Raw genomic sequence first — 114,122 nt, 5'->3', positions numbered from 1 at the left:
TTCTTCGCGACCGGCGACACGATCGTCGCGAACAACCTCGTGCTCAACCTCTACGAGCACGTCAACGCCCCCGAGGCGCGCCTCTACCTCTCGCGCCAGCTCTTCGAGGAGGCGGTGCACGTGCAGTTCTACCTGACGCTGCTCGACACCTACGTCCCCGACGAGCGCGAGCGGTTCGAGGCCTTCGCGGCCGTCGAGAACATCCCCTCGATCAAGGCCAAGGCGGACTTCTGCTTCCGGTGGATCGACAGCCTCGCCGACCTGCGCAGCCTCGAGACGCGCGAGGACCGGCGGGCCTTCCTGCTCAACCTCGTCTGCTTCGCGGCGTGCATCGAAGGGCTGTTCTTCTACGGCGCCTTCGCCTACGTCTACTTCCTGCGCTCGCGCGGCCTGCTCAACGGCCTGGCGTCCGGGACGAACTGGGTCTTCCGCGACGAGTCGATGCACATGGCGTTCGCCTTCGACGTCTTCGACACCGCCCGGGCCGAGGAGCCGGACCTCGTCGACGACGCCTTCGCCGACGACGTGCGCCGGATGCTCGCCGAGGCCGTCGACGCCGAGGCGCAGTTCGCCGACGACCTGCTCGGGGGAGGGGTGGCCGGGCTGTCGAGCACCGACATGCGCACCTACCTCGAGCACGTCGCCGACCGCCGGCTCGAGCGGCTGGGCATCACGCCGCTCTACGGGTCGCCGAACCCGCTGGCGTTCATGGAGCTGCAGGACGTCCAGGAGCTCTCGAACTTCTTCGAGCGGCGGGTCTCGGCCTACCAGGTCGGGGTCGGCGGGTCGGTGACGTTCGACGACGACTTCTGACCGGCGCGGGGCGGTGCGGGGCGGCGCGGCGGGCCGGACGGTGGTCCGCCGCGCAGCCCCCTCCCGGCTCCCTCCTAGACTCGGCGGCATGGACCCCCGCGCGACGATCGAGGCGATGCTGCGGCCGGACCTGCGGGGCCGGACCGCCTACGGGGCGCCCCAGCTCGAGGTGCCCGTGGCCCTCAACACGAACGAGAACTCCTACCCGGTGCCGGCCGTCGTCGTCGAGGCGATGACCCGCGCGGTCGCCGAGGTCGCCGCCGGCCTCAACCGCTACCCGGACCGCGAGTTCACCGCCCTGCGCACCGACCTCGCGGCCTACCTCGGTCGCAGCGGCACCACCGTCACCGCCGAGCAGGTCTGGGCGGGCAACGGCTCCAACGAGGTGCTGCTGCACCTGCTCCAGGCCTTCGGCGGCCCGGGCCGGGTCGCGCTCGGGTTCACGCCCGCGTACTCGATGCACCCGATCATCACGACGACCACCGGCACGACGTGGGTCGACGGGATGCGGGGCGTCACCGGCGCCGGGGCCTTCGACCTCGACGCCGCGTCCGCCGTCGCGCAGGTGCGCGAGCACCGCCCCGACGTCGTCTTCCTCTGCTCCCCGAACAACCCGACGGGCACCGCCCTCGACCTCGAGACGGTCCGGGCCGTCCACGACGCCACCGACGGGCTCGTCGTCGTCGACGAGGCCTACGCCGAGTTCGCCCGGCCGGGCACGCCGTCGGCCCTCACCCTCCTCGCGGGGCGCCCGCGGCTCGTCGTCACCCGGACGATGAGCAAGGCGTTCGCCCTCGCCGGCGGCCGCCTGGGCTACCTCGCCGCCGACCCCTCGCTCGTCGACGCCCTGCGCCTGGTCCGGATGCCCTACCACCTGTCCTCGCCGACGCAGGCGGTCGCCCGGGCCGCGCTCGCGCACGCCGACCTCATGCTCGAGACCGTCGGCGTGGTCAAGGACCAGCGCGACCGGATCGTCGCCGAGCTCACCGCGCTCGGGCTCGACCCGGTGCCGAGCGACGCCAACTTCGTCCTCTTCGGCGGCCTGCGCGAGAGCCACGCGACGTGGCAGGCGCTGCTGGAGCGGGGTGTCCTCGTCCGGGACGTCGGCATCCCGCACTATCTTCGTGTCACCGCCGGGACGCCCGAGGAGACCACCGCCTTCCTCGACGCCCTGACCGCCCTCGTCCCCACCCACGCTGGAGCAGCCCCGTGAGCACCGCCCAGACCCACCGCACCGCCACGGTGCGCCGGGCCACGTCCGAGAGCACCGTCGAGGTGACCGTCGACCTCGACGGCACCGGCCGCGGCGAGGTGAGCACGGGCGTCCCCTTCTACGACCACATGCTCCTCTCGCTCGCGAAGCACTCCCTGATCGACCTCACCGTCCGCGCGGACGGCGACACCCACGTCGACGCGCACCACACGGTCGAGGACGTCGCGATCGTCCTCGGGCAGGCCGTGCGCGAGGCGCTCGGCGACAAGCGCGGCATCTCGCGCTTCGGCGACGCCACCGTCCCGCTCGACGAGGCGCTCGTCCTCGCCGTCGTCGACGTCGCGGGCCGGCCCTACTGCGTCCACGAGGGCGAGCCGGCCGGCCAGGAGCACGTCGTCATCGGCGGGCACTACGTCGGCTCGCTGACCCGCCACGTCCTGGAGTCCTTCGCGTTCCACGCCCAGGTCGCGCTGCACGTGCGCGTCCTCGCCGGCCGCGACCCGCACCACGTCGTCGAGGCCCAGTTCAAGGCGCTCGCCCGTGCCCTGCGTGCCGCCGTCGCCCGCGACCCGCGGGTCGAGGGCGTCCCGAGCGCGAAGGGTGCGCTCTAACCCCGTGGCCGCCGACGCGCGCCCGAGCGCGGGGCACGGGCTGCTCCTCGTGCGCCGGCCACCCGCCGCGGTCGGCCGGTGGCTGCGCCGCGGGCTCGTCGCGGCGACCGTGGCCCCGCTCGGCCGCTGGACCGGCGTCACCGTCGCCGAGCAGCTCGCCCGCAGCGCCGCCCCGTACGACGTCGCCCTCGAGGTGCTCGCCGCCCGGCCGGTGCCCCGCGCGGCGTGCCCGGCCATCGGGATGTTCGCCCTCGACGGGCGCGCGATCGTCACCCTCCAGCCCGGCGGGGTCCGCCGCACCCAGCACTGGCTCGTCTGGCAGCCGCGCACCGGCGTCGTCGAGACGCCGTCCCTGCCGCGCCTCGGGCTGTCCGCGCTGCTCGGCGCCGCCGGGGCCGGCTCCCGCGGGCCGGACGTCGCCGGGGTGCTGCGCTCCGGCGACGGCGAGCCGCTCGACGTCCTCGTCACCGTGCTCGGCCTGCTCGGGCTGCCCGGCGAGGAGCTCCTCGTGCGGGGCCACTGCACGGGCGCGGCCGACATCGAGCCCGGGGCGCGCGGCGTCCTCGCCTTCGACCGCCTCGTCGCCGACGAGGCGCAGCACCGGGCCGAGTGGGAGGCCGCCTGGGGCGAGCCGGTCCCCGGCCGTGAGCGGGAGGTCCGATGAGCCGCGACGTCGTCGTGCTCGACTACGGGAGCGGCAACATCCGCTCCGCCGTGCGCGCCCTGGAGCACGTGGGCGCCTCGGTCACGCTGACCGGCGACCCCGAGGCCGCGCTGGCCGCCGACGGGCTCTTCGTGCCCGGCGTCGGCAACTTCCACGCCTGCATGGCCGGCCTCGCGGCCGCCCGCGGGCCGCTCATCATCGGCCGTCGGGTCGCCGGCGGGCGCCCGGTCCTCGGGGTGTGCGTCGGGATGCAGGTGCTCTTCGACGGCTCGGCCGAGCCGAGCGGGGCGCCGGTGCCCGGCGTGGGGGAGTGGCCCGGCACGGTGACGCGCCTGCACGCCCCGGTCGTGCCGCACATGGGGTGGTCCGAGGTCGAGGTCCCGGCCGGGAGCGAGCTGTTCGCCGGCGTGGAGTCCGAGCGGTTCTACTTCGTCCACTCCTACGCCGTCCACGACTGGGAGATGCCGCCCCCGGTCGGCGCCTTCGAGGCCGTCGCGCCGAAGGTCACCTGGGCGACCCACGGCGAGCGCTTCGTGGCCGCCGTCGAGAACGGGCCGCTCACCGCGACGCAGTTCCACCCGGAGAAGTCCGGCGAGGCGGGGCTCACCCTCCTCGCCAACTGGGTCCGCTCGCTCTGACGCCGCCTGCCGCCGGACCGCCTGCCCCGTCCCACCGGGCCCCTCCCACCCGGTCCGAGTCCCACGCGTCACGCGCGTATCGGGTCACCCGATACGCCCGCGCCTCACCCCGGAACCGTTCCGGGGTGAGGCGCACCGGTATCGGGTGACCCGATACGCGTGAGGTCCGGGAGGGGGAGGGGCCGCGGGTGGGCGGGGGGCGAGGGGCCCGCCGCCGGACCGGTCGACGGCGTGCCGGCGCCGCCCGGCAGACTGGTCCCCATGAGCGACCAGCCCCGCCTCGAGCTCCTGCCCGCCGTCGACGTCGTCGAGGGGCGGGCCGTCCAGCTCGTCCAGGGCGTCGCCGGCACCGGCGGCGAGTTCGGCGACCCGGTCGAGGCCGCGCTGCGCTGGCAGGAGCAGGGCAGCGAGTGGCTCCACCTGGTCGACCTCGACGCCGCCTTCGGCCGCGGCTCCAACGCCGACCTCCTCGCCGAGATCGTCGGCCGCCTCGACATCCACGTCGAGATGAGCGGCGGCATCCGCGACGAGGAGTCCCTGACCCGGGCCCTGGCCACCGGCTGCCGGCGGGTCAACATCGGCACCGCCGCGCTCGAGGACCCGGAGTGGACGGCCCGCGCGATCGCCGAGCACGGTGACCGGGTGGCCATCGGCCTCGACGTGCGGGGCACGACGCTCGCCGCCCGGGGCTGGACGAGCGAGGGCGGGGACCTCTGGGAGACCCTGGCCCGCCTCGACGCCGAGGGCTGCGCCCGCTACGTCGTCACCGACGTCGCCAAGGACGGGATGATGAAGGGCCCTAACGTCGGCCTGCTGCGCGACGTCTGCGCCCGCACCGACCGCCCGGTCGTCGCGTCCGGCGGCATCTCGACGCTGGACGACATCGCCGACGTCCGGGGCCTGGTCGCCGACGGCGTCGAGGGCGCCATCGTCGGCTCGGCGCTCTACCGCGGCGCGTTCACGCTGCCCGAGGCGCTCGAGGTCGCCGGCCGCCCCTGAGGGCACAGCGGCCGGTTCGTCGGCCGTCGGTCCCGGGTGCGACCATCGGGGACGTGATCTCCCGCTACCGCCGCGTGCTCGCGCTGCCCGCGGTCCGCCGCGCCCTGCTCCTCGGAGTGCTCGTGCGGATGCCGGTCTTCGCCGGCGGGATCGTCATCACCCTCCACGTCGTCTCCGCGCTCGGCCGCACCTACGGGCAGGCGGGCGTCGTCGCCGCGGCCGCGACCCTCGCGATCGCCGTCTCCGGGCCGTGGCGCGGGCGGCTGCTCGACCGCAAGGGCCTGCGCCGGGTCGTGGCGCCGTCGGTCGTCGTCACCGCGGCCTGCTGGTCGGTCGCGCCGTTCGTCGGCTACTGGTGGCTGCTCGGGCTCGCGACCCTCGCCGGCCTGTTCGTCATCCCCTCCTTCAGCATCATCCGGCAGGCCGTCATCGCCGCCGTCCCCGAGCAGGACCGGCGCACCGCCATCTCCCTCGACGCCGTGGCCGTCGAGCTCTCCTTCATGACCGGGCCGGCGCTCGCCGTCTGGGCGGCCGCGACCTGGCGCACCGACCTCGTCCTGCTCGCCGTCCAGGCGGCGGGGGTCCTCGCCGGGGTCCTGCTCTGGGTCGCGAACCCCGTGCTGCGCGAGGACGTCGACCCGGGCGAGCAGCCACAGGCCCCGCCGCCGCGCTCGGCGTGGCTGCGGCCGGGCTTCGTCGTCGTCTGCCTCGGCGCCGCGGCGACCACGCTCGTCCTCGCGGGCACCGACCTCGGTGTCGTCGCCGCGCTGCGCGACCTCGGCCAGCCGGGCGCCATCGGGCCGGTCCTCGCGGTCTGGGGGCTCGGGTCCCTCGTCGGCGGCCTCGTCTACGGCGGGATGCACCGCTCGGTCAGCGCGTTCTGGCTGCTGGGCGGTCTCGCCGTCACCACCGCGCCGCTCGCGCTCGCCGGTGGGGCGTGGACCCTCGGCGGGCTGGCTCTCGTCGCCGGGCTCTTCTGCGCCCCGACCATCACCGCGACCATCGACCAGGTGAGCCGGGCCGTCCCGGCGTCCGCCCGCGGCGAGGCGATGGGCTGGCACGGCTCCTCGATGACCGCCGGCGCCGCGCTCGGCGCGCCGCTCACCGGGTTCGTCATCGACCACTCCGGCTGGGGTGCGGGGTTCGTCGTCGTCGCGGCCGCGGGGGTGCTCGTCGCCCTCGTCGGCAGCGTCGTCACCTCGGGGGCCGCCCGCGGGCGCCGGGCCGCCCGCGCCTCCCGGTCGATGCCCGCACCGGCCCACGAGCCGGTCGCCTCCGGCCGCTCGGTACCGTGACGGGCGTGCCGCACGACCACCCCGCCGCCCCCGACGGCCCCGCCGACTCCGCGGGGACCCCGTGGCGGCGTCGGGAGCTGAGCCCCTCGGGCTTCGAGGCCGACACGGGGGAGGCCGACCCCGCCCTGCGGGTGCTCCTCGCGGCCCCCGGGGACGACGCGGCCCTCATGCGCGCCCTCGAGGGCAGCCGGCTGCTCGTGCCCGTCGTCGCCGAGCCGACCGAGGTCGACGCGAGCGGCCCGCTCGCCGTCGAGGTCGGCGTCGACATGGCGGCGGTGACCCTCGTCGCCCCCGACGGCTCCCGCGCCCTGCCGGTCTTCACCGGCGCCGACTCGCTCGCCGCCTGGGACCCTGCCGCCCGCCCCGTCCCCGTCACCCCGGCCCGGGCGGCGCAGGCCGCGGTCTCTGAGGGCTGCGACGTGCTCGTCGTCGACGTCGCCGGTCCCGGTACCCGGGTCCTGCGCCCGTCGATGCTCTGGGCGCTCGCCCAGGAGCGCGCCTGGGAGCCGGCGCACACCGACCCCTTCGTGGCCCGCTCGGTCGCCGCCGCGCTCGCGCAGGAGGACGCCGTCACCGGCCACGAGGTCGAGGAGGGGACGCCGCACGGCGCGGGCGTCCTCGGGGTCGTCCTGCACCTGCGGCCCGGCCTGGAGGCCGACGAGGTGCGCGCGGTCGCGACCCGGGTGGGGGAGCGGCTCGCGACCGACGGTGAGCTGCGGGCGCGCGTCGACGGGCTCGCCTTCCGCATCGTCTGACCGATTTCGGCCCCGGGGCGGCTGCTGGTAGCCTTGACTGCTGACCGACCGCCTCGTCACGGGGCGGTGTGCAAGAGAAGCCCCGCTTCCACCCGCGTCGACCCCCAGGGTCGCCGGGTTCCCGGTCCGCGACGAGACGTCGTGCGCGCCCGCAGAGGGTGTGCCGCGGCATCCCGTGGTGGGCCGGTCGGAATCGACAGGCTCCTCGCACCCGGCGCGAGGAGCCTTTCTCGTGCCCGGCGGGCACCGATTCGCACGACGTGACGAAGGAGAAGCACATCAGCGAGCCACGCATCAACGACCGCATCCGGGTACCCGAGGTGCGGTTGGTCGGCCCCAACGGCGAGCAGGTCGGCATCGTCCGCGTCGAGGACGCGCTCCGTCTCGCGGCGGAGGCGGACCTCGACCTCGTCGAGGTCGCGCCGATGGCCAAGCCCCCGGTCGCCAAGCTCATGGACTTCGGCAAGTACAAGTACGAAGCCGCCATGAAGGCCCGTGAAGCGCGCAAGAACCAGGTCAACACGGTCATCAAGGAGATCAAGCTCCGCCCGAAGATCGACCCGCACGACTACGGCACCAAGAAGGGCCACGTCGTCCGGTTCCTCGGGGGCGGCGACAAGGTCAAGGTGACGATCATGTTCCGCGGCCGCGAGCAGTCGCGCCCGGAGCTCGGCTTCCGCCTCCTCCAGCGCCTCGCGCAGGACGTCGCGGAGCTCGGCACCGTCGAGTCCCAGCCGAAGCAGGACGGCCGCAACATGGTCATGGTCCTCGCGCCGACGAAGAAGAAGGCGCAGGCGATGGCCGAGCAGCGCAAGAAGCGCGACGACGCCAAGGCCGTCCACCCCGCCGACGAGCCGCTCGACGAGACCCTCTCGGTCGACGAGCCCGCCACCGACGAGGCGGTCGTGACCGAGGGCACCGAGCCCGAGGGCGCCGCGACCGTCGAGGAGACGAGCGCGACGCAGGAGCAGGCCGAGGCGACCCCGGCGGGCGACGAGCCCACCACCGCGGGCTGACCCCCGCCCCCAGCACACCCCATCCCCGACGCACCACCGACGCAAGGAGAGATCGGCACCATGCCGAAGAACAAGACCCACAGCGGCACGAAGAAGCGCTTCCGGATCACCGGCTCGGGCAAGGTCATGCGCGAGCAGGCCGGCCACGTGCACAAGTTCCACGAGAAGACGCCGCAGAAGGCCCGTCGCCTCTCCAAGGACGTCCTCGTCTCGGCTGCCGACGCCCCGAAGATCAAGAAGCTCCTCGGCAAGTGAGCCGACGCACCCCCACCTACTGACGAAGACAAGCAAGGAGAACTCACGTGGCACGCGTGAAGCGGGCGGTCAACGCCCAGAAGAAGCGCCGGGTCGTCCTCGAGCGGGCCAGCGGCTACCGCGGGCAGCGCTCGCGCCTGTACCGCAAGGCCAAGGAGCAGGTCCAGCACAGCCTCGGCTACGCCTACCGCGACCGCCGGGCCCGCAAGGGTGACTTCCGTCGCCTCTGGATCCAGCGGATCAACGCCGCGGCCCGCGCCAACGGCATGACGTACAACCGCTTCATCCAGGGCCTCAAGGCCGCCGAGATCGAGGTCGACCGTCGCATGCTCGCCGAGCTCGCGGTCAACGACGAGGCCGCGTTCACCGCGCTCGTCGAGATCGCGAAGGCCAACCAGCCGGCTCGCGAGCCCGCCAAGGCCTCCGCCTGAGCGACCCCCGAGTGCTGACCAACCCCCGGTCCGACCGGGTCAAGGCGGTCCGCTCGTTGCAGAAGCGGTCGGTGCGACAGCGCACCGGCCGCTTCTGCGTCGAGGGGCCGCAGGGCGTGCGGGAGGCCGTGCGGTACGCCGCCGGCCGCGTCCGCGACGTCTACCTCACCGCCGAGGCCGCCACCCGCTACGCCGACGACATCGTCGCCCCGGCACGCGCCGCGGACCTCTGGCTGCACGAGGTGAGCCCCGAGGTCCTCGCGGAGATGGCCGAGTCCGAGGCGCCCCAGGGCGTCCTCGCCGTCGTCGACGACGCCCCGACGACCCTCGAGACGGTGCTCGCGGCCGGTCCCCGGCTGCTCGTGCTGCTGACCAACGTCCGCGACCCGGGCAACGCCGGCACCGTCATCCGCGGGGCGGACGCCGCCGGCGCGGACGCCGTCCTCGTCAGCGCCTCCTCGGTCGACGTGCTCTCGCCGAAGGTCGTGCGCTCGACCGCCGGCTCGCTCTTCCACCTGCCGGTCGTCACCGGTCTCGAGGTCGAGGCCACCCTCGCCGCGCTGCGCGCCGGGGGCGTCCGCACGCTCGCGGCCGACGGCGCCGGGAGCACTGCGCTGCCCGAGGCCGACCTCGGCGGGCCGCACTGCTGGGTCATGGGCAACGAGGCGTGGGGGCTGCCCGAGGAGACCCGCGCGGCCTGCGACGAGGTCGTCCACGTGCCCATCCACGGGCGGGCCGAGTCGCTCAACCTCGCGATGGCTGCGACGATCTGTCTCTACGCCTCGGCGGGTGTCCTGCCCTCCGCCGGCCTCGGGAGGTAGCGTGCGCCCCATGACGGAGCGGTTCATGGTCCCCGACGACCTGGCCGCCAACGGTCTGGAGTTCCTGCCCGACGGCCTCATCGCCGCGATCGGCCCGGACCGCGTCGTCCGCTTCATGAACAGCCGGGCCGAGCGGATCACCGGTCTGCGCGCCGCCGACGTCATCGGCCGCGACGTCGTCGAGGCGCTGCCGCTGCAGGACCTCGGCGGTGAGCCCTGGTGGGAGCTCGCCTCGCCGTGGGTGGGGCTGGCCACGCGCACCGGGCACCGCGAGCGGCTGCTCGTCCTGCCCAGCGGCCGCGAGCTGCTCGTCACCGCGAAGTACGTCCGCGAGTGGCGCTGCGGCCCCGTCCGCTCGGTCGTCATCGGCGTGCGCGACGCCGAGGGCCGCCGCCGCGCCGAGAAGGAGTCGGCCGCGCTCCTCACGTCCGTCGCCCACGAGCTGCGCTCCCCGCTCACCGGGGTCAAGGGGTTCTCCAGCACGCTGCTGCGCAACTGGGACCGCTTCACCGACGACCAGAAGCGCCTCATGCTCGAGACCATCGAGGCCGACGCCGACCGCGTGACGCGCCTGATCACCGAGCTGCTCGACACCTCGCGGATCGGCACCGGTCGGCTGACCGTCCACGCGCAGCCGCTCGACCTGCGCAGCCGCTTCGACGGGCAGGTCGAGCGCCGGGTGGCCGCCGGGATGGACCGCGGGCAGCTCGAGGTCGAGGTCCAGGAGGGGCTCGACGTCGTCTGGGCCGACCCCGACCGCCTCGAGCAGGTGATGACCAACCTCGTCGACAACGCGCTGCGCCACGGCAAGGGCACGGTGCGCCTGTGCGCCGAGCGCTCCCGCTGGGACGGCCCGGCGGCGGTCGACGTCACGGTGAGCGACGACGGCGACGGCATCGCGCCGCAGCACCGCGAGCTCGTCTTCTCGAGGTTCTGGCAGGCCGGCGCCAAGCACGGCACGGGCCTGGGGCTCTACCTCGTGCGCGGGCTCGTCGAGGCCCACGGCGGCGAGGTCGTCGTCGAGGACGCGCCCGGAGGCGGTGCACGCCTCCGGGCCACGTTCCCCGACGTCGGCTAGCGGCTCAGCGGGCCGCGCTCTCGTGCAGCGGCTGCTCGACGACGGCCTTGTCCTCGTCGGGCGCGCCGGGGATCGGGTCGCCGCCACCGGCACGGACCTTCTCCTCGATGCGCTTGCCGGTCTCGGCGTCGACGTTCGTCCAGTAGACGAAGGCCCGCTCGAGCACGTCCTCGCGGACACCCCCGAGGGCCCCGGCGACGGTCTCGACGAAGCGGTCGCGCTGGGCGTCGTCGAAGACGTCGCGCACGAGCATCCCGGCCTGGGTCCAGTCGTCGTCCTCGGCGTGCAGCGTGTACGCCTGCCGGACCATCTCGCCGTCGGCCTCCCAGCCCTCGGCGACCGTCCCCTGGAACGCGGAGTGCCCGCGGCCCATGCTGTTGGGGACGTACGTCGGGCCGCCCTTGACCTCGTAGGTCATGGCGCCGTCGAAGACGAGGTGGTTGGCCTTCTCCTCGACCTCGGGCAGCGGCCGGTTGACCGGCAGCTGGTGGGCGTTGGTGCCCACACGGGCGCGGTGGGCGTCCGCGTAGGAGAAGACCCGGGCGAGGAGCATCTTGTCGGGCGAGAAGCCGATGCCCGGCACGATGTTGCTCGGCGCGAACGCCGCCTGCTCGATCTGCGCGAAGTGGTTGACCGGGTTCTCGTTCAGCTCGAAGGTGCCCACCTCGATGAGGGGGTAGTCCGAGTGCGGCCAGACCTTGGTCAGGTCGAACGGGTTGTAGCGGTAGTCCTTGGCCTCCGCGTACGGCATCGCCTGGATGAACATCGTCCAGCGCGGGCCGTCGCCCTTCTCGATCGCCTCGAAGAGGTCACGGCGGTGGAAGTCGCTGTCGGCTCCCGAGATGCGCTCGGCCTCCTCGTTCGTGAGGTTCTCGATGCCCTGCTGGGTGTGGAAGTGGAACTTCACCCAGTGCTTCTCACCGGCCTCGTTGCTCAGGAGGTAGGTGTGCGAGCCGTAGCCGTTCATGTGCCGCCAGCTGCGCGGCAGCCCGCGGTCGCCCATGAGGTAGGTGACCTGGTGGGCCGACTCGGGGGAGTTGGTCCAGAAGTCCCACTGCATCGTGCCGTCGCGCAGCCCGGAGTCCGCGAGCCGCTTCTGGCTGCGGATGAAGTGGGGGAACTTCATCGGGTCGCGCAGGAAGAAGACCGGCGTGTTGTTGCCCACGAGGTCCCAGTTGCCCTCCTGCGTGTAGAAGCGCACCGAGAAGCCGCGCACGTCGCGCCAGGTGTCGGGGGAGCCCAGCTCGCCGGCGACGGTCGAGAACCGCGCGAGCGTGCGGCTCGTCGTGCCGGGGCGGAAGACCGCGGCCTTCGTGAAGCGGGTGATGTCGTGGGTGACGGTGAAGGTGCCGAAGGCCCCGGAGCCCTTGGCGTGCGGCTTGCGCTCCGGGATGTTCTCGCGGTTGAAGTGGGCGAGGGTGTCGAGCAGGTGCACGTCGTGCAGCATCAGCGGGCCGTCGGGCGAGAGGCTGAGGCTGTGGGCGTCGCTCTCGGTGGGCGCGCCGTTGGACATCGTCGAGCCGGTGGGCGTGCCGAGGGTGTCGGGGTTCTCGTACGGGTCGTTCGTCATGGGTTCCTCTCGAGGTCGGGTCCTCCGTCTCCATCATCGCCCCGCGGGCCGTCAGGACGGCCGTGAGGGACAGGTGAACTCGCGGTCGATCGGGATGTTCCCCGGATGGCGACGAGGCCTCCGCGGTGACAGAGTGTCCGGGTGACGACGGTGACCCTTGCGCCGTACCGGCGCGTCCTCTCCCGACCGTCGCTGCGGCGCACCCTGCTGCTCGGTGCGTTCTCGCGCCTCGCCCTGTTCGCGACCCCGGTGCTCCTCACCATCCACGTCGTCACCACCCTCGGCCGCAGCTACACGCAGGCCGGCCTGGTCGGCGGCCTCGTGACCGTCGCGATCGCCGTCGGGAGCCCCTGGCGCGGCCGGCTGCTCGACCGTCGCGGCCTGCGCGCGCTCGTCGGCCCGTCCGTCGTCATCTCGGGAGCCTGCTGGACGGCGGCGCCGTTCGTCGGGTACGGGACCCTCCTCGTCCTCGGGACGATCGGCGGGCTCTTCCTCGTGCCCGTCACCTCGATCGTCCGCCAGGCCGTCATGGCCGCGGTGCCCGAGGAGGACCGGCGCACGGCCATCTCGCTCGACTCCGCCGTCCTCGAGCTCGTCTTCATGGTCGCGCCGGCCGCCGGGGTCTGGGCCGCCACGCAGTGGGGGAGCACGGGCGTGCTCTTCGTGGTGCAGGTGCTCGGGGTCGTCACGGGCGCCGTGCTGTGGCTCGTCGACCCCCCCCTGCGCGGCGAGTCCGAGCGCGAGACCCACGCCGCCGGGGTGCCTCGTCGCACCTGGCTCCTCGGGCCCTTCCTGCCCGTCGTCCTCACCGTCCTCGCGACCGCCGTCGTCCTCTCGGGGTCCGACCTCGGGTTCGTCGCCGCGGTCCGGGGCTTCGGCGAGACCGCGGCCCTCGGCCTCGTCATCGTCTTCTGGGGTTTCGGCTCCCTCGTCGGCGGCCTCGTCTACGGGGCCCTGTCCCGCGAGGTCCCGTCGCGCTGGCTCCTGCTCACCCTCGTCGTCGTCACGGCGCCGATGGCCTGGGCCCAGACGCCCCTGCAGCTGGCCGTCCTCGCCCTCGTCGCCGGGCTGCTGTGCGCCCCGACGATCACGGCGACCGTCGACGAGGCCGTCCGCGCCGTCCCCGTGCGGGTGCGCGGCGAGGCGATGGGCTGGCACGGCTCGGCCCTGACCGGCGGTGGCGCCCTCGGCGCGCCGCTGGCCGGCTACGCGGCCGACCACTACGGGCCCTCGAGCGGGTTCGTCGTCGTCGCGGCGGTGGGGCTGCTCGTCGTCGTGCTCGTCTCGGTGTGGCCGGGCCGCCGGACGGCCGCGGTCGAGATGCCCTCGCCGGCGGCGGAGCGCTCGGCGCACTGAGCGCCCCTGCGGCTAGGGTGGGCTCGTGACCAACGCTCCGCTGCGATTTACCGGGCCCTCGGGCCCGGTGTCGCGCGCGTCCTGAGCGCCGTACCCCGCAGCCGGTCCTCGCGACCGGCTCCCGCGCCCGGGGGCACGACCCCGTCCAGCCACCGGCGCGCCGCTCCCTAGACTCGGTGCCGCCGACCCCGACCGACGTGGAAGCAGACAGATGTCCGGACCCAACACCAGCTACGACCCCGTCGAGGTCGCCGCGCTCGACCCCGCCACCATCGACGCCGCCGTCGAGGCGGCGCTCGCCGGCGCCGCCGGTGCGAGCAGCCTCGAGGAGCTCAAGGCCGTCCGCGGCGCGCACCAGGGCGACAAGAGCCCGCTCGCCCTCGCCAACCGCGAGATCGGTGCGCTGCCGCCGAGCGCGAAGGCCGAGGCCGGCAAGCGCGTCGGCCAGGCCCGCGGCCGCGTCGGGCAGGCCTTCACGGCCCGCCAGGCCGAGCTCGAGGCCGAGCGCGACGAGCGCATCCTCGTCGAGGAGGCCGTCGACGTCACGCTGCCCACCGGCCGCCGCCCGCTCGGGCGCCGCCACCCCATCGAGCTGATGTCGCAGCGCATCGCCGACCTCTTCGTCGGGATGGGCTGGGAGGTCGCCGAGGGCCCGGAGATCGAGGCGGAGTGGTTCAACTTCGACGCCCTGAACTTCGACGCCGACCACCCGGCGCGCCAGATGCAGGACACGTTCTACGTCGACCCGCCGCAGGACGGCCTCGTCCTGCGCACCCACACCTCGCCGGTCCAGGCCCGCACGCTCCTCGAGCGCGGCGTCCCCGTGTACGTCGCGGCCATCGGGCGGGTCTTCCGCACCGACGAGCTCGACGCCACGCACATGCCGGCCTTCCACCAGGTCGAGGGCCTCGCCGTCGACGAGGGCATCACGATGGCCCACCTCAAGGGCACCCTCGACCGGCTCGCCGCCGAGCTCTTCGGCGACGGCATCACCACGCGCCTGCGCCCGTCGTTCTTCCCCTTCACCGAGCCGAGCGCCGAGATGGACCTGCGCTGCTTCGTGTGCCGCGGCGAGGACCCGGACTGCCGCACCTGCAAGGGCACGGGCTGGATCGAGTGGGGCGGCTGCGGGATGGTCAACCGCAACGTGCTGCTCGCCTGCGGGGTCGACCCCGACCGCTACACGGGGTTCGCGTTCGGCATGGGGGTCGACCGCGCGCTGATGTTCCGCACGGGGGTCAGCGACATGCGCGACATGATCGAGGGTGACGTGCGCTTCGACGCGCAGTTCGGGATGGAGATCTGATGCGGGTTCCGGTCGAGTGGCTGCGCGAGTACGTCGCGGTCCCGCAGGAGGCGCGCGGTCTCGACATCGCCGCCTCGCTCGTCTCCGTCGGGCTCGAGGAGGAGGGGCTGCACGGGGGCGGCGTCACCGGCCCCCTCGTCGTCGGGCGCGTGCTCACGCTCGAGAAGGAGCCGCAGAAGAACGGCAAGACGATCAACTGGTGCTCGGTCGACGTCGGGTCGGCCAACGGCACCGGCGAGCCCCAGGGCATCGTCTGCGGCGCCCACAACTTCGAGGCCGGCGACCTCGTCGTCGTCATCCTGCCCGGCGGGGTGCTGCCCACGCCGCAGGGCCCGCTCGAGGTCTCGGCCCGCAGGACCTACGGCCACGTCTCGGCCGGGATGATCTGCTCCGAGCGCGAGCTCGGCCTCGGCGAGGACCACGACGGCATCATCGTGCTGACCCGCCGCTACGCCGACGACCCGGCGATGCTCGAGCGCTGCGTCCCCGGCGCCGACGCCATCGCCCTGCTGGGCCTGGACCGCGAGACGGTCGAGGTCAACGTCACGCCCGACCGCGGGTACTGCTTCTCGGTCCGCGGCGTAGCCCGCGAGTACGGCCACGCGACGGGTGCCGCGTTCACCGACCCCGTGACGGCGCTCGCCGCCGCGGCGCCGGCCGGCGGCCCGGGCGGGTACCCCGTCGAGCTCGCCGACGAAGCCCCGATCCGCGGCCGGGCGGGCTGCGACCGGTTCGTCGCGCGCGTCGTGCGCGGCATCGACACCACCGCGCCCAGCCCTGCCTGGCTGCGGGCCCGGCTCACCGAGGCCGGGATGCGCCCGATCTCGCTGGCCGTCGACGTGACGAACTACGTGATGCTGGGCCTCGGCCAGCCGCTGCACGCCTACGACCTCGCCCGCCTCGGCGAGCGGATCGTCGTGCGGCGCGCCCGGGCCGGTGAGCGGATGACCACCCTCGACGACGTCGAGCGCACCCTCACGCCCGAGGACCTGCTCATCACCGACGGCGGCGAGGTGCCGATCGGCATCGCCGGCGTCATGGGCGGCGCCTCGACCGAGGTGTCGGCCTCCACGACCGACGTGCTCATCGAGGCCGCGCACTTCGACCCGGTGTCGATCGCCCGGTCCGCCCGCCGGCACCGCCTGCCGTCCGAGGCCTCGCGCCGGTTCGAGCGCGGGGTCGACCCGCTGCTGCCGCCCGCCGCGGTCCAGCTGGCCGTCGAGCTCCTCGTCCGCCACGGCGGCGGCACGCCGGACGACGCCGTGACCGACGTCGGGACGGTGGCCGAGCCGGCCGCCGTGACCATGCCGGTGTCCTTCCCGAGCCGGATCGTCGGCGTCGACTACGAGGCGGCGACGGTCGTCGAGGTGCTCGAGCAGATCGGCTGCCGCGTGGCGGTGGCTGGCGACGTGCTGACGGTCGTGCCCCCGACCTGGCGCCCGGACCTCACGAGCGCCGAGGACCTCGTCGAGGAGGTCGCCCGCATCCACGGCTACGACCGCATCCCGTCGGTCCTGCCGACCCCGCCCGGCGGCTCCGGCCTCACCCACGCCCAGCGGGTGCGGCGCACCGTCGCCGACCTGCTCGCCGCGCAGGGGCTCTCCGAGGTGTGGGGCGCGCCGTTCGTCGGCGAGGACCGCTGGAGCGCGCTCGGGCTCGACGTCGCCGCCGAGTCGGCGCGCACCGTGCGCATCGCCAACCCACTCTCGGACGAGCAGCCGTGGATGCGCACGTCGCTCGTCTCGACGATGGTGGACGCGCTGCGCCGCAACGTCTCCCGTGGTGCCAAGGACGTGGCGCTCTTCGAGCTCGGGCTCGTCACCGCCCTGACCGGGTCGCGACAGGCCGCCCCCACGGAGGACGTCGGCGTGCACCCGTCCGAGGAGACGCTGGCTACCATCCGCGCCGCGGTTCCGCCGCAGCCGCGCCACCTCGCCGTGCTCCTCGCGGGCGACCGCGACCGCGCCGGCTGGTGGGGCGCCGGGCGCCGGGCCGAGGTGTTCGACGTCCTCGAGCTCGTCGACGCGGTGGCTGCGGCCCTCGGCGTCGAGGTCGTCGTCACCGCCGACGCCGCGATGCCGTGGCACCCCGGCCGGTGCGCGCGCGTGTCGCTCGCCGACGGGACGGTCCTCGGCCACGTCGGCGAGCTGCACCCCAAGGTGGTCGCGGCGCTCGGGCTCCCGGCTCGCACGGTCGGCGGCGAGCTCGACCTCGACGCGCTGACCCGCGCGGCCGACCGCACGGCGACGGCGACCACGCTCGCCACCTACCCGATGGCGCAGAGCGACGTCGCGCTCGTCGTCGACGCGACGGTGCCGGCCGCCGACGTGCACGAGGCCCTCGTCGCGGGCGGGGGTGACCTCCTCGAGGAGGTGCGCCTCTTCGACGTCTACGAGGGCGACCAGGTCGGGGAGGGTCGGCGCTCGCTGGCCTACCGCCTGACCTTCCGCAGCCGCGAGCGGACGATGACGACCGACGAGGTGTCCGCGCTGCGCGACGCCGCGGTCGCCGAGGCCGCGCGCGTCCACGGGGCGGTGCAGCGGGCGTGACCGACGTCCTCGACGAGCCGGTCGACGACGACGGCGACGTGACCCCCGAGCCGGACACCGAGGTGGAGGCCGGCCGGGGTGGGCACCTCGTCGCCGTCGTCACCGGTGCCTCGCGGGGCATCGGCCGGGCCGTCGCCGACGCGCTCGAGGACGCCGGCTGGGTCGTCGAGCGCGGGTCGTCGGCCGTCGCGCCGGTCACCGACCGGACGGCGGTGCAGGAGTGGGTCGCCGACGTCGTCGAGCGGCAGGGCCGCATCGACCTGCTCGTCAACAACGCCGGGGTCATCGACACCGAGGTCGACCTCTTCGCCTCCGACCCCGACGAGTGGTGGCGCACGGTCGAGGTCAACGTCCTCGGGGCCTACCTCGTGACGTGGGCGGTCGCGCCGCACCTGCTGTCGGCCGGTGGTGGCCGGGTCGTCAACCTCAACTCGGGCGCCGGCCGGCGCGCCGGCGCCGAGGCCAGCGCCTACAACGTGAGCAAGACGGCGCTGGCCCGCATCACGGGGTCGACCCACCTCGCCGGGTGGGAGCGGGGCATCCGCGCCTTCGACCTCATGCCGGGCGTCGTGCGCACCGACATGACCGAGGCGATGGAGGCGCACGTCGGGCGCACCGAGTGGACCGCGCCCGAGGAGGTCACGGCCCTCGTGCTGGCCCTCGCCTCGGGCGAGCTCGACGCGTTCTCCGGGCGCTTCGTGCGGGCCGGCGTCGACACCCCGGCCTCGCTGCGGGCGATGGCCGAGCGCGGGCTGGAGCCGGGGGAGCGGATGCTCGACCTCGTCCTGCGTCCCGACGACCCCCTGGCCTGACGCGCCGCGGCCGACCGGGCGTCGGTCCCGGGACGCCCCGACCGGTCCCGTGCAGAAACTGACGAAGGTGTCGAATCCCGCACGCCGGTGCGCGCCGGTGAGGGTCGGTGCGTGCACGAACTGACGAAAGTGTCGATTCCTGTACGCCGGTGCGCGCCGGTGCGTGCACGAACTGACGAAAGTGTCGATTTCTGCACGCCCGCCCGGCCGACGCTCGGCGACATCCCCGCACGTGCGGGCTTTTCGTGGTCGGGCGACGGTGCGGACAGCGGAAACCGCGCACGTGCGGGCTTTTCGTGGTCGGGCGACGGTCCGGACAGCGACAACCCCGCACGTGCGGGGTCGGCGGGCGGGCGGCGTGTGCATGGATGTACCGACTCCTGTATGGTCATGCACATGACGCAGCGTGTCGCCGTCGCCGGAGCGAGCGGGTACGCCGGGGGAGAGGTCCTCCGGCTCCTCCTCGCGCACCCCGATCTCGAGGTCGGCGCGGTCACCGCCGCCGGCAACGCGGGCCAGCCCCTCGGGACCATCCACCCGCACCTGACGCCGCTGGCCGACCGGGTGCTCGACGAGACGACGGTCGAGGTCCTCGCCGGACACGACGCCGTCGTCCTCGCCCTGCCGCACGGGCACTCCGCGGCCCTGGCCGCCGCCCTGCCGGACGAGGTGGTCGTCGTCGACTGCGGCGCCGACTTCCGGCTGCGCGACGCCACGGCGTGGACCACCTTCTACGACACCCCGCACGCCGGGTCCTGGCCCTACGGGATGCCCGAGCTGCCGACCGCCGACGGTCCGCAGCGCGCCGCCCTCGCCGACGCCACGCGCATCGCGGTGCCCGGTTGCTACCCGACGGCCGTGTCGCTCGCCCTCGCCCCCGGCCTCGTCGCGGGCGTCCTCGAGCCGGCGGACATCACCGTCGTCGCGGCCTCGGGCACCTCGGGCGCCGGCAAGTCGCTCAAGCCCCACCTGCTCGGCTCCGAGGTGATGGGCGCGATGTCTCCCTACGGCGTCGGCGGCGTGCACCGGCACACCCCCGAGATCGAGCAGAACCTCACGGCCTGCGGCGCGGGCGAGGTGACCGTCTCCTTCACGCCGACGCTCGCCCCGATGCCCCGCGGCATCCTCGCGACGGCCACGGCCCGCGCGGTCCCCGGCGTCACCGCGGCGTCCGTCCGGGCGGCGTGGGAGGCGGCCTACGCCGACGAGCCCTTCGTGCACCTGCTGCCGGAGGGGCGCTGGCCGAGCACGGCGAGCGTCCTCGGCAGCAACTGCGTCCACCTCCAGGTCGTCCTCGACGAGCGCGTCGGACGCGTCGTCGTCGTCGCGGCCGTCGACAACCTCACGAAGGGCACCGCGGGCGCCGCCGTCCAGTGCCTCAACCTGGCGCTCGGGCTCCCCGAGACGACCGGGCTGCCCGTGGCGGGGGTGGCCCCGTGAGCGCGATGCCCCTGCACCTCATGGAGCACCCGGAGGACGTCTCGGTCGTGCGCCTGCCGAGCGGCGAGGTGCCCGCCTTCGACTGGACGACCGGCCCGCTCGCGTCGCTGACCCGCACCGCCGACGAGACCTCCGTCGTCTGCGCCAGCGCCTCGGTGCCGGCGGGCTCGCGCACCGAGGGCCCGTTCCGGGCGGTCGAGGTCGCCGGCCCGCTGGACTTCTCGGCGGTCGGCGTCTTCGCCGACATCCTCGCCCCGCTCGTCGACGCGCAGATCTCGGTCCTCGGCATCTCGACGTTCGACACCGACTGGGTCCTCGTCCCGTCCGACCGCACCCAGGACGCCTCGGCCGCCTGGCGCCGCGCCGGCTTCGTCGTCACCCCCAGCTCCCTGTCCGGAAGGCTGCGCTGATGTCCGTCACCACCCCGAAGGGCTTCCGCGCCAGCGGCGTCACGGCCGGGCTCAAGGCTTCCGGCCGACCGGACCTCGCGCTCGTCGTCAACGACGGCCCCGACCACCACGTCGCCGCGGTCTTCACCGGCAACCGCGTGGAGGCCGCGCCGGTCACCTGGTCGCGCGTGGCCGTCGCCGACGGCCGCGCCGACGCCGTCGTCCTCAACAGCGGTGGCGCGAACGCCTGCACGGGCGCGCCCGGCTTCCAGGACACCCACCGCACCGCCGAGCACGTCGGGGCGACGCTCGGCCTGGCCCCGGGCGACGTGGTCGTCTGCTCCACCGGGCTCATCGGCGAGCGGCTCCCGATGGACCTGCTCCTGCCCGGCGTGGACGCCGCCGCGGCCGGCCTCTCGACGGACGGCGGGCCCGCGGCGGCGGAGGCCATCATGACCACCGACACCGTCGCGAAGACCGCCGCCGTGACGCACCCCGACGGCTGGGCGGTCGGCGGGATGGCCAAGGGCGCGGGGATGCTCGCGCCGGCCCTCGCGACGATGCTCGTCGTCGTGACGACCGACGCCGTCGTCGACCCGGCCGCGCTCGACGGCGTGCTGCGCGCCGCCACCCGCGAGACCTTCGACCGGGTCGACTCCGACGGCTGCATGTCGACCAACGACACCGTCGTCATCCTCGCCTCCGGCGCCTCCGGGACGCCCGCCGACGCCGGCGCGCTCACCGAGGCCGTCACCGCGGTCTGCGCCGACCTCGCACGGCAGCTCGTCGCCGACGCCGAGGGTGCGCACCACGACATCGCGGTCGAGGTCCGCTCGGCGGCCACCGAGGACGACGCCCTCGAGGTCGCCCGGTCCGTCGCCCGCAACAACCTCTTCAAGTGCGCGGTCTTCGGCAACGACCCCAACTGGGGCCGGGTGCTCGCGGCCGTCGGCACGACCTCCGCCGCGTTCGACCCCACGACGCTCGACGTCTCGATGAACGGCGTCCAGGTCTGCCGCTCCGGCGGTGTGGGGGAGGACCGTTCGCTCGTCGACCTCACCGCCCGCGAGGTGCGCGTCGTCGTCGAGCTGCACGCCGGCGACGCCACGGCGACCATCTGGACCAACGACCTCACGCACGACTACGTGCACGAGAACTCCGCGTACTCCACCTGACGGGAGAGGACCGATGACCCCACCCGAGCAGCAGTCCCTGCGCGGCGCGATCGACGCCGCGGCCCTGCGCGTCGCCCAGTCCAAGGCCACGACCCTCGTCGAGGCGCTGCCCTGGCTCGAGCGCTTCCGCGGGGCCCTCGTCGTCGTCAAGTACGGCGGCAACGCGATGACCGACGACGCGCTCAAGGCCGCTTTCGCCCAGGACATCGTCTTCCTGCGCTACGCCGGGCTGCGGCCCGTCGTCGTCCACGGGGGTGGCCCGCAGATCAAGGGGATGCTCGACCGCCTCGGCCTGGAGTCCGAGTTCCGCGGCGGGCTGCGCGTCACGACGCCCGAGGTGATGGACGTCGTCCGGATGGTCCTGACCGGTCAGGTCGGCCGCGAGCTCGTCGGGCTGCTCAACCAGCACGGACCCGTCGCCGTCGGGCTCTCCGGCGAGGACGCCGGCCTCTTCGGGGCCCGCCGCCGGGGCGTGACGGTCGACGGCGAGGAGCACGACATCGGCCTCGTCGGCGACGTCGTCGAGGTCGACCCCGGCGCGGTCCTCGACCTGCTCGACGCCGGGCGCATCCCCGTCGTCTCGACCATCGCGCCCGACCTCGACGTCGACGGCCAGGTGCTCAACGTCAACGCCGACACCGCCGCTGCCGCCCTCGCCGTCGCGCTCGGCGCCCGCAAGCTCGTCGTCCTCACCGACGTCGAGGGCGTCTACGCCGACTGGCCCGACCGTGGCTCCCTGCTCTCGGAGCTGCGCGCGAGCGCCGCCCGCGAGCTGCTGACCCGCGTCGACGCCGGGATGATCCCGAAGCTCGAGGCGTGCATCCGCGCGGTCGAGAACGGCGTCCCGCAGGCGCACGTCGTCGACGGCCGCCAGCCGCACAGCATCCTCCTCGAGGTGTTCACCTCCGAGGGCATCGGCACGATGGTCCTGCCGGACCGGGAGGAGGGCGAGGATGCCTGAGGCACAGCCCGCCCCGCACACCGAGGAGCTCCTCGGCCGCTACGAGTCGGCCCTCGTCCAGGTCTTCGGCCGGCCCCAGCTCGTCCTCGAGCACGGCGACGGCGCGTGGGTGTGGGACGTCGACGGTCGCCGCTACCTCGACCTCGTCGGCGGCCTCGCGGTCAACGCGCTCGGGCACAACCACCCGGCCCTCGTCGCGGCCGTCTCGAAGCAGGCCGGCCAGCTGGTCCACGTGTCGAACTTCTACACGTCGGTGCCGCAGGTCGAGCTCGCCGAGCGCATCCTCCAGGTGGCCGACGCGCCGCCCGGGTCCGCGGTCTTCTTCTGCAACAGCGGGACCGAGGCCATCGAGGCGGCCGTCAAGCTCGCCCGCCGCACCGGCCGCACCGGCATCGTCGCCGCGGAGGGGGCCTTCCACGGGCGCACGACGGGGGCGCTGGCCCTCACCCACAAGCCCGCCTACCGCGAGCCCTTCGAGCCGCTCATCCCCGGCGTCGTCCACGTGCCGTGGGGCGACGTCGCGGCGCTCGAGGCCGCGGTCGGCGCCGACACCTCGGCGGTCGTCCTCGAGCCGATCAAGGGCGAGGGCGGCGTCGTGCCGGCGTCGCCGGAGTTCCTCCGCGCCGCCCGCCGCGTGACGACGGAGGCCGGCGCCCTGCTCGTCCTCGACGAGATCCAGACCGGCGTCGGCCGCACGGGCTCGTGGTTCGCCTGGCAGCAGGCCGGGGTCGTGCCGGACGCGATGACCCTCGCCAAGGGCCTCGGCGGCGGCGTGCCCATCGGCGCGCTCGTCACCTTCGGCCCCGAGGTCTCCGGGATGCTCACCGCCGGCCAGCACGGCTCGACGTTCGGCGGCAACCCGCTCTCGTGCGCGGCCGGGCTCGCGGTCCTCGACACCATCGAGTCCGAGGGGCTGGTCGAGCACGCCCGGGCGATGGGCGAGCACCTCGAGCAGCGCATCGCGACGCTCGGCGACCCGCGCGTCACCGGCATCCGGGGCGCCGGCCTCCTGCGCGCCGTCACCCTCGCGGGGGAGTGGGCCCCGGCGGTCGCCGCGCACGGCCGCGAGGCCGGCCTCATCCTCAACCCGGTGGCGCCCGACGCCATCCGGCTGGCCCCGCCTCTGGTCGTCACCGCCGACCAGCTCGACCTGTTCGTCGACGCCCTGCCCGGGCTGCTCGACCTCGCCACGGAGGAGACCCGATGACCCTGCGCCACTTCCTGCGCGACGACGACCTCTCGCCCGCGGAGCAGACCGCCGTCCTCGACCGGGCCCTCGCGCTCAAGGCCGCGCCGTTCTCCGACCGCCGCCTCGAGGGCCCCCGCACCGTCTCCATCCTCTTCGACAAGCCGACCCTGCGCACCCAGGTGTCGTTCGTCGGTGCCGTCTCGGGCCTCGGCGGCTTCCCGATGGTCGTCGACGGGCGCCTGGCCGGGGTCGGCGTGCGCGAGTCCGTCGCCGACGTCGCGCGCATCCTCGGCCCGCAGTCGGCGGCGGTTGTCTGGCGCACCTTCGCGCAGTCCGACCTCGCCGAGATGGCCGCGTACGCCGGTGTGCCGGTTATCAACGCGCTGACCGACGACTTCCACCCGTGCCAGATCCTGGCCGACCTGCTGACGCTGCGCGAGACCCTCGGCGACCTGCCCGGCCGCACCCTCGCCTACGTCGGCGACGGCGCCAACAACATGGCGCACTCCTACCTGCTCGGCGGTGCCACGGCCGGGATGCACGTCCGCATCGGCACCCCGACCAGCCACCCGCCGGCCCCCGAGGTCGTCGAGCGCGCCCGCGAGGTCGCCGCCTCCACGGGTGGCTCGGTCCTCGTCACCGACGACCCCGTCGAGGCCGTCACCGGGGCCGACGCCGTCGCCACCGACACCTGGGTCTCGATGGGCCAGGAGGCGCAGGCCGACGACCGCAAGGGCGAGGGCAGCCCCTTCACCAAGTACGCCGTCGACGACGCCCTGATGGCCCACGCCGCCGACGGCTCGGTCTTCCTGCACTGCCTGCCCGCCTACCGCGGCTACGAGGTGAGCGCCGAGGTCATCGACGGCCCGCGCTCGGTCGTGTGGCAGGAGGCGGAGAACCGGCTGCACGCCCAGAAGGCGCTGCTGTCGTGGCTCGTCGAGCAGGCCGGGGCGAGCGCGTGACGGTCTCGACCTCCCGGGCCGCCCGCCAGCAGCGGATCACCGAGATCCTGCGGGCCACGCCGGTGCGCAGCCAGACCGAGCTGCTCGACCTGCTGGCCGGCGACGGCATCGAGGTCACGCAGGCGACCCTCTCGCGCGACCTCGTCGACGTCGGCGCCGAGCGGGTGCGGGTCGGCAAGTCGCTCGTCTACGCCGTGCCGGGGGAGGGCGGCGACCGCACGGTCCGCCCGGCCCCCGACGAGGACGAGCGCACGACCCGCCTCGCCGCCCGCTGCCAGGAGTTGCTCGTCGCCGCCGAGCACTCGGCCAACCTCGTCGTCCTGCGCACCCCGCCGGGCGCCGCGAACTTCCTCGCGTCGGCCATCGACCACACCTCCGTGGAGGGGGTGCTCGGCACGATCGCCGGCGACGACACCATCATGGTCATCACGTCCGGACCCGCCCGCAGCCGCGAGGTGGTCGACCGGCTCCTGTCGTACACCCGGAAGGACACCCCGTGACCCCGCCCGACACCGACTCCTCCGCCTCCGTGAGCCTCTGGGGCGGACGGTTCTCGGGCGGCCCGGCCGACGCCCTCGCCGCCCTCTCGAAGTCGACGCACTTCGACTGGCGGCTCGCGCCGCACGACCTCGCCGGCTCCCGGGCGCACGCCCGCGTCCTGCACGCCGCCGGCCTCCTCGACGACGCGACGCTCGAGGCGATGCTCGACGGCCTGGAGCGGCTGCGCGCCGACGTCGAGTCCGGGGCCTTCGTCCCGGCCGAGTCCGACGAGGACGTCCACACCGCGTTGGAGCGCGGCCTCATCGAGCGGGCCGGGGCCGAGGTCGGCGGGCGCATCCGCGCCGGGCGCTCGCGCAACGACCAGGTCGCCACCCTCTTCCGGATGTACCTGCGCGAGCACGCCCGCGTCGTCGCCGGGCTCGTCCTCGACGTCGTCGACGCGCTCGTGGCGCACGCGCGCACCCACCTCGGCGTGCCGATGCCGGGGCGCACCCACCTCCAGCACGCGCAGCCCGTGCTGCTCTCGCACCACCTCCTCGCCCACGCGTGGCCGCTGCTGCGCGACGTCGACCGGCTGCGCGACTGGGACGCGCGGACCTCGGTGTCCCCGTACGGGTCCGGTGCGCTCGCGGGGTCGTCCCTGGGGCTCGACCCCGAGGCCGTCGCGAGCGACCTCGGCTTCGCCGGCGCGGTCGAGAACTCCATCGACGGCACCGCCTCGCGCGACTTCGTCGCCGAGTTCTCGTTCGTCTGCGCGATGACCGCCGTCGACGTCTCGAGGCTCGCGGAGGAGGTCATCCTCTGGGCGACGAAGGAGTTCTCGTTCGTCACGCTCGACGACTCGTACTCGACCGGGTCGAGCATCATGCCGCAGAAGAAGAACCCCGACGTCGCCGAGCTCGCTCGCGGCAAGGCCGGCCGGCTCGTCGGCGACCTCGCGGGCCTGCTGACGACCCTCAAGGCGCTGCCGCTGGCCTACAACCGCGACCTCCAGGAGGACAAGGAGCCGGTGTTCGACGCGGTCGACACCCTCGAGGTGCTCCTCCCCGCGTTCTCCGGGATGGTCGCGACGCTGACCTTCCACACCGAGCGGATGGCCTCGCTCGCCCCGCAGGGGTTCTCGCTCGCCACGGACGTCGCCGAGTGGCTCGTGCGCCAGGGCGTGCCGTTCCGCGTCGCCCACGAGGTCGCCGGCGCGTCCGTGCGGGCCTGCGAGGAGCGCGGCATCGAGCTCTGGGACCTCACCGACGACGACCTCGCGGCCGTCTCGCCGCACCTGACGCCCGGGGTGCGCGACGTTCTCTCGGTCGAGGGCTCGATGGCGTCGCGCTCCGCGCTGGGCGGCACCGCACCGGTGCGCGTCGCCGAGCAGCTCGACCGGGTCGAGGCGCTCGTCGCGACCGCCCGCACCTGGTCGCGCGACCTGCCGCAGGCCCGCTGACCCGGTGACCCCCGCGGCGGAGGTGCTGCGGGGCGACGTGCTCGACGTCGCCCCGCGCCTCCTCGGGGCGCACCTGACCCACGCCGGCGTCACGGTGCGCCTGACCGAGGTCGAGGCCTACGCGGGAGGTGACGACCCGGGCTCGCACGCCTTCCGCGGGCGCACCCCGCGCACGGAGGTGATGTTCGGCCGCGCCGGGCGCCTCTACGTCTACTTCACCTACGGGATGCACTTCTGCGCCAACGTCGTCACCGGCACGGAGGGCAGCGCCTCGGCGGTGCTCCTGCGGGCCGGCGAGGTCGTGGGCGGGCACGAGCGGGCGGCCGAGCGGCGGCCCGGGGTGCGCGAGCGCGACCTCGCGCGGGGCCCGGCGCGGCTGGCCCGCACGCTCGCCCTCGGGCGGGAGCAGAACGGCCTCGACCTGCTCGACGACGACGGTGACGGCGTGCTCGCGCTCGGCGAACCGGTCGACCCCGCGCTGGTCCGCACCGGTCCGCGGGTCGGCGTGAGCGGTCCCGGCGGCGACGGCACCGCGTTCCCGTGGCGGTTCTGGGTCGACGGGGAGCCGACGGTCAGCGCCTACCGCGCGGCGGTGCCCCGGCGCCGGCCGACCTCAGACCGTGGCTGACGCGGCGTAGGAGCGGATCTCCTCCCGCAGGGCGCCGCGCACCGCGTCCGGTGCGAAGGAGGCGTCGACCGCCGCGAGGGCGAGGTCCGCGACCCCGGTGGCGTCGAGGTCGAGGAGCGCCGCGGCGACCTCGTACTCGCGGTTCAGCGTCGTGCCGAACATCGGCGGGTCGTCGCTGTTGACGGTGACGACGACCCCGGCCTCGACCATGGCGCGCAGCGGGTGCTCCTCGATCCGCTCGACGACGCGGGTCGCGACGTTGCTCGTCGGGCAGACCTCCAGCGGGATGCGGTGCTCGGCGAGGTGGGCCAGCAGGCGCGGGTCCTGCACCGACGAGGTGCCGTGCCCGATCCGCTCGGCACCGAGCAGCTCGAGGGCGTCCCACACCGACTGCGGCCCGGTCGACTCGCCCGAGTGCGGCACCGCGTGGAGCCCGGCGGCCCGGGCGGCGGCGAAGTGCGGCTGGAACTGGGGCCGGGGGACACCGATCTCCGGCCCGCCGAGCCCGAAGCCGACGAGCGCCTCGGGGCCGTGGTCGAGCGCGTGCGACAGCGTGGCGTCCGCGGCGGGCAGGCCGGACTCTCCGGGGATGTCGTAGACCCACCGCAGGACGACGCCGAGGTCGCGCTCGGCGTCGACCCGGGCGTCCTCGATCGCGGCGGTGTACGCCTCGATCGGGATGCCCCGCACGACGGACGTGTACGGCGTCATCGTCAGCTCGGCGTAGCGGACGTTCTGCCCGGCCAGCTCGCGGGCCACCTCGTAGGTGAGCATCCGGACGTCCTCGTCGGTCCGCACGAGGTCGACGGTCGCGAGGTAGAGGTCCACGAAGTGCGCGAAGTCGGTGAAGGTGAAGAACCGCGCGAGCTCCTCGGGGTCCGTGGGGACCGGGCTCGAGGGGTGCCGGGCGGCGAGCTCGGCGACGATGCGCGGCGAGGCGGAGCCGACGTGGTGCACGTGCAGCTCGGCCTTGGGCAGCCCCGCGACGAAGGTCGTGAGGTCGGGGCGGGGCGAGGCGGTCGGGGTGGTCACAGCCCGCAAGCATGACGCACCGCCGGGCACCGGGGCGCCGATGGTGGCGTGCGTGGCAGGCTGGGTCCGCCGGCGCGACCGCCCGGCGACGACGCACCGGGAGGCACCACCGTGACCGACATCCTCGACGAGCTGCAGTGGCGGGGGCTGGTGGCGCAGTCCACCGACGAGTCCGCGCTGCGCACGGCACTCGCCGACGGCCCGATCACGGCCTACTGCGGCTTCGACCCCACCGCGCCGTCGCTGCACTTCGGCAACCTCGTGCAGCTCGTGCTCCTGCGCCACCTCCAGCGGGCCGGCCACCGGGTCATCTGCCTCGTCGGCGGGTCCACCGGGCTCATCGGCGACCCGCGGCCGACCGCCGAGCGGGTCCTCAAGACCAAGGAGCAGACGGCGCAGTGGGTGGAGAACATCCGCCGCCAGGTCGAGCCCTTCCTCGGGGGCGACGAGGGCAACCCCGCCGTCTTCGTCAACAACCTCGACTGGACGGCCCCGATGTCGGCGCTGGACTTCCTGCGCGACGTGGGCAAGCACTTCCGGGTCAACCAGATGGTCAAGAAGGACGCGATCGCCGCGCGGCTCAACAGCGACGAGGGCATCTCGTACACCGAGTTCAGCTACCAGCTGCTCCAGGGGCTGGACTACCTCCAGCTCTACCGCGACTTCGGCTGCACGCTGCAGACCGGGGGCAACGACCAGTGGGGCAACCTCACCGCCGGCTCGGACCTCATCCACCGGGTCGAGGGGGCGTCGGTGCACCTCCTGACGACCCCGCTGCTCACCGACTCCTCGGGGGAGAAGTTCGGCAAGAGCGCGGGCAACGCGATCTGGCTGGACCCGGCGATGACCAGCCCGTACGCCTTCTATCAGTACTGGCTCAACGTCGAGGACGCCTCGGTGGTCACGCTGCTCAAGGTCTTCACCGACCGGGGGAGCGAGGAGATCGAGGACCTCGGGCGGCAGGTGCAGGAGGAGCCCTGGAAGCGGGCGGCGCAGCGCGTCCTCGCGCAGGACGTGACGACCCTCGTCCACGGGCGCGCCGCCACCGACGCGGCCCGGGCCGCGGCCGAGGCGCTCTTCGGGAAGGGCGACCTGCGCGCCCTCGACGGACCGACCCTGCGGGACGCGGCGGCCGAGCTGCCGCGAGGCACCGTGACCGTCGGGATGCCGCTCGTCGACGCGCTCGTCGCCGTCGGCCTGGCCGACTCGCGCAACGCCGCCCGGCGCACGCTGGGGGAGGGCGGCGCCTCGGTCAACGGGGCGAAGGTCTCGGACCCGGAGGCCGTCCTCGCCGCGGACGACGTGCTCGCCGGCGGCGTCGTGGTGCTCCGGCGGGGGCGCAAGAACCTCGCCGCGGGCCTCGTCGATGCGCCGCCGACCGCCTGAGAAGCGACTCAGACGACGAACCCCGCTGTCCTGCAGCGGGGTTCGTCGCATCACGGGGCACGGCGGCCCGTCGCAGGGGAGCGGATTTGTGTTCGGCGCCGAGAGTCATCTAATGTTCTCGACGTCAGCCCGAGAGGGCGAACCGGACACCAAGCGGCAGGGCCGTCCAGCCCCGCACCAAGTAGGCCGGACCACTTGGCTGACACCCACGACGAAGGCCCCGCACCACGGTGCAGGACGACGGAGTGGCCCGGACCACCGGACGACGAGCCCCGAACGGAGCGAGTTTGACCGGGACGGATCGGGAAGGGTAACTTGGAGTGGTTGCCACGGAGCGAGAGCCCCGCAGACAGCAACTCCCACAGAACAGCCCCGGCGAACGCCTCGATGAGGTGGACGTGGGTGCGCGTTCGAACCTTGAGAACTCAACAGCGTGTCAAGAATCGATGCCAATTTTTACCTCGTCGCATCGCTCTTAGCTCGTCCCGTCTGGGGTGGGTGTGGGTGGTGCTCGAGTTTTTCCTTTGGTTGATGACGAACAAACAGCTTTATTGCTGGTTGTTCGTGCTCAGCCGGGTTTCACACGTTTCGTGTGTATGAGTTGTTCACTGGTTGCTTAACGGCGCTGGTGGATGTGATTCATCAACGGAGAGTTTGATCCTGGCTCAGGACGAACGCTGGCGGCGTGCTTAACACATGCAAGTCGAACGGTGATCCTTGGTGCTTGCACCTTGGTGATCAGTGGCGAACGGGTGAGTAACACGTGAGTAACCTGCCCCAGACTCTGGAATAACCCCGGGAAACCGGAGCTAATACCGGATACGACATCAGGCCGCATGGTCATGGTGTGGAAAGTTTTTCGGTCTGGGATGGGCTCGCGGCCTATCAGCTTGTTGGTGAGGTAGTGGCTCACCAAGGCGACGACGGGTAGCCGGCCTGAGAGGGCGACCGGCCACACTGGGACTGAGACACGGCCCAGACTCCTACGGGAGGCAGCAGTGGGGAATATTGCACAATGGGCGAAAGCCTGATGCAGCGACGCCGCGTGAGGGATGACGGCCTTCGGGTTGTAAACCTCTTTCAGCAGGGAAGAAGCGAAAGTGACGGTACCTGCAGAAGAAGCACCGGCTAACTACGTGCCAGCAGCCGCGGTAATACGTAGGGTGCGAGCGTTGTCCGGAATTATTGGGCGTAAAGAGCTTGTAGGCGGTTTGTCGCGTCTGCCGTGAAAATCCGGGGCTCAACCCCGGACTTGCGGTGGGTACGGGCAGACTAGAGTGTGGTAGGGGAGACTGGAATTCCTGGTGTAGCGGTGAAATGCGCAGATATCAGGAGGAACACCGATGGCGAAGGCAGGTCTCTGGGCCATAACTGACGCTGAGAAGCGAAAGCGTGGGGAGCGAACAGGATTAGATACCCTGGTAGTCCACGCCGTAAACGTTGGGAACTAGGTGTGGGTCTCATTCCACGAGATCCGTGCCGCAGCTAACGCATTAAGTTCCCCGCCTGGGGAGTACGGCCGCAAGGCTAAAACTCAAAGGAATTGACGGGGGCCCGCACAAGCGGCGGAGCATGTGGATTAATTCGATGCAACGCGAAGAACCTTACCAAGGCTTGACATATGCGAGAACGCGGCAGAGATGTCGTTCTCTTTGGACACTCGTATACAGGTGGTGCATGGTTGTCGTCAGCTCGTGTCGTGAGATGTTGGGTTAAGTCCCGCAACGAGCGCAACCCTCGTTCTATGTTGCCAGCGCGTGATGGCGGGGACTCATAGGAGACTGCCGGGGTCAACTCGGAGGAAGGTGGGGACGACGTCAAATCATCATGCCCCTTATGTCTTGGGCTTCACACATGCTACAATGGCCGGTACAAAGGGCTGCGAAACCGCGAGGTGGAGCGAATCCCAAAAAACCGGTCTCAGTTCGGATTGGGGTCTGCAACTCGACCCCATGAAGTCGGAGTCGCTAGTAATCGCAGATCAGCAACGCTGCGGTGAATACGTTCCCGGGCCTTGTACACACCGCCCGTCAAGTCACGAAAGTCGGTAACACCCGAAGCCGGTGGCCCAACCCTTGTGGAGGGAGCTGTCGAAGGTGGGACTGGCGATTGGGACTAAGTCGTAACAAGGTAGCCGTACCGGAAGGTGCGGCTGGATCACCTCCTTTCTAAGGAGCACAGGCCAGGCCGGCCTCTTCGGAGGTCAGGGGTTCTGGTCCATGTAACGCCCGGTCTGTCCCCGAGTGTGGGGCAGCGGGTGCTCTGGGTGGAACATCGATTCTGGCACCGTGGACCTGGTGGTCCTCGCAAGTACGGCTGATCCTTCGGGGTGGGTGTGGAACGCGGGATCCTGGGGAGGCGGTGCCTGACACGTTGTTGGGTCCTGAGGGCTCGAACGACCTGCACGCCTTCTGGGTGTGTGGGTGTTCGCTCTCTGGGTCGCCTTCTAGGGCGGCCAGGACCCCTACCGCGGACGAACCGCCGAGCGTGAGTGCTTGGTAGGCGCCGGCGCACGGTGGGGGCCCGCCCGTATGTTGAGAACTACACAGTGGACGCGAGCATCTTAAAATCTTTGTGCATCAAGTTTTTAAGGGCAAACGGTGGATGCCTTGGCACCAGGAACCGAAGAAGGACGTAGGAATCTGCGATAAGCCTCGGGGAGTCGATAACCAGACTGTGATCCGAGGATTTCCGAATGGGGAAACCCGGCTGGAGGCAAGTCCAGTCACTCCCGCCTGAATATATAGGGCGGGTAGAGGGAACGTGGGGAAGTGAAACATCTCAGTACCCACAGGAAGAGAAAGCAACCGCGATTCCGTGAGTAGTGGCGAGCGAAAGCGGAAGAGGCTAAACCGTATCTGTGTGATAGCTGTCAGGCGTTGCAGGTACGGGGTCGTGGGACTTTTCGGATGAGGCTGACACCTTGTCATGGAGTCAAAAAATCGTGTCATAGTCGAAGGACATTGAAAGGTCCGGCACAGAGGGTGCGACCCCCGTAGACGAAATGTCATGATCTCCAGAGAAGTATCCCAAGTAGCACGGGGCCCGAGAAATCCCGTGTGAATCTGGCGGGACCACCCGCTAAGCCTAAATATTCCCTGGTGACCGATAGCGGACAAGTACCGTGAGGGAAAGGTGAAAAGTACCCCGGGAGGGGAGTGAAATAGATCCTGAAACCGTTTGCCTACAATCCGTCGGAGCCTCCTTGTGGGGTGACGGCGTGCCTTTTGAAGAATGAGCCTGCGAGTTAGTGCTCAGTGGCGAGGTTAACCCGTGTGGGGAAGCCGTAGCGAAAGCGAGTCCGAATAGGGCGATTGAGTCGCTGGGTCTAGACCCGAAGCGGAGTGATCTACCCATGGCCAGGTTGAAGCGACGGTAAGACGTCGTGGAGGACCGAACCCACTTAGGTTGAAAACTGAGGGGATGAGCTGTGGGTAGGGGTGAAAGGCCAATCAAACTCCGTGATAGCTGGTTCTCCCCGAAATGCATTTAGGTGCAGCGTCACGTGTTTCTTACCGGAGGTAGAGCTACTGGATAGCCGATGGGCCTCACCAGGTTACTGACGTTAGCCAAACTCCGAATGCCGGTAAGTGAGAGCGTGGCAGTGAGACTGCGGGGGATAAGCTCCGTAGTCGAGAGGGAAACAGCCCAGATCACCAGCTAAGGCCCCTAAGCGTGTGCTAAGTGGGAAAGGATGTGGAGTTGCATTGACAACCAGGAGGTTGGCTTAGAAGCAGCCACCCTTTAAAGAGTGCGTAATAGCTCACTGGTCAAGTGATTCCGCGCCGACAATGTAGCGGGGCTCAAGCACACCGCCGAAGCTGTGGCATTGACATATTGCCCGGCCACCACGCCTGCGGGTTGGTGGTCCAAGCGTGTCGATGGGTAGGGGAGCGTCGTGTGGCCAGGGAAGCGGCGGAGTGATCCAGCCGTGGAGGCCACACGAGTGAGAATGCAGGCATGAGTAGCGAATGACGGGTGAGAAACCCGTCCGCCGAATAACCAAGGGTTCCAGGGTCAAGCTAATCTGCCCTGGGTAAGTCGGGACCTAAGGCGAGGCCGACAGGCGTAGTCGATGGACATCCGGTTGATATTCCGGAACCGGCGAAGAACCGCCCATGACGAACCTTCTGATGCTAAACGCCTGAAACCGGCCACTGCCTGCTCTCCTTCGGGAGTGTGGGTCGGCCGGCGGAACGCGTGACCCGAGGTTGTAGTAGTCAAGCGATGGAGAGACGCAGGAAGGTAGCCTCCGCGTGGCGATGGTAGTCCACGTCCAAGGGTGTAGGGAGTGGCATAGGCAAATCCGTGTCACACATATCCTGAGACCTGATAGTGACCGCGAATGCGGGAAGCAGGGTGATCCTATGCTGCCAAGAAAATCTTCTAGCGAGGTTCGAGCCGCCCGTACCCCAAACCGACTCAGGTGGTTAGGTAGAGAATACCAAGGCGATCGAGTGAATCGTGGTTAAGGAATTCGGCAAAATGCCCCCGTAACTTCGGGAGAAGGGGGGCCCAGACCTTGAAGGACTTCACGTCCTAGGGGAAAGGGCCGCAGAGACCAGGGAGAAGCGACTGTTTACTAAAAACACAGGTCCGTGCGAAGTCGCAAGACGATGTATACGGACTGACGCCTGCCCGGTGCTGGAAGGTTAAGAGGACGGGTTAGATCCCTTTGGGGTCGAAGCTCAGAATTTAAGCCCCAGTAAACGGCGGTGGTAACTATAACCATCCTAAGGTAGCGAAATTCCTTGTCGGGTAAGTTCCGACCTGCACGAATGGCGTAACGACTTCTCCACTGTCTCAACCGCGAACTCGGCGAAATTGCACTACGAGTAAAGATGCTCGTTACGCGCAGAAGGACGGAAAGACCCCGGGACCTTTACTATAGCTTGGTATTGGTGTTCGGTACGGCTTGTGTAGGATAGGTGGGAGACTGTGAAGCATGCACGCCAGTGTGTGTGGAGTCAACGTTGAAATACCACTCTGGTCGTTCTGGATATCTAACCTCGGTCCGTGATCCGGATCAGGGACAGTGCCTGGTGGGTAGTTTAACTGGGGCGGTTGCCTCCTAAAATGTAACGGAGGCGCTCAAAGGTTCCCTCAGCCTGGTTGGCAATCAGGTGTCGAGTGTAAGTACACAAGGGAGCTTGACTGCGAGACTGACAGGTCGAGCAGGGACGAAAGTCGGAACTAGTGACCCGGCGGTGGCTTGTGGAAGCGCCGTCGCTCAACGGATAAAAGGTACCCCGGGGATAACAGGCTGATCTTGCCCAAGAGTCCATATCGACGGCATGGTTTGGCACCTCGATGTCGGCTCGTCGCATCCTGGGGGTGGAGTTGCTCCCAAGGGTTGGGCTGTTCGCCCATTAAAGCGGTACGCGAGCTGGGTTTAGAACGTCGTGAGACAGTTCGGTCCCTATCCTCTGTGCGCGTAGGAAACTTGAGAAGGGCTGTCCCTAGTACGAGAGGACCGGGATGGACGAACCTCTGGTGTGTCAGTTGTTCTGCCAAGGGCACCGCTGATTAGCTACGTTCGGAAGTGATAACCGCTGAAAGCATCTAAGCGGGAAGCACGCTTCAAGATGAGGTTTCCATGGGACTTGTTCCCGAGAGGCTCCCGGCTAGACTACCGGGTTGATAGGCCAGATGTGGAAGTGCAGCAATGCATGCAGCTGACTGGTACTAATAAGCCGACAACTTGATACACACTTACAAGACTTTCTGTGTTCGCGTCCACTGTGCAGTTCCCGAGATACGGTCGGGAACCCGATTTGAGATCTCCATAGAGTTTCGGCTGTCATAGCGAAGGGGAAACGCCCGGCTCCATTCCGAACCCGGAAGCTAAGCCCTTCAGCGCCGATGGTACTGCACTGGTGACGGTGTGGGAGAGTAGGACGCAGCCGGACAACCAATCCAGAAAGGGCCCACCAACACGTTTGGTGGGCCCTTTCTCGGTTCCACGACCACATTTCTCACGGCCCCGAGGGCTTTCCTTCGACGGGCCGGTGAGAGCCGCCCGCTGCTGTGCCGCGTGAGAGCGGTGGCCGCTCGGCCGCCGCCGAGCCCCGCAGCGCGGGCCCCATCCCCGAGCCGACGACGGCGCCGCCGATAGACTGGCGCGCCGCCTGCCGGCATCCCGACCGACGAGAGGACCACCAGGTGTCCGACGACGACCAGCGCCGCGGAGGAGCCGACCGCTCCGGCCACGGCGGCAGCGACCGCCGCCCCACGAGCGGGGGCCGAGGTGCCCCGCGCCGCGGAGCGAGCGGCGGCCCGCGAGGTCAGGGCGGTTCGGGTTCCGGGCCGCGCGGAGCCGGTGGCGGCCGCGGCGGGTCCGGTGGTCCGCGTCGGGCACCCGGCAGCGACGAGCGACGCGGTGCGCCGGCCGGCCGCGCGGGCGACGGCCAGGAGCGGGGCGGCAGCCGCCTCGCCCCGAAGAGCCCCCGGCTGCCCGAGCCGCGCATCCCCGACGAGGTGACCGGCAAGGAGATCGACCGCAGCGTCCACCAGCAGCTGCGCACGCTCTCGAAGGAGAACGCCGACGGCGTCGCCAAGCACCTCGTCATGGTGGCCGTCATGCTGGAGGCCGACGAGATCGACGCGGCGATGGCCCACGCCGAGACCGCGGTCCGGCGGGCCGGGCGGGTCCCGGCCGCGCGCGAGGCACTCGGGATGGTGGCCTACCGCACGGGTGACTTCGCACGTGCCCTCACCGAGTTCCGCACCGTGCGCCGGCTCAGCGGCTCCTCCCACCTGCTTCCCCTCATGGTCGACTGCGAGCGGGGTCTCGGTCGCCACGACCGCGCCCTCGAGCTGGCCGCGTCCCCCGAGGCCAAGACGCTGACCGCCGCGGAACGCCTCGAGCTGGCGATCGTCGTCTCCGGCATCCGCCGCGACCTCGGCCAGTTGGACGCTGCGCTCCTCGCGCTCCAGGTGCCGGCGCTCACCCAGGGCCGCAAGGCCGGGGCCCACCGCCTCCAGTACGCGTACGCCGACACGCTGCTCGCGCTCGGCCGACCCGACGAGGCCCGCGAGTGGTTCCTCAAGGTCGTCGACGCCGACACCGAGCTCGAGACCGACGCGGTCGAGCGGCTCGAGGAGCTCGACGGGGTCGTGCTCGAGGACTTCGGGGACGACGAGGAGCTGGCTCCGGAGCCCCCGGCGTGACCACGCTGGCCGCTAGGTACCGTGCGCTCGTCTGCGACCTGGACGGTGTCGTCTACCGTGGCCCGGCCGCGGTGCCGCACGCCGTGCAAGCCCTCTCGGCGCTGGACCGGCCGGTCGTCTACGCGACGAACAACGCGTCGCGTCGGCCCGCCGACGTCGCGCAGCACCTGCGCGAGCTCGGGCTGGACTGCGCGCCGGACGACGTGGTCACGAGCAGCCAGGCCGCGGCGTGGCTGCTGACCGAGGCGGGCACCCCGGCCGGTGCGTCCGTGCTCGCCGTCGGGGGAGCCGGGGTCGGCGACGCCCTGACCGAGTCGGGCTTCGGCGCGGTGCGCCGCGCGGCCGACGCCGGCGGCGACGTCGCGGCCGTCGTCCAGGGCTACGGCCCCGACGTCAGCGCCGCCGACCTCGCGGAAGCGGCCTACGCCGTCGAGGACGGTGCCCGCTGGGTGGCGACGAACACCGACGCCACCCTGCCCACGGACCGCGGCACCGCCCCCGGCAACGGCTCGCTCGTCGCCGCGGTGGCCCGCGCGGTCGGGCACGACCCGCACGACGTGGCCGGCAAGCCGCGTCCGCCGCTCTACCTGCTCGCCGCCCGCCGGCTCGGCCTCGAGGCATCCCAGGTGCTGGCGGTCGGCGACCGGCTCGACACCGACATCGAGGGGGCCGTCAGCGCCGGCGCCGAGTCGCTGCTCGTGCTGACCGGGGTGGACGACCTCGACGCCGTCCTCACCGCTCCCGCGGCGAGACGCCCGACCTGGGTGGCGCCCGACCTGCGGTGGCTCCACGAGGACCCGGCCGCCGGTGAGGGGTCGCTCGAGCAGCTGGCCACCGCCGTGCGCGCGGCTCAGGAGGCTTATGACGCGGGCGACACCGCCCGGGCGGAGGAGCAGTCCGACGCGGCCCGCCACCTGCTGGAGCGGATGACCGACCGGTAGCGTGGGGCTCCCGCGGCCGACCCGCCGCACGACACCAGGAGGACCCCATGGCCAAGCGCTCCGTCCGCGCGTACGTGGAGCTCGCGTCCGGGCTCGGTGAGATGACCCGCGCCCGCGCCGTCGAGGCGGCCCAGGAGATCGTCGTGCTCGCCGGGTCGGCGAGCTCGAAGTCCAAGGTCGCGAAGCAGGCCGAGAAGATCGCCGGGGACCTGCTCTCCGCGGCCGAGCAGAACCGCGCCCAGGTGGTCGGGCTCGTGCAGCGCGAGGTCGAGTCCGCCGTCGAGCGCGTCGACCTCGGTCGCCTGCTCGGCGAGGTCCAGGGTCTCGCCGCCACCGTCGCCGGCCTCGCCGCCCGGGTCGACGAGCTGGCCCGCTCCGCGGGGATGCGTCCCGGGGTGCCCGGAGCCGGTCTCGTCGAGACGGTCGAGCCCGCGGCGGCCGCGCCGACGGCGACGCGCTCGACCCCGGCGCGCACGGCTCCGCCGCGCAGCCGGCGCACGACGGGGAGCGCCGCGGCGACGAAGTCCGCGGCGACCACGTCGGCCGCGAAGAAGTCGGCGGCGAAGAAGTCGACGGCGAAGAAGGCTCCTGCCGCCACGAAGACGGCGACGAAGAAGTCAACGGCGGCCACGTCGGCAGCGACGACCGCGTCGGCCGCGTCGGCCGCGAAGAAGGCACCCGCCGCGAAGAAGTCGACGGCGAAGAAGGCTCATGCCGCCACGAAGACGGCGACCAAGAAGTCGACGGCCAAGAAGGCGCCTGCCGCCACGAAGACGGCGACCAAGAAGTCGACGGCCAAGAAGGCGCCTGCCGCCACGAAGACGGCGACCAAGAAGTCGACGGCCAAGAAGGCGCCTGCCGCCACGAAGTCGGCGGCCAAGAAGTCCGCGGCGAAGAAGGCACCCGCCGGCACGACCGCCTCCGCGTCGACGACCTCCGGCTCCGGGGCCTCCGCGTGAGCGACGCGACCCCGGCCGAGGTGACGCAGGCCCCCGAGACCGGGGACCCGGCCATCGACGCGACCCTGCGCGAGCTCGCCGCGGTGCCGGCCGACGACCTCGACGGTCGGCTCGCGGCCGGCGAGGAGGTCCAGCGCACGCTGCGCGGGCGCCTCGGCGACCTGGGCGGCTGACATCGCCCGACTCGACGCCGAGCTGGTCCGGCGGGGCCTGGCCCGCTCGCGGGGCGAGGCGCGCGACCTCGTCGCCGACGGTCTCGTGCGGGTCGCGGGGGAGAGCGCCCGCAAGCCCTCGACGCCCGTCGACGACGACACCGTGCTCGAGGTGGACGCCGCCGCCCCGCGCTGGGTGGGGCGCGCCGCGCACAAGCTGCTCGCCGCCCTCGCCCTCTGGGGGCCCCGCGGCCTGACGGCGCAGGGGCGGCGCTGCCTCGACGTCGGCGCCTCGACCGGCGGCTTCACCCAGGTCCTCCTCGCGCACGGGGCGGCGCACGTCCTGGCCCTGGACGTCGGCCACGGCCAGCTCGTCGCCGAGCTCGCCGACGACCCCCGCGTCGAGGACCGCTCGGGCACGAGCGTGCGCGGCCTCACCGCCGACGCCGTCGGCGGCCGGGCCGACCTCGTCGTCGCCGACCTCTCCTTCATCTCGCTCACCCTCGTCGCCGCCGAGCTCGCCGACCTCGTGGCCGCCGACGGCGACGTCGTCGTGCTCGTCAAGCCGCAGTTCGAGGTCGGCCGGGCGCGGCTCGGCCGCGGCGGGCTCGTCACCGCGGCCGCCGACCGGGCCCTGGCGATCGAGGCCGTCCACGGCGCGTTCCTCGGGGTCGGCCTGCACACCCGGGCCATCGCGCCGAGCCCGATCACCGGCAGCACGGGCAACGTGGAGTACCTCCTGTGGGCGCGGTCGGACCCGTCGGACACAATGAGCCTCGAGGAGGTCCGCGCGACCGTGCGGGCGGTGACCGAGCAGGGCGGAGGCTGACGATGACCGGTCCGTCCCGACGCGTGCTCCTCGTGACGCACGCGTCCCGGCCCGACGCCCAGGAGCTCGCCGCCGCGGTCGCGACCCGCCTGCTCTCGGCCGGGATCGGCGTCTGCGCACCGGAGTCCGACCTCGTCGGCACGCCGCTCTCGCGGGTCGAGGGCATCGGTGCCATCGCCGAGGACGAGACCGACATCGGCTGCGAGCTCGTCTGTGTCCTCGGGGGCGACGGCACGATCCTGCGCGGCGCCGAGCTCTCGCGCGGCTCGGGGGTGCCCCTGCTCGGCGTCAACCTCGGCCACGTCGGCTTCCTCGCGGAGGCCGAGCGCGACGACCTCGACGCCACGGTCGAGCGCATCTGCGCCCGCGACTACACCGTCGAGGAGCGGCTGACCCTCGAGGTCACGGTCCGCCGCGACGGGGCCACCGTGTTCTCGTCGTGGGCGCTCAACGACGTCTCCGTCGAGAAGGCCGCGCGCGAGCGGATGCTCGAGCTGACCGTCGAGATCGACGGGCGGCCGCTGTCGACGTGGGGCTGCGACGGCGTCGTCGTCGCGACGCCCACCGGCTCGACCGCCTACGCCTTCTCGGCCGGCGGCCCGGTCGTCTGGCCCGACGTCGAGGCGCTCCTCCTCGTCCCGATCAGCGCGCACGCGCTCTTCGCCCGCCCGGTCGTCGTCGGCCCGCGCTCGCACCTCGCGGTCCAGCTGCTCGCCGACTCCGACGCCTCGGCCGTCCTCTGGTGCGACGGCCGCCGCGCGGTCTCGCTCCCACCGGGGGCCCAGGTCGAGGTCCAGCGCTCCGACCAGCCGGTCCGCCTCGCCCGGCTGGGCACCGGCGTCTTCACCGACCGCCTCGTCGAGAAGTTCGCCCTGCCCGTCCACGGCTGGCGCGGCGCGGCCCGCCAGCGCCAGGCGAGCGAGGGCACCGACCGGTGATCGAGGAGATCCGCATCCGCGACCTCGGTGTCATCGACGACGCCGTGCTGCCGCTGCACCCCGGGCTCACCGTCCTGACGGGCGAGACCGGCGCCGGCAAGACGATGGTCGTCACGGGCCTCGGCCTCCTCCTCGGCGGTCGCGGCGACTCCGGCCTCGTGCGGGCCGGCACCGAGCGCACCGTCGTCGAGGGCGTCGTCGACCTGCCCGCGCAGCACCCCGCGATGGTCCGCGCCGCCGAGGCCGGCGCCGACGTCGCCGACGGGCTCGTCCTCGTGCGCACGGTCCAGGCCGACGGTCGCTCCCGCGCCCACGTCGGGGGCCGGTCCGCCCCCGTCGGCGTGCTCGGCGACCTCGCCGAGCACCTCGTCGCCGTCCACGGCCAGGCCGACCAGTGGCGCCTGCGGCGCGCCGACGAGCACCGCGAGGTGCTGGACGCGTTCGGGGGCCCCGAGGTCGCGGACGCCCTGGCGGCCTACCGCGACGCCCACACCGAGCTCGTCGCCGTCGAGGCCGAGCTCGCCGCCCTGCGCACCGCCGCGGAGGAGCGGGCCCGCGAGGCGGAGTCGCTGCGCGTCGGGCTCGAGCGCATCGAGGCCCTCGACCCCCGGCCCGGCGAGGACGACGAGCTGCGGGCCGAGTCCGAGCGGCTCGGCCACGCCGAGGAGCTGCGCGACGCCGCCGGCGCCGCCCACGAGATCCTCAGCGGCGAGAGCGACGCCGCGCTCGACACCCCGGCGGTCCTCGAGGCGCTCGGCACGGCGTCGGCCCGCATCGCGCAGGCGTCCTCGGCCGACCCCGTCCTCGCCGCGCTCGGCGCCCGCGTCGACGAGGTGCGCTACCTCGCGGCCGACGTCGCTGCCGACCTCGGCGCCTACCTCGCCGACGCCGACGTCGACCCCGCGCGCCTGGAGCAGGTCCAGCAGCGGCGCGCCGCCCTCACCGAGCTGACCCGCCTCTACGGCCCGGGTGTCGACGACGTCATCGCGTGGGGCGGCCGGGCAGCGGTCCGGGTCGCCGAGCTCGAGGGCACCGGCGACCGCATCGAGGAGCTCGCCGCCCGCGTCGAGGAGCTGACCGCCCGCCGGGAGGGCGCCGCCGAGGACCTCTCGGCCCGCCGGCGCACCGCGGCCGACGCGCTCGGCTCGCGCATCACCGCCGAGCTCGCCCACCTCGCGATGGGCTCGGCCACGGTCACCGTCGCGGTCGAGGACTCCGGCCGCTTCGGCGCCGACGGGCGCGACACCGTCGAGGTCCGCCTCGCCGCCGGCCCCGGCACCACCCCCCGCTCGGTGACCAAGGCCGCCTCGGGCGGTGAGCTCTCGCGGGTCATGCTCGCCCTCGAGGTCGCCACGGCCGACGCCGGCCCCTCGGTGCCCACCTTCGTCTTCGACGAGGTCGACGCCGGGGTCGGTGGACGGGCCGCGCTCGACGTCGGGGCGCGCCTGGCCGCGCTCGCCCGGCACGCCCAGGTCGTCGTCGTCACCCACCTCGCCCAGGTCGCCGCGCACGCCGACCGCCACCTCGTCGTCGAGAAGTCGGTCGACGGCCACGTGACGCGCAGCATGGTCCACGCCGTCGAGGGGGAGGACCGCGTCGCCGAGCTGGCCCGGATGCTCGGCGGCTCCGGCACCGACGCCGCCCTCGAGCACGCCCGCGACCTGATGGCGCGCGCTCGCGCCTGAGCGCATCTGGCACGATGGTGCAGATGTCCATCCGCCTGCCGAGCCGCCGTGACCGGGACCCCGCCGAGGGCTCCGGCCCCGCGCGCGTCGACCGGCGCACGAAGAACCTCACGAAGCGGCTCAAGCCGGGCGACGTCGCCGTCATCGACCACGAGGACATCGACCGGGTCAGTGCCGAGGCGCTCGTCGCCTGCCGCCCGTTCGCGGTGGTCAACGCCGCGTCCTCGATCTCCGGGCGCTACCCGAACCTCGGCCCGGAGATCCTCGTCGAGGCCGGCATCCCGCTGCTCGACGCCGCCGGCCCGGACGTCATGGCGCTCAAGGACGGCACGCCGCTGCGCCTCGAGGAGGGTCGCCTGCTCGCGGGCGGCGAGCCCGTGGGGGAGGGCGTGCTCCTGACCGGGGAGGCCGTGCAGGAGGCGATGACCGCCGCGCGGGCCGGCCTGTCGGCCGAGATCGAGGCCTTCGCCGAGAACACGATGGACTACCTGCGCAAGGAGCGCGAGCTCCTCTTCGACGGGGTCGGTGTGCCGGACGTGCGCACCGACCTCGACGGCCGTCACGCCCTCATCGTCGTGCGCGGCTACCACTACAAGGAGGACCTCGAGATGCTGAGGTCCTACATCCGCGAGTACAAGCCGATCCTCATCGGGGTCGACGGCGGCGCCGACGCCCTCATCGAGGCCCGGCACACGCCCGACATGATCGTCGGCGACATGGACTCGGTCTCCGACAGCGCGCTGACCAGCGGCGCCGAGATCGTCGTCCACGCCTACCGCGACGGCAACGCGCCCGGGGTCGAGCGGGTGCGCGAGCTCGGGGTCGACCCGGTCGTCTTCCCGGCGACCGGCACGAGCGAGGACGTCGCGATGCTGCTGGCCGACGACAAGGGCGCGACCCTCATCGTCGCGGTCGGCACCCACGTGACGCTCGTGGAGTTCCTCGACAAGGGGCGCTCGGGGATGGCCAGCACCTTCCTCACGCGCCTGCGCGTCGGCGGCAAGCTCGTCGACGCCAAGGGGGTGAGCCGCCTGTACCGGGCGCGCATCTCCTCGTTCAGCATCGTGCTCATGTTGTGCGTCGCCGTCTTCGCGCTCGGCGCGGCGCTGTGGTCCACCACCGGTGGCCGCGCGCTGCTCCAGATCCTCGCCGCGAAGGCCGACGACCTGTGGACCGCCCTCGGAGGAGTGTTCGGGTGATCGACTTCCGGTATCACATCGTCTCGATCGTCTCGATCTTCCTCGCCCTGGCGGTGGGGATCGTGCTCGGTGCGGGTCCGCTCCAGGGCGAGATCGGCACGACCCTGCAGAACGAGGTCGCGGGTCTGCGCAAGGACAAGGCGGACCTCAACACGCAGCTGTCGACCGCCCGGGCCGGCACCGAGGCGCGCGACTCCTTCCTCGACGCCGTCTCCGGACGGGTCTACGGGGGCACGCTGCGCGACCGCGGGGTCGCGCTCGTCGTCATGCCCGGCTCCGACGCCGCGGTGAGCGAGTCGGTCGTCGCCGCCCTCGGCACCGCGGGCGCGCGCGTCACCTCGACGACCACGGTGGGCGAGGACTGGGTGAGCACCGACGCCAAGACCGTCGCGGCGCGCGACGAGGTCGTCGCCCGCGTGGCGTCGGACGCCGCCGTCGACACCTCGACCGGCTCCGCGCAGCCGCGCGACCTCCTGCTGGCGACCCTCCTCGCGCGGACCGCCCCGGCCGGGGACAACGGCCCCGACGACGCGACGGCGCGCACCGGCCTCGAGGCGCTCGCCGACGCGGGCCTGGTCTCGATCGACGCCGAGACCTTCACCCGGGCCGACCTCGTCGTCGTCGTCGCGGGCACGGTGGCCGACGGCGACGCGGCGGCCCGCACGGCGACCGCCGAGCAGTGGGTGGCCCTCACGGCGGCCCTCGACGACCGCTCGCGCGGCGTCGTCGTCGCCGACGACCTCGCCGCCGAGACCGACGGCACCTCGGTGCTCGCGACGCTGCGCGACACCTCGAGCGCGACCCGCGAGGTCTCCTCGGTCGACGACGCGGGCTCGCCGCTCGGCCTGGCGAGCGTGGTCTTCGCCCTCGTGCAGCAGGACGGCGGCAGCGCCGGCCAGTACGGCCTGGGCGCCGGCACCGACGCCGCGTACGCGCCGGTCCCCTCCGCGGCCGCCTCGTCGTGACCCCGGCCCGCCGGCTCGCGGCCGGGCTCGTGGCCGCGGCCACGGCCGCTGCCGCCCTCCGGGGCCTGGGCGCCGTGGTGCGCTCGGCGCGCTGGACGCGCACCAACCACGCCGGCGACCCCGTGACGCTGCTCGAGGGGCCGGCCTGGGTCACGGCCGGCGCCCTCGGTGCCGCCGCCGCGGGGTCGGCGCCCGGCGTCGTCGCCGCCGTGGGGGCGGGGGCCTTCGGGGCGCTCGACGACCTCGCCGGGGACGGCTCGTCCAAGGGCCTGCGCGGCCACCTCGGCGCCGCCGCCCGCGGCGAGCTGACGACCGGCGCCGTGAAGATCGCCGGTCTCGGCCTGACCGGCCTGCTCGCCGCAGCGCTCACCGACCGGGGGCGCGACGACGTCGGCGCCCTCGACACGCTCGTCGGGGGTGCCGCGGTCGCCGGCGCCGCCAACCTCGCCAACCTCCTCGACCTTCGGCCGGGCCGCGCCCTCAAGGCGACGACCCTCGCCGCGCTGCCGCTCGCGCTCGCGCCCGACGGCCGGGGTGCCGGCGTGGCCGCCGCCGCGGTCGGTGCCTCGCTCGGCGCCGCCGGACCCGACCTCGCGGGGCGGGCGATGCTCGGCGACACCGGGGCCAACGCGGCCGGCGCCCTCGTCGGGACGGCCCTGCTCGAGCGGTGCGGCCGCCGCGGGCGGCTCGCGGCCCTCGCGGTGCTCGTCGCGGCGACGCTCGCGTCCGAGAAGGTCAGCTTCACCGCCGTCATCGAGTCCACGCCGGGCCTGCGCGAGCTCGACGCGTGGGGCCGGCCCGCCCGATGACCCGCCAGCGGGCGGCCCTCGGCATCGCCGGGGCGGCCGGGCTCATCGCCGCCGTCACCCTCCTGGCGCGCGCGGCCGGCTTCGCGCGGATCCTCGTCTTCGCCGAGTCGGTGCGCTCCAAGGGCGTCGGCTCGGTCTACCAGAGCGTCAACGCCCTGCCGAACGTCCTCTTCGAGGTGGCCGCCGGCGGGGTCCTCGCGGCGGTCGCCGTCCCGCTCATCGCCCACCGCCTCGGGGCGGGGGAGCGCGAGCACGCCGACCGGCTGGCCTCGGTGCTGCTCAGCTGGGCGCTCGTCGTCCTCGTCCCCCTCGGCGCGCTGCTCTGGCTCGCCGCGCCGGTGCTCGCCGACTGGCTCGTGCGCGCCTACGACCCGCGCACCCACGAGGTCGCCACGACCCTCCTGCGGATCTTCTCGGTCCAGGTCCCGTTGTACGGCGTCGGGATCATCCTCGTCGGGCTCCTCCAGGCCCACCGGCGCTTCCTCGCCGCGGCCCTGGCCCCGCTCGTCTCGTCGGTCGTCGTCCTGGTGTCCTACCTCTGGTACGGCCACCTGACCGGGGGCTCGACCTCCCCCTCGACGGTCGGCGACGACGCGATCGCGGTCCTCGGCTGGGGCACGACGCTCGGCGTCGTCGTCCTCTCGCTGCCGCTGCTCGTCCCCGCCCTCGCGACCGGCTGGCGCTGGCGCCCCGCGCTGCGCCTGGAGCGCGAGGACGCCGTGCGCATCCGCTCCCTCGCCGGGGCCGGCGTGCTCGCCCTCGGGGCCCAGCAGGTCGCGGTGCTCGTGACGATGTGGCTGACCAACCACTCCGGTACCGACGGCGCCTTCGCCGTCTACCAGTACGCCCAGGCCGTCTACCTCCTGCCCTACGCCGTCCTCGCCGTCCCCGTCGCCACGAGCGCCTTCCCGGCCCTCGCCGCGAGCACGGGGGCGGGCGAGGACTCCAGCGCCACCCTGGCCCGCTCGCTGCGGGCGGTGCTCGTGCTCACCGCGCTCGCGGCGGGGATGCTCGTCGCGGCCGCGCCGGCGGTCGGCGCGTTCTTCACCGCCCTCGACGCGCGGCGGGGGGCCGAGGGTGCGAGCCCGGAGGCGCTCGCCGCCCTCGCGCCGGCCCTCACCGCCTTCGCGCCCGGGGTCGTCGGCTTCGGCCTCACGGCCCTGCTGACCCGCGCCCTCTACGTGCGCGGCCGCCCGTTCGACGCCGCGATGGCGGTCTCGCTCGGCTGGGCGATCACCGCCCTGCTGCCGCTCGTCCTCGTCGGGCCGGACCGCGGGGCCGCGACGACGCTGCGCTGGGTCGGGCTCTCCTCCACCGTCGGGATGACGGTGTCGGCGGTCCTGCTCGTCGTCCTCGTCCGGCGCAGCTGGCGCCCCGAGGTCACCGAGGGCCTGGGCCGCACCACCGGCGCGGCCGTCGTCGCGCTGGCGCTCGCGCTCGTCGTCGGCGACCTCGTGACCCGCGGGCGCACCTACGACGGGCTGCTCGACGCGGTGCTCTGGGGCCTCGCGGCCGGCGGCGCGGCGCTGATGACAGGACTGCTCGCGATCTTCTACGGTGACCGTCGGGCGATGGGGGCCGTCCGCGACCGCGGTCGGGCCCGCCGCCGTCGAGGAGCGGAGGATTCGCCGTGAAGGTGCTCCTGGTCATGGGGACCAGCGCCGGGGGAGTGGGCACGCACGTGCGCAGCCTCGCCCGGCTGCTCGAGGCCGACGGGCACCAGGTGGTCGTCGCGGCGCCCGCGGAGGCCGCCGACCGGTTCTCGCTCTACGAGTCGGCGGCGGTCGTCGAGCTCGAGCTCGCCGACCGGCCGCACCCCTCGCGGGACGCCGCCGCCGTCCGGGCCCTGGCCGGCCCGGTCCGCGGCGCCGACGTCGTCCACGCGCACGGCCTGCGGGCCGGAGCCGTCGCCGTGCTCGCCGCCGCCCGCAGCGGCGTCCCCGTCGTCACGACGCTGCACAACGCCGCGCCGTCCGGCCGGCTGACCGCCGCCGTCTACGCCGGCCTCGAGCGCGTCGTCGCGCGCGGCTCGGCCGCGGTCCTCGGGGTCTCGGCCGACCTCGTCGAGCGGGCCGGCCGCCTCGGCGCCCGGCGCACCGCGCTCGCCGTCATCCCGGCGCCGCCCTTCCAGCCGCCGCGCCGCGACCGCTACGCCGTGCACGCCGAGCTCGGCCTCGAGGCGCGCACGGCCCTCGGGGTGGTCCTCGCCCGGCTCGCCCCGCAGAAGGGCCTGCACCGGCTCCTGGACGCGCACCGCGAGCTGACCGACCTCGACCTCCTGACGGTGGTCGCCGGCGAGGGGCCGCAGCACGCCGAGCTCCAGCGCCGCATCGACGCCGAGGGGCTCCCGGTGCGCCTGCTCGGCCGGCGCGGCGACGTGCCCGACCTCCTCGCCGCCGCCGACGTCGTCGTCTCGAGCGCCGTGTGGGAGGGCCAGCCGGTCGGCCTCCAGGAGGCCCTGCACGCCGGGGCCGCCATCGTCGCGACCGACGCCGGGGGCACCGGGGCGGTCGTCGGCGACGCCGCCGTCCTCGTCCCCGTCGACGACGCGACCTCGCTCTCGCGGGCCATCCGCGACGTCGTGACGCACGGCGCCGTGCGCGACGACCTGCGCTCCAAGGCCGTCGAACGGGCCGACAACCTGCCCACCGACGCCGACGCGCTGGCCGCCGTCCTCGACACCTACCGCGGGGTGGGCGCGGCATGACGTATCGTTGAAGCCCGTGGTGCTCCAGACGACGAAACAGATCTTCGTGACCGGAGGCGTCGCCTCCTCGCTCGGCAAGGGGCTCACGGCCTCGAGCCTGGGGCACCTGCTCCGTGCCCGCGGGTTGCGGGTGACGATGCAGAAGCTCGACCCCTACCTCAACGTCGACCCCGGGACGATGAACCCGTTCCAGCACGGGGAGGTCTTCGTCACCGACGACGGCGCCGAGACCGACCTCGACATCGGTCACTACGAGCGCTTCCTCGACGTCAACCTGCGCGGCAGCGCCAACGTCACGACCGGCCAGGTCTACAACCGCGTCATCCAGCGCGAGCGCCGCGGCGAGTTCCTCGGCGACACCGTCCAGGTCATCCCGCACATCACGAACGAGCTCAAGGAGCGGATGCGGGCGCAGGCCGCCGGCTCGCCCGGGGTCGACGACGCGGACGCGCCGGACATCATCATCACCGAGATCGGCGGCACCGTCGGCGACATCGAGTCGCTGCCGTTCCTCGAGGCGGCCCGCCAGGTGCGCCACGACCTCGGCCGCGACAACGTCTTCTTCCTCCACGTCTCGCTCGTGCCCTACCTCGCGCCGAGCGGCGAGCTGAAGACCAAGCCGACGCAGCACTCCGTCGCCGCCCTGCGCCAGGTCGGCATCCAGCCCGACGCCCTCGTCCTGCGGGCCGACCGCGAGCTGCCCGAGTCGATCAAGCGCAAGATCAGCCTCATGTGCGACGTCGACAACGAGGCCGTCGCCGCGGCGGTCGACGCGCCGAGCATCTACGACATCCCCAAGGTCCTGCACCGCGAGGGCCTCGACGCCTACGTCGTGCGCCGGCTCGGCCTCGTCTTCCGCGACGTCGACTGGACCCAGTGGGACACCCTGCTCGAGCGGGTCCACCACCCCGAGCACGAGGTCGAGGTCGCGCTCGTCGGCAAGTACATCGACCTGCCCGACGCCTACCTCTCGGTGACCGAGGCGCTGCGCGCCGGCGGCTTCCACCACGACGCCAAGGTCCGCATCCGCTGGGTCGCCTCCGACGACTGCTCGACCGAGGCCGGCGCCCAGCGTGCGCTCGGCGGGGTCGACGCCGTCCTCGTCCCCGGCGGCTTCGGCGTGCGCGGCATCGAGGGCAAGCTCGGCGCCCTGCGCTGGTCGCGCACCCACCAGGTGCCGACCCTGGGCATCTGCCTCGGCCTGCAGTGCATGGTCATCGAGTACGCGCGATCGGTCGCCGGCATCGAGGGCGCGAGCTCGACGGAGTTCGACCCCGACAGCGCGGCCCCGGTCATCGCGACGATGGAGGAGCAGAAGGCGTTCGTCGAGGGCGCCGGCGACCTCGGCGGCACGATGCGCCTGGGCAGCCAGCGGGCCGACCTCAAGGCGGGCTCGGTCGTCGCGCAGGCCTACGGGTCGACGAGCGCCGACGAGCGCCACCGGCACCGCTACGAGGTCAACGAGGGCTACCGCGCGCAGCTCGAGGAGGCGGGCCTGGTCATCAGCGGCACCCACCCCGAGCTCGGGCTCGTCGAGTTCGTCGAGCTGCCGCGCGAGGTGCACCCGTACTACGTCTCGACGCAGGCGCACCCCGAGTTCAAGTCGCGCCCGACCCGCGCGCACCCGCTCTTCGCCGGGCTCGTCGGCGCGGCCATCGAGGAGCAGCGCGCGGCGCGCCTGGTCGAGGTCGAGCGCCCGCGCAGCGCCGAGCCGGCCGACGCGCGTGCCTGAGCCGCTCGAGGACCGCCTCGAGCGCCGGCCCGTCGTCGGCACCCGGCTCGCGTTCGAGGGCCGGGTCTGGGACGTGCGCACCGACGAGGTCGACCTCGGCGAGGCCGGCGTGGTCGTGCGCGACTACGTCGAGCACACCGGCGCGGTCGCCATCCTGGCGCTCGACGAGCAGGACCGGGCCGTCGTCATCCAGCAGTACCGCCACCCCGTCGGCGCGTTCGACTGGGAGATCCCGGCGGGGCTGCTCGACGTCGACGGCGAGGCGCCCCACCTCAGCGCGGCCCGCGAGCTGCACGAGGAGGCCGACCTGACCGCTGGCTCGTGGTCGACCCTCGTCGACCACTGGTCCTCGCCGGGCGGGTCGTCCGAGGGGCTGCGGATCTTCCTGGCCCGCGACCTCGCCGAGGTGCCGGAGCCCGAGCGCCACACGCGCACGGGCGAGGAGCTCGGGATGCCGGTGCGCCGCGTACCGCTCGACGAGCTCGTCGCGGGTGTCCTCGCCGGGCGCCTGCACAGCCCGACGCTCGTCATCGCGGTGCTCGCGGCCGAGGCGCTGCGCGCCCGCGGCTGGACGGGGCTGCGCCCCGCCGACGCGCCGTGGCCCTCGCGGAGCCCGGGCCGCCGCCGCGGCTGAGGCCGATCTCCCTCGACCTCGGGAGGTGTGAGCCGTCACCTGCCGGGGTACGGGGCGCCATGTGGGAGTCACCGGGGCGTGGGACGATGGGCTCGTGGCCGAGACCTTCGGATCGGGGCGGGGCAACGCCGCCTGGCTCAAGGTGTCGGGCGGCTCGGACGAGGCGCTCGACCGCGATGCGCGCTGCCCCTGCGGGGGCCGCCCCGAGGGGGCCGGGTTCGCGCAGTGCTGCGGGCACGCCATCGAGGGCAACCGGCCGGCACCGACCGCCGAGGCGCTGATGCGCTCGCGCTACACCGCCTACGCGCTGGCCGACGGCGACCACCTCTTCCGGACGTGGCACCCGCGCACGCGCCCGGACCGGGTCGACCCCGAGCCGTGGGTGCGGTGGGTCGGCCTCGACGTCCTCGACGTCGTCGCCGGGGGCCCGGACGACACGACGGGCGTCGTCGAGTTCCGCGCCGGCTGGGTCGCGGGCGAGGGCGTCACCCGCCAGCGCGGCGAGGTCCACGAGCGCAGCCGCTTCGAGAAGCGGGCCGGCCGCTGGTTCTACGTCGGCCCCGCGGACGACGAGGTCTGAGCGTGCAGCTCGAGAACGTCGTCCTCGACGCCGCCGACCCGCACGTGCTCGGGCCCTTCTGGGAGTCCCTGATCGGCGGCCGGCGCATCACCGACGAGCCCGACACCGTCGAGGTGCGCCTGTCTCCCGAGGGCGCGCCCGTCCTCGACCTGTGCCTGACCACCGTGCCGGAGCGGGCGCCCGCGCAGCCGCGGCTGCACCTCGACCTCCTCGGCGGCGAGGCGCAGGAAGAGGTCGTCGTCCGCGCGCTCGCCCTCGGCGCCCGCCACCTCGACATCGGACAGCGCGACGTGCCGTGGGTCGTCCTCGCGGACCCCGAGGGGAACCCGTTCTGCGTCATGGAGTCCCGGCCGGAGTACGGCCCGGGCAGCCAGGTCGCCGCGCTCCCGCTCGACAGCGCCGACGTCGAGCGCGACCTCGTCTTCTGGTCGGCCCTGTCGGGATGGGTGCCCGCGTCGAGCGCCGTGCCGGCGGCGCTGCGGCACCCGAGCGGCCACGGACCGCTGCTGGAGCTCTGCCCGCAGGCGCGGACCAAGCCCGCGGGCGAGAAGAACCGGCTGCACCTCGACGTGCGGCTCGAGGGCGACGAGCGGCTCCACGAGGCGGTCGAGCAGGCGCTCGACCTCGGCGGCTCGCTCGTCGAGCACGGCTGGGGCGAGCTGCCCTGGCGGGTCGTCACCGACCCCTCGGGCAACGAGCTCTGCCTGCTGCCCTCGCGCGGCTGAGGGTCAGCGCCGGCGGAAGAGAGCGGGTCGGCGCCGGCCGCGGTCGTCGGGGTCCGACCCGGTGGAGGGTCGGGGCAGCGCGTCGGCGGGTCGGGCGGGCAGGTGCACGACGCGCGCCGGGTCGACCGCGGCGTCCACCTCCGCGACGTCGCGCTCCTCGAGCTCGAAGACGGTCGGCTCGACGTGCACGCGGAAGCCGTCGAGCCCGACGACCCAGCGGCCGCCGTCGGCGAAGGCCTCCATCGCCGCGACCTCGTCCCACCGGACGGTGACGACCCCGGCGCGGGTGCGCAGGCTCGTCCCCTCCGGGCCGAGCAGCAGCGTCGCGCGGTCGCCGGCGCGGGCGGCGTGCTCGCGTCCGGTGACCGCGGCCGACGACGTCGCGGGGACGGCCGACCACCCGGCCCAGTCCAGGCCGGTGCCCGGCACCTGGGCCAGCGCGCTCGCGTGGAGGGCCTCGGCGACGGCGCGGATCTCGGCCGGTGTGACGGCCCGCAGGGCCGCGGGGTCGTCGTCCGCGGGCTCGGTGTCCCGGCCGAGGAGCAGGTCCGCGGCGCGCGCGGCGAGGGCGTCCTGCGGCGGGGCGGACTCGCACTCCTGCGCGAGCGCCTCGACGAGGGCGCGGTCGGTGGCGTCGAGGCGGCGGCGACGGACCCGTTCGAGGGCGTCGACGACGCCACCGGCGAGGGCGTCCTCCCGGCCCGGGCTCGCGGGGACCGTGACGGTGACCAGCGCGGTCCGCGCGTCGTGCGGCACCGTGCGGACCTCCACGCCCGGGGCGAGGCCGGGCTCGACGAGCTCCTCGTGCAGGGCGCGCTCGAGGACCCGCTGGTGGGCCAGCGCCGCGGCGCCGCGCGGGACCAGCCCGGTCAGGTGGACCAGCGGGGCGGGGTCCGGGAACCACGCGGGGCTGGCGGTGGTGACGGGCGGGGCATCCGGCAGGGGCTGGCGCTCGCCGGACGGGAGTGGGAGGTCGACGTGGGGCGAGAGGGGGCCGTCCCACCAGAGGACCGCGTTCTCGCGGGTGAAGGCCACCTGCGACCAGACGTCGAGCACCTCGGCGTCGAGGGCGGGCAGGCCGACGAGCGGGTAGGCGCGCAGGCCGCGGCCCCGGGCACCCCAGCGGACCATCGCCGAGAGCCGCCCGACGTCGGGGGCGCGGGCGTGGTCGTGCCCGAGGACCTCGGCGCGGGCCGCCTCGAGGCGGTGGACCGGCAGCGCCCGCAGGGCCCGCACGGCGGCCGCGAGCCGCGCGGCGACCTCGTCGGCGGTGCCGTGGGCCGTGACGGCGGTGACGACGTCGCCGAGGCCGTCGCCGGGCGGCTCGGGCAGCGGGGCGCCGGGCGGGTTGACGAGCGCCTCGACGAGCCGGGTCACCCCACGCACGGCGAGCGTCTCGTCGGCCTCGCCGACCCGGAACAGCAGGCCGGCGCTCACCCGGCTGCCCTGCCCGGGCCGGTGGAGGGTCGGGACGCCGGCGACCTCGGTGCGGCGGATGCTCATGCACCTCCCTCCGCGAGGACGGTGGCGCGCAGGTGCTCGAGATCGGGCAGGTGGCGCCCGAGCGCGGCCCACGGGCCGGGGGCGACGACGGGGCCGAGGGCGCGCAGGTGGGTGGCGGCCCGGTCGTCCACCCCGGCGACGCCGAAGAGCACGGCGAGGGTCGTGTGCGCCTCGACGTCGGCCCACCGCGCGCGGCTGCGCACGGCGCGCAGGCGGTCGGCCACGTCCTCGAGCTCGGTGAGGAGGGCGGCGTCCCGCAGGGGGGCGCGAGCGCCGGCCTCGCCGGCGCGCCAGTGCAGGAGGTGGACGGTCGCGAGCAGCCCGACCTCGGACGAGCCCGGGGGAGCGGCCGCCGCCACGGTGCGGGCGAAGGCGAGCGCGGCATCCCACGAGCCCTGCGGCGGCAGGAGGGAGTCGAGGTACGCCCGCTGGCCGACGACGTGGTGCGCGTCGAGGGCGAACAGGCGCAGGTAGCGCCGGTGGGCCTCGCCCGGGGGCAGCCCACCGAGGGCGGCGGTCCGGATGCGCAGCGCCCGGGCCTCGGTGTCCGCGGGCTCCTCGGCGCACCGCCGCAGGAGCGCGGCCTCGGCCCGGTCCACGAGGGCCCGGGCGTCCTCGGCGGAGACGGTGGGTTCGCTGGGTCCGGTGGGTCCGGTGGGGGCGGCGGACGCCGCGACGAGGTGGTGGTGGGCCAGCAGGACCCGGGCCGCGCCGTCGTCGGGGGCCGCCGCGAGGTGCCGCTCGAGGACGGGGCCGGTGCGGGGGTCGGCGGCGAGCAGCTCGCGGGCGACCGCCTCGTCGGGCCCGTGCCGGCGCCCGACGGCGGCGAGCTGCGCGAGCGTCCCCGTGACGTCGCCGGCCGCGAGCCGGCGACGCAGGGCGTCGAGCTCGGGGAAGGCCGCCCCCGGGTCGGTGACCGGGGCCGGGGGTGCGGCTGCCATGGCGGCATCGTAGGCAGCGGTGCGCCCGGGGCGCAGGCCGATGCGCCGCCCGGGGCCGGGAATCTCGGTTCGGGGCGGGCCGGGTGCTTCCGTAGGATGGGCAGCCGGCCGTTCCGCGGCCGCACCGACCCCCGCACCCGAGAGAGCGAAGGACCCCCCGTGCTCCGCACCCACGAGGCCGGCACCCTGCGTGCCGCCCACACCGGCCAGACCGTCACCCTCACCGGCTGGGTGGCGAAGCGGCGCGATCACGGCGGGGTGGCCTTCATCGACCTGCGCGACGCCAGCGGCGTCGTCCAGGTCGTCGCGCGCGACGAGGTCCTCACCGGCTCGGCCCACGACCTGCGCAGCGAGTTCGTCGTCAAGGTCACCGGCGCCGTCGCCTCCCGCGAGGAGCGCAACGTCAACCCGGACCTCCCGACCGGCGAGGTCGAGGTCGTCGCCGAGGCGATCGAGGTCCTCAACGCGAGCGCGCCCCTGCCCTTCCAGGTCGACGAGCGCGTCACCGTCGGCGAGGAGGCCCGCCTCAAGCACCGCTACCTCGACCTGCGCCGCCCCGGCGCCCAGTCGGCCGGGAACGCCATCCGCCTGCGCAGCAAGGTGAGCGCCGCGGCACGCCGGGTCCTCGAGGCCCGCGACTTCGTCGAGATCGAGACCCCGACCCTCACCCGCTCCACGCCCGAGGGCGCCCGCGACTTCCTCGTGCCCGCGCGCCTCGCGCCGGGCTCCTGGTACGCGCTGCCGCAGAGCCCGCAGCTGTTCAAGCAGCTGCTCATGGTCGCCGGGATGGAGCGGTACTACCAGATCGCCCGCTGCTACCGCGACGAGGACTTCCGCGCCGACCGGCAGCCCGAGTTCACCCAGCTCGACATCGAGATGTCGTTCGTCGAGCAGGACGACGTGCTCGAGCTCGGCGAGGCCGTGGTCCGCGAGATCTGGCAGCTCATCGGCGTCGACCTGCCGACGCCCTTCCCGCGGATGACGTACGCCGAGGCGATGCGTCGCTTCGGCTCCGACAAGCCCGACCTGCGCTTCGGCCAGGAGCTCGTGGAGTGCACGGAGTACTTCGCGGACACCCCGTTCCGCGTGTTCCAGGCCGAGTACGTCGGCGCCGTCGTCATGCCCGGTGGCGCGAGCCAGCCGCGCAAGCAGCTCGACGCGTGGCAGGAGTGGGCCAAGCAGCGCGGCGCCCGCGGCCTGGCCTACGTGCTCGTCCAGGAGGACGGCACCCTCGGTGGCCCGGTGGCCAAGAACCTCTCGGAGACCGAGGTCGCGGGTCTCGCGGAGCACGTCGGCGCCAAGCCCGGCGACTGCGTGTTCTTCGCCGCGGGTCCGACCCGCTCCTCGCGGGCCCTGCTCGGTGCCGCCCGCCTGGAGATCGGCAAGCGCTGCGGGCTCGTCGACGAGGACGCGTGGGAGTTCCTCTGGGTCCTCGACGCCCCGCTCTTCGAGCCGGCCTCCGAGGCCGTCGCCGCGGGCGACGTCGCGGTCGGCTCGGGCGCGTGGACGGCCGTGCACCACGCCTTCACCTCGCCGAAGCCCGAGTTCCTCGACACCTTCGACACCGACCCGGGCCCGGCGCTCGCGTACGCCTACGACATGGTCCTCAACGGCAACGAGCTGGGCGGCGGGTCCATCCGTATCCACCGCCGCGACGTGCAGGAGCGCGTGTTCAAGGTCATGGGCCTCTCGCAGGAGGAGGCGCAGGAGAAGTTCGGCTTCCTCCTCGACGCCTTCCAGTTCGGCGCGCCCCCGCACGGCGGCATCGCCCTCGGCTGGGACCGCATCGTCATGCTCCTCGGTGGGTTCGACTCGATCCGTGACGTCATCGCCTTCCCGAAGTCCGGCGGCGGCTACGACCCGCTGACCGACGCCCCGGCCCCCATCACCCCGGAGCAGCGCAAGGAGGCGGGCATCGACGCGAAGCCGACGTCCGACGCCGCGCCGCAGGGTGCGCCCGAGGTGTCGCCGAAGCAGTCCTGACCCCACCCGTCGAGGGAGCAGAACACGCCGTGCGGAGGCTTCTCCGCACGGCGTGTTCTCTTCTCTCGACCGCTGCGCCCGTCCGGGCGCGTGGTGTCAGCGGGCGAGGAACTCCAGCAGGGCCGAGGTGAACTCGTCCTTGTGCGAGACGTTGATGCCGTGCGGCCCGTCGGCGACGACGTGCAGCTCGGCGCCGTCGACGAGCTGCGCGGTGCGCTGGCCCGAGACCTCGAGGGGCACGATGCCGTCGCCGTCGCCGTGGATGACGAGGGTCGGCACGCTGCTCTTGCGCAGGCCCCCGGTGAAGTCCTCGACCCACGAGGCGATGCACTGGACGGCGGCGTGCACGTCGGCCTGCGCCGCGAGGGCGATGGCCTCCTGACGCTCGGCCTCGGTGACCTTGAGCTCGCCGCCGGCACTGAAGAAGTTCGTCGTGAAGTCGTCGAAGAACGCCGTCGGGTCCTGGGCCAGCTGCTCCTGCATGCCCCGGACGTCGTCGTCGGTCAGCGCGCCGTCGGGGTGGTCGGCGTCCTTCTTGAGGCACGGGGGCACGGCCGCGGCGTAGACGACGCTGTGCAGGCGCTCCTCACCGACGTTCTCGATGTACCGGGCGACCTCGCCGCCGCCCATCGAGAAGCCGACGAGGCTCGCGTCGCGCAGGTCGAGCTCCGTCATCAGCGCGTCGAGGTCGGAGGTGAGGGTGTCGTAGTCGTACGACGACGCCTCGCCGGGCTTGCCGGACTCGCCGAAGCCGCGGCGGTCGTAGGTGACGACGCGGTAGCCGGCGTCGCTCAGGGCCGGGACCTGGTTGCTCCAGGACTTTCCGCTGAGGGGCCAGCCGTGGATGAGGACGACCGGGCGACCGTCGCCGCCGTGGTCCTCGTAGTGGATCTCGACCGAACCGTTGGTCAGCGTGCTCACGGTGTTCCTTCCGTCGGGGGTGTCCCCCTACCGTAGGCACGCTGACCTGCACCGATGCTCCTCAGGACGAGGGAATTTCCCGGCCCCGCAGACGGTTCGGCGTTCTCTCGGAGCGCTGGTCGGCCCGTCGTCACCCGTCGGCGAGGCGGGGGAGCGAGCCCTCGCGCCAGCGGCTGCGCCACACCATCCCGGTGCCGAAGCCGAGCCGCCGGTAGAGGCGCCGGGCCCCGTCGTTGTCGGAGAACATCCCGAGGGCGCACGCGCCGGTGCGCGCCACCGCCTCACGGGTGAGGGCGGCGGTGACGGCGGCGCCGAGGCCCTGCCGCCGGGCGTCGGGTGCGACGGCGATGCCCGCGAGGGTCGGCGTCCCACCGGTCGAGGGCTCGCTGCCCCCGCAGGCGAGCAGCCGGCCGGTGTCGTCGCGGACCCCGAGCCACCGCTGGCCGGGCCGGGCGAACGGCTGGCCGTGGGTGCGCGGGCTCGCCTCGAGGAGCAGCGCGACCACCTCGTCCCGCGTGTCCTGCGCGAGCGTGACGACGCGCTCCTCGCCCGGCACGACCGGGGGAGCGGCGCGGGTCCACATCCACTCCCAGTCGCCGCCGACGGAGCCGACCGGCAGGTGGGCCTCGACGAGGTCGTCGAGGGCCTGGGGGCGGCTGAGGTGGCGGAACCCGCCGTCGTCGAACCACCGGCGCACGGCGGGGTCGGCGACGAGGACGGCGAGGGCCGCGGGCGGGCCGAGCAGCGAGGCGCCCGGCACACCGTGGTCGCTGCTGCGGGCGAAGGCGAGCGCCGTGCCGCCGGCACCGTCGCGGGCCACCCACGCCGGCATCGGGGCGTCGGGGCCGACGTCGAGCTCGACGACGGGGTGGTGGCCGGAGGCCTCGAGGAGGTCGTCGTAGGAGGTCAGGGGCACCGCGCCGGTCACGCGGCACAGGATGGCACGGGGGAGGTCAGCGCGTGGGGGCCGGGCACTCGCGGCGCACGTACCCCGGCTCGCCGGCCGGCACGAGGTCGAGGTCGCGGCGGACCGGGCGCAGGTCGGCCCAGGTGGTGCAGGCGGCGGTGAGGCCCGCCTCGCCGTACTCGACGAGGACGACCCGTCCGTCGTAGGCCTCGACGAAGGGGCCGCACTCGGCGTAGCGACCGCACTCCTCGACGACCGCGAAGTCGGTGACCGTACCCGCGAGGCGGTCGGTCAGCTCGACGGCGTTCTTCTGGCCGACGGCGAGCCCGGCTTGGTGCGCGACGTCGGCGAGCGCGGTGACGAAGGAGACGGCGTCGTCGGCGGTGAGCAGCCCGTCCGAGCGGGTCCAGGAGTCGAGGTTGTCGAGCTCGACGGCGGCGAACCCGGCCGCGGCGCAGCTCTCGAGCCAGGGTTCGAGGACGGCGAGGAGCTCGCGGCGGGCGTGCGGGCGGATGTCGAGGAGGGTCTCGTCCCACGCGTCGTCGACGACCGGCGTGCCGCCGGGGTGGCGCAGGACGAGGCCGGGGTGCTCCTCGAGCCACCAGTCGGTGGCGTCGGGCTGGGCCTGGAAGGCGTTGACGTAGCAGACCGGGTAGGCGCCGGCCGGCTGGTCGGTGCGGTCGCGGACGACGACGGCGACGCCGGGCGGGACGGCCGAGGTGCCGCCGAGCTGGTAGTCGACGCCGGCGCCGCGGGGGAGCGGGCGGACGGCGGGGTGCGCCGGCGAGGCGCGGGTGGCCTCGACGGGGTCGGCGTCCTGGGCGGCTGGGGCACACCCGAGGGCGCACAGGACCGACGCCACCCCGACGATGGCGCGAACGGCCCCTGCCCGCACGCTGCGCACGCCCCAGTGGACCGCAGCGGACCTCCCCGCGCAAGGGGTGTCGGGTCGGAGGTGCCAGCGGGTTCCGGCACCGGGGCCATCCCGCCCTGCCGGGGTCCCCTCGCCCCGCCGGGGTGCCGTGGCAGGACGGCACGGCGAGGTCGGGTCGGCATGGCGAGACCTAGTCGGCGCGACAAGGGGAGACCGCGTCCGCAGCCGGTGCACCCTCTGCGGGCCGTTCTCCGCGCGACCTGCCCTGGTCCGCGCGCGACCGCACACGCACCCGCGCAGGTCGCCCGGAGAAGGGGTCGTCTCCCGACCTCCACGCACCCGGGGAGGTTTCCCTCCCGCGATGCAAGGAGTGGTCGCGGTCCGGGAGGTTTCGCTCCCGCGGTGGCGACGGCTGGTTGCATCCCGGGAGGTTTCGCTTCCGCGGTGGCGGCGAATGGTTGCGGTCCGGGAGGTTTTCCTCCAGCGGGGTCGGGAGTCCGGGGCGCCACACTGTCGGCCGGGTCCGCTGGTCCGCTCCGGCCGGGCGCGCGGGCATCCGGGTGCTTCTCCGTGCGACCTGCGCGGGTCCGCGCGCGACCGCACCCGGACCCGCGCAGGTCGCGCGGAGGAGGGGCAGCGGGCGGGGACGTCCGGACCCGGCGCTAGCCTCGCGGGGTGGCACAGGACGGGACCGACCTCTTCGGCGCGGCGGCGCAGGCCGCGGGTGCCGACGTGCCGTCGTCCGTCGTGCCGCCGCTCGCCGTCCGGATGCGCCCGCGCAGCCTCGACGAGGTGCGCGGCCAGGCCGACGTCCTGCGCCCGGGCAGCCCGCTGCGCCGGCTCGTCGAGGGCAGCGGCGGCGCGGCCGGCCCGCTGTCGGCGATCCTCTGGGGCCCGCCCGGCACCGGCAAGACCACGCTCGCCCACCTCGTGGCGACGGCCTCCGAGCGCGAGTTCGTCGAGCTCTCGGCCGTCACCGCCGGGGTCAAGGACGTCCGGCAGGTCATGGAGCAGGCCCAGCGCACCCGCGACCTCTACGCCCGCCAGACCGTCCTCTTCCTCGACGAGATCCACCGGTTCACCAAGGCCCAGCAGGACGCTCTCCTGCCCGGTGTCGAGAACCGCCAGGTCGTCCTCGTCGCCGCCACGACCGAGAACCCCAGCTTCTCGGTCATCGCCCCGCTCCTGTCGCGCTCGATGCTCGTCACCCTCGTGTCGCTCACCGACGACGACGTGGCCGACGTGCTCACCCGCGCCGCCGCCGACGAGCGCGGCCTCGCCGGCGCCTACGAGCTGGCCGACGACGCCCGCGAGCACCTCGTGCGCCTCGCCGGCGGTGACGCCCGCCGCGCACTGACCTTCCTCGAGGCCGCCGCCGGGGTCGCCGACGACTCCGTGGCCCCGGGGGCGCAGCGCCCCGAGCCGCTCGTCGTCACGCTCGCCCACACCGAGCAGGCGGTCGCGCACGCCGCGGTCCGCTACGACCGCACCGGCGACCAGCACTACGACGTCGCCTCGGCGCTCATCAAGTCGATGCGCGGCTCCGACGTCGACGCCGCCCTGCACTACCTCGCCCGGATGCTCGAGGCCGGCGAGGACCCGCGCTTCATCGCCCGGCGCATCGTCATCTCGGCCTCCGAGGACGTCGGGATGGCCGACCCGACCGCGCTGCAGACCGCCGTCGCCGCGATGCACGCCGTCGCGCAGATCGGCATGCCGGAGGCGCGGATCATCCTCGCCCAGGCCGTCGTCCACAACGCCCTGGCGCCGAAGTCGAACGCCGCGTACGGCGGCATCAACGCCGCGATCGCCGACGTCCGCGCCGGGCGCGGCGGCTCGGTGCCGCTGCACCTGCGGGGGAGCGGCTACGGCGGCGCGAGCCGGATCGCCGAGGCCTCGGCGCAGGCCGCGGGCCGGAAGAAGGCGCCCGTGTACGTCTACGCCCACGACGAGCCCGACGGCGTCGCCGCCCAGCAGTACCTGCCGGACGACCTGCACGGCGCCGCCGACTACTACCACCCGACCGACCGCGGCTTCGAGGCCCGGCTCCAGGAGCGGTGGCGCTGGCTGCGGGAGCGCCTCGGCCGCTGAGCCGCCCGCGCCGCCGAGCAGCCCCCTCGACTGACCTACGGTGGGGGGATGGACCCCGACGCGACCCTGGCCACCCACGAGGAGCAGCTCGAGGCCGACCTCGCGACGCTGACCGCCGCCCCGCCCGAGGGCGAGAACCTCTCCTTCGGCAAGCGCATCGGCGACGGCACGTCCCTCGCGGTCGACCGGCTCTCGGCCGTCGCGGTGCAGGAGCAGCTCCTCGACTCCCTGGCCCAGGTGCGCCGGGCCCGCGCCCGCGTCGCCGACGGGACCTACGGCACCTGCGAGGTCTGCGGCGAGCCGATCCCCGCCGCCCGGCTCGAGGCCCGTCCGTGGGCCGCCCGCTGCGTCCGCCACGCCTGAGCCCTGCGGGAAGGGGTGCACCCGCCCGAACACCGCCCCGGTAGGGTCGACGCCATGGACGTCACGCTCGGAGGGATCGCGGGACTCGTCGCCGCGCTCGCGTTCGCCTACCTCGTCGTCCGGGTCGCCGGGCTCGTCGGCAAGGCCGGCCGGATCCTCGACGAGGCGCGCGAGAGCGTCCGCACGACGACCGAGAACGTGCAGCCGACGCTCAAGAGCCTCACCGACACCGTCGGGCTGACCAACGACCAGCTCGCGCGGGTCGACGCCATCACGAGCTCGGTCTCGACGATGACGACCAACGCCTCGGCCCTGACCTCGGTCTTCGCCGCGACCGTCGGCTCGCCCCTCATCAAGGTCGCGGCCTACAGCTACGGCGTCCGCACCGCGGTGCGCGGCCTGCGCAAGGTCTCCTCGTGAGGATGCGCACCGCCGTCGGCGTCGCCGTCCTCGCGGGCGCCGCGTCCGTCCTCTGGCGCCGCCCGGCGACCCGCCGCTTCGTCGCGACCGTGCGCGAGTCCGCGACCGAGCGCGAGGCCCAGCTGCGCGCCGCCGTCGAGACCGCCGTCCGCGAGGACGCCACGACCCGCGCCCCCCGCCACGCCGCCGACGCCCGCGTCCCCGACCTCGAGGTCGACGCCGGCTGGGGCGGGGGCGAGGGCCGCTCCCTCACCCCCGACGAGGCGCGCGCGCTGCTCCTCGACCCCGCCGGCCGGGCCCGCGACGCCGGACCCGCCGACCGAGCTCGGTAGGGGCAGCCGCCCCCGCCTCCGCACGCCCGTCACCCCCCTCGTGCGCGCACCGGCCTACGATCGAGGCTGCCCGCGCACGGACGACCCCCAGGACTGAACCCGACATGGAAACCTCCGAGATCCGCCGCCGCTGGCTCGACTTCTTCGAGCGCAACGGCCACACCGTGGTCCCCTCGGCGCCCCTCGTCCACGACGACCCGAACCTGCTGTTCGTCAACGCCGGCATGGTGCCCTTCAAGCCGTACTTCCTCGGCCAGGAGACCGCGCCCTACGACCGCGCGACGAGCGTCCAGAAGTGCGTGCGCACCCAGGACATCGAGGAGGTCGGCAAGACCTCCCGGCACGGCACGTTCTTCCAGATGAACGGCAACTTCTCCTTCGGCGACTACTTCAAGGAGAAGGCCATCTCCCTCGCCTGGGAGCTCGTGACGACCCCCCAGGACCGCGGCGGCTTCGGCCTCGACCCGGAGCGCATCTGGCCGACCGTCCTCGAGGGCGACGACGAGGCCCTCGGCATCTGGCACGAGCAGGTCGGCGTCCCGCTCGAGCGCATCGTGCGCCGGGGCCTGGCCGACAACTACTGGCACATGGGCGTCCCCGGCCCGGGCGGCCCCTGCTCCGAGATCTTCTACGACCGCGGGCCGGAGTACGGCCCCGACGGCGGCCCGGCCGTCGACGAGGACCGGTTCATGGAGTTCTGGAACCTCGTCTTCATGCAGGAGAACCTCACCGAGGTCCGCACCAAGGTCGACTTCGACGTCAGCGGCCCGCTCCCGCGCAAGAACATCGACACCGGGATGGGGCTGGAGCGCATCGCGTCCATCCTCCAGGGCGTCGACAACATGTACGAGATCGACGAGGTCTACCCGGTCCTCGCCCGCGCCGCGGAGATGACCGGCAAGGAGTACGGCACCCGCTCGGGGCACTCGGCCGGCTCGAGCCACCCCGACGACGTGCGGCTGCGCGTCGTCGCCGACCACGTCCGCTCCTCGCTCATGCTCATCGGCGACGGCGTGACGCCGGGTAACGAGGGCCGCGGGTACGTGCTGCGCCGGATGCTGCGCCGTTCGGTGCGCTCGATGCGCCTGCTCGGCTACGAGGACCCCTGCCTGCCCGAGCTGCTCCCCGTCTCGCTCGAGCGGATGAAGCAGTCCTACCCCGAGCTCGAGGCCGGCTTCGACCGGATCGCGCAGATCGCCTACGCGGAGGAGGAGGCGTTCCGCCGCACGCTGGCGTCCGGCACGACGATCCTCGACACCGCGGTCGCCCGGACCAAGGAGTCCGGCGGCACGGTGCTCGCCGGCGACCAGGCCTTCCAGCTGCACGACACCTACGGCTTCCCCATCGACCTCACCCTCGAGATGGCGGCCGAGCAGGGCGTCGAGGTCGACCGTGACGGCTTCACCCGCCTGATGCAGGAGCAGCGCCAGCGCGCGAAGGCCGACGCGAAGGCCAAGAAGTCCGGCCACGTCAACACCGAGGTGTGGCGCGACCTGCGCGCCCTCGGCGCCACCGACTTCCGCGCCTACCACGAGCTGAGCAGCGAGGCGAGCGTCGTCGGCCTCGTCGTCGGCGGCGAGCGGGTCGAGGAGCTCGAGCCGGGCACGCGCGCCCAGGTCGTCCTCGACCGCACCCCGTTCTACGCCGAGTCCGGTGGCCAGGTCGCCGACGAGGGCGTCATCACCGCCGACGGCCTCGAGCTGCGCGTCCTCGACGTGCAGCGCCCGGTCAAGGGGCTCATCGCGCACACCGTCGAGGTCGTCTCCGGGGCGCTGCGCCCCGGCTCGTCGGTCCTCGCGCAGGTCGACCGCGACTGGCGCGTCGCGGCCTGCCAGGCGCACTCCGGCACGCACGTCGTCCACGCGGCGCTGCGCCAGGTGCTCGGCCCGTCGGCGCTGCAGTCCGGCTCGTACAACAAGCCCGGCTACCTCCGCCTCGACTTCGCGTGGGGCCAGGCGCTCTCGCCCGAGACCCGCAGCGAGATCGAGGAGGTCGCCAACCTCGCGCTGCGCCAGGACCTCCCGGTCTCGGCCACGTACATGCCGCTGCCGCAGGCCCGCGAGATCGGCGCGCTCGCGCTCTTCGGCGAGACCTACGACGAGGACGTCCGCGTCGTCGAGATCGGCGGCCCGTGGAGCCGCGAGCTCTGCGGTGGCACGCACGTCGCGCACTCCAGCCAGATCGGCGCCCTCACCCTGACCGGCGAGTCCTCCGTCGGCTCGGGCGTGCGCCGCGTCGAGGCGTTCGTCGGGATGGACGCGCTGCGCCACCTCGCGAAGGAGCGCGCCATCGTCGCCGAGCTGACCGGCCAGGTCGGCGGGCGTCCCGACGAGCTCGCCGAGCGCGTCGCCGGCCTCCTGGGCCGGCTGCGCGACGCCGAGCGCGAGCTCGACCGCCTGCGCAAGGAGCAGATCCAGGCCCGGGCCGGCTCGCTCACCGACCGCGCCCGCGACGTCGGCGGCATCACCTTCCTCGGCCACGACGCCGGGGACGCCGGCGCCGACGACGTCCGCACGATGGTCCTCGACCTGCGCGGCCGCCTCGGCGACGAGCGCCCCTCGGTCGTCGCCATCACCGGTGTCGCCAAGGGCCGTCCGGTCGTCGTCGTCGCGACGAACCCCGCGGCGCGCGAGCGCGGCGTCAAGGCCGGCGAGCTCGTCCGCGCGGCGGCCCAGGCCCTCGGCGGCGGCGGCGGCGGCAAGGACGACATCGCCCAGGGCGGCGGGCAGGACCCGGCCAAGGTCGGGGAGGCGCTCGCCGCGGTCGAGTGGCGCGTCGGGGAGATCGCCGGCTGATGCCGGGTCCCGGCGAGGGGACGGTACGCGGCGCCCGGCTGGGCGTCGACGTCGGCTCGGTGCGTGTCGGGGTCGCCACCAGCGACCCCGACGGTCTCCTCGCGACACCGCTCGAGACGGTGCCCCGCACGTCCGAGGCACCGGCCGCCGCGGGCGACGCCGACGTCGAGCGGGTGGCCGCGCTGGTCGCCGAGCACGCCGCCGTCGGGGTGGTCGTCGGGCTGCCGCGCTCCCTTTCCGGGGACGAGGGACCCGCCGCGGAGCGTGCGCGCACGTATGCTTCCGTGCTGGCGGTGCGCGTGGCACCCGTCCCGGTGCGGCTCGTCGACGAGCGGCTGACGACGGTCGACGCGCACCGGATGCTCCGGCAGAGCGGTGTGGCCGGGAGGCGGCAGCGCGCCGTGGTCGACCAGGCCGCGGCGGTGCTCATCCTCCAGGCCGCGCTCGACGCCGAGCGGTCGACCGGCGCCCCCGCGGGGGAGCAGGTCGGCGGACGACGGCGCAAGCCACGGACGAAGGGCACGACGACGTGAGCCACGACTTCACCGAGACCATCTTCGGTGACGAGGAGACCCCCGACCGGGGCCAGCCCACGCGCCGTCGCGAGGTGCACTCGCGCGGCCGCCGGCCCCGCCGCCGCGGCCGTCGGCTCGTCGCCCTCCTCCTCGCCCTCGGCCTCATCGGCGGCGCCGCCTACGGCGCCTGGACCGTCCTCGGCCCCGGGGTCAGCGGCCTCTTCGACGACGAGCCCACCGACGTCGACTTCGCCGGCCCCGGCGAGGGCGAGGCGCGGGTCGTCATCCAGCAGGGCGACACCGGCGAGACCATCGCCACCACGCTGCGCAACGCGGGAGTGACCAAGACGCGCACGGCCTACCTCGACGCCGTGGCCGCCGACCCGACGACCGCGGCCGGCATCCAACCCGGCACCTACGTCATGCTCAAGGGGATGCGAGGCGTCGACGCGTTCACCTTCCTCGCCGACCCCGAGAACCGCTCCGCGAAGCGGGTGACCATCCGCGAGGGCCTCTGGAAGAAGGAGGTCTTCGCCGCGCTCTCGAAGGCGACCGGGGTCAAGGAGGCCGACTACGAGAAGGCGGCCAAGAACGCCTCGGCCATCGGCCTGCCGAAGGCCGCGAAGGGCAACGTCGAGGGATGGCTCTTCCCCGCGAGCTACGAGTTCGACGACAGGACGACGGCGCAGGACCAGCTCGAGCAGATGGTCGCGCTGACCGTCAAGGCCCTCGAGGACACCGGCGTCGCCGAGGAGGACTGGGAGGAGACGCTGACCATCGCCTCGATCGTCGAGGGCGAGGTGAGCGGCGACGCCGACCGCGGCAAGGTCGCCCGCGTCGTCCTCAACCGCCTCGAGGGCGGTCCGCCGAGCTACGGCCTGCTGCAGATGGACTCCACCGTCCACTACCTCGCGCAGCAGCGCGGCAAGGCCGGCACGAGCGACTCGCAGCGCGCCTCGGACAGCCCGTACAACACCTACAAGGTCCAGGGCCTGCCGCCCGGCCCGATCGGCAACCCGGGTCAGGCGTCCATCGAGGCCGCCGCGAACCCGACCCCCGGCGACTGGGTGTTCTTCGTGACGGTCGACCCGAGCACCGGCGAGACCAAGTTCGCCACGACCTCGGCCGAGCACGACCGCAACGTCCGCGAGTTCCAGCAGTGGTGCTCCGACAACCCCGGCCAGTGCTGAGGGCCGCGGTCCTCGGCTCGCCCGTCGCGCACTCCCTCTCGCCCGTCCTGCACGCGGCCGGGTACGCGGCGTGCGGCCTCGACGGCTGGGAGTACGGGCGCCACGAGGTCGACGCCGCCGGCCTGCCCGGGTTCCTCCACGGCCTCGACGACTCCTGGCGCGGGCTCTCGCTGACGATGCCGCTCAAGGAGGCGGCGCTCGAGGTCGCCACCGAGGTCTCCGAGGTCGCGCGCCGCGCCGGCGCCGCCAACACCCTCGTGCGCCGGGCCGACGGTGGCTGGGACGCGACGAACACCGACGTCGAGGGCGCCGCCGAGGCGCTGCGACCCCACCTGCGCGCCGACCCCCGTCGGGCCCTCGTCCTCGGGGCGGGCGCCACGGCGCGCTCGGTCGTGCTCGCGCTCGCCGGGCTCGGGGTCACGACGCTGACCGTCCGCGCGCGCGACACCGCGAAGGGCGCCGACCTCCTCGCGTGGGCGCTCGACGCGGGCATCGGCATCCGCAACGGGTCGGTGGCCGCGATCGACGCCTGGGTCACGACCAAGGACGACGTCGTCGTCTCCACCGTGCCCCCCACCGGCGGCGAGGACGTGGCCGCCACCGTGCCCGCGCACCACGAGGGGGTGCTGCTCGACGTCGTGTACGCCGGCTGGCCCACCCCCGTCGCGCGCGCCGCGTCGGACGCCGGGATGACCGTCGTCTCCGGGCTCGACCTGCTCGTGCACCAGGCCGCCGCCCAGTTCACCCTCTTCACCGGCCGGCCCGCCCCGGTCGAGGCGATGGCCGCCGCCGGGCTCGCGGCCCTCGGGAGCCGCGCGTGACGCCGTGGTGGGTCGCGGTCCTCGCCGCCCTCGTCATGGGTGTCGTCGGCCACCTCACCGGCCGCGAGCTCGCCACCGGCGGCTACCGCATCCCGGAGGACGAGGCGACGCACCCGCCGGGCAACCCCTGGTGGACCGGCCCCGCGACGGCCGCGCTCGCCGCGCTCGCCGTCTGGTCGGTCGGCGACCTCGGCGGATGGGCCGCCCTGCCGCCCTTCCTCCTCTTCGCCTGGCTGACCGTGGCCCTGGTCTGGATCGACCTCGACGTCCACCGCCTGCCCGTCGGGCTCGTCGTCCCGACCGGCGCCGCGCTCGCCGTCCTCCTCGCCGTCGCCGTCGTCGCGACCGGGGGCCCGCGCTGGCAGGGAACCGTCGTCGGCGCCCTCGTCATGGGCCTGTTCTACGTGCTGCTCGGCATCATGCCGGGGGGTGGCGTCGGCGGCGGCGACGTGCGCCTGGCCCCCGTCATCGGCGCGCTGCTCGGCTTCCTCGGCGGCGCGCACGTCGTCGTCGGGATGGGCGCCGGCTTCCTCGTCGGCGGGCTGGCGGCCGCGGCCCTGCTCCTGCTGCGGCGGGTCGGGCTCGGCTCGGCCATCGCCTACGGTCCGGCGATGTGCCTCGGGGCGTGGGCCTCGGTCGCGCTGACGCCTCGCATCGTGACCGGCCTCGCGGGGGGCTGACCCCTCCGTGTCAGGATGGGCGGCATGCTGCGCTGGCTGACCGCGGGCGAGTCCCACGGACCCGCCCTCCTCGCGACCATCGAGGGCCTCCCCGCCGGGGTCGAGGTGACGACCGCCGACATCGCGGGCGCCCTCGCCCGTCGCCGCCTCGGCTACGGCCGCGGCGCCCGGCAGAAGTTCGAGCAGGACGAGGTCGAGGTGCTCGGCGGGCTGCGGCTCGGGCGGACGCTCGGCTCGCCGGTCGCCATCCGGATCGGCAACACCGAGTGGCCCAAGTGGCGCACCGTCATGAGCCCCGACCCGGTCGCCGCCGCCGACTACGCCGCCTCCGACGACGTCAACGCCGAGAAGGAGGTGGCCCGCAACCGGCCCCTCACCCGGCCGCGCCCCGGGCACGCCGACCTCGTCGGGATGCAGAAGTACGGCTTCGAGGACGCCCGCCCGGTGCTCGAGCGCGCCTCGGCCCGCGAGACCGCCGCCCGCGTCGCGCTCGGCGCCGTCGCCGCCGCCTTCCTCGAGCAGGCCTACGGCATCCGGCTGCTCTCGCACACCGTGGCCATCGGCACGGCCGGCGTGCGCGACGACGCGCCGCTGCCCGGGCCGGACGACGTGGCCGCCCTGGACGCCGACCCGGTGCGCGCCTTCGACGCCGAGGGCTCGGGCGCGATGGTCGCCGAGGTCGACGCCGCTCACAAGGACGGCGACACGCTCGGCGGCGTCGTCGAGGTCGTCGCCGTCGGGGTGCCCCCGGGTCTCGGCTCGCACGTCCACTGGGACCGCCGGCTCGACGCCCGCCTCGGCGCGGCGCTCATGGGCATCCAGGCGATCAAGGGCGTCGAGGTCGGCGACGGCTTCCGCACCGCCGCGCGCCGCGGCTCGCAGGCCCACGACGAGATGGAGCGCGGCGACGACGGCGTCATCCGCCGCCGCACCCTGCGCGCCGGCGGCACCGAGGGCGGGATGTCGGTCGGCGGCGTGCTGCGCGTGCGCGCGGCGATGAAGCCCATCTCGACCGTGCCCCGCGCCCTCGACACCGTCGACGTCGCCTCCGACGAGCCCGCGACCGCCATCCACCAGCGTTCCGACGTCTGCGCCGTCCCGGCCGCCGGCGTCGTCGCCGAGGCGATGGTCGCGCTCGTCCTCGCCGAGGCCTGCCTCGAGAAGTTCGGCGGCGACTCCGTGGCCGAGACCGCCCGCAACCACCGCGCCTACCTCGACGCCATCCCGGCGTCGATGCGCACCTGGGAGTCCTGATGCCCCGCGTCGTCCTCGTCGGCCCGCCCGGCTCCGGCAAGACCACCACGGGGGAGGCGCTCGCCGCGCTGCTCGGGGTGCCCTTCCACGACACCGACGCCGCCGTCGAGGCCGCGCAGGGGCGCACCATCGGCGACATCTTCGTCGTCGACGGCGAGCCCGCCTTCCGCGAGCTCGAGCGCGCCGAGGTCGCGCGGTCGCTGGCGGAGGAGCCGGGGGTCGTCGCGCTCGGTGGGGGAGCGCCGGTCGACCCGCTGACCGAGCCGCTGCTGGCCGGCCACACGGTCGTCTTCCTCCAGGTCGGCATCGCCGACGCCGCCAAGCGCATCGGCCTGGACCGCTCGCGCCCGCTGCTCGCCGTCAACCCGCGCGCCTCGTGGGTGCGCCTCATGGGGGAGCGCCGCGGGATCTACGAGCGGGTCGCGACGCACGTCGTCGACACCGCCGGCCGCGCGGCCGACGACGTCGCCGCCGAGATCGCCCGCCTCCTCGGGGCGCCCGCGTGAGCGAGCCGGTCGTCATCCCCGTCGGGGACCTGCACGACGTCGTCATCGGGCGTGGCGTGCTCGACCGGGTGGACGGGCTCGTGCCCGAGGGGGCGCGGCAGGTGCTGGTCGTCGGGCCCGACGGGCTGGACCGGTACTCGCGGCCCGTGGCCGAGTCGCTGCGCGCGGCCGGGCTCGTCGTCCACGAGGCGAGCGTCCCCGACGCCGAGCGGGCCAAGAACGCCGAGGTCGCCGCGTCGCTCTGGGCGGTGCTCGGGCAGCAGGCGTTCACCCGCACCGACGCCGTCGTCGCGGTCGGCGGCGGCACCGTCACCGACCTCGCCGGGTTCGTCGCCGCGACGTGGCTGCGCGGGGTGCCGGTCGTCCACGTCCCGACGACGCTGCTCGCGATGGTCGACGCGGCGGTCGGCGGCAAGACGGGCATCAACACGGCCGAGGGAAAGAACCTCGTCGGCTCCTTCCACACGCCGGCCGGGGTCGTCTGCGACCTCGACGTCCTGGAGACGCTGCCGCGCGCCGACCTGGTCGCCGGCCTCGCCGAGGTGCTCAAGGGCGGGTTCATCGCCGACCCGCGCATCCTCGAGCTCGTCGAGGCGGCTCCGGAGGACGCCGTGCGCTGGGACGCACCGGTCCTCGACGAGCTCGTGCGCCGCAAGGTCGCGGTCAAGGCCGAGGTCGTCGCGGGGGACCTGTGCGAGGCCTTCGCGCGTGAGGTGCTCAACTACGGGCACACGCTCGGGCACGCGGTCGAGCAGGTCGAGGGCTACCGGCGCCGGCACGGCGAAGCGGTCGCCATCGGGATGGTCTTCGTTGCCGAGCTCGGTCACCGCACCGGCACGGTGTCGGACGAGCTGCTCGCGCGGCACCGCTCGGTGCTGACGTCGGTCGGGCTGCCGACGACGTACGACGCCGCGCCGTTCGAGGAGCTGCTGGCGGTCATGGCCCGCGACAAGAAGTCGCGCGGCGCGCGGCTGCGCTTCGTCGTCCTCGACGGTCTCGCGCACCCGGTGCGCCTCGAGGGGCCGGAGGAGTCCCTCCTGCGCGACGCCTACGCCGCCCTCGCCCCCGCCCACTGACCCCTTCTCCGCGCGACCTGCGCGGGTCCGGGCGCGACCGCAGGGGCATCCGCGCAGGTCGCCCAGAGGAGAGCGCGGTCGGCCCGGGCCTGTGGATGACGGCCGCGCCGCGGGGCTCGGACGTGCCACCGTCGGCGGATGCTCGGTGACCCCGCACCCACCCCCTTCGACCCCGCGCTGCTGCGTGGGGCCCCGGACCTGCGGCCGCTGGGCATCGACCCGGGGCGCGAGGGCTGGCACCACGTCCGGCACGGCGCGTGGGTCGAGGAGGCGGTGTGGGGTGGGCTGACGCCCGAGCAGCGTCACGCGGCGCTCGTCCACGCCACCGACCTCGCCGCGCGGCGTCAGGGGCGTCACGTCTACGTGCTGGAGTCGGCGGCGGCCGTGTGGGGCCTGCCGGTCATCGGGGGGTGGCCGCGGCACGTCAGCGTGCTCCGCAGCCGCCCCGAGCAGCGGGGGTCCGCCGTCGTCCGGGTGCACGTCGGCCTGCCGAGCGGCGGCGTGCCGAAGGACGGCGTGCGCGTCACCGGGGTCGCGCGCACCGTCGTCGACCTCGCCCGGATGCGCTCCTTCGAGTCCGGTCTCACCGCCGCCGACCACGCCCTGCGCCACGGGCTGGCCTCGCCGGGCGACCTCGCAGCCGCTGCCGCCGAGGTCCCCGCGCGCGTCTGGGGACGGCCGCGGGCGCTGCTCGTCGCCGAGCTCGCCGACGGCCGCTCGATGTCGCCGGGCGAGAGCCTGTCGCGGGCCCGGATGTACACCCTGCGCCTGCCGCGGCCCGAGCTCCAGGTGCCGCTGGAGGACGACGACGGGTTCATCGGCCTCGGTGACTTCGGGTGGCCCGGGGTGGTCGGGGAGTTCGACGGGCGGCGCAAGTACGCCGTGCCCGACGGCGCGGACGCGGCGGCGGCCGAGCAGGCGCTGTGGGCCGAGAAGCTGCGCGAGGACCGCATCCGCCGTCGGTGGCGGCTCGCGCGCTGGGTCTGGGCCGATGCGCTCGACGAGGCGCGGATGGCGCGCATCCTGCTGGCCCAGGGCGTGAAGCCGGTGCCGCGGCCGCGGTGGGTCGACCTGGCCGCGCGCGACGCGTCCTGACGTCCCGGTGGCGCCCGATGGCGCCGGGTGGCGGCGGGTGACGTCCCGGCGGGCCCCGCGCCCTCCTGCGCCCCCTTCTCCGCGCGACCTGCGCGGGTCCGGGTGCGGTCGCACGCGGACGAGCGCAGATCGCGCGGAGCAGCGGGTGGGGTGGAGGGTCGCATCGGGGGTCGGCGTGGTCCGGGGGGTCGGGCCCGGGACGGTACGATGGCCGCTGATCCCCCCACCCCTCGCCGGGGTGACGCGCGCCCGCCACCGGCGGCGCGCCCCACCGAGACACGAGAGAGATCCCGCACGTGGCATCGACCAACGACCTCAAGAACGGCCTCGTCCTCAACCTCGAGGGCCAGCTCTGGACCGTCATCGAGTTCCAGCACGTCAAGCCCGGCAAGGGCCCGGCGTTCGTGCGCACCAAGCTCAAGAACGTCCTCAGCGGCAAGGTCGTCGACAAGACCTTCAACGCCGGCGTCAAGGTCGAGACCGCGAACGTCGACAAGCGCAACATGCAGTACCTGTACAACGACGGCCAGGACTTCATCTTCATGGACGGCGACACCTACGACCAGATCTCGGTCACCCCGGAGGTCGTCGGCGACGCCGCGAAGTACATGCTCGAGAACCAGGAGGCGACCGTCGCCCGCCACGACGGGTCGGTGCTGTTCATCGAGCTGCCGGCCTCCGTCGTCCTCGAGATCACCTACACCGAGCCCGGCCTGCAGGGTGACCGCTCCACCGGTGGCACCAAGCCCGCCACGCTCGAGACCGGCGCCGAGATCGCGGTGCCGCTGTTCCTCGAGACCGGCACCAAGGTCAAGGTCGACACCCGCGACGGCTCCTACCTCGGTCGGGTCAGCTGACCCGTGGCCGCCCGCACCAAGGCCCGCAAGCGCGCCCTCGACCTGCTGTTCGAGGCCGAGCAGCGGGGCGTCGACGCCGCGGAGCTCCTGCGTGAGCGGCTCGCGAAGCCCGTCACCGAGCACGCGCTGCCCGAGCTGACGGCCGACCTCGTCTCCGGGGTCTCCGAGCACCGCGACCAGATCGACGAGCTCATCACGACCTACGCGCAGGGCTGGTCCCTGCAGCGGATGCCCGCCGTCGACCGCAGCATCCTGCGGCTCGGCGCGTGGGAGGTCCTGTACTCGCCGGACGTCCCCGAGGCCGTGGCCATCAGCGAGTGGGTCTCGCTGGCCACCGAGCTCTCGACGGACGACAGCCCGCGCTTCGTCAACGGGCTCCTCGCCCGGCTCGCCGAGGTCAAGCCGACCCTCGCCTGAGGCCGGTCGCCCGGAACCCGGTTGCACCGGACGGGCCGGGAGGGGCACCGTCGCCGTCGTGACCGTCCGCCCCGCCACCGCCGCCGACCTGCCGTTCCTCGGCCCGCTCGAGGACTCCGGGGACCGGCAGTTCGCCGAGCTCTTCGGGGGGCTGGACTGGCCGCCGGCCGACTCCGGCGCCGAGCGAGCCGCCGTCCCGGGCTTCCTCCTCGTCGCGACCGACGGCGCGCAGGTCGTCGGGTTCGCGCACGTCCTCGACCTCGCGGGCCACTGGCACCTCGAGCAGCTGTCGGTCGAGCCCGGGCACCAGGGCCGGGGTCACGGCGGCGCCCTCCTCGAGGCGGCCGTCGCCGGCGTGCGCGAGCGCGGCGGGGCGGAGGTCACGCTCATGACGTACGCCGACGTCCCGTGGAACGGCCCGTTCTACCGGCGCCGGGGCTTCGTCGAGATCGAGGCGCCGGCGCGCCTCGCGCCGATGCTCGCGACCGAGGAGCGGATGGGCCTGGCCCGGCACGGGCGGCGCACCGCGATGGTCCGCCCCACCCGCTGAGCCCGTCGGGTGGGCGAGCCCGTCAGCGGGCGCCCGCGCTGGCGAAGACGACCTCGGGCCACGGCGAGGCGACGAGCCACGCCCGGTAGGCCTCGGCGTCGGCGTCCGCCGGCGGGAAGAGCGGCTGGCGACCGGGGGTCGTCGCCGGCGACGGCGCGAGCGCGAGGTCGGAGCCCTGGCACGTCGGGGCACCTGTCGTGGGGTGAGCGGTGGTCGTCATCGGGTCCTCCTCCGGCGGTCGATCGGGCGGTGCGTCGCACCAGTGCATCACAGTGTGTTACCTGATGCATAGCAGTGCATTATGCGTCTCACGACGCGGATGACATCGGCCACCGGCGCCGCGGCCCGGGGCTGGCGTCCGCCGGGCCGGTCGTGGTCGACTGTGCGGATGAGCACGCTCGGGCCGCGCCTGGCCGCCGCGATCGCCGCGAAGGACGCCGGGGCCGTGCGCTCCCTCGTCGCCGACGACGTCGACTTCCGCGGCCTCACTCCCGGCCGCTCGTGGGAGGGCGCGAGCGCCGACGAGCTCGTCGAGGTGCTCTTCGGGTCGTGGTTCGAGCCGGCCGACGAGGTCCGGGCCCTGCTCGACGTCACGGTCGGGGCGCCCGTCGAGGACACCCACCGGGTCTCCTACCGGCTCGCCCTGCGCACCCCCGACGGCGAGTTCACCGCCGAGCAGCAGGCCTACTACCGCACCGCCGACGAGCGGATCACCCACCTGCGCATGCTCTGCTCCGGCTTCCGGCCGCACGCGGCGGGCTGACCTGCCCGGGCTCGGTCAGCGCCCGTCGCGGGGTGCGAAGACCGTCAGCGCCACCGCGTCGGAGTGCTCGCCACGGACGTACTCGTCGACCCACGCCCGGGCGTCGGGGTACGAGGACTCGGCGACGACGCGCTCGCACACCGCGTCGACGTCGACCGCGGTGTGCCGCAGCGAGACCTGCCCGTCACGCAGGAGGGCCCACGGCCCGCCGACGCGTCCGTAGGGCATCCCGATGCTCCCGGGGTTGACGACGAGCCGACGGTCGACGAGCCGCGCGAAGGGCATGTGCGTGTGCCCGCAGCAGACGGTCCGCACCTCCTCGGGCACGTCCGCGAAGGCCTCGGCCCATCGCTCGAGCCGGGTGTCGACGAGCACGACCTCGTCGTCGTCGCGGGGGCTGCCGTGGCAGAACAGCACGTCGCCGAACCCGGCGACCGGCCGGACGACGGGGTGGGGGAGCGCGGCGAGCAGCGCCACCTGGTCGGGGCGCAGCACCTCGCCCGCGAACACCGACTCGGGGTGCTCGCACCGCCCACCCCGCGCGACCTCGACCACCTCACGGTCGGCGTTGCCCCGGACGAGCAGCACCCGGTCGCCGAGGTCGGTCAGGGCGTCGAGCGTCTCGACGGGCATCGGCCCGGACACGAGGTCTCCCGTCACGACGACGAGGTCGGCCGCGCGCACGTCCGGCTCGGCGAGCACCGCCTCGAGGACCGGCAGGACCCCGTGCGGGTCGGACAGGAGGGCGACGGAGCGGGCGACGGGGGCCATCCACCGACCCTAGGTGCGCGTGCGTCCGTCGGGCGGGCGGAGTGCGCCCGCACCGCCGGGGGCCGCTAGAGTGGCAGCCGCAAGACCGTACGACGTCCTTTAACGACCTGTCCCGTGAGGCAGGGAAGGAGGTCCGCGCCCGTGCGCGCTGACGACATGCTGCCCACCGCAGACGATGCCGCCGCTCCCGGTGCCCCGCGCACCGTCATGAGCGAGCCGGACGTCGCGAGAGCCCTCCGCCGCATCGCCCACGAGATCGTCGAGCGCAACAAGGGCGCCCACGACCTCGTGCTGCTCGGCATCCCGACGCGGGGCGTCGAGCTGGCCCGCCGGCTCGCGGCCCTGCTCCACGAGGTCGAGGGGGTCGAGGTGCCGCTCGGCGCGCTCGACATCACGATGTTCCGCGACGACCTGCGCCACCAGCCGACCCGGGCCCCGATGCCGACGCGCATCCCGCCGGGCGGCGTCGACGACCGCGTCGTCGTCCTCGTCGACGACGTCCTCTACTCGGGCCGGACCATCCGCGCCGCGCTCGACGCCCTCGCCGACCTCGGCCGCCCCCGCGCCGTGCGCCTCGCGGTGCTCGTCGACCGCGGCCACCGCGAGCTGCCGATCCGCGCCGACCACGTCGGCAAGAACCTGCCGACCGCCCACACCGAGCGGGTCATGGTGCGGCTCACCGGGGTCGACGACGACGGCGACTCCGTGACCATCGCCTCCGGCGAGACCCGCGCCGGCCGCCCCTCGACCCCGGGAGGCCCCCGATGAGGCACCTGCTCTCGAGCGCCGACCTCACCCGCGACGACGTCCGCATGCTCCTGGCCACCGCCGCCGAGATGCACGACGTGCAGCGCCGCGACGTCAAGAAGCTGCCGACCCTGCGCGGCCGGACGATCATCAACCTCTTCTTCGAGGACTCCACCCGCACCCGCAGCAGCTTCGAGATCGCGGGCAAGTGGATGAGCGCCGACACGATCAACATCACCGGCAAGGGATCGTCGGCGAGCAAGGGCGAGTCCCTGCGCGACACGGTGATGACGATCGACGCGATGAGCGTCGACTGCGTCGTCATCCGGCACATGGCGAGCGGCGCCGCGCACCAGGTCGCGCAGTGGGTCGACGCGAGCGTGGTCAACGCCGGCGACGGCACCCACGAGCACCCGACCCAGGCCCTCCTCGACGCCTACACGATGGAGCAGCGGCTCGGCAGCCTCGAGGGCCGCCGGGTCGCGATCGTCGGCGACCTCACGCACAGCCGGGTCTTCCGCTCCAACGCCATCACCCTGCGCCGCCTCGGCGCCGAGGTCACCCTCGTCGCCCCGCCGACGCTCATGCCGAGCGGCATCCGGCCGTGGGCCGAGCGCGACGGCCTGCACCTGACCGACGACCTCGACGCCGTGCTCGCCGCCGGCCCCGACGCGGTGATGATGCTCCGCGTCCAGCGGGAGCGGATGAGCGGCGGCTTCTTCCCGACCCCGAGGGAGTACACCGTGGGCTACGGCCTCACGCGCGAGCGGCTGCGCGCCCTGACCGACGCCAACCCCGAGGCCGTCATCTGCCACCCCGGCCCGATGAACCGCGGCCTCGAGATCAGCGCCGACGCCGCCGACGGCGCCCGCAGCCTCGTCCTCGACCAGGTCTCGGCGGGGGTGGCGGTGCGGATGGCCGTGCTCTACCACCTGCTCGCCGGCGAGGGGGTGGCCGCATGAGGGGCACCCCACGAAGTTCTTCCCCCGCTGCGCTCCTCCAGATACTTCGCGGGGGCCCCGAATGAGCGACCTCCTGCTCACCGGGGTCACCTGGCACGAGCCCGACGGCACCGCCCGCACCGGCGACGTCGCCGTCCGCGAGGGCACGGTCACCGAGGTCGGCCGGGTCGAGGACACCGAGGGCCTGACCCGCCACCACGCCGACGGCCTCACGCTCCTGCCGGGCTTCGTCGACCTGCACACCCACCTGCGCCAGCCGGGCCGCGAGGACGCCGAGACCGTCGCCTCCGGCTCGCGCGCCGCCGCGGTCGGGGGCTACACGGCGGTCCTCGCGATGGCCAACACGACCCCGGTCACCGACACCGCGGAGGCGGCCGAGCACGTCCAGCGGCTGGGGCGCGACAGCGGCCTCGTCGACGTCGTGCCGGTCGGCGCCGTGACCAAGGGCCTCGAGGGCCACGAGCTCGCCGAGCTCGGGCTCATGCACCGCAGCCGGGCCCGGGTCACCGTCTTCTCCGACGACGGCCGCTGCGTCGCCGACGCCCGCGTCATGCGCCGCGCGCTGGAGTACCTGCGCCCGTTCGACGGCGTCATCAGCCAGCACAGCCAGGACCCCGCGCTGGCCGGGCCGCAGGCCTGCTGCCACGAGGGCGAGCTCTCCGGCCGCCTCGGCCTGCCGGGCTGGCCGCCGGTCGCGGAGGCGAGCATCATCGCCCGCGACGCGATGCTCGCCCGGCACACCGGCGGCCGCGTCCACGTCGCGCACGTGAGCACGGCCGAGGGCCTCGACGTCGTGCGCTGGGCCAAGGAGCGCGGCATCCGGATGACCGCCGAGGTCGCGCCCCACCACCTCGCCCTCGGCACCGACCTGCTCGCCGGCTACGACCCGGTCTACAAGGTCAACCCGCCGCTGCGCCCGACCGAGGACCAGGAGGCGCTGCGCGAGGGCCTGGCCGACGGCACGATCGACGCCGTCGCCACCGACCACGCCCCGCACGCGCGGCACGACAAGGAGCACGCCTTCGTCGACGCCGCCTTCGGGATGCTCGGCCTCGAGACGGCGTTCTCGGTCGTCCACGACCTGCTCGTCACCACCGGCCGGATGACGATGGCCGACCTCGCCCGCGTCCTGTCGACGGCGCCGGCGGGCATCGCCCGCCTCGCCGACCACGGCCGTCCCCTCGCCCCCGGCGAGCCGGCCAACCTCGTCCTCGTCGACCCCACGGCAGCGGTCACCGTCGACCGTGACGCCTCCCACTCCCTGTCCCGCAACACCCCGTGGCACGGGCGCACCCTCACCGGGGCCGTGCACACGACGATCCTGCGCGGTGTCGTCACCGCGCGGGAAGGAGAGCCCGCACCGTGCTGACCACCCGCGAACCCGCCGTCCTCGTCCTCGAGGACGGGCGCACCTTCACCGGATCGGCCTACGGCCGCCGGGGCGAGACCGTCGGCGAGGCCGTCTTCTCGACCGGCATGACCGGCTACCAGGAGACGCTCACCGACCCGAGCTACCACCGGCAGGTCGTCGTCATGACCGCGCCGCACGTCGGCAACACCGGCTGGAACGACGAGGACGACGAGTCCGGCCGCATCTGGGTCGCCGGCTACGTCGTGCGCGACCCCGCGCTGCGCCCGTCGAGCTGGCGCAGCCGCCGCACGCTCGAGGACGAGCTCGACGCGCAGGGCGTCGTCGGCATCTGCGACGTCGACACCCGGGCCCTCACGCGCCACCTGCGCGAGCGCGGCGCCATGCGTGCCGGCATCTTCTCCGGCGAGCTCGCGGCCCGCCCGCGCCCGGAGCTGCTGCAGCGGGTCACCGACGCCCCGGCCATGACCGGTGCGTCCCTCGCGGCCGAGGTCGCCACGCAGGAGGCCTACGTCGTGCCGGCGGTGGGGGAGAGGCGCTTCACCGTCGCCGCCGTCGACCTCGGCATCAAGTCCAACACCCCGCGGATGATGGCCGAGCGCGGCATCGAGGTGCACGTGCTGCCGGCCACGGCGACCCTCGAGGAGGTGCGCGCGGTCGGCCCCGACGGCGTCTTCTTCTCCAACGGCCCCGGCGACCCGGCGACCGCCGAGACCCAGGCCGAGCTGCTGCGTGGCGTGCTGCGCGCGGACATCCCGTACTTCGGCATCTGCTTCGGCAACCAGATCCTCGGCAAGGCGCTCGGGTTCGGCACGTACAAGCTCAAGTACGGCCACCGCGGCATCAACCAGCCGGTCATGGACCGCACGACCGGCAAGGTCGAGGTCACCGCGCACAACCACGGCTTCGCCGTCGACGCCCCGCTCGAGGGCACGACCGCGACCGACTTCGGTGACGTGGGCGTCAGCCACGTCTGCCTCAACGACGACGTCGTCGAGGGCCTGGAGGTCCGCCGCGACGGCCGCCTGGTCGCCTTCTCCGTCCAGTACCACCCGGAGGCCGCGGCCGGCCCGCACGACGCCGCCTACCTCTTCGACCGCTTCTGCGATCTCATGACCACCACCCAGGAGGTGCGCGCCTGATGCCGAAGCGCGACGACATCAAGTCCGTCCTCGTCATCGGCTCCGGCCCGATCGTCATCGGGCAGGCCTGCGAGTTCGACTACTCCGGCACCCAGGCGTGCCGCGTCCTGCGCGAGGAGGGCATCCGCGTCGTCCTCGTCAACTCCAACCCGGCGACGATCATGACCGACCCGGAGTTCGCGGACGCCACCTACATCGAGCCGATCACCCCCGAGATCGTCGAGAAGATCATCGCCAAGGAGCGCCCGGACGCCGTCCTCGCGACCCTCGGCGGCCAGACCGCGCTCAACTGCGCCATGGAGCTGCACGAGCGGGGCGTCCTCGAGCGCTACGACTGCCCGCTCATCGGCGCCAACGTCGAGGCCATCCAGCTCGGCGAGGACCGCGAGAAGTTCAAGGGCGTCGTCGACCGCTGCGGCGCCGAGTCGGCCCGCTCGGCCATCTGCCACACGATGGACGACCTCCTGGCCGCGGCCGACGACCTCGGCTACCCGGTCGTCGTGCGCCCCTCGTTCACGATGGGCGGCCTCGGCTCCGGCTTCGCGTACACCCCGGAGGAGCTGCGCCGCATCGGCGGTGCCGGCCTGCAGTACAGCCCGGTCACGGAGGTGCTCCTCGAGGAGTCGATCCTCGGCTGGAAGGAGTACGAGCTCGAGCTGATGCGCGACACCGCCGACAACGTGGTCGTCGTCTGCTCGATCGAGAACCTCGACCCGATGGGCGTGCACACCGGCGACTCCATCACCGTCGCACCGGCCCTCACCCTGACCGACCGCGAGTACCAGCGGCTGCGCGACATCAGCATCGCCGTCATCCGCGAGGTCGGCGTCGACACCGGCGGCTGCAACATCCAGTTCGCGGTCAACCCCGCCGACGGCCGGATCATCGTCATCGAGATGAACCCGCGCGTCTCGCGCTCCTCGGCGCTGGCGTCCAAGGCCACCGGCTTCCCCATCGCGAAGATCGCGGCGCGGATGGCCATCGGCTACACGCTCGACGAGGTGCCGAACGACATCACGCAGGAGACGCCGGCGTCCTTCGAGCCGACGCTGGACTACGTCGTCGTCAAGGTGCCGCGGTTCGCGTTCGAGAAGTTCCCCGCCGCCGACGACACGCTGACCACGACGATGAAGTCGGTCGGGGAGGCGATGGCCATCGGGCGCTCGTTCACCGAGGCGCTGCAGAAGGCGCTGCGCTCGCTCGAGAAGGCCGGCAGCAGCTTCCACTGGGACGGGGCGCGCCCCACGACCGAGGCGGCCCGCGCCCTGCTCGACAGCGCGCGCCGGCCCACCGACGGCCGGATCGTCCAGGTGCAGCAGGCGCTGCGCGGCGGGCTGTCGGTCGAGGAGGTGCACGACGCGACGGGCATCGACCCGTGGTTCCTCGACCAGATGGAGCTCGTCAACGAGGTCGCCGAGCACGTCGCGACCGCCGAGGAGCTGACGCCCGAGCTGCTGCGCCTCGCGAAGCGGCACGGTTTCAGCGACACCCAGCTCGCGTCGCTGCGCCGGATGCCCGAGGCCGTCGTGCGCGGCGTGCGTCACGCCCTCGGGGTGCGCCCGGTCTACAAGACCGTCGACACCTGCGCGGCCGAGTTCGCGGCGCGCACGCCGTACCACTACAGCGCCTACGACGAGGAGAGCGAGGTCACCCCGCGCGAGCGGCCGGCCGTCCTCATCCTCGGCAGCGGACCGAACCGCATCGGGCAGGGCGTCGAGTTCGACTACTCCTGCGTCCACGCCAGCTTCGCCCTGCGCGACGCCGGCTACGACACGGTGATGGTCAACTGCAACCCCGAGACCGTCTCGACCGACTACGACACGAGCAGCCGCCTCTACTTCGAGCCGCTCACCCTCGAGGACGTCCTCGAGGTCGTCCACGCCGAGCAGCAGGCGGGCCCGGTCGCGGGCGTCGTCGTCCAGCTCGGCGGGCAGACGCCGCTCGGCCTGGCCAAGGCGCTCAAGGCGGCGGGCGTGCCGATCGTCGGCACCTCGCCCGAGGCCATCGACCTCGCCGAGGACCGCGGCGCGTTCGGCCGCGTCCTGCACGAGGCCGGCCTGCCCGCACCGAAGCACGGGACCGCGTACAGCGCGTCCGAGGCCGTCGAGATCGCCCGCGAGATCGGGTACCCCGTCCTCGTGCGCCCGTCGTACGTCCTCGGCGGTCGCGGGATGGAGATCGTCTACGACGACGAGACCCTCTCGGGCTACGTCGAGCGCGCGACGGTCGCGAGTCCCGAGCACCCGGTGCTCGTCGACCGCTTCCTCGACGACGCGATCGAGATCGACGTCGACGTCCTCTTCGACGGCGAGGAGATGTACCTCGGCGGGATCATGGAGCACGTCGAGGAGGCCGGCATCCACTCCGGCGACTCCTCGTGCGCGCTGCCGCCGGTCACGCTCGGCGCGACCGAGCTCGAGCGGGTCCGCGAGTCGACCCTCAAGCTCGCGCGGGGCATCGGCGTGCGCGGCCTGATGAACGTCCAGTTCGCCCTCGCGCAGGACATCCTCTACGTCCTCGAGGCCAACCCGCGCGCCTCGCGCACGGTGCCCTTCGTCGCGAAGGCGACCGGCGTCGCGCTGGCCAACGCCGCGGCCCGCATCATGCTCGGCGCCACGATCGCGCAGCTGCGCGAGGAGGGCGTGCTGCCGCGCCACGCCGACGGCGGCCGGATGCCGGCCAGCTCGCCGGTGTCGGTCAAGGAGGCCGTCCTGCCGTTCAAGCGGTTCCGGACCGCCGAGGGGCTCGTCGTCGACAGCCTGCTCGGCCCGGAGATGCGCTCGACCGGCGAGGTCATGGGCATCGACCGCGACTTCGGCCGCGCCTTCGCCAAGAGCCAGCTCGGCGCGATCAGCGGGCTGCCCACCAGCGGAACGGTGTTCGTGTCGGTCGCCAACCGCGACAAGCGGGCGATCATCTTCCCGGTCAAGCGCCTGGTCGACCTCGGCTTCCGCATCCTGTCGACCTCCGGGACGGCGGAGGTGCTGCACCGCAACGGGATCGAGGCCGACGTCGTGCGCAAGCACGCCGAGCGCGGCGAGCACGAGCAGTCGGTCGTCGACCTCATCAACGCCGGCGAGATCGACATGGTCGTCAACAGCCCGAGCGGCCCGAGCGCCACGACGCGGGCCGACGGCTACGCCATCCGCGCCGCGACGGCCGCGATGGACAAGCCGATCGTCACCACCGTCCAGCAGCTCTCGGCCGCCGTGCTCGCCATCGAGGCCGTGCAGCGCGACGACCTCGACGTCATGTCGCTCCAGGAGCACACGGCGGCCCTGGACCTGCACGGGATCGGGGAGCCGGCGTGAGCGCGAGCGCCGGCGGGAGCGGTGTCGTCCAGGTCGCCGGCGAGGTCGTCGCCAACCGGCGGGTCGGCGCCTACCACCACCTGACGATCGTCGCGCCCGGCGTCGCCGAGCTCGCCCGCCCGGGCCAGTTCGTCGCGCTCGCCGTCGGCGGCCCGACGTCGGCCAACCTCCTGCGCCGCTGCTTCTCGCTGCACAAGGTCAAGGCGTCCGGCACCTACGGCGGCACCCTCGACGTCGTCGTCGCCGCGCACGGCCCGGGCACGCAGTGGCTCACCGGGCTGTCCGCGCACGACGCCGTCGACGTCGTCGCGCCGCTCGGGCGGCCCTTCCCGCTGCCCGCCGAGCCCGTGCCCTGCGTGCTCGTCGGCGGCGGCTACGGCTCCGCGCCGCTGTTCTGGCTGGCCGAGGCGCTGCGCGAGCGCGGCTGCCACGTCGAGATGGTCCTCGGCGCGGCCTCCGAGGACCGGCTCTTCGGGGTCGTCGAGGCCCGCCGCAGCGCCGACGGCGTCACCGTCACGACCGACGACGGCTCGGCCGGCCGCAGGGGCTGGGTCTCCGACGTCCTCGGCGAGGTCGTCGACCGCACCGGCGCGGGCGTCGTCTACGCCTGCGGCCCGATGGGGATGCTGCGCTCGGTCACCGAGGTCGCGCAGGCCCACGGCGCCGTCGCCCAGGTGGCCGTCGAGGAGTCGATGGCCTGCGGCATCGGCGTCTGCATGACCTGCGTCATGCCGGTGCGCGGCACCGACGGCACGACCCGGATGGTCCGTTCCTGCGTCGAGGGGCCGGTCTTCCGCGGCGACCTCGTGCGCTGGGACGCCATCGGCGGGGGCATCACCCGCGTGCCCGAGGACGCGGTCGGCGCCCCGAGGCCGGGGGGTCACTGATGGTCGACATGAGCACGACGCTCGCCGGCGCGACGCTGCCCAACCCGGTGATGACCGCGTCCGGCTGTGCCGCCAACGGCAAGGAGCTGCACCGCTTCTTCCCCGTCTCCGACCTCGGCGCGTTCGTCACGAAGACGGTCATGCGCGACCCGCGCTCGGGCCGCCCGACGCCGCGGATGGCCGAGACCTCCTCCGGGATGCTCAACTCGATCGGCCTCCAGGGGCCCGGCATCGACGCGTTCTGCGCGCAGGACCTGCCGTGGCTCGCCGCGCAGGGCGCCCGGGTGCTCGTCTCCGTCGCCGGCAACACCGCCGAGGAGTTCGGCGAGGTCGTCCAGCGCCTCGTCGCCTCGCCCGCGTGGTCGTGCGTCGTCGGGGTCGAGGCGAACATCTCCTGCCCCAACGTCGCCAACCGCGGGCTGGTCTTCGCCTGCGACCCGGCGTCGTCCGAGCGCGTCGTCCAGATCGTCCGCACCCGCGTGCCCGACGACGTCCCGGTCTTCGCGAAGCTGACGCCCGACGTCACCGACATCGTGTCGATCGCCGACGCCGTCCTGCGCGCCGGCGCCGACGGCCTGACGATGATCAACACGCTGCTCGGCATCGTCATCGACACCGACCTGCTGCGCCCGCAGCTCGCCGGCGTCACCGGCGGGCTCTCCGGCCCGGCCGTGCGCCCGGTCGCGGTCCGGGCCGTCTGGCAGGTGACCGCCGCCATGCGCGCCGGCACCATCCCGACGGCGCCGGTCATCGGGGTCGGGGGAGTGCGCACCGGGGCCGACGCCCTCGAGCTCGTCGCCGCCGGCGCGTCGGCCGTGCAGGTCGGCACCGCCACGTTCAACGACCCGTCCGCGCCGCGCCGCGTGCTCACCGAGCTCGAGGAGCACGTCGCGCGGCACGGCTTCACCCGCTTCGCCGACATCGTCGGCGTCGCCCACGAGAGGATGGCCCGCCTGTGACACGGCAGACCTTCGGTGCGCGGCTGCGCGCCGCGATGGACGAGCACGGCCCGTTCTGCCCCGGCATCGACCCGCACTCCGCCCTGCTCGACGCGTGGGGACTGCCCGACACCGTCGACGGCCTCGAGCGCTTCGCGATGACCTGCGTCGAGGCCTTCGGCGGACAGGTCGCCTGCGTCAAGCCGCAGTCGGCCTTCTTCGAGCGGTTCGGCTCGCGCGGCGTGGCCGTCCTCGAGCGCACCCTGGAGGCGCTGCGCGAGGCCGGGACGCTCTCGCTGCTCGACGCCAAGCGCGGCGACATCGGCACGACGATGGGCGGCTACGCGCAGGCCTACCTGTCCGACGACTCGCCGGTGCGCGCCGACGCGATGACCGTCAGCCCCTTCCTCGGCTACGGCTCGCTGCGGCCGGCGCTCGACCTCGCCGCCGCGACCGGCCGGGGCGTGTTCGTGCTCGCCCTCACCTCCAACCCCGAGGGGCCGTCGGTCCAGCACGCGGCCGCCGACGGGCGCAGCGTCGCCGCCTCCGTCGTCGACGGCGCCGCCGCCGACAACGCGGACGCCCGGGCCGAGGGCACCCTCGGCAGCGTCGGGCTCGTCGTCGGGGCCACCGTCGGGGACGCCGCCCACACCCTCGGGCTCGACCTCGCCGGCTCCGCCGCGCCGCTGCTCGCCCCGGGCCTCGGGGCGCAGGGGGGGACCCCCGAGGGGCTGCGCGCGACCTTCGGCGACGCCCTGCCCCAGGTGCTCGGCAACAGCTCGCGCGAGGTGCTCGGAGCGGGCCCCGACCCGGCCTCCCTGCGGGCCGCGGCGCGCCGTTCCGCGGCCGAGCTGGCGGCGGTCGTCGAGGCGGCGCGGCCCTGAGTCGGGAGCGCTCCCGCGACCGGTAGAGTCGCAGGCGTACAGCCGGGTGTTGAGCAGCCAGCACTCGCAGTGACACTAAGGATCCGATCCCCGTGGCTCTCCCCCCGCTCACCCAGGAACAGCGCGCGGCCGCGCTCGAGAAGGCCGCCGCCTCGCGGCGCGAACGCGCCGAGGTGAAGAACCGCCTCAAGCACGGCGGCGCCTCGCTCGACGGCGTCATCGAGGACGGGAAGGTCAACGACGTCATCGGCAAGATGCGCGTCTCCGCGCTCCTCGAGTCCATGCCCGGCGTCGGCCGGGTCCGCGCGCGCCAGATCATGGAGGAGGTCGGCATCAGCGAGAGCCGACGCGTCCGTGGCCTGGGCCAGAACCAGGTGGCGGCGCTCCTGCAGCGCTTCGGGCGGCAGTGACGACCCCGTCCCGCCTCACGGTCCTCGCCGGTCCCACCGCGGTCGGCAAGGGGACCCTCGCGGCGTACGTCCGTGAGCACCACCCCGAGGTCTGGCTGTCGGTGTCGGCGACGACCCGTCGGCCCCGCCCGGGCGAGGTCGAGGGCGTGCACTACCACTTCGTCTCCGACGAGGAGTTCGACCGGATGGTCGAGCAGGGCGAGCTGCTCGAGTGGGCCGTCGTCCACGGCCGGGCCAAGTACGGCACGCCGCGCGGGCCCGTCGAGGCCGTCCTCGCGACCGGCCGGCCGGCGCTGCTCGAGATCGACCTCCAGGGCGCCCGTCAGGTGCGCGCGTCGATGCCCGAGGCGTTCTTCGTCTTCCTCGCGCCGCCGAGCTGGGAGGAGCTGGTCCGCCGGCTCGTCGGGCGCGGCACCGAGGACGAGGAGGAGCGGGCCGCGCGGCTCGACACCGCGCGCATCGAGCTCGCCGCCGCGGAGGAGTTCGACGTCACCCTCGTCAACGACGACGTTCGGCGCGCGGCCGAGGACCTCGTATCATGGACGCGAACCCCTGTCCCCGCAACGAAACGAGACTGACGCGTGTCCGGAACCACGGCGAACCCCATCGGCATCACCAACCCGCCGATCGACGAGCTCCTCGAGCAGGCCGACTCCAAGTACGCCCTCGTCCTGTACTCCGCGAAGCGGGCCCGGCAGATCAACGCCTACTACGCCCAGCTCCAGGAGGGCCTCCTCGAGTACGTCGGCCCGCTCGTCGACTCCGAGGTCCACGAGAAGCCGCTCTCCATCTCCCTGCGTGAGATCAACGAGGGCCTGCTGACCTCCGAGCCGACCAACGAGCCGTCCGAGGGCTGACGCCCGTGAAGGTCGTCCTCGGGGTCGCCGGGGGCATCGCCGCGTACAAGGCGTGCTCGCTCCTGCGCCTGCTCTCCGAGGCCGGCCACGACGTCACCGTCGTCCCGACCGCCTCCGCCCTCCACTTCGTCGGCGAGGCGACGTGGGCGGCGTTGTCGGGCAAGCCGGTCCACACCGACGTGTGGTCCGACATCACCGAGGTCCCGCACGTGCGGATCGGCCAGGAGGCCGACCTCGTCGTCGTCGCCCCGGCCACGGCCGACCTGCTCGCGCGGGCGGCCACCGGCCAGGCCGACGACCTGCTGACCAACGTCCTGCTCACCGCGCGGTGCCCGGTCGTCATGGCCCCGGCCATGCACACCGAGATGTACGAGCACCCGGCGACGCAGGCGAACATCGCCACCCTCAGCGAGCGCGGCGTCCACGTCGTGCCGCCGGCCTCGGGCCGCCTGACCGGTCGCGACACCGGCCCGGGGCGCCTGCCCGAGCCGGAGCAGCTCTTCGAGGTGTGCGTCCGCGAGCTCGCGCGCGCGTCCGGGGGAGCGGCGGGTGCGCGGGCCGCGACCCCGCGGGATGACCTCGCGGGGCGCCGCGTCGTCGTCACGGCCGGGGGCACCCGCGAGCCGCTCGACCCGGTGCGCTACCTCGGCAACCGCTCGTCCGGCAAGCAGGGGTACGCCCTCGCCGCCGTCGCGGCCCGGCGCGGGGCGCAGGTCGTCCTCGTCTCCGCCGCCGCGCTCGAGGCACCGGCCGGCGTGCGCGTCGTGCCGGTCGAGACGGCGCTGCAGATGGAGGTCGCCGTGCGCGCCGAGGCCGCCGAGGCGGACGTCGTCGTCATGGCCGCCGCCGTGGCCGACTTCCGGCCCGCGAGCTACGCCGGCCACAAGATCAAGAAGACCCACGAGCCCGGGGCCGACGGGAGCGCGGACGAGTCCGCGCCGGTCGTCCCGCTCGTGCGCAACCCCGACATCCTCGCCGGGCTCGTCGACGCCCGGGGCGGCGCGGCCTCGCCGGTCGTCGTCGGGTTCGCGGCCGAGACCGGCGACGAGAGCGCGTCGGTGCTCGAGCACGGGCGGGCCAAGCTCGCCCGCAAGGGCTGCGACGTCCTCGTCGTCAACGAGGTCGGGGCCGACGTGACCTTCGGCAAGGACGACAACACCGTGCACGTCCTGCGCCGGGGGAGCGACGCCGTCCTCGACGTCGGCCCGGCCACGAAGACCCTCGTCGCCGAGGCCGTCTGGGACGTCGTCGCCGACCTCCTCTGACGCGGACGCGAGTCCCGCGCGACCCCGCCGAGGCCTCTCCCACCGTCGAGAGAGCAGGACACGCCGTCTGCACCGGTGCGTCGGCGGCGTGTCCTGTTCGCTCGACGGGTCGGGGCATCGGGTCGAACGACGAGAACATGCCGTCACCCTCGCGGGGTGGACGGCATGTTCTCGTCGGTCGTCCGGGGGGTCAGCGGCGGGCGCCGGCCTTCTTGCCGCGCGGCGCCTTGGCGGCGGCGGGCTGCTCGTCGACCGCGGCGTCCTCGGGCTCGACCTCCTCGTCGACCTCCTCGTCGACCTCCTCGACCTCGTGCTCGGTGTCGTCGTCGGTCGCGACGGGCTGCGTCTCGTCGGCCGCCGTGGGCGCCTCGTCCTCCTGCGCCTCCACGGGTGCCTCGACCTCGTCCTCGACGACCGTCGGCTCCTCGACCGTGACCGCGTCCTCGTCCTGGCCCGGCTGCTCGGGGGCGGGCTGCTCGACGGCCTCGACGGCCGCGGGGCCCCCGAGGGTCGCGAGCATGTTGCGGACGTTCGAGAGCTGCGCGGTGATGCTGTCGCGGCGGGCGGTGGCGGCGGCGAGCTCGCGCTCGGAGTCGCGCCGCACCCGGTCGGCCTGCTCCTTGGCGCTGCGCACGAGCGAGGCGGCCTCGGCGCGGGCGGCCTCGAGGACGCGGGCGGCCTCGCCGGTCTTGGCGGCGTGGTCCTCCTCGGCCTCGCGGCCGAGCAGGTCGGCGCGCTCCTGGACGGCGGCGAGGGCCTCGTCCTGGGCGGCGATCTGGGTGTTGAACTCGGCCGCGGCGGCCTCGCGGCGCTCCCCGAGGGTCTTCTCGAAGTCGGCGGCCTGCTGGGCGGTGCGGGCGCGCTGCTGCTCGTAGTAGGCCTCGGCCTCCTCGCGGCGGGCGGCGGCCTCGCGGGCGGCGTCGTCGACGATCGCGTCGGCGTCGGCCTTGGCCTTCGCGAGGACCTGGGCGGCGTCGCCGTCGGCGCGGCCGCGCACCTCCTCGGCGTAGCGGTCGGCCTCGGCGCGGGTCAGCGAGGACTCCTCGCCGGCGACGCGGCGGGCCTCGTCGGCGTGGGCGGCGGCCGCGGCGCGGATGGCCCCGGCCTCCTCGTCGGCGAGCCCGAGGATGGTCCCGATCCGCTCGCCGAGGTCGGCGAAGGTCGGGTTCGAGGCCTTGCGGGCCTGCTCCTCGACGGACGCGAGCCGGGCGCGGTGCTCCTCGAGCTGCGCGGCGGCGGCCTCGCCGTCCTGGCGCGCCCGGGTCAGCTGCACCGAGGCCTCCGCGGCCTCCTGGCGGGCCGCCTCGGAGTCCTGGCGTGCGGTGTCGACGGCCTGGTGCAGGGCGGCGAGGTGGGCGTCGACCTGGACCGGGTCGTAGCCCCGGAAGACGGTGGGGAACTCGGGGTGGCTCATGCGGACTCCTCGTCGGGGGTGGGGCTGTCGGGGGCGGGCGGCTGGTCGTCGTGCACGTCGAGGGCCTCGATGACCCCGGTGAGGCGGCTCAGCTGGCTGGTGATGGCGTCGCGGCGGGCGGCGAGGGTGTGCACCTCGGCGCGGGCCCGCTCGACGGCGGCGTGGGCCTCGGCGCGGACGAGGTCGGCGCGGGCGCGCGCCTCGTCGGAGACGCGGGTGATCTCGGCGCGGGCGGCCCGGTGCGACTCGTGCGCCTCGCGCTGCATCCGCTCGACGTCGGCGGCGGCGCCGTGGCGGACGCGGCGGGCCCCTTCCTCGGCCTCGACGACCCGGCGCTCGGCGCGGGCGGTGGCCTCGCTCTCGCGCTGCCGGGCGTCCTCGAGGACGCGCTCGGCCTCCCGGGCCGCGGCCTCCCGGGTGCGCTCGGCGTCGGCGCGGGCCTCGGCGAGGACGCTCTCGGCGAGCTCGCGCATCCGGCGCGCGGCGGCCTCGGCCTCGGCGAGCCGGTCGCGGCTCTTGGCGTCGGCGCTCCCGAGGAGGGTCTGAGCCCGCTGCCGGTGGGCCCGGGTGCGCTCGACGATCTCGGCGTGGTGCTCGCGGGTGCGCCGCTCGCGCTCCTGCTCGGTGTGGGCGAGCACCTCCCGGACGGTGCCCTGGGCCCACGTGAGGTGGCGCTCGGCGGCCTCGACGACGGACGCCGCATCCGCCTCCGCGGCGGCGGCGAGGCGCGCGGCCTCCTGCCGGGCGTCCTCGACGAGCAGCTCGGCCTCGACCTGCGCGCCGCGCTCGCGGGTCGCCAGCTCGGCCATCCGCCGGGCGACCTCGGTCTCGGCCTCCTCGCGGTGGCGGACCGCGAAGGCCTCGACCTCCTCGCGCAGCGACCCGAGCTCGGCGTGGGTGGAGACCCGCAGCGCCTCGAGCTCGGCGGCGTGCGTGGTGTGCTCGGCCTGCCACCGCTCCTGGTGGGCCCGCTCGTCGTCGGCGAGGCGGGCCATCGTCGCCTCGTGCTCGGCCCGGGCGCGCGCCAGCAGCACGGCGGCGCGCTCCTCGGCGTCGCGCAGGAGGGAGGCGGCCTGCTCCTCGGCGAGGCCGATCGCCTCGTCGCTGACCTTCGTCGCCCGCTCGCGCAGCAGGGCCGCCTGGTCGGCCGCGTCGGCGAGGAGGATCTCGACCTCGGCGCGGGTCTCCTCGACCCGCTGGTCGGACGCGGCGCGGGCGTCGTCGAGCCGGGCGGTCAGCGACGCCAGCTCGTGGGCGGCCTCGTCGCTCTCGGCGCGGATGCGGGCCGCCTCGGCGCGGGCCGCGCTCAGCTCGCGGCCGGCGTCCTCGCGCAGCTGGTCGGCCAGCTCCTGGGCGCGGGTGAGCAGCGAGAGCGCCTCGTCGACCGGCCCCGCGGGCGCGGCGGGGTCGGTCTCGGTGCGCGACGTCTCGTCGTGGGTCCCCTCGGACACGCGCGCCATGATTCCACGACCGGGGACCCGATGCCGGACCGGACCCGTCCGCGATGTGACGGACCGGTATCTTGGGTCAGGCGTGCCCGAGCAGGTCAGGAGGGTGCGCCCACCCATCGAAGGAGTTGCCGCGTGTCCGCACGCCTGTTCACGTCCGAGTCGGTCACCGAGGGTCACCCGGACAAGATCTGCGACCAGATCTCCGACAGCATCCTCGACGCCATGCTCGAGCAGGACCCGCACAGCCGGGTCGCCGTCGAGACGATGGTGACGACCGGCCTGGTCCACGTCGCCGGCGAGGTCACGACCGAGGCCTACGTCGAGATCCCGCGGATCGTCCGCGAGACGGTGCTCGGCATCGGGTACGACTCCTCGACCAAGGGCTTCGACGGCGCGTCGTGCGGCGTCGAGGTCTCGATCGGCCAGCAGAGCCCCGACATCGCGCAGGGCGTGGACACCGCCTTCGAGAACCGCAGCGGCGGCGTCGACCCCAAGGACAAGCAGGGCGCCGGCGACCAGGGCCTGATGTTCGGCTACGCCTGTGACGACACCCCCGAGCTCATGCCGCTGCCGATCTACCTCGCGCACCGGCTCTCCGAGCGCCTCACGGCGGTCCGCAAGGACGGCGAGCTCTCGTACCTGCGCCCCGACGGCAAGACCCAGGTGACCATCGCGTACGACGGCGACACCGCCGTCTCGCTCGACGCCGTCGTGCTCTCGACGCAGCACGCCGAGGACGTCAGCCTCGAGGGCCTGCTGCAGCCCGACATCCGCACGCACGTCATCGAGCCGGTGCTCGCCGAGCTCGCCGAGGGCGGCACGACGCTGCGCACCGACGCCTACCGCACCTACATCAACCCCACCGGCAAGTTCGTCATCGGTGGCCCGATGGGCGACGCCGGCCTCACCGGCCGCAAGATCATCGTCGACACCTACGGCGGGATGGCCCGCCACGGCGGCGGCGCCTTCTCGGGCAAGGACCCGTCGAAGGTCGACCGCTCGGCGGCGTACGCCACCCGCTGGGTCGCCAAGAACGTCGTGGCCGCCGGGCTGGCCCGCCGCTGCGAGGTCCAGGTCGCCTACGCCATCGGCGTCGCCCAGCCGGTCGGCCTCTACGTCGAGACCTTCGGCACCGAGACCGCCCCCGTCGAGAAGATCCAGGACGCCATCCGCCGCGTCTTCGACCTGCGCCCGCTGGCGATCCTCGAGGACCTCGAGCTGCTCCGCCCCATCTACAAGCCGACCGCGGCCTACGGCCACTTCGGGCGGACCGCCGTCGAGGGCGTCGAGAACGCCTTCACGTGGGAGCGCACCGACCGCGTCGAGGCGCTGCAGCGCGCGGTGGCCGGCTGACCGGCCGCTCGTCCACAGCCGGAGCCCGCCGCCCCCGAGGGGGTCGGCGGGCTCCGCTAGGTTCGGGGCCGTGAGCGGGACGGAGGAGGCGGGGGAGCAGCTGGCCCTCCTCGCCGGTGCCCGCCCGGCCCGTCCGCGCCTGCGCGGCGAGGACCCGCCGGCGAGTGAGCGCCCGGTCGCGCTCGTCCAGGTCGACACCGGCCTGGCCCATCTCGACCGCCCGTTCGAGTACGTCGTCCCGGAGTCGATGGCCCAGGGCGCGGTGCCGGGCGCCCGGGTCAAGGTGCGCTTCGCCGGGCAGGACCTCGACGGCTGGGTCCTCGAGCGCCGCGACGAGGCCGAGCACACCGGTCGGCTGAGCCCCCTGCGTCGGCTCGTCTCGCCCGAGCCCGTCCTCACCCCCGCCGTCCTCGACGCCGCGCGGGCCGTGGCCCGGCGCCACGCCGGGACCCTCGGTGACGTCCTGCGCCTGGCCGTCCCGCCCCGCCACGCGCGGGCCGAGCAGGCGCTCGCCACCGAGGCGCCCGAGCACCCGCCGCTGCCGGAGGCGCCCGTGGGCGCGTGGGCGCCCTACCCCGCGGGTGAGGCGTTCCTGGCGCGGCTGCGCGCCGGCGGCGACCCCGGCGCCGCGGTCCTCGCCCTGCCGTCGGTCGACCCGGTCCGGGCCTGGCCGGCCCTGCTCGCCGAGGCCGTGCGGGCCACCGTCGAGGGCGGGCGCGGCGCGGTCGTCGTCGTCCCGGACCACCGCGACGTCGTGCGGATGGAGGCTGCTCTCGTCGCGGCCCTCGGGCCGGGCCGGCACACCCGGCTGACGGCCGACCAGGGACCGCAGGCCCGGTACACGGCGTTCCTCAAGGCCCTGCGCGCCCACGTGCCCGTCGTCGTCGGCACCCGGGCGGCGGCCTTCGCGCCGGTCGCCGACCTCGGGCTCGTCGTCTGGTGGGACGACGGCGACGACCTGCTCGACGAGCCGCGCGCCCCCTACCCCCACGTCCGCGAGGTGCTGCTGGCCCGCGCAGCCCGCGAGGGTGCGGCGGCGCTGTCGGCAGGGTTCGTGCGCTCCGCCGCGGTCGCCGACCTCGTCGCGACCGGGCGGCTCTCGGTCGTCGAGGCGCCACGTCGGGCGGTGCGCGACGCCGTGCCCGCCGTCCGCGTGGCCGGCGAGGGCACCGACGTCGAGCGCGACCCGGCGGTGGCCGCCGCCCACCTGCCGACCGTCGGGTGGCGCGCCGCCAAGGAGGCGCTCGCGACCGGCCCGGTGCTCGTCCAGGTGCCCCGGCGGGGGTACCTGCCCTCGCTGTCCTGCCAGGACTGCCGCCGGCCGGCGCGCTGCCGGGCCTGCTCGGGGCCGCTCGCCCTCACCGGGCCGCAGGGCCCGCCGGCCTGCCGCTGGTGCGGGCGGGTCGAGACCGCCTTCTCCTGCCCGAGCTGCTCCGGCACCCGGCTGCGGTCCTCGGTCGTCGGGGCGCGCCGGACCGCCGAGGAGCTCGGGCGGGCCTTCCCGGGGGTCCCCGTCGAGCGCTCGGGAGCGGGGACGGTGCTCGATGTCGTCGAGGGGACGCCGCGGCTCGTCGTCGCGACGCCCGGGGCCGAGCCGGTGGCGGACGGCGGCTACGCGGCCGCGCTGCTCCTCGACGCCTGGGCCCTGCTCGACCGCCCGACGCTCGACGCCGGCGAGGAGGCGCTGCGCCGCTGGTGCACCGCCGCGGCCCTCGTCCGCCCGGCGGCCGACGGTGGCCGGGTCGTCCTCGGCGGCGCCCCGCTGCACGTGACGGTCCCCGCCGTCGAGGCCCTCGTGCGCTGGGACCCTGCGTGGTTCGCCGACCGCGAGCTCACCGAGCGGCGCGAGCTGTCCCTGCCGCCGACCGCCCGCGTCGCCGCGCTCACCGGCACTCGCGCCGCCCTGGGCGCCGCCCTCGAGGAGCTGCCCCTCCCGCCGAGCGGCACCGTCCTCGGGCCGCTGCCGCACGGCGAGCAGCGCTGGCGCGCGCTCGTGACCGTCGCGCCGGAGGAGGGTGCCGAGCTCACCCGCGAGCTCGCCGCGCTGCGGGCGCGCTCCTCGGCCCGCAAGGACCCCGAGCCCGTCACGGTCCGGGTCGACCCGCGCGACCCCGCCGGCTGACCGGACCCCGGGAGGGCACCGCGGCCCTCCTAGACTCGCCGGGTGCGCCTCGTCCTCGCCGGAACCCCCGACACCGCCGTGCCCTCCCTCACGGCCCTGCTCGCCTCGCGCCACGAGGTGGCGGCCGTCGTCACGCGCCCCGACGCCCGCGCGGGCCGGGGGCGGGCGCTGCACCCGTCGCCGGTCAAGGAGGTCGCGCTCGAGCACGGCCTCGAGGTGCTGACCCCCGAGCGGCCCGGCGACCCGGACTTCCTCGACCGGCTGCGCGCCATCGCCCCCGACTGCTGCCCGGTCGTGGCCTACGGCGCCCTGCTGCCGCGCCCGGCGCTCGACGTGCCGCGGCACGGCTGGGTCAACCTCCACTTCTCGCTCCTGCCCGCGTGGCGGGGTGCGGCCCCCGTCCAGCGGGCGCTCATGGCCGGGGACGAGGTGACCGGCGCCAGCACCTTCGTCATCGAGGAGGGGCTCGACACCGGGCCGGTGCTCGGCACCGTCACCGAGGCGGTCCGGCCCACGGACACCTCGGGCACCCTGCTCGAGCGGCTCGCCGGCCACGGGGCCGGCCTCCTCGTCGCGACGATGGACGGCCTCGAGGACGGCTCGCTCAGCGCGCTGCCGCAGCCGGACGACGGCGTCAGCCACGCCCCGAAGCTCACGGTGGCCGAGTGCGAGGTGCGCTGGGCGCTGCCCGCGCACCTCGTCGACCGCCAGGTGCGCGGGGCGACGCCGAACCCCGGGGCGTGGAGCACCTTCCGCGGCGAGCGGGTCGGCATCGGCCCCTTCGCCGGCAGCGAGCTGCCGCCCGAGGTCCCCGCACTCGCGCCCGGCGAGCTGCACGCCACGAAGCGCGCCCTCCTCGTCGGCACCACGAGCGGGCCGGTGGCGCTCGGCGAGGTGCGTCCCCAGGGCAAGCGGGCGATGGCCGCCGCCGACTGGGCCCGCGGGGTCCGGATCGCGGCGGGGGAGCGGCTCGGCTGACGCCCCGCGCGCTCAGCCGCCGGGGAGCGGCCGCTCGGGCAGCGGGCCGAGCCCGGCGAGGGCCGGCAGCCACGGCGTGACGTCGCCGCGGACCACGAGGTCGCGGACCTCGTCGGCGGTCCGGCGTGCCGTGACGACCCGGAGCAGGTCGACCGGGTCCGCCCGCAGCACCACGCCGGCCTCCTCGGGAGCACCCGACGTGACCCGGACCCGCGTGCCGTCGTCGAGGGCGAGGGGCGGCAGGCCGTCGCCCGCCTGCGCGACGCGGCCGAGCATCCGGTCGAGGACGATCTCGAGCCCGGCGCCCGACCGGCCGCCGGGCTCGCCGAGGGCCCCGCGCAGGTCCTGCTCGTGGATGACGACGTCGCCGAGCGGCCGGGTGCCGTTGGACCCCATCCAGCGCACGAGCTCCGGTGCGAGGGAGCGCCACTCGTCGACGAGGGCCGCGACGTCGCGACCCCTCCGGGCCTCCACCTGGGCGGCGGTCCACGCCTCGCCGTGGTCGTCCGGCTCGTTGCCGTCGAGGACGTCGGCGCCGAGCCCGACCATGTGCGAGAGCAGGTCGCGGGCCGTCCAGGCGGGGGTCGCCGGCACGCGGACCTCCATCCGGGCCTCGCCGGCTGCGAGGACGAGCGAGCACACGCGCTCGTGCGCCCGCACCCACGCGTCGACGGCCGGGTCGGTGCTCATCGGGCCGTCAGGACGGCGAGGTCGCGCTCGGCGTAGCGCCGGTGCCACCACTCCTCGGTGAGGATCGTCAGCAGGCACTCACGGACGGGGAAGGACTCGGGCTCGGGCCAGCCGGGCGCCCGGACCGGCACGGTGCGGCCGGCGAGGTCGTCGTCGGTGAGCGTCGCGAGGTGCGCCCGCACGCGGTCCGCACGGTCGCGACGCAGGGCGAGGGCGGTGTCGAGGTCCGGCCGGGCGTCCCGGTCCGCGGTGAACGCCGGGGTCGGCGGCGCCTCCTCCCACGGCAGCGACAGCGGGTGCCACGGTGCCGGGTCGCCCTGCACCGCGCGCAGCAGCCAGCACTCGGTCGCGAACGCGAGGTGGCGCAGCGTGTCGACGAACGACCACTCGCCGTCGACGCGCTCGTGGAGGAGGGCAGCGTCGAGGGACCGGGCGCGCTCGAGGGTGCCGGCCCACAGGTCCTCGAGGACGGCCCAGGCGTGCCGGAACCCGTCGGCGTCGGTCGGCCGGAGGTCGGCGTGCCCGGGCGCGGTCCGGTCGAGCTCGGCGAGCACGAGAGGCGCGACGTCGACGCCGTTGACGACGAGCCGGCCGATCTCGCCGCTCAGCTCGAGGCTCTCGACGTACGCCCCGCGCACCCGCACGTCGCGCAGGAGCACGTCGCGCAGCACCATCCCGCTGAGGTCGGCCGACCGCAGCTCGGCGTCCCGCAGCCGGACGTCCTCGGCGCGGGCGGAGCTGAGGTCGACGCGTCGTGCCGTCGTGCCGGAGAGGTCGAGCCCGTCGTGGTCCACGGTGTCCATGCGGCCCACGCTAGGGGTGGATGCGGACGAGCGGCGTCCGCTGCGCCGAGCGGCCGCCGGTAGCCTGCTCCGGTGCCCGACCGACCCTCCAGCCCCCGGGGCCGCGGCCCGCGCCAGCGCTCCCGCACCGCCCCCGCCCAGCGCACCCGCACGGCCGAGCCGACCCGGTTCGCCGCCTACACGCTGCTGCGGGCGGTCGCCGACGGCGCCTACGCCAACCTCGAGCTGCCGCAGATCCTGCGCCGTCGCGGGCTCGAGGGCCGCGACGCCGCCTTCACGACCGAGCTCGCGTTCGGGACGCTGCGCTGGCAGGGCCTCTACGACCGGGTGGTCGAGGTCGCCGCGGGTCGTCCGATCGAGCGGATGGACCCCGCCGTCGTCGACGTCCTGCGGCTCGGGGTGCACCAGGTGCTCGGGATGCGCGTCGCGTCGCACGCCGCGGTCGACCAGACCGTCGGGCTCGCGCGGACGGTCGCCAGCCAGGGCGCGAGCGGGCTCGTCAACGCGGTGCTGCGACGGGTCGGCGAGCGGACGCTCGAGGAGTGGGTCGAGGAGGTCGCGCCGCGCGACGGCGGGACCGCCGCGCTCGCGGTGCGCCACTCGCACCCGGAGTGGGTCGTCAAGGCCCTGCGCGCGGCCCTGATCGGCCACGGCCGCGCGACGCCCGAGACCGTCGACGCCGAGCTCGACGCGCTCCTGGCCGCCGACAACGTCCCACCCGTCGTCCACCTCGTCGCCCGCCCGGGGCTCGCCACCGTCGAGGAGCTCCTCGAGGACGCGGACGCGGAGGCCAGCACCGGCTCGCCGATCGGGGCGGTGCTCCACTCCGGCGACCCGGGCCGCATCGGCGCCGTCCGGCAGGGCCGCGCCGCCGTGCAGGACGAGGGGTCCCAGCACCTCGCGCTCGCCCTCGCCGCGGTGGAGGTGCCGGACGGCGTCCCCGCGCGCTGGCTCGACCTCTGCGCCGGCCCGGGCGGCAAGGCCGGCGTGCTCGGCGCCCTCGCGATCGAGCGCGGCGCCGACCTCACCGCCGTCGAGGTGAGCGAGCACCGGGCCGACCTCGTGCGCTCCAGCCTCGCCGTGCTGACCGACCGCGCCGAGGACGCCGGACGCGCGGTCGAGGTCCGGACCGCCGACGGCCGACAGGTCGGGGAGGACGAACCCGCCTCCTACGCACGGGTGCTCGTCGACGCGCCGTGCACCGGCCTGGGCGCGCTGCGCCGGCGGGCCGAGGCGCGCTGGCGTCGCACCCCCGCCGACCTCGCCTCCCTCGGGCCGCTGCAGCGCGCGCTCCTGGTGTCGGCCCTCGACGCCGTCGCGCCCGGCGGCGTCGTCGCCTACGCCACGTGCAGCCCGCACGTCGCCGAGACGCGCTTCGTCGTCGGCGACGTCCTCAAGAAGCGCGACGACGTCGAGGTGCTCGACGCCCGTCCGTACCTGCGCGACGCCGCCGGGGAGCAGCTGGCCGACCTCGGCGACGGGCCGTACGTCCAGCTCTGGCCGCACGTCCACGGCACCGACGCGATGTTCCTCGCCCTCCTGCGCAAGCGGGCCTGACGCCCGGCGGGGGTCACCCGCGCCGGCGCCGTCGGTCCGCCTCGCTAGGGTGGCGCGCGTGCAGATCTCGCCCTCGATCCTCTCGGCCGACTTCGCCAACCTCCAGTCCGAGCTCGCGGCGATCGCCACGGCCGACTGGGCGCACGTCGACGTCATGGACAACCACTTCGTGCCCAACCTGACGCTCGGGCCGCCCGTCGTCGAGGCGCTGCGCAAGGTCTCGCCGATCCCGCTCGACTGCCACCTGATGATCGAGGACCCCGACCGCTGGGCCCCCGGCTACGCCGAGGCCGGGGCGCAGTCGGTCACCTTCCACGTCGAGGCCGCCGCCGACCCGGTGGCCACCGCCCGCGCCATCCGCGCCGCCGGCGCGCGCGCCGCGTTCGCGGTCAAGCCGGGCACCGACTTCGCGCCCTACGAGGACCTGCTGGCCGAGGTCGACATGGTCCTCGTCATGACCGTCGAGCCGGGGTTCGGCGGGCAGTCGTTCATGGCCGACCAGATGCCCAAGGTGCGCCAGGTCCGCGAGGCCGTGCGCCGGCGCGGCGGCGAGGTCTGGGTCCAGGTCGACGGCGGTGTCTCGGCGAGCACCATCGAGCAGTGCGCCGAGGCCGGCGCCGACGTCTTCGTCGCCGGGTCGGCGGTCTACGGCAAGGAGTCCGCGGCGGACGCCGTGGCCGAGCTGCGGGCGCTGGCCGAGCGGCACCGGCACTGACCGTGCCCTCGCTGGCGGAGCGCCTCGCGCAGGAGGGCGGCTGGGCCGCCGGCCTCGACCTCACGGAGGGGCTCGCCCCGGGCGAGGTGCTCGCCGGCGCCGAGCTCGAGGGCTGCCGGATCACCGGTGCGGTGCTCGAGCGGGCCGTGCTGCGCGACGGCACGTTCACGGACTGCACGTTCACCGGCTGCGACCTCTCGATGGTCGTGCTCGACGGGTCACGCTTCACCGACTGCCGCTTCGTCGAGTGCAAGGCCCTCGGCGTCGGCTGGGGCAGGGCCGCGCCGGCCCCCCTGTCGACGCGCCCCTGGGACATGGAGCGCTGCCGCCTCGACCTCGGCTCCTTCCGCGACGCGCAGGCCGCCGGCTCCCGGTTCGCCGACTGCTCGATGCGCGAGGTCGACCTCGCGGGCGCGGACCTGCGCCGGGCGACCTTCGCGGGCTGCGACCTGGGCGGCGCCACCGTCGCCGGCACCGACCTGCGCGAGGCCGACCTCGTCGGGGCGAGCGGCTACCTCCTCGACCCGACCGCGAACCGGGTGCGCGGGATGCGCGTCGACGCGGTCGCGGCCGGCGGCATCCTGCGGGCGCTGGGGCTCGTGGTCGAGGATTGACCCGACCTTGAGTGGGTCTTGGTGCAGCGGACCCGCGCCCGGCCGATGGGGGAGGTGCCCGGTGGCGCCGGTCGGCGCCGCCCGAGGTCGCCGACCGGCCCGGCAGGGGCCGGTCGGTCGGCGACGTCACACGGGATCTCGTGGCGGCCGCCGGGGTGGTGGCGCATAATGACCGGGTACGTGCTCCGGGGTCGGTGCAATTCCGAACCGGTGGTGACAGTCCACGACCCGACCGCAGCCAGCGGCCGGTTGACGCGGTGAAACTCCGCGACCGACGGTGAGAGTCCGGATGGTAGGCAGCACGTGTCGACGGGAGCAGTCTGTCCCGTCGACGGTCGTCGTGACCGCGCACCCGTGCGCGAGCCGCCGACCCGTCCGCCCGGAGCCCGACCGACCAACCGGTTCGAGGCACGAGGACGGACGAGAGTGGAGCGAGACACCGCGCTGATGCGCCGGGCCCTCGATGCCGCCGTGCGCGGGCCCGAGGCCGACCCCAACCCGCGCGTCGGCTGCGTCGTCACCGACCGGGACGGCGCCGTCGTCGGCGTCGGGCACCACCGGGGCGCCGGCACGCCCCACGCCGAGGTCGACGCCCTCCGGCGCGCCGGGAGCGCGGCGCGCGGGGGCACCGCGTACGTGACGCTCGAGCCGTGCGACCACACCGGGCGCACCGGCCCCTGCTCCCTCGCACTCCTCGACGCCGGGGTGGCCCGGGTCGTCCACGCCGTCGCCGAGCCGTGGGCGCAGGCCGCCGGCGGGGCGGCGCGCCTCTCCGCGGCGGGCGTCGAGGTCCACGCCGGCCTGCTCGCGCACGACGCCGAGGCGGTCAACCGCACCTGGCTGCACGCACGGCGCACCGGGCGGCCCTTCGTCACGTGGAAGGCCGCGGCCTCCCTCGACGGGCGCTCGGCCGCCGCCGACGGCTCGAGCCGCTGGGTCACCGGCGAGGCGGCCCGCGCCGACGTCCACGCCCTGCGCGCCCGCTGCGGCGCGGTCCTCGTCGGCACCGGCACGGCGCTGGCCGACGACCCGGCCCTCACCGTGCGCGACGCCGACGGCCGCCCCACCGGCCGACAGCCCCTGCGGGTCGTCGTCGGCAAGCGCGACCTGCCGGAGGGCGCCCGGCTCACCGACGACGCCGCCGAGACCCTGCACGTCGCGACCCACGACCCCGCCGCCGCGCTCGCCGCCGTCCACGAGCGCGGCGTCCACCACGTCCTGCTCGAGGGCGGCCCGACCCTCGCCGCCGCCTTCCTGCGGGCCGGCCTCGTCGACGAGGTCCTCGCCTACGTCGCCCCGGTGCTGCTCGGCGGGGGACACCCCGTCGTCGGCGACCTCGGCGGCAGCTCGATCGGGGACGCCCTGCGCCTCGAGACCACCGACGTCACCGTCCTCGGTGGCGACGTCCGCATCACCGCCCGACCGCTGAGGAGCTGACCGTGTTCACCGGAATCGTCGAGGAGCTCGGCACCGTCGTCGCCCTCGAGAGGGGGAGCGACTCCGCCCGGCTCACGCTGCGCGGCCCGCTCGTCACCTCGGACGCCACGCACGGGGCCTCGATCGCCGTCAACGGCGTCTGCCTCACGGTCGTCGAGCACGCCGACGGCGAGTTCACCGTCGACGTCATGGCCGAGACGCTGCACCGCTCGAGCCTCGGCGCGCTGGCCCCGGGCGACCGGGTCAACCTCGAGCGGGCGATGGCGGCGTCCTCCCGGTTCGGGGGCCATGTCGTCCAGGGCCACGTCGACGGGACGACGACGGTCACCGCCCGCGAGCCGGGCGAGCGCTGGGAGGTCGTGCGGTTCGGGCTGCCGGCGGACCTCGCGCCCTACCTCGTCGAGAAGGGGTCGATCGCCGTCGACGGGGTGTCGCTCACCGTCGTCGACGTCACGGACGACGCCTTCTCGGTCTCGCTCATCCCGACGACGCTCGACCTGACCACGCTGGGGCACAAGGGGGTCGGCGACCCGGTCAACCTCGAGGTCGACGTCCTCGCGAAGTACGTCGAGCGGCTCCTCGCGACCCGCTTCTCCCCGTCGGAGGTGGCGCCGTGAGCACCGGCCCCGCGCCCGCCCTCGCCTCCGTCGAGGAGGCCCTCGACGCCCTGCGCGCCGGCCGGCCGGTGCTCGTCGTCGACGACGCCGACCGCGAGAACGAGGGCGACGTCGTCCTCGCCGCCGAGACCCTCGACGCCGGGTGGACCGCGTGGGCGGTGCGCCACAGCTCGGGCTACCTCTGCGCCCCGATGCCCGAGGCGACCGCCGACCGGCTGGGCCTGCCGCTCATGGTCCGCGACAACGCCGACCCGCTCGGCACCGCCTACACCGTGACCGTCGACGCGGCCGTCGGGGTCAGCACCGGCATCTCGGCCGCCGACCGCGCCCGCACCGCGCGCGTGCTGGCCGACCCGACGTCCACGCCCGCGGACCTGCGCCGCCCCGGGCACCTCGTCCCGCTGCGCTCCCGCGACGGCGGCGTGCTCGTGCGCCCGGGCCACACCGAGGCGACGGTCGACCTCTGCCGCCTCGCGGGTCTCGAGCCGGTCGGCGTCATCGGTGAGCTCGTCGAGGACGACGGCTCGATGACCCGCCTCGACGGCGTGCGGGCCCTCGGCGAGCGCTTCGACCTGCCGGTGCTGACGATCGCCGACCTCGTCGCCTGGCGCCAGCGCCACGACCGCGTCGTGCGGGTCGCCGACACCGTCGTCCCGACGCGGCACGGGCGCTTCCGGGCGCTCGCGTACCGCGACGACGTCACCGGCGAGGAGCACCTGGCCCTCGTCAGCCCGTGCGGGCTCGGCGACGGTCCCGTCCTCGCCCGCGTGCACTCCGAGTGCCTCACCGGCGACGTCCTCGGCTCGCAGCGCTGCGACTGCGGACCCCAGCTGGACCGGGCCCTGGAGCGGGTCGGCGCCGAGGGCGGCGTCGTCGTCTACCTGCGCGGCCACGAGGGGCGTGGGGTGGGCCTCGCGGGCAAGCTGCGCGCCTACGAGCTGCAGGACCGCGGCCTCGACACCGTCGACGCCCAGCTCGAGCTCGGGCTGCCCGTCGACGCGCGCGACTACACGGTGGCCGCGGGCGTCCTCACCGACCTCGGGGTCGAGGCCGTGCGGCTGCTCACGAACAACCCGGCCAAGGTCGAGGGCCTGCGGGCCCACGGCATCGAGGTGCCGGCCGTCGAGCGGTTGCGCACGACGCCGACCCCCACCAACAGCGAGTACCTGCGCACCAAGCGCGACCGGATGGGCCACGACCTCGTCGTCGACGCCCACGACCCCCGAGAGAACCCGAGGAGCACGGCATGAGCGGAGCAGGGTCCCCGAGCCTCGCGGCGGACGGGCGCGGCCTGCGGGTCGCGGTCGTCGCCGCGTCCTGGCACGAGCGCGTGATGGACGGGCTCCTCGACGGCGCGCGCCGCGGCCTCGCCGAGTGCGGCGTCGAGGACCCCCTCGTCGTCCGCGTCCCGGGCACGGTCGAGCTGGGGGTGGCCTGCGCCCGCCTCGCCCCGGCGCACGACGCGCTCGTCGCGCTCGGCGTCGTCGTGCGCGGCGGCACACCGCACTTCGACTACGTCTGCCAGTCCGCGACGGCCGCGCTGACCGACGTCGCCGTGCGCACCGGCGTGCCCGTCGGCTTCGGGGTGCTCACCTGCGACGACGACGCGCAGGCCCTCGACCGCGCGGGCCTGCCGGGCTCGCACGAGGACAAGGGCCACGAGGCCGCCGTCGCGGCCGTCGCCACCGCCGTCACCCTGCGCGACCTCGGGGACCGTGCCCCGCTGCCCCCGACCCCCCGACAGGACGGATGACCCCGTGCACCTCCTCGCCGCCGCGGCCCAGCCGGGCCCGAACCTCTTCCAGCAGGCGCTCGACGCGAGCATCCCGATCGGCAGCTACCAGCTGCACTACCTCGAGGTCCTCGGCGTCCTCATCGGCATCGTCTCGGCGTGGTTCGGGATGCGGCGCGCCGTCTGGGCGTGGCCGGTCGGCATCGTCGCCAACGTCATCCTCTTCTTCGTCTACCTCGGGGCGATGGTCGGCGCCGACCAGCGCATCCCGCTGCTCGGGCAGGCCGGCCGGCAGGTGTTCTTCATCGTCGTGAGCATCTACGGCTGGGTCACCTGGGCGGCCCTGCGCCGCAGCCGCGGCGGGGGAGCGGCCCCGGCGGTCAACCCGCGCTGGATGACGACGCGCGAGCGGGCGGTCGTCGGGGTGGGCTGGGTCCTCGGCACGGTCGTGGTCCACGCCGTCTTCCAGGCGATCCTCGACGCCAACCCCAACCCGTACTTCACGCCGGCGTGGTGGTTCTCGTGGTGCGACGCGTGGATCTTCGTCGGCTCGGTCGTCGCCACGTACGCGATGGCCCGTGGGTGGAACGAGTTCTGGTTGGCCTGGATCGGGGTCGACCTCGTCGGGGTGCCGCTGGGCTTCGCGACCGGGTACGTGCCGACCTCGGTCATGTACGTCTTCTACGGGATGTTCGTCCTCTACGGCTTCTCGCAGTGGGTCCGGCTGACCCGCGCGGCGGGCGACACCCCGGCCCGCGGCGACGTCGTGGCGCCCGTCGCCTGACCGGCGGTCGGACCCGTCCCCGCGCCCCCGTAGGCTGGTGCCCGTGAAGACGTTCGACGCGCTGTACGCCGAGCTCGCCGAGAAGGCCCGCACCCGTCCCGAGGGATCGGGCACGGTCGCGGAGCTCGACGCCGGGGTCCATGCCATCGGCAAGAAGATCGTCGAGGAGGCGGCCGAGGTGTGGATGGCCGCCGAGCACGAGGGGCGCGAGCGCACCGCCGAGGAGATCAGCCAGCTGCTGTACCACCTCCAGGTGCTCATGCTCGCCGCCGACCTCTCCCTCGACGACGTGTACCGGCACCTCTGAGCCGGCCCCCCGCCTCCCGTCGACGCCCCACCCCCAGGAAGACCCCCATGCTGCGTATCGCCGTCCCCAACAAGGGATCCCTCGCCGACCCGTCGGCCGCCATGCTCCGTGAGGCCGGGTACCGGACCCGCCGCGACGCCAAGGAGCTCGTCGTCACCGACGTCGACAACGGCATCGAGCTGTTCTACCTGCGCCCGCGCGACATCGCGGTCTACGTCGGCTCCGGCACCGTCGACTGCGGCATCACCGGCCGCGACCTGCTCCTCGACTCCGCCTCCGCGGCGGTCGAGGTGATGCCCCTCGGCTTCGGTGCCTCGACCTTCCGCTGGGCCGCCCGCCCCAACACCGCGTCCGACGTCGCGGGCCTCGCCGGCCGCCGGGTCGCGACGAGCTACGCGGGTCTCGTCGAGAAGCACCTCGCCGACCAGGGGGTCCAGGCCTCGGTCGTGCGCCTGGACGGCGCGGTCGAGACGGCGATCACCCTCGGTGTCGCCGACGTCATCGCCGACGTCGTCGAGACCGGCGCGACCCTGCGCAGCCAGGGCCTCGAGGTGTTCGGCGAGCCCATCCTGCGCAGCGAGGCGGTGCTCGTGCGCCGCGAGGGCAGCGAGGAGGCCGCCGGCATCGAGGTCCTGCGCCGCCGCCTGCTCGGCGTCGTCACCGCCCGCCACTACGTGATGCTCGACTACGACGTGCCCGCGGCCCTCGTCGACCGCGCCTGCGCCGTCACGCCGGGCCTCGAGAGCCCGACCGTCTCGCCGCTGCAGAACCGCGACTGGTGCGCCGTGCGCGCGATGGTCCCGCGGATCGGCACCAACGCGGTGATGGACGAGCTCTACGACCTCGGCGCGCGCGCCATCCTCGTCACCGACATCACCGCCTGCCGGCTCTGAGCGGGTACCGACCGTGACCGACGCGCCCGCCCCTGACGCCCCCTTCCGTCCCCGGCGGGGGCGCGTCGTGCCGCTCGTCGTCGCGGGCGTCTTCGTGCTCATCTGCACGGCGGTCGCCGTCGGGATGGGGGTCGCCGGCCAGTGGGGGCTCGGCGACCAGCTGGCGCTCGTCGCGTTCGGCGTCGCCGTCGGGGCCTTCCTCGCCCGCTACGCCGCCATCCGGGCGACGCCGGGGGAGGCCGGGCTGACCGTCCGCAACCTCATGCTGACCCGCACCGTGGGCTGGGACGAGATCGAGGCGGTGCGCTTCGTCGACGGCGACCCGTGGGTCAGCCTCGAGCTCACCGACACCGACGTCGTCGCCGTCATGGCCGTCCAGCGCGTCGACGGCGACCGCGGTCGCGCCGAGGCCGACCGCCTGCTCGCGCTCGTCCGCGCCCGCCGCCGCGGCTGATCAGGTCGCGGCCCGCTCGGCCCCGACCCGGGCGCTGCCCGGCCGCAGCCGGCTCAGCGCGAGCAGCTGCGGGAGCGCCATGAGGCAGAGCAGCGCCCAGAGCAGGGTGTAGCCGCCCGAGGCGTCGCGGACGGCGCCCATCGTCGCGGGCCCGACCGAGGCCAGCGAGTAGCTGACGAGGAAGGCCATCGCCGTGAGGCGGGCGCTGTCGCGCGGGGTGACGGAGAAGCGGACGAGGAGGCCGAGCCCGAGGGCGAAGCACGCCCCCTGGCCCGCGCCGAGGAGCAGCGCCCAGCCCCAGGCGGCGGCGTCCGGGGCCAGCCAGACCCCGGCCTCGCCGAGTCCGCCGAGCAGCGTCGCCCCGGCGAGGAGCCACCGGGGGTCGCGGACCCGGTCGAGCAGGGTGGGGGCGACCAGCCCGCTGACCAGCTGGGCCCCGGTGAAGACCGACATGAGGAGCCCGGCGTCGCCGGCGCTCCACCCGTGCGACTCGTAGGTCGGGGCGAGCCACGCGAGCGAGGAGTAGAACTGCCAGGACTGGAAGGTGAGGTAGGCCGCGAGCACCCACGCCGTGACGCTGCGCCACGGGAGGGCGTGCGTGACGTCCTCGGCGTCGGGGTCGGGCGGGGCCGCGGCCGCCCGGCGGGCGGAGCGGCGGGCCAGCGGCACCCAGACGAGGCCGGCGACGGCCGCCAGCGGCGCCCACGCGAGGAGCGAGCCGGCCCACCCGCCGAGCCCATCGGCGAGCGGCACGGCCACGGCCGAGGCGACGGCCGCCGCGCCCATCATCGACATCATCGTGAGGCCGGTGCCCAGGCCCGAGCGGTGGGCGGGGAAGACGCTCTTGACGATGCCCGGCAGCAGGGTGCCGGCGAGGGCGATGCCCGCACCGGCGACGAGGGTGCCGGCGTAGAGCGACCACGTCTGCCCGCCCCCGACCCCGCGCACGACGAGGCCGACGAGCACGAGCCCGACGCCGTGGCCGACGGCGACGCCGGGCCCGACGCGACGGGCGACGAGGTTCGCGACCGGGGCGAGCAGGCCCATGCAGAGGACCGGCAGGGTCGTGAGGACGCCCATCGCGGCGCTCGAGAGGCCGAGGTCCGCGCGGACGGTCTCGGCGAGCGGCGGCAGGCTCGCCATGAGCGTGCGCAGGTTCGCGGCGACGAGCACGAGCGCGGTGACGACGAGCCAGGTCGGCGTCGACGCGGTGGGGCGGGTGGGGGTGGTCACGAGGCAGTCACCGCGGCATCCTCACACGCGCCTCAGGGCAGGTGGGACTCCGGGACCAGCTGGAGCGCCTCGTCGTCGTCGAGGCCGGCGACGACGAGCAGGTCGACGACGATCGAGCGCACCTGACCGCGCACCATCTCGGCCGAGAGCCCGGCGGACGGCTCGGCGCGGGCGGACAGGCCGGCGACCCGCGCGAGGACGACCCGGCCCGCCGACGGCAGGGCGTGCTCGTCGAGGACGCGGGCGAGGTCGTCGGCGGCGCGGGCCAGCTCGGCGACGAGGTCGACGTACCGCGGCGGCACGGTCTCGTCGCGGCGGACGGCCACGCCGGCCCGGCGGGCGAGCACCCGCAGGTTGCGCACGCAGCGGTCGAGCGGGACGACGAGCGCGGAGGCCGCGACCGCCTGCGGCCGGTGACGGCGCAGGAGGGGCGACTGCCGGACGACGGCGACGCCCTCGGCGGCGGCGGTGCGCAGGTCGGTCAGCCGGTCCTCGAGGGAGCGCGCCTCGTCGAGGGCGTCACGGGCGAGGTCGACGTCGCCGGTGCGCAGCGCCTCGGCCACCGACTCGAGCGTGCGGGCGACCGCGCGCACGGTGCGCGCGGCCTCGGCACGGGGGCGCCCCACCGGGCTCGTCGGCACCAGCGCCCCGATGACGAGGGCCACGAGGCCGCCGACGAGTGCGTCGAGCCAGCGCCCGACCCCCGTGCTCGTCGTCGCGGCGAAGGCGACGATGAAGACCGACTGCACGCCGGCCTGGATGACGACGAGCTGCCCCGACGAGACGACGATCGCGATGGCCATCGCGGCGACGACGACGAAGGCCATCTGCAGGCCCCCGCTGCCGAGCAGGAGGATGGTCACGTCCCCGACGAGCACGCCGATGGCGACGCCCACCGTGACCTCGACGATCCGCCGCAGGCGCTGCCCGTAGGTCAGCCCGAGGCAGAGGATCGCCGTGACCGGCGCGAAGAACGGCTGCGGGTGGCCGAGGGCGAGCCGGGCGGTGAACCACGCGACGACGACCCCGAGGCCGATCTGGAGGAGGAAGACGACCCGGTCGTGCAGCCGGTGCAGGCCGCGGGCCAGGGCCGCCCGCACGTCGTCCGCACCCGACCGGGCCCGGGCGGCGAGGCTCACCGGCCCTCCGTCGAGACGCGGACGTCGGCGTGCTCGCGGGTGCGGTCGGCCGCGAAGACGCGCTCCTCCTGGGCGGCCCAGCGCTCCCAGTGCGGCCGGAAGGTCTCCCCGTCGCGGTCGATGCCACGGCGCATCCGCTCGTCGCGGGGTGCCTCGACCCAGACGCGGACGGCCGCGAAGTCGCCGGCGCGCCCCACGCTGGAGCCGCAGCCCTCGACGACGAGGACCGGCGCCTCCGGCACGGCCCGGGTCTCGCCCCAGCCGTGGAGGTCCCAGTCCCAGACCCGGTAGCGGGCCTGCTCGCCGCGCGAGAGCGGGTCGAGCACCTGCTCGACGAGGAGCGGCACGGCGTCGGCGAGGCCGTCCCAGCCCGGGTAGAGCTCGTCCATGTGCACCACCGGCGCGCGCAGGGCCTCGACGACGCCCTTGGCGAGGGTGGTCTTGCCCGAGCCGCTCGGGCCGTCGACGGCGACGACGGCCGTCGGGCCGCAGCGGGACGGGGCGTCGCGCAGCGCCTCGAGCACCGCCTCGACGTGCGCCGGCTCGGCCGGGTCCGTCACCTGGAACCACACGGTGGACGACCCTAGCGCCGCCACTACGCTGGCGCCGTGTCGTCCGTCGCCGTCCGTGTCATCCCGTGCCTCGACGTCGACGCCGGCCGCGTCGTCAAGGGCGTCAACTTCCGCGGCCTGCGCGACGCGGGGGACCCCGTCGAGCTGGCCCGCCGCTACGGCGAGCAGGGCGCCGACGAGCTGACCTTCCTCGACGTGACGGCGAGCAGCGGGGACCGCGCGACGATGTACGACGTCGTGGCCCGCACCGCCGAGCAGGTCTTCATCCCGCTGACCGTCGGCGGGGGAGTCCGCACCGTCGACGACGTCGACCGGCTGCTGCGCGCCGGCGCCGACAAGGTCGGCGTCAACACGGCCGCCATCGCCCGCCCCGAGCTCATCGCCGAGACCGCCGACCGCTTCGGGGCGCAGGTGCTCGTCCTGTCCGCCGACGTGCGCCGCCGGCGGACCGAGGACGGCTCGCCCGCCGGCGGGTTCGAGGTCACGACGCACGGGGGCCGCACCGGCACCGGGCTGGACGCCGTCGAGTGGTGCGCCCGGGCCGAGTCGCTCGGCGCCGGCGAGATCCTCCTCAACTCGATGGACGCCGACGGCACGAAGGACGGCTTCGACCTCGAGCTGATCCGGCTCGTGCGGGCCGAGGTGTCGGTACCGGTCATCGCGAGCGGCGGGGCCGGCGCGGTCGGCCACTTCGCCCCGGCCGTCGAGGCCGGTGCGGATGCGGTCCTCGCCGCGAGCGTGTTCCACTTCGGGGACCTGACCATCGGTCAGGTCAAGGACGCGCTGCGCGCCGACGGGCTCCCCGTCCGCTGAGCGCAGCGGACGACGGAGGGGGAGAGATGCTCGACACCGCGCACCCGCGCGACCTCGTCATGGTGGGGGCCGTGTTCGGCCTCGCGACGTTCATCTGGTCCGGCTGGGCCCAGGAGGGCCCGCCGCGGCCGGTCCTGTGGCGGGTGCTGCTCGGCGTGCTCGGTGCCGGGGGGCTGGCGCTGGCCGGCTGGAGCGCGACGCAGGCCGTGCGGCACTGGAGCGGCTCGAGCGCGATCCAGCCCGGCAGCCGGGCCTTCACCGTCTACCTCGTCGTCTTCTGGGCCGAGGTCCTCGTGGCGGGGGTCGCCGGGGTGCTGCTCGCCCGCCGCGGGCGCGGAGACCTCGTCGCGCCGCTCGTGCTCCTCGTCGTCGGCCTGCACTTCGTCGCGCTCGCGGTGGTCTTCGGGCAGCCGGTGCTGCACCTGACGGCGGGCCTGCTCGTCGCGGTCGCGGTCCTCGCGGCGCTCCTCCCGCCCGGCGCGGTCGCGCGCAGCTTCTGGTGCGGGCTCCTGGGCGCGCCGGTGTTCCTCGCCGTCGGGCTGTGGTGCGCGCTGACCGGCGAGCCGCTGCTCGATCCCGCCTGAGGGGGCGCGCCGCTCCTAGACTCGCGCTCGTGACCCTCGCGCGCGCCCGGCAGCTGCACCTCGTGGTGGCGGTCGTGGCCACGACCGCCCTCGTCCTCCAGGCCGTCCTCGTCGTGACGGGGGCGTCGGTGCTCGCCGAGACGGAGGTGCCGCCGCTCGCGACCCGGCTCGGGCGCCTCGTCTCGTACTTCACGATCCAGAGCAACCTCCTCGTCGCCGTCACCGCGTGGCAGCTGTGGCGCGACCCGCTGCGCGACGGCCGCTGGTGGCGGCCGGTGCGCCTCGCGGCCCTCGTCGGCATCACGGTGACGGGGCTGGTCCACTTCGTCCTGCTGCGCCCGCTGCTCGACCTCGAGGGCGCGAACTGGGTCGCCGACAAGCTGCTCCACCTGGCCGTGCCGCTGCTGGCGCTCCTCGCGTGGGCGCTCGCCGGGCCGCGCCCGCGCGCGACGTGGCGCGCCGCGCTCGAGGCGCTCGTCTGGCCGGTCGCGTGGACCGTGTGGACCCTCGTGGTCGGCGCGCTGAGCGGCTGGTACCCCTACCCGTTCCTCGACCACCGCGAGAACGGCGTCGGGCCGGTCGTCGTCGCGGTCGTCGGCATCACGGTGCTCTTCCTCCTGCTGTTCGCGGGCGCGGTCGCGCTCGACCGCCGGCTGCGGCCGGTCCCGGACGCCGGGGGCGCCGGGGACGCGGCGCTCAGCCGGGCCAGTCGAGCTCGGTGACCTCACCGCCGACGACGGTGGCCGTCATCGTCACCTCGTGGGTGCCGACCGGGTAGAGCTCGTAGTCCCCGGCGAGCAGCTCCGGGTAGACCAGCGACGAGAGGGTGCCCGACGGGGTGGGTCGGGGCACGACGCCGACGTGCGGGAACGGCGACGCGTGGTGGTGGCCGTCGTCGTGGTGGTGGCCGTCGTCGTGGTGGTGATGGTGGCCGTGCGCCGCAGGCTGGTCGTGGTCGTGGTCGTGGTGGTCGTGCGGGGCGCTCGCCCCGACGGGTCGGATCTCGACCTCGAGGTCGTCGAGGTCGGGCCGGTCGTCGGGCATCGTCACGACGAGGGCGCCGACGTCGCCGCCGATGTCGAGGGGCACCGGCCCCTGGCCGGCATGGGGGTTCTCCGCGGTGGGCACGGTGGGTCCTCTCGGGTCGGGCGGGGTGGTGCGGTGGGGGTGGAGCGGGAGGGGCGCGCCCCGCCCACCGGGGTCGGTGGGCGGGGCGCGCCGTCTCTCAGGCGGCGCCGTCCGCGGTGCCGGGGGAGGTCTGGTACCCCCCGGCCGGGGTCCCCAGGTAGGGGAACTCGTCGAGGAACGGCGGGTTGGTGTTGCTCGTGCCGTCGGTCAGCCCGGCCGTCGCGTCGTCCGGGGTGAACGAGGGGTCGACGAGCGGGATGGTCGCCCCGGCGACGGCGCGCAGCTCGATGGCCACGACGTCGTCGACCGGCCGGCGGCCGTTCGGGAACCCGGCGGCGTCGCCGGCGACGAGACCGATCGGGTTCGGCTTCTTCGCCGGCGGGACCGCCATGTTGAGGCGGAGCATGTCCGCCTGGTTCGCGCCGGTGTAGTTCTGGAAGCCCGGCACGACCCCCTTCGGGATGCCCGTCAGGAGGATGGCGAGCAGGTCCGCCCGGTTCTTCTTGTAGGCCGCGAGGCGCGGGAAGACCCCCGGGTAGAGCGCCGGCAGCAGCCGGGCCAGCTCGGGGCGGGCGACGTACCCGGCGTACGCCGAGTCGCCCTCCGGCGGGACCGAGTTCCACGCGTCCTTCTCGGCCATCGGGGTGATGACCTCGTTGAACAGCGGGTTCCCGAGCCGCGAGACCTGCTGGAACGGACCGGTGGCGGTGGAGCCGCCCTTGCCCGTGTGCAGCACCCGCGTCTTCTGCCGGCTCGCGGTGGCCCACACCCCGATGACCGAGCCGGCGTCGTCGACGTCCCTGGGCGTGCGGTGGTCGGCCGTGAGGTCGGCCTTGGGCACCTGGATGGCGATGCTGTGGACGTTGAGCCCCTGGGTGCCGTTGACCCCGGCCGCGGTCGCGGACGGGATGAGGTGCGCCATCTGGAACGGACGCAGCGTCCCGAGGTCGAAGATGCTGCCGAGGTCGACGTGGAAGCCCTCCGCCCGCTGCCCGGCGAACACGGTGCGCCCGCCCGCGATGCGGTGGACGGCCTGCGCGGCGAGCTTCTCGTAGTCCGGCGTGCTGCGCGGCCCGACGTTGACCGGCGGGCACCCCAGCCCCTCGGCGAGCGTGGCCCAGCCCTTACCCTTCTCGTAGCGCGTCACCGTGTACCGCTGCGGCCGGTTCCACTGCGGGCCGTAGATCGAGGTGATCGGCCCGGTGTTGTAGAGGAAGGTCCGGCTGTTGCGGATCCGGGTCTCGAACCGGAACCGGTAGACGACGTCGGCCTCGCCGGCCGTCCCCGAGTTGCTCACCTTGATCTCGTAGAGCACGTCGTCGCCGAACTCGTAGAAGTTCGGCCCGCCCTGCGGGTTCTGGAAGGGGATGAAGTTGGCGATGAGCGTCACGTGGCTCGGCTTGTCCGGGCTGACGAACGCGTAGACGTCGGTGTTGTCGGCGACGGGGTCCTTGGAGACCTCGGGTGCTTCGCGGTGGGAGGACATCAGGCCTTCCCCCCTGCCGCCTTGACGAGCCGGCGGACGAGGGCGGGGTCGTGGACCTCGACCTCCTCCTCGCCGACCATGAGCGAGATGACGCCCGTGCCGGGGTCCTCGATGAACGCGACGAGGACGGCGTCGTCCAGCTCTCCCAACGCCTCGTCCTTGCTGCGGGTGGCGCCCTGTGCCGCGGTGGCCGTGGCGACGACGGCGATGGCCGTCGTCGTCCCCGCCGCCGCCAGGAGGCCGCGTCGTGATGTCCCTGCCATGGTGCTTCCCTTCGTGGGGAGCGCGGGTCTCGCCCCGCGCTGGAGCGGGCCGCGGACGTCGACCACCAGGGTCCACAGCGACCCATCGGTGTTCGGAGCCCTGCCCCGGGTCGGATGGGTCGCCCCGTCACGGCAGAATGGCGGGGTGCCGACCGACCCCGTCCTCGACCCCGCCGTCGCCGCCCGCCTCAAGCGCGACGAGCACGGCCTCGTCGCCGCGATCGTCCAGCAGCAAGACTCCGGCGAGGTCCTCATGCTGGGCTGGATGGACGACGAGGCGCTGCGTCGCACGCTCACCGAGGGGCGCGTGACCTTCTGGTCGCGCAGCCGCCGGGAGTACTGGCGCAAGGGCGACACCTCCGGCCACGCGCAGCACGTGCGCTCGGTCGCGCTCGACTGCGACGGCGACGCGCTCCTCGTGCGCGTCGAGCAGGTGGGGGCCGCCTGCCACACCGGGGACCGCACCTGCTTCGACGCGGGCGACCTCGGGGCCGTCGTCGGGGCCGGCGCATGAGCGCCGCCGAGACGCCCGACCTCGCCTACGGCCAGACCTGGCCCGCGCTCGACGCCTTCGGGGTGCTCGCGCGCGACCGCCGCGTCATCCCCGTCGTACGCCGCCTCATGGGCGACGCCGAGACGCCGGTCGGGGTCTACCGCAAGCTCGCCGGCGACCGGCCGGGCACCTTCCTCCTGGAGTCCGCCGAGCACGGCGGCGTGTGGTCGCGGTGGTCGATCATCGGCGCCGCGAGCCGCGCCACCCTGACCGAGCGCGACGGCGAGGCGCACTGGCTCGGCGAGCCGCCCGTCGGGGTCCCGACCTCGGGCCCCGCCACCGAGGCCCTGCGCGCGACGATGGAGGTCCTCGCGACCCCGCCGATCGCCGGCCTGCCCCCGCTGACCGGCGGGATGGTCGGCGCCGTCTCGTACGACGCGGTGCGCCGCTGGGAGAAGGTCCCCTCCGAGCTGCCCGACGAGCTCGGCGTCCCCGAGCTCGCGATGATGCTCGCCACCGACCTCGCCGTCCTCGACCACGCCGACGGCTCGATCCTCCTCGTGGCCAACGCCGTCAACTACGACGACACCGACGAGCGCGTCGAGCAGGCCTGGTCCGACGCCGTCGCCCGGCTCGACGCGATGACCGCGGCGCTCGCCGCGCCCGCCCCGAGCACGGTCGCCGTCGTCGACACCGACGCCGTCGAGGCCGCGATGGCCGGCGTCCGATCGAACACGACGCGCGAGCGCTACGAGGAGGTCGTCGAGCTGGCGAAGGAGGAC

At 74.5% G+C, this 114,122-nt stretch carries 111 protein-coding genes, 3 rRNA genes and 1 riboswitch (2 of these 115 only partly in view); of the genes, 95 read left to right on the top strand and 19 right to left on the bottom strand.

Annotated features, from left to right (window positions below; genetic code table 11):
• The 13 genes from HL663_RS14400 to HL663_RS14340 form a co-directional block, all read left to right on the top strand.
• Positions 1-813 carry the 3' portion of a ribonucleotide-diphosphate reductase subunit beta gene (locus HL663_RS14400; protein WP_286175657.1) on the top strand. The gene continues 237 nt to the left of window position 1, outside the view, so 813 of the gene's 1,050 nt are visible here — the last part of the coding sequence; its start codon lies off the left edge, out of view; its stop codon occupies positions 811-813.
• Between the two features lie 88 nt (positions 814-901).
• Complete coding sequence (locus tag HL663_RS14395; RefSeq protein ID WP_173029011.1) at positions 902-2,026, top strand: histidinol-phosphate transaminase; 1,125 nt, start codon at positions 902-904, stop codon at positions 2,024-2,026.
• Positions 2,023-2,637: an imidazoleglycerol-phosphate dehydratase HisB gene (hisB, locus tag HL663_RS14390; protein ID WP_173029010.1), complete on the top strand. Its 615-nt coding sequence runs from the start codon at positions 2,023-2,025 to the stop codon at positions 2,635-2,637. Before HL663_RS14395 ends, hisB begins: the two co-directional genes overlap by 4 nt.
• A 4-nt stretch (positions 2,638-2,641) precedes the next feature.
• Positions 2,642-3,301, top strand: a complete 660-nt coding sequence (locus tag HL663_RS14385; protein ID WP_173029009.1) for a hypothetical protein — start codon at positions 2,642-2,644, stop codon at positions 3,299-3,301.
• Positions 3,298-3,939, top strand: coding sequence for an imidazole glycerol phosphate synthase subunit HisH (gene hisH, locus HL663_RS14380; RefSeq protein WP_173029008.1), 642 nt, complete (start codon positions 3,298-3,300; stop codon positions 3,937-3,939). Before HL663_RS14385 ends, hisH begins: the two co-directional genes overlap by 4 nt.
• A 261-nt stretch (positions 3,940-4,200) precedes the next feature.
• Positions 4,201-4,938, top strand: a complete 738-nt coding sequence (priA, locus tag HL663_RS14375) for a bifunctional 1-(5-phosphoribosyl)-5-((5-phosphoribosylamino)methylideneamino)imidazole-4-carboxamide isomerase/phosphoribosylanthranilate isomerase PriA (RefSeq protein WP_173029007.1) — start codon at positions 4,201-4,203, stop codon at positions 4,936-4,938.
• Positions 4,939-4,991: 53 nt separating this feature from the next.
• Positions 4,992-6,233: an MFS transporter gene (locus tag HL663_RS14370; RefSeq protein ID WP_286175654.1), complete on the top strand. Its 1,242-nt coding sequence runs from the start codon at positions 4,992-4,994 to the stop codon at positions 6,231-6,233.
• Positions 6,234-6,238: 5 nt separating this feature from the next.
• On the top strand, positions 6,239-6,988 hold the full coding sequence (locus HL663_RS14365) for an SseB family protein (protein ID WP_286175652.1): 750 nt from the start codon (positions 6,239-6,241) through the stop codon (positions 6,986-6,988).
• Positions 6,989-7,248: 260 nt separating this feature from the next.
• The gene (gene infC / locus HL663_RS14360; RefSeq protein WP_286175651.1) at positions 7,249-8,004 is read left to right on the top strand and encodes a translation initiation factor IF-3; all 756 of its coding nucleotides are present in this window, start codon (positions 7,249-7,251) and stop codon (positions 8,002-8,004) included.
• Positions 8,005-8,064: 60 nt separating this feature from the next.
• Positions 8,065-8,259, top strand: coding sequence for a 50S ribosomal protein L35 (rpmI, locus tag HL663_RS14355; RefSeq protein ID WP_173029005.1), 195 nt, complete (start codon positions 8,065-8,067; stop codon positions 8,257-8,259).
• A gap of 47 nt (positions 8,260-8,306) precedes the next feature.
• Positions 8,307-8,690, top strand: coding sequence for a 50S ribosomal protein L20 (gene rplT / locus HL663_RS14350; RefSeq protein WP_173029004.1), 384 nt, complete (start codon positions 8,307-8,309; stop codon positions 8,688-8,690).
• Positions 8,691-8,701: 11 nt separating this feature from the next.
• Positions 8,702-9,511 (top strand): TrmH family RNA methyltransferase, encoded by an 810-nt coding sequence (locus HL663_RS14345; protein ID WP_173029003.1) that lies wholly within the window; start codon positions 8,702-8,704, stop codon positions 9,509-9,511.
• Positions 9,512-9,521: 10 nt separating this feature from the next.
• On the top strand, positions 9,522-10,589 hold the full coding sequence (locus HL663_RS14340) for a sensor histidine kinase (RefSeq protein ID WP_173029002.1): 1,068 nt from the start codon (positions 9,522-9,524) through the stop codon (positions 10,587-10,589).
• A gap of 4 nt (positions 10,590-10,593) precedes the next feature.
• Here HL663_RS14340 and HL663_RS14335 read toward each other — a convergent pair whose 3' ends face one another.
• Positions 10,594-12,159 (bottom strand): catalase, encoded by a 1,566-nt coding sequence (locus HL663_RS14335; RefSeq protein ID WP_173029001.1) that lies wholly within the window; start codon positions 12,157-12,159, stop codon positions 10,594-10,596.
• A 141-nt stretch (positions 12,160-12,300) separates the two neighbouring features.
• Between HL663_RS14335 and HL663_RS14330 the strand changes: the two genes are divergently transcribed.
• From HL663_RS14330 to HL663_RS14270, 13 genes are all read left to right on the top strand, one after another.
• A complete protein-coding gene (locus HL663_RS14330) occupies positions 12,301-13,515 on the top strand; it encodes an MFS transporter (protein WP_173029000.1) in 1,215 nt (404 codons plus the stop codon).
• 211 nt (positions 13,516-13,726) lie between these two features.
• Positions 13,727-14,821 carry a phenylalanine--tRNA ligase subunit alpha gene (gene pheS, locus HL663_RS14325; protein ID WP_173028999.1) on the top strand — a complete coding sequence of 365 codons (1,095 nt, stop codon included), beginning with the start codon at positions 13,727-13,729 and terminating at the stop codon, positions 14,819-14,821.
• Positions 14,821-17,370 carry a phenylalanine--tRNA ligase subunit beta gene (gene pheT, locus HL663_RS14320; protein ID WP_173028998.1) on the top strand — a complete coding sequence of 850 codons (2,550 nt, stop codon included), beginning with the start codon at positions 14,821-14,823 and terminating at the stop codon, positions 17,368-17,370. Before pheS ends, pheT begins: the two co-directional genes overlap by 1 nt.
• Positions 17,367-18,182, top strand: a complete 816-nt coding sequence (locus tag HL663_RS14315; protein ID WP_286175648.1) for an SDR family oxidoreductase — start codon at positions 17,367-17,369, stop codon at positions 18,180-18,182. Before pheT ends, HL663_RS14315 begins: the two co-directional genes overlap by 4 nt.
• A 396-nt stretch (positions 18,183-18,578) precedes the next feature.
• The gene (argC, locus tag HL663_RS14310) at positions 18,579-19,622 is read left to right on the top strand and encodes an N-acetyl-gamma-glutamyl-phosphate reductase (protein WP_173028997.1); all 1,044 of its coding nucleotides are present in this window, start codon (positions 18,579-18,581) and stop codon (positions 19,620-19,622) included.
• Positions 19,623-19,627: 5 nt separating this feature from the next.
• A complete protein-coding gene (locus tag HL663_RS14305) occupies positions 19,628-20,032 on the top strand; it encodes an ACT domain-containing protein (protein WP_173030192.1) in 405 nt (134 codons plus the stop codon).
• Positions 20,032-21,186: a bifunctional glutamate N-acetyltransferase/amino-acid acetyltransferase ArgJ gene (gene argJ, locus HL663_RS14300; protein WP_173028996.1), complete on the top strand. Its 1,155-nt coding sequence runs from the start codon at positions 20,032-20,034 to the stop codon at positions 21,184-21,186. The genes HL663_RS14305 and argJ overlap by 1 nt, the downstream gene beginning before the upstream one ends.
• Before the next feature lie 13 nt (positions 21,187-21,199).
• On the top strand, positions 21,200-22,147 hold the full coding sequence (gene argB / locus HL663_RS14295; RefSeq protein ID WP_173028995.1) for an acetylglutamate kinase: 948 nt from the start codon (positions 21,200-21,202) through the stop codon (positions 22,145-22,147).
• Complete coding sequence (locus tag HL663_RS14290) at positions 22,140-23,354, top strand: acetylornithine transaminase (RefSeq protein ID WP_173028994.1); 1,215 nt, start codon at positions 22,140-22,142, stop codon at positions 23,352-23,354. The genes argB and HL663_RS14290 overlap by 8 nt, the downstream gene beginning before the upstream one ends.
• Positions 23,351-24,298 carry an ornithine carbamoyltransferase gene (gene argF, locus HL663_RS14285; RefSeq protein WP_173028993.1) on the top strand — a complete coding sequence of 316 codons (948 nt, stop codon included), beginning with the start codon at positions 23,351-23,353 and terminating at the stop codon, positions 24,296-24,298. Before HL663_RS14290 ends, argF begins: the two co-directional genes overlap by 4 nt.
• Positions 24,295-24,798, top strand: coding sequence for an arginine repressor (locus tag HL663_RS14280; RefSeq protein WP_173030191.1), 504 nt, complete (start codon positions 24,295-24,297; stop codon positions 24,796-24,798). The genes argF and HL663_RS14280 overlap by 4 nt, the downstream gene beginning before the upstream one ends.
• A complete protein-coding gene (argH, locus tag HL663_RS14275) occupies positions 24,795-26,240 on the top strand; it encodes an argininosuccinate lyase (protein WP_173028992.1) in 1,446 nt (481 codons plus the stop codon). Before HL663_RS14280 ends, argH begins: the two co-directional genes overlap by 4 nt.
• A 4-nt stretch (positions 26,241-26,244) precedes the next feature.
• On the top strand, positions 26,245-26,868 hold the full coding sequence (locus tag HL663_RS14270) for a DNA-3-methyladenine glycosylase (RefSeq protein WP_173028991.1): 624 nt from the start codon (positions 26,245-26,247) through the stop codon (positions 26,866-26,868).
• Here the strand turns inward: HL663_RS14270 and HL663_RS14265 are convergent.
• Positions 26,854-27,900, bottom strand: a complete 1,047-nt coding sequence (locus HL663_RS14265) for an adenosine deaminase (protein WP_286175645.1) — start codon at positions 27,898-27,900, stop codon at positions 26,854-26,856. The genes HL663_RS14270 and HL663_RS14265 overlap by 15 nt on opposite strands.
• A gap of 111 nt (positions 27,901-28,011) precedes the next feature.
• Here HL663_RS14265 and tyrS point away from each other — a divergent pair, with 111 nt between their 5' ends.
• From tyrS to HL663_RS14165, 20 genes are all read left to right on the top strand, one after another.
• Positions 28,012-29,286 carry a tyrosine--tRNA ligase gene (gene tyrS / locus HL663_RS14260; protein ID WP_173028990.1) on the top strand — a complete coding sequence of 425 codons (1,275 nt, stop codon included), beginning with the start codon at positions 28,012-28,014 and terminating at the stop codon, positions 29,284-29,286.
• Positions 29,287-29,928: 642 nt separating this feature from the next.
• Positions 29,929-31,454, top strand: a 16S ribosomal RNA gene (locus HL663_RS14255).
• Between the two features lie 409 nt (positions 31,455-31,863).
• Positions 31,864-34,995: ribosomal RNA gene (locus HL663_RS14250) — 23S ribosomal RNA — on the top strand.
• 83 nt (positions 34,996-35,078) lie between these two features.
• Positions 35,079-35,195, top strand: a 5S ribosomal RNA gene (gene rrf / locus HL663_RS14245).
• Together the 16S, 23S and 5S rRNA genes form the textbook arrangement of a ribosomal RNA operon.
• Positions 35,196-35,448: 253 nt before the next feature.
• Positions 35,449-36,456: a tetratricopeptide repeat protein gene (locus HL663_RS14240; protein ID WP_286175644.1), complete on the top strand. Its 1,008-nt coding sequence runs from the start codon at positions 35,449-35,451 to the stop codon at positions 36,454-36,456.
• Positions 36,453-37,397 (top strand): HAD-IIA family hydrolase, encoded by a 945-nt coding sequence (locus tag HL663_RS14235; protein ID WP_173028989.1) that lies wholly within the window; start codon positions 36,453-36,455, stop codon positions 37,395-37,397. Before HL663_RS14240 ends, HL663_RS14235 begins: the two co-directional genes overlap by 4 nt.
• Positions 37,398-37,444: 47 nt before the next feature.
• Positions 37,445-38,356 carry a hypothetical protein gene (locus HL663_RS14230; protein WP_173028988.1) on the top strand — a complete coding sequence of 304 codons (912 nt, stop codon included), beginning with the start codon at positions 37,445-37,447 and terminating at the stop codon, positions 38,354-38,356.
• The gene (locus tag HL663_RS14225) at positions 38,353-38,529 is read left to right on the top strand and encodes a hypothetical protein (protein ID WP_173028987.1); all 177 of its coding nucleotides are present in this window, start codon (positions 38,353-38,355) and stop codon (positions 38,527-38,529) included. Before HL663_RS14230 ends, HL663_RS14225 begins: the two co-directional genes overlap by 4 nt.
• Position 38,530: 1 nt before the next feature.
• Positions 38,531-39,337, top strand: a complete 807-nt coding sequence (locus tag HL663_RS14220; protein WP_173030188.1) for a TlyA family RNA methyltransferase — start codon at positions 38,531-38,533, stop codon at positions 39,335-39,337.
• 2 nt (positions 39,338-39,339) lie between these two features.
• Positions 39,340-40,275: an NAD kinase gene (locus HL663_RS14215; RefSeq protein WP_173028986.1), complete on the top strand. Its 936-nt coding sequence runs from the start codon at positions 39,340-39,342 to the stop codon at positions 40,273-40,275.
• Positions 40,272-41,960, top strand: coding sequence for a DNA repair protein RecN (gene recN, locus HL663_RS14210; RefSeq protein ID WP_173028985.1), 1,689 nt, complete (start codon positions 40,272-40,274; stop codon positions 41,958-41,960). Before HL663_RS14215 ends, recN begins: the two co-directional genes overlap by 4 nt.
• 23 nt (positions 41,961-41,983) lie before the next feature.
• Positions 41,984-43,159 carry a putative cytokinetic ring protein SteA gene (steA, locus tag HL663_RS14205; protein ID WP_286175642.1) on the top strand — a complete coding sequence of 392 codons (1,176 nt, stop codon included), beginning with the start codon at positions 41,984-41,986 and terminating at the stop codon, positions 43,157-43,159.
• On the top strand, positions 43,156-44,124 hold the full coding sequence (locus HL663_RS14200) for a copper transporter (RefSeq protein ID WP_173028983.1): 969 nt from the start codon (positions 43,156-43,158) through the stop codon (positions 44,122-44,124). The genes steA and HL663_RS14200 overlap by 4 nt, the downstream gene beginning before the upstream one ends.
• Positions 44,121-44,933: a hypothetical protein gene (locus HL663_RS14195; protein WP_173028982.1), complete on the top strand. Its 813-nt coding sequence runs from the start codon at positions 44,121-44,123 to the stop codon at positions 44,931-44,933. Before HL663_RS14200 ends, HL663_RS14195 begins: the two co-directional genes overlap by 4 nt.
• Positions 44,930-46,567 (top strand): murein biosynthesis integral membrane protein MurJ, encoded by a 1,638-nt coding sequence (gene murJ, locus HL663_RS14190; RefSeq protein ID WP_173028981.1) that lies wholly within the window; start codon positions 44,930-44,932, stop codon positions 46,565-46,567. Before HL663_RS14195 ends, murJ begins: the two co-directional genes overlap by 4 nt.
• A complete protein-coding gene (locus HL663_RS14185) occupies positions 46,564-47,640 on the top strand; it encodes a glycosyltransferase family 4 protein (protein WP_216842572.1) in 1,077 nt (358 codons plus the stop codon). Before murJ ends, HL663_RS14185 begins: the two co-directional genes overlap by 4 nt.
• A gap of 19 nt (positions 47,641-47,659) precedes the next feature.
• On the top strand, positions 47,660-49,372 hold the full coding sequence (pyrG, locus tag HL663_RS14180; RefSeq protein ID WP_173030186.1) for a CTP synthase: 1,713 nt from the start codon (positions 47,660-47,662) through the stop codon (positions 49,370-49,372).
• Positions 49,365-50,006 carry an NUDIX domain-containing protein gene (locus tag HL663_RS14175; RefSeq protein ID WP_173028980.1) on the top strand — a complete coding sequence of 214 codons (642 nt, stop codon included), beginning with the start codon at positions 49,365-49,367 and terminating at the stop codon, positions 50,004-50,006. The genes pyrG and HL663_RS14175 overlap by 8 nt, the downstream gene beginning before the upstream one ends.
• Before the next feature lie 94 nt (positions 50,007-50,100).
• On the top strand, positions 50,101-50,586 hold the full coding sequence (locus HL663_RS14170; protein WP_286175640.1) for a YchJ family protein: 486 nt from the start codon (positions 50,101-50,103) through the stop codon (positions 50,584-50,586).
• A 2-nt stretch (positions 50,587-50,588) separates the two neighbouring features.
• Positions 50,589-51,311, top strand: coding sequence for a VOC family protein (locus tag HL663_RS14165; protein WP_173028979.1), 723 nt, complete (start codon positions 50,589-50,591; stop codon positions 51,309-51,311).
• 3 nt (positions 51,312-51,314) lie between these two features.
• On the opposite strand, the gene HL663_RS14160 is transcribed toward HL663_RS14165, so the two are convergent.
• A complete protein-coding gene (locus HL663_RS14160) occupies positions 51,315-52,814 on the bottom strand; it encodes a hypothetical protein (RefSeq protein WP_173028978.1) in 1,500 nt (499 codons plus the stop codon).
• Positions 52,811-53,755, bottom strand: coding sequence for a hypothetical protein (locus tag HL663_RS14155; protein ID WP_173028977.1), 945 nt, complete (start codon positions 53,753-53,755; stop codon positions 52,811-52,813). Before HL663_RS14155 ends, HL663_RS14160 begins: the two co-directional genes overlap by 4 nt.
• 159 nt (positions 53,756-53,914) lie before the next feature.
• On the opposite strand from HL663_RS14155, the gene aspS reads away from it, so the two are divergent.
• Positions 53,915-55,738 (top strand): aspartate--tRNA ligase, encoded by a 1,824-nt coding sequence (aspS, locus tag HL663_RS14150; RefSeq protein ID WP_173028976.1) that lies wholly within the window; start codon positions 53,915-53,917, stop codon positions 55,736-55,738.
• Between the two features lie 96 nt (positions 55,739-55,834).
• Here aspS and HL663_RS14145 read toward each other — a convergent pair whose 3' ends face one another.
• The 3 genes from HL663_RS14145 to HL663_RS14135 form a co-directional block, all read right to left on the bottom strand.
• Positions 55,835-56,659 (bottom strand): alpha/beta fold hydrolase, encoded by an 825-nt coding sequence (locus HL663_RS14145; RefSeq protein ID WP_173028975.1) that lies wholly within the window; start codon positions 56,657-56,659, stop codon positions 55,835-55,837.
• 130 nt (positions 56,660-56,789) lie between these two features.
• Positions 56,790-57,587, bottom strand: coding sequence for a GNAT family N-acetyltransferase (locus HL663_RS14140; protein ID WP_173028974.1), 798 nt, complete (start codon positions 57,585-57,587; stop codon positions 56,790-56,792).
• Between the two features lie 25 nt (positions 57,588-57,612).
• Entirely contained in the window at positions 57,613-58,428 is an 816-nt protein-coding gene (locus HL663_RS14135; protein WP_286175639.1) for an endo alpha-1,4 polygalactosaminidase, read from the bottom strand.
• Between the two features lie 687 nt (positions 58,429-59,115).
• Here HL663_RS14135 and HL663_RS14130 point away from each other — a divergent pair.
• The 16 genes from HL663_RS14130 to HL663_RS14055 all read left to right on the top strand — a co-directional run bounded on the left by HL663_RS14130 (position 59,116) and on the right by HL663_RS14055 (position 73,402).
• On the top strand, positions 59,116-60,531 hold the full coding sequence (locus HL663_RS14130; protein ID WP_502709030.1) for a replication-associated recombination protein A: 1,416 nt from the start codon (positions 59,116-59,118) through the stop codon (positions 60,529-60,531).
• Between the two features lie 48 nt (positions 60,532-60,579).
• Positions 60,580-60,894: a TraR/DksA family transcriptional regulator gene (locus tag HL663_RS14125; protein ID WP_173028972.1), complete on the top strand. Its 315-nt coding sequence runs from the start codon at positions 60,580-60,582 to the stop codon at positions 60,892-60,894.
• Positions 60,895-60,948: 54 nt separating this feature from the next.
• Complete coding sequence (locus tag HL663_RS14120) at positions 60,949-61,314, top strand: DUF948 domain-containing protein (protein ID WP_173028971.1); 366 nt, start codon at positions 60,949-60,951, stop codon at positions 61,312-61,314.
• Positions 61,315-61,316: 2 nt separating this feature from the next.
• Positions 61,317-61,646, top strand: coding sequence for a hypothetical protein (locus HL663_RS14115; protein ID WP_173028970.1), 330 nt, complete (start codon positions 61,317-61,319; stop codon positions 61,644-61,646).
• 104 nt (positions 61,647-61,750) lie between these two features.
• A complete protein-coding gene (gene alaS, locus HL663_RS14110; RefSeq protein ID WP_173028969.1) occupies positions 61,751-64,441 on the top strand; it encodes an alanine--tRNA ligase in 2,691 nt (896 codons plus the stop codon).
• A complete protein-coding gene (gene ruvX, locus HL663_RS14105) occupies positions 64,441-64,974 on the top strand; it encodes a Holliday junction resolvase RuvX (protein ID WP_173028968.1) in 534 nt (177 codons plus the stop codon). The genes alaS and ruvX overlap by 1 nt, the downstream gene beginning before the upstream one ends.
• A complete protein-coding gene (gene mltG, locus HL663_RS14100) occupies positions 64,971-66,146 on the top strand; it encodes an endolytic transglycosylase MltG (RefSeq protein WP_173028967.1) in 1,176 nt (391 codons plus the stop codon). The genes ruvX and mltG overlap by 4 nt, the downstream gene beginning before the upstream one ends.
• Positions 66,140-66,967, top strand: a complete 828-nt coding sequence (locus HL663_RS14095; RefSeq protein WP_353654103.1) for a shikimate dehydrogenase — start codon at positions 66,140-66,142, stop codon at positions 66,965-66,967. Before mltG ends, HL663_RS14095 begins: the two co-directional genes overlap by 7 nt.
• Positions 66,964-67,647, top strand: coding sequence for a prepilin peptidase (locus HL663_RS14090; protein ID WP_173028966.1), 684 nt, complete (start codon positions 66,964-66,966; stop codon positions 67,645-67,647). Before HL663_RS14095 ends, HL663_RS14090 begins: the two co-directional genes overlap by 4 nt.
• A gap of 24 nt (positions 67,648-67,671) precedes the next feature.
• On the top strand, positions 67,672-68,901 hold the full coding sequence (gene aroC, locus HL663_RS14085) for a chorismate synthase (protein WP_173028965.1): 1,230 nt from the start codon (positions 67,672-67,674) through the stop codon (positions 68,899-68,901).
• A complete protein-coding gene (locus tag HL663_RS14080; protein ID WP_173028964.1) occupies positions 68,901-69,407 on the top strand; it encodes a shikimate kinase in 507 nt (168 codons plus the stop codon). The genes aroC and HL663_RS14080 overlap by 1 nt, the downstream gene beginning before the upstream one ends.
• Positions 69,404-70,483 carry a 3-dehydroquinate synthase gene (gene aroB, locus HL663_RS14075; protein WP_173028963.1) on the top strand — a complete coding sequence of 360 codons (1,080 nt, stop codon included), beginning with the start codon at positions 69,404-69,406 and terminating at the stop codon, positions 70,481-70,483. Before HL663_RS14080 ends, aroB begins: the two co-directional genes overlap by 4 nt.
• Before the next feature lie 138 nt (positions 70,484-70,621).
• Positions 70,622-71,578, top strand: coding sequence for a type IV toxin-antitoxin system AbiEi family antitoxin (locus tag HL663_RS14070; RefSeq protein WP_173028962.1), 957 nt, complete (start codon positions 70,622-70,624; stop codon positions 71,576-71,578).
• Positions 71,579-71,874: 296 nt separating this feature from the next.
• Positions 71,875-72,435 (top strand): elongation factor P, encoded by a 561-nt coding sequence (gene efp / locus HL663_RS14065; protein ID WP_173028961.1) that lies wholly within the window; start codon positions 71,875-71,877, stop codon positions 72,433-72,435.
• Between the two features lie 3 nt (positions 72,436-72,438).
• Complete coding sequence (nusB, locus tag HL663_RS14060; RefSeq protein WP_173028960.1) at positions 72,439-72,852, top strand: transcription antitermination factor NusB; 414 nt, start codon at positions 72,439-72,441, stop codon at positions 72,850-72,852.
• A gap of 58 nt (positions 72,853-72,910) precedes the next feature.
• Positions 72,911-73,402, top strand: a complete 492-nt coding sequence (locus HL663_RS14055) for a GNAT family N-acetyltransferase (protein WP_173028959.1) — start codon at positions 72,911-72,913, stop codon at positions 73,400-73,402.
• Positions 73,403-73,424: 22 nt separating this feature from the next.
• Here HL663_RS14055 and HL663_RS14050 read toward each other — a convergent pair whose 3' ends face one another.
• Complete coding sequence (locus HL663_RS14050; RefSeq protein WP_173028958.1) at positions 73,425-73,622, bottom strand: hypothetical protein; 198 nt, start codon at positions 73,620-73,622, stop codon at positions 73,425-73,427.
• A gap of 168 nt (positions 73,623-73,790) precedes the next feature.
• On the opposite strand from HL663_RS14050, the gene HL663_RS14045 reads away from it, so the two are divergent.
• Entirely contained in the window at positions 73,791-74,165 is a 375-nt protein-coding gene (locus tag HL663_RS14045; protein ID WP_173028957.1) for a hypothetical protein, read from the top strand.
• Positions 74,166-74,180: 15 nt separating this feature from the next.
• Here HL663_RS14045 and HL663_RS14040 read toward each other — a convergent pair whose 3' ends face one another.
• Complete coding sequence (locus HL663_RS14040) at positions 74,181-74,936, bottom strand: metallophosphoesterase family protein (RefSeq protein WP_173028956.1); 756 nt, start codon at positions 74,934-74,936, stop codon at positions 74,181-74,183.
• A gap of 156 nt (positions 74,937-75,092) precedes the next feature.
• On the opposite strand from HL663_RS14040, the gene pyrR reads away from it, so the two are divergent.
• The 12 genes from pyrR (at position 75,093) to coaBC (ending at position 87,708) form a co-directional block, all read left to right on the top strand.
• Entirely contained in the window at positions 75,093-75,704 is a 612-nt protein-coding gene (gene pyrR / locus HL663_RS14035; protein WP_173028955.1) for a bifunctional pyr operon transcriptional regulator/uracil phosphoribosyltransferase PyrR, read from the top strand.
• Positions 75,701-76,645, top strand: coding sequence for an aspartate carbamoyltransferase catalytic subunit (locus HL663_RS14030; RefSeq protein ID WP_173028954.1), 945 nt, complete (start codon positions 75,701-75,703; stop codon positions 76,643-76,645). The genes pyrR and HL663_RS14030 overlap by 4 nt, the downstream gene beginning before the upstream one ends.
• A 61-nt stretch (positions 76,646-76,706) precedes the next feature.
• Positions 76,707-78,014 (top strand): dihydroorotase, encoded by a 1,308-nt coding sequence (locus tag HL663_RS14025; RefSeq protein ID WP_173028953.1) that lies wholly within the window; start codon positions 76,707-76,709, stop codon positions 78,012-78,014.
• Complete coding sequence (gene carA, locus HL663_RS14020) at positions 78,008-79,156, top strand: glutamine-hydrolyzing carbamoyl-phosphate synthase small subunit (RefSeq protein ID WP_173028952.1); 1,149 nt, start codon at positions 78,008-78,010, stop codon at positions 79,154-79,156. The genes HL663_RS14025 and carA overlap by 7 nt, the downstream gene beginning before the upstream one ends.
• A complete protein-coding gene (carB, locus tag HL663_RS14015) occupies positions 79,156-82,467 on the top strand; it encodes a carbamoyl-phosphate synthase large subunit (protein WP_173028951.1) in 3,312 nt (1,103 codons plus the stop codon). The genes carA and carB overlap by 1 nt, the downstream gene beginning before the upstream one ends.
• Positions 82,464-83,354, top strand: coding sequence for a dihydroorotate dehydrogenase electron transfer subunit (locus HL663_RS14010; protein WP_173028950.1), 891 nt, complete (start codon positions 82,464-82,466; stop codon positions 83,352-83,354). Before carB ends, HL663_RS14010 begins: the two co-directional genes overlap by 4 nt.
• An 8-nt stretch (positions 83,355-83,362) precedes the next feature.
• Positions 83,363-84,313, top strand: a complete 951-nt coding sequence (locus HL663_RS14005) for a dihydroorotate dehydrogenase (protein ID WP_286175637.1) — start codon at positions 83,363-83,365, stop codon at positions 84,311-84,313.
• 35 nt (positions 84,314-84,348) lie between these two features.
• On the top strand, positions 84,349-85,176 hold the full coding sequence (pyrF, locus tag HL663_RS14000; protein ID WP_173030182.1) for an orotidine-5'-phosphate decarboxylase: 828 nt from the start codon (positions 84,349-84,351) through the stop codon (positions 85,174-85,176).
• Between the two features lie 92 nt (positions 85,177-85,268).
• A complete protein-coding gene (gene mihF / locus HL663_RS13995; protein ID WP_173028948.1) occupies positions 85,269-85,586 on the top strand; it encodes an integration host factor, actinobacterial type in 318 nt (105 codons plus the stop codon).
• Entirely contained in the window at positions 85,583-86,164 is a 582-nt protein-coding gene (gmk, locus tag HL663_RS13990; RefSeq protein WP_173028947.1) for a guanylate kinase, read from the top strand. Before mihF ends, gmk begins: the two co-directional genes overlap by 4 nt.
• A gap of 3 nt (positions 86,165-86,167) precedes the next feature.
• Positions 86,168-86,443 carry a DNA-directed RNA polymerase subunit omega gene (rpoZ, locus tag HL663_RS13985; protein ID WP_173028946.1) on the top strand — a complete coding sequence of 92 codons (276 nt, stop codon included), beginning with the start codon at positions 86,168-86,170 and terminating at the stop codon, positions 86,441-86,443.
• Positions 86,444-86,448: 5 nt separating this feature from the next.
• The gene (gene coaBC, locus HL663_RS13980; RefSeq protein WP_173028945.1) at positions 86,449-87,708 is read left to right on the top strand and encodes a bifunctional phosphopantothenoylcysteine decarboxylase/phosphopantothenate--cysteine ligase CoaBC; all 1,260 of its coding nucleotides are present in this window, start codon (positions 86,449-86,451) and stop codon (positions 87,706-87,708) included.
• A gap of 190 nt (positions 87,709-87,898) precedes the next feature.
• Here the strand turns inward: coaBC and HL663_RS13975 are convergent, their stop codons facing one another.
• Both HL663_RS13975 and HL663_RS13970 read right to left on the bottom strand, forming a co-directional pair.
• Positions 87,899-89,122 (bottom strand): DivIVA domain-containing protein, encoded by a 1,224-nt coding sequence (locus HL663_RS13975; protein ID WP_173028944.1) that lies wholly within the window; start codon positions 89,120-89,122, stop codon positions 87,899-87,901.
• Positions 89,119-90,573 (bottom strand): coiled-coil domain-containing protein, encoded by a 1,455-nt coding sequence (locus tag HL663_RS13970; protein WP_173028943.1) that lies wholly within the window; start codon positions 90,571-90,573, stop codon positions 89,119-89,121. Before HL663_RS13970 ends, HL663_RS13975 begins: the two co-directional genes overlap by 4 nt.
• A gap of 132 nt (positions 90,574-90,705) precedes the next feature.
• Here HL663_RS13970 and metK point away from each other — a divergent pair, with 132 nt between their 5' ends.
• The 3 genes from metK to fmt all read left to right on the top strand — a co-directional run bounded on the left by metK (position 90,706) and on the right by fmt (position 95,026).
• Positions 90,706-91,926: a methionine adenosyltransferase gene (gene metK / locus HL663_RS13965; RefSeq protein ID WP_216842571.1), complete on the top strand. Its 1,221-nt coding sequence runs from the start codon at positions 90,706-90,708 to the stop codon at positions 91,924-91,926.
• Positions 91,927-91,996: 70 nt separating this feature from the next.
• A complete protein-coding gene (locus HL663_RS13960) occupies positions 91,997-94,048 on the top strand; it encodes a primosomal protein N' family DNA-binding protein (protein ID WP_173028941.1) in 2,052 nt (683 codons plus the stop codon).
• Between the two features lie 42 nt (positions 94,049-94,090).
• Complete coding sequence (gene fmt / locus HL663_RS13955) at positions 94,091-95,026, top strand: methionyl-tRNA formyltransferase (protein WP_173028940.1); 936 nt, start codon at positions 94,091-94,093, stop codon at positions 95,024-95,026.
• A gap of 12 nt (positions 95,027-95,038) precedes the next feature.
• Here fmt and HL663_RS13950 read toward each other — a convergent pair whose 3' ends face one another.
• Together HL663_RS13950 and HL663_RS13945 are read right to left on the bottom strand one after the other, a co-directional pair.
• Positions 95,039-95,716, bottom strand: coding sequence for a maleylpyruvate isomerase mycothiol-dependent enzyme family protein (locus tag HL663_RS13950; RefSeq protein WP_173028939.1), 678 nt, complete (start codon positions 95,714-95,716; stop codon positions 95,039-95,041).
• Positions 95,713-96,519, bottom strand: a complete 807-nt coding sequence (locus HL663_RS13945; RefSeq protein ID WP_173028938.1) for a DinB family protein — start codon at positions 96,517-96,519, stop codon at positions 95,713-95,715. Before HL663_RS13945 ends, HL663_RS13950 begins: the two co-directional genes overlap by 4 nt.
• A gap of 72 nt (positions 96,520-96,591) precedes the next feature.
• Between HL663_RS13945 and HL663_RS13940 the strand changes: the two genes are divergently transcribed.
• From HL663_RS13940 to HL663_RS13890, 11 genes are all read left to right on the top strand, one after another.
• The gene (locus HL663_RS13940; RefSeq protein WP_173028937.1) at positions 96,592-98,076 is read left to right on the top strand and encodes an RsmB/NOP family class I SAM-dependent RNA methyltransferase; all 1,485 of its coding nucleotides are present in this window, start codon (positions 96,592-96,594) and stop codon (positions 98,074-98,076) included.
• Positions 98,077-98,134: 58 nt separating this feature from the next.
• On the top strand, positions 98,135-98,791 hold the full coding sequence (rpe, locus tag HL663_RS13935) for a ribulose-phosphate 3-epimerase (RefSeq protein ID WP_173028936.1): 657 nt from the start codon (positions 98,135-98,137) through the stop codon (positions 98,789-98,791).
• A gap of 2 nt (positions 98,792-98,793) precedes the next feature.
• Positions 98,794-99,405, top strand: coding sequence for a pentapeptide repeat-containing protein (locus HL663_RS13930; RefSeq protein WP_173028935.1), 612 nt, complete (start codon positions 98,794-98,796; stop codon positions 99,403-99,405).
• A 176-nt stretch (positions 99,406-99,581) separates the two neighbouring features.
• Positions 99,582-99,712: riboswitch (FMN riboswitch) on the top strand.
• 140 nt (positions 99,713-99,852) lie between these two features.
• Positions 99,853-100,842, top strand: a complete 990-nt coding sequence (gene ribD / locus HL663_RS13925) for a bifunctional diaminohydroxyphosphoribosylaminopyrimidine deaminase/5-amino-6-(5-phosphoribosylamino)uracil reductase RibD (protein ID WP_173030181.1) — start codon at positions 99,853-99,855, stop codon at positions 100,840-100,842.
• A gap of 2 nt (positions 100,843-100,844) precedes the next feature.
• Positions 100,845-101,459: a riboflavin synthase gene (locus tag HL663_RS13920; RefSeq protein WP_173028934.1), complete on the top strand. Its 615-nt coding sequence runs from the start codon at positions 100,845-100,847 to the stop codon at positions 101,457-101,459.
• Positions 101,456-102,709 (top strand): GTP cyclohydrolase II, encoded by a 1,254-nt coding sequence (gene ribA / locus HL663_RS13915; RefSeq protein ID WP_173028933.1) that lies wholly within the window; start codon positions 101,456-101,458, stop codon positions 102,707-102,709. Before HL663_RS13920 ends, ribA begins: the two co-directional genes overlap by 4 nt.
• Positions 102,706-103,212 (top strand): 6,7-dimethyl-8-ribityllumazine synthase, encoded by a 507-nt coding sequence (gene ribH, locus HL663_RS13910; protein ID WP_173028932.1) that lies wholly within the window; start codon positions 102,706-102,708, stop codon positions 103,210-103,212. The genes ribA and ribH overlap by 4 nt, the downstream gene beginning before the upstream one ends.
• Before the next feature lie 4 nt (positions 103,213-103,216).
• Entirely contained in the window at positions 103,217-103,975 is a 759-nt protein-coding gene (pnuC, locus tag HL663_RS13905; RefSeq protein ID WP_173028931.1) for a nicotinamide riboside transporter PnuC, read from the top strand.
• A gap of 43 nt (positions 103,976-104,018) precedes the next feature.
• On the top strand, positions 104,019-104,282 hold the full coding sequence (locus HL663_RS13900) for a phosphoribosyl-ATP diphosphatase (RefSeq protein ID WP_173028930.1): 264 nt from the start codon (positions 104,019-104,021) through the stop codon (positions 104,280-104,282).
• Positions 104,283-104,329: 47 nt separating this feature from the next.
• Positions 104,330-105,175, top strand: coding sequence for an ATP phosphoribosyltransferase (gene hisG / locus HL663_RS13895; protein ID WP_173028929.1), 846 nt, complete (start codon positions 104,330-104,332; stop codon positions 105,173-105,175).
• Positions 105,176-105,188: 13 nt separating this feature from the next.
• Positions 105,189-105,629, top strand: coding sequence for a PH domain-containing protein (locus HL663_RS13890; RefSeq protein WP_173028928.1), 441 nt, complete (start codon positions 105,189-105,191; stop codon positions 105,627-105,629).
• Here HL663_RS13890 and HL663_RS13885 read toward each other — a convergent pair whose 3' ends face one another.
• The 3 genes from HL663_RS13885 to HL663_RS13875 are packed head-to-tail and all read right to left on the bottom strand — an operon-like array spanning position 105,630 to position 108,573.
• Complete coding sequence (locus HL663_RS13885) at positions 105,630-106,862, bottom strand: MFS transporter (RefSeq protein ID WP_286175635.1); 1,233 nt, start codon at positions 106,860-106,862, stop codon at positions 105,630-105,632. It abuts the gene before it with no gap.
• Positions 106,863-106,894: 32 nt separating this feature from the next.
• Positions 106,895-108,001 (bottom strand): FUSC family protein, encoded by a 1,107-nt coding sequence (locus HL663_RS13880; protein WP_173028927.1) that lies wholly within the window; start codon positions 107,999-108,001, stop codon positions 106,895-106,897.
• Positions 107,998-108,573: a uridine kinase family protein gene (locus tag HL663_RS13875; protein ID WP_173028926.1), complete on the bottom strand. Its 576-nt coding sequence runs from the start codon at positions 108,571-108,573 to the stop codon at positions 107,998-108,000. The genes HL663_RS13880 and HL663_RS13875 overlap by 4 nt, the downstream gene beginning before the upstream one ends.
• Positions 108,574-108,609: 36 nt before the next feature.
• Here HL663_RS13875 and hisF point away from each other — a divergent pair, with 36 nt between their 5' ends.
• Genes hisF through HL663_RS13860 form a run of 3 tightly spaced genes read left to right on the top strand, consistent with a single transcriptional unit; the run spans position 108,610 to position 110,692 of the window.
• Positions 108,610-109,386, top strand: a complete 777-nt coding sequence (hisF, locus tag HL663_RS13870; RefSeq protein ID WP_173028925.1) for an imidazole glycerol phosphate synthase subunit HisF — start codon at positions 108,610-108,612, stop codon at positions 109,384-109,386.
• Positions 109,387-109,412: 26 nt separating this feature from the next.
• On the top strand, positions 109,413-109,970 hold the full coding sequence (locus HL663_RS13865) for a hypothetical protein (RefSeq protein ID WP_173028924.1): 558 nt from the start codon (positions 109,413-109,415) through the stop codon (positions 109,968-109,970).
• A gap of 29 nt (positions 109,971-109,999) precedes the next feature.
• Entirely contained in the window at positions 110,000-110,692 is a 693-nt protein-coding gene (locus HL663_RS13860; RefSeq protein WP_173028923.1) for a Pr6Pr family membrane protein, read from the top strand.
• Here the strand turns inward: HL663_RS13860 and HL663_RS19185 are convergent.
• The 3 genes from HL663_RS19185 to HL663_RS13845 all read right to left on the bottom strand — a co-directional run bounded on the left by HL663_RS19185 (position 110,667) and on the right by HL663_RS13845 (position 112,847).
• A complete protein-coding gene (locus tag HL663_RS19185) occupies positions 110,667-111,098 on the bottom strand; it encodes a hypothetical protein (RefSeq protein WP_216842570.1) in 432 nt (143 codons plus the stop codon). The genes HL663_RS13860 and HL663_RS19185 overlap by 26 nt on opposite strands.
• A 97-nt stretch (positions 111,099-111,195) precedes the next feature.
• Entirely contained in the window at positions 111,196-112,584 is a 1,389-nt protein-coding gene (locus HL663_RS13850; protein WP_173028922.1) for a DUF4331 domain-containing protein, read from the bottom strand.
• A complete protein-coding gene (locus HL663_RS13845) occupies positions 112,584-112,847 on the bottom strand; it encodes a hypothetical protein (RefSeq protein WP_173028921.1) in 264 nt (87 codons plus the stop codon). Before HL663_RS13845 ends, HL663_RS13850 begins: the two co-directional genes overlap by 1 nt.
• A gap of 145 nt (positions 112,848-112,992) precedes the next feature.
• On the opposite strand from HL663_RS13845, the gene hisI reads away from it, so the two are divergent.
• Positions 112,993-113,361, top strand: a complete 369-nt coding sequence (gene hisI, locus HL663_RS13840) for a phosphoribosyl-AMP cyclohydrolase (RefSeq protein ID WP_286175634.1) — start codon at positions 112,993-112,995, stop codon at positions 113,359-113,361.
• Positions 113,358-114,122, top strand: partial view of an anthranilate synthase component I gene (locus HL663_RS13835; RefSeq protein ID WP_173028919.1) — the start only. The gene runs 792 nt beyond the window's last position; the window shows 765 of its 1,557 coding nt (coding positions 1-765); it begins with the start codon at positions 113,358-113,360; its stop codon lies beyond the right edge, outside the window. Before hisI ends, HL663_RS13835 begins: the two co-directional genes overlap by 4 nt.

The sequence above is a fragment of the Arthrobacter sp. NEB 688 genome (assembly GCF_013201035.1).
GTDB lineage: Bacteria > Actinomycetota > Actinomycetes > Actinomycetales > Dermatophilaceae > Phycicoccus.
This window is presented reverse-complemented; position numbering and strand designations above follow the sequence as displayed.

Bases quoted from the DNA above. Each gene is read 5' to 3' on its own strand.
- HL663_RS14395 (WP_173029011.1), top strand. From the start codon at position 902: ATGGACCCCCGCGCGACGATCGAGGCGATGCTGCGGCCGGACCTGCGG.
- hisH (WP_173029008.1), top strand. From the start codon at position 3,298: ATGAGCCGCGACGTCGTCGTGCTCGACTACGGGAGCGGCAACATCCGC.
- priA (WP_173029007.1), top strand. From the start codon at position 4,201: ATGAGCGACCAGCCCCGCCTCGAGCTCCTGCCCGCCGTCGACGTCGTC.
- rpmI (WP_173029005.1), top strand. From the start codon at position 8,065: ATGCCGAAGAACAAGACCCACAGCGGCACGAAGAAGCGCTTCCGGATC.
- HL663_RS14340 (WP_173029002.1), top strand. From the start codon at position 9,522: ATGACGGAGCGGTTCATGGTCCCCGACGACCTGGCCGCCAACGGTCTG.
- HL663_RS14335 (WP_173029001.1), bottom strand. From the start codon at position 12,159: ATGACGAACGACCCGTACGAGAACCCCGACACCCTCGGCACGCCCACC.
- pheS (WP_173028999.1), top strand. From the start codon at position 13,727: ATGTCCGGACCCAACACCAGCTACGACCCCGTCGAGGTCGCCGCGCTC.
- pheT (WP_173028998.1), top strand. From the start codon at position 14,821: ATGCGGGTTCCGGTCGAGTGGCTGCGCGAGTACGTCGCGGTCCCGCAG.
- argC (WP_173028997.1), top strand. From the start codon at position 18,579: ATGACGCAGCGTGTCGCCGTCGCCGGAGCGAGCGGGTACGCCGGGGGA.
- HL663_RS14305 (WP_173030192.1), top strand. From the start codon at position 19,628: ATGCCCCTGCACCTCATGGAGCACCCGGAGGACGTCTCGGTCGTGCGC.
- argJ (WP_173028996.1), top strand. From the start codon at position 20,032: ATGTCCGTCACCACCCCGAAGGGCTTCCGCGCCAGCGGCGTCACGGCC.
- argB (WP_173028995.1), top strand. From the start codon at position 21,200: ATGACCCCACCCGAGCAGCAGTCCCTGCGCGGCGCGATCGACGCCGCG.
- HL663_RS14290 (WP_173028994.1), top strand. From the start codon at position 22,140: ATGCCTGAGGCACAGCCCGCCCCGCACACCGAGGAGCTCCTCGGCCGC.
- argF (WP_173028993.1), top strand. From the start codon at position 23,351: ATGACCCTGCGCCACTTCCTGCGCGACGACGACCTCTCGCCCGCGGAG.
- HL663_RS14230 (WP_173028988.1), top strand. From the start codon at position 37,445: ATGGCCAAGCGCTCCGTCCGCGCGTACGTGGAGCTCGCGTCCGGGCTC.
- HL663_RS14215 (WP_173028986.1), top strand. From the start codon at position 39,340: ATGACCGGTCCGTCCCGACGCGTGCTCCTCGTGACGCACGCGTCCCGG.
- steA (WP_286175642.1), top strand. From the start codon at position 41,984: ATGTCCATCCGCCTGCCGAGCCGCCGTGACCGGGACCCCGCCGAGGGC.
- murJ (WP_173028981.1), top strand. From the start codon at position 44,930: ATGACCCGCCAGCGGGCGGCCCTCGGCATCGCCGGGGCGGCCGGGCTC.
- HL663_RS14160 (WP_173028978.1), bottom strand. From the start codon at position 52,814: ATGAGCATCCGCCGCACCGAGGTCGCCGGCGTCCCGACCCTCCACCGG.
- HL663_RS14155 (WP_173028977.1), bottom strand. From the start codon at position 53,755: ATGGCAGCCGCACCCCCGGCCCCGGTCACCGACCCGGGGGCGGCCTTC.
- HL663_RS14125 (WP_173028972.1), top strand. From the start codon at position 60,580: ATGGACCCCGACGCGACCCTGGCCACCCACGAGGAGCAGCTCGAGGCC.
- HL663_RS14120 (WP_173028971.1), top strand. From the start codon at position 60,949: ATGGACGTCACGCTCGGAGGGATCGCGGGACTCGTCGCCGCGCTCGCG.
- HL663_RS14115 (WP_173028970.1), top strand. From the start codon at position 61,317: ATGCGCACCGCCGTCGGCGTCGCCGTCCTCGCGGGCGCCGCGTCCGTC.
- alaS (WP_173028969.1), top strand. From the start codon at position 61,751: ATGGAAACCTCCGAGATCCGCCGCCGCTGGCTCGACTTCTTCGAGCGC.
- ruvX (WP_173028968.1), top strand. From the start codon at position 64,441: ATGCCGGGTCCCGGCGAGGGGACGGTACGCGGCGCCCGGCTGGGCGTC.
- aroC (WP_173028965.1), top strand. From the start codon at position 67,672: ATGCTGCGCTGGCTGACCGCGGGCGAGTCCCACGGACCCGCCCTCCTC.
- HL663_RS14080 (WP_173028964.1), top strand. From the start codon at position 68,901: ATGCCCCGCGTCGTCCTCGTCGGCCCGCCCGGCTCCGGCAAGACCACC.
- HL663_RS14070 (WP_173028962.1), top strand. From the start codon at position 70,622: ATGCTCGGTGACCCCGCACCCACCCCCTTCGACCCCGCGCTGCTGCGT.
- HL663_RS14050 (WP_173028958.1), bottom strand. From the start codon at position 73,622: ATGACGACCACCGCTCACCCCACGACAGGTGCCCCGACGTGCCAGGGC.
- HL663_RS14045 (WP_173028957.1), top strand. From the start codon at position 73,791: ATGAGCACGCTCGGGCCGCGCCTGGCCGCCGCGATCGCCGCGAAGGAC.
- HL663_RS14040 (WP_173028956.1), bottom strand. From the start codon at position 74,936: ATGGCCCCCGTCGCCCGCTCCGTCGCCCTCCTGTCCGACCCGCACGGG.
- pyrR (WP_173028955.1), top strand. From the start codon at position 75,093: ATGCTGCCCACCGCAGACGATGCCGCCGCTCCCGGTGCCCCGCGCACC.
- HL663_RS14030 (WP_173028954.1), top strand. From the start codon at position 75,701: ATGAGGCACCTGCTCTCGAGCGCCGACCTCACCCGCGACGACGTCCGC.
- HL663_RS14025 (WP_173028953.1), top strand. From the start codon at position 76,707: ATGAGCGACCTCCTGCTCACCGGGGTCACCTGGCACGAGCCCGACGGC.
- carB (WP_173028951.1), top strand. From the start codon at position 79,156: ATGCCGAAGCGCGACGACATCAAGTCCGTCCTCGTCATCGGCTCCGGC.
- HL663_RS14005 (WP_286175637.1), top strand. From the start codon at position 83,363: ATGAGCACGACGCTCGCCGGCGCGACGCTGCCCAACCCGGTGATGACC.
- pyrF (WP_173030182.1), top strand. From the start codon at position 84,349: ATGGACGAGCACGGCCCGTTCTGCCCCGGCATCGACCCGCACTCCGCC.
- HL663_RS13975 (WP_173028944.1), bottom strand. From the start codon at position 89,122: ATGAGCCACCCCGAGTTCCCCACCGTCTTCCGGGGCTACGACCCGGTC.
- HL663_RS13950 (WP_173028939.1), bottom strand. From the start codon at position 95,716: ATGAGCACCGACCCGGCCGTCGACGCGTGGGTGCGGGCGCACGAGCGC.
- HL663_RS13945 (WP_173028938.1), bottom strand. From the start codon at position 96,519: ATGGACACCGTGGACCACGACGGGCTCGACCTCTCCGGCACGACGGCA.
- ribD (WP_173030181.1), top strand. From the start codon at position 99,853: ATGCGCCGGGCCCTCGATGCCGCCGTGCGCGGGCCCGAGGCCGACCCC.
- ribH (WP_173028932.1), top strand. From the start codon at position 102,706: ATGAGCGGAGCAGGGTCCCCGAGCCTCGCGGCGGACGGGCGCGGCCTG.
- hisG (WP_173028929.1), top strand. From the start codon at position 104,330: ATGCTGCGTATCGCCGTCCCCAACAAGGGATCCCTCGCCGACCCGTCG.
- HL663_RS13865 (WP_173028924.1), top strand. From the start codon at position 109,413: ATGCTCGACACCGCGCACCCGCGCGACCTCGTCATGGTGGGGGCCGTG.
- HL663_RS13850 (WP_173028922.1), bottom strand. From the start codon at position 112,584: ATGTCCTCCCACCGCGAAGCACCCGAGGTCTCCAAGGACCCCGTCGCC.
- HL663_RS13845 (WP_173028921.1), bottom strand. From the start codon at position 112,847: ATGGCAGGGACATCACGACGCGGCCTCCTGGCGGCGGCGGGGACGACG.